Origin of the sequence: Lentzea sokolovensis, assembly GCF_033949975.1 — a bacterium.
Lineage (GTDB): Bacteria > Actinomycetota > Actinomycetes > Mycobacteriales > Pseudonocardiaceae > Lentzea > Lentzea sokolovensis.
The window spans coordinates 396522-511864 of record NZ_JAXAVU010000017.1; the positions used below are offsets into that span (position 1 = coordinate 396522).

The following is a 115343-nucleotide window of genomic DNA, read 5'->3' on the forward strand; positions in this document are numbered from 1 at the left end:
GCCTTCCGCGTCCTTGAACTTCCCGACCTCCTGGTCGATCACCGTGTTCAGGAAGTAGGCGAGGATCGTCGGCGCCGGGCCGTTGATCGTCATCGACACGGACGTCGTCGGCGCGACGAGGTCGAAGCCGTCGTAGAGCGCCTTCATGTCGTCCAGCGACGCGATCGAGACGCCGGAGGTGCCGATCTTGCCGTAGACGTCCGGCGGGGTGTCGGGGTCGCGGCCGTAGAGCGTCACCGAGTCGAACGCCGTCGACAGGCGCGTGGCCGGGTTGCCCTTCGACAGGTACTTGAAGCGGCGGTTGGTGCGGAACGCGTCGCCCTCGCCCGCGAACATGCGGGCCGGGTCCTCGCCCTCGCGCTTGAACGGGAAGACGCCGGCCGTGTACGGGAAGAAGCCCGGCAGGTTCTCCTTGCGCAGGAACCGCAGCAGCGAGCCCTCGTCGTCGTAGCGCGGCAGGCTGACCCGGCGGACCTGGTTGCCGGACAACGTCTCCCGCGTCAGCCTGGTGTGGATCTCCTTGTCCCGCACCTTGAACACGAGCTCGTCGCCGGAGTACTGCTCCACCGTCGCCGGCCACGTCCGGAGCAGGTCCGCGGTGTCGCGGTCGACCTTGCGCTCGGCGGCGTCGGCGAGTTCGGCGATGTCAGTGACGCCCTTGCCCGCGGCCTCCAAAGCCTTCTGGGCGGCGGAGAGCTGGGTGTGCGTGCGCACCGCACCGACCTGTTCGTCGGTCTTGCGGTGGTAGCCGCGCACTGTGTCCGCGATGTCGGACAGGTAGCGCGCACGAGACGCGGGCACGACCGTGGACGCCGAGGTCGACGTCTTGCCGTTGACCGTCGCGAGAGAGCCTTCTTCCACGGCAAGACCGTGTTCGACCAGTCCGTCACGCAGGAACTGGTAGAGCGCCGTCACGCCGTCGTCGTTGAACGTCGCGGCGGACGTGCCGTAGACCGGCATCTCCTCCCACTTGACGCCGAACGCCTCGCGGTTGCGCACCATCTGCCGTGCGACGTCACGGCGCGCGTCCTCGGCACCGCGGCGCTCGAACTTGTTGATCGCCACGGCGTCCGCGTAGTCGAGCATGTCGATCTTCTCGAGCTGCGACGCGGCACCGAACTCCGGCGTCATCACGTACAGCGAGAAGTCGACGAACGGCACGATGGCCGCGTCTCCCTGACCGATACCGGGCGTCTCGACGATGACCAGGTCCGCACCGGATGCCTTGCACGCCACGATGGCCTGCTCCAGGCCGTCCGGAATCTCGCTGCCCGCACGGCGCGTGGCCAGCGAACGGAAGAACACGCGGTCGCCGTCGAGGCAGTTCATCCGGATGCGGTCGCCGAGCAGCGCGCCACCGCCACGGCGGCGCGTCGGGTCGACGGCGAGCACGGCGATGCGCAGCTTGTCCTGCTGGTCGAGCCGGAAGCGGCGCACGAGCTCGTCGGTGAGCGACGACTTGCCGGAGCCGCCCGTGCCGGTGATGCCCAGGACGGGGACCTTGCGGGTGGTCTCGATGCCCTCGGCGTTGCCCGCCTCGATGTGCGTGATCGCGCGCGCCAGGGCCTCGTCCGCCCCCGTCAGCAGCGCGTCGTGGCTGAACGGCGCGGTGAGCGCGTGGTCGCACTCCTCGATCATCAGGTTGATCATGCGCGCGAGGCCGAGCGTCTGCCCGTCCTGCGGCGAGAAGATCCGCGCGACCCCGCGCGAGTGCAGCAGCTCGATCTCCTCGGGGACGATGACGCCGCCACCGCCGCCGTAGACCCTGATGTGCCCGGCGCCGCGTTCGCGCAGGAGTTCGACCAGGTACGAGAAGTACTCGACGTGCCCGCCCTGGTACGCGCTGATGGCGATGCCCTGCGCGTCCTCCTGGATCGCCGCGTTGACGACCTCCACCACGGACCGGTTGTGCCCGAGGTGGATGACCTCCGCACCCTGCGACTGCAGGATCCTCCGCATGATGTTGATAGCCGCGTCGTGGCCGTCGAAGAGGCTGGACGCGGTCACAAAGCGCACCGGGTTCGCCGGCTTGTGCAGAGTGGTCGCCATGAGAATAGTTTGACTTCCTACTATTGGACGTGCAACTGAGCGTGGTCCAGGTCTCTGTATCGAGCAGGAAACCGACATGATCCAGGCAATGGCCACAGGTTCGCTCGCGGAGCACTTCGCCCAGGTAGCGTGCGCGGCATGGCCGACGTGGACGACTACTTCGCCTCGCTCGACGCCCCGGCGCGAGCCGCGTTCGAACGGGTCAGGGCGCTCGCGGAGGAGTTGGCGCCGGACGCGGAGCAGGGCCTGAGCTACGGCCTGGCCGCGCTTCGGCACAAGGGCAAGCCGCTGCTCGGGTTCAAGGCGGCGAGGGACCACCTGGCCGTGTTCCCGTTCAGCCCGGCCGCGGTGGACGTGGTGCGCGAGCGGCTGACCGGCTACTCGCTCTCGAAGGGCACGATCCGGTTCACGACGGACATGCCGCTGCCCGACGACGTGGTGCGCGACCTGATCCGCCAGCGTCTCGGCGAGATCGGCTAACGAGCGGTCGCGCCCCACTCGTGGGCCAGCGCGGCCGCTTCGCCTCGGGAGCCGACGCCCAGCTTCTCCAGGATCTTCGCCACGTGGAACTTCACCGTGGACTCGCTGATGTGCAGGTCACCGGCGATGTCGCGGTTGCGGCGGCCGCGGGCGAGCTGGCCCAGCACCTCCAGTTCCCGCGCGCCCAGCACGGTCAGCGGGTCCTCGCGCGGGTTCTCCGGCGGGCCGAGCGGCACCTCGATCGTCACCGTCGTTCCCCACTCCGGCACGGCGTCGACCTCGACCTTGCCACCGAGCGGCCCGAGGCGTTCGGCGACGCGGCGTGCGTCGAGGCTGCCGCGAGACAGGGTGCCGGGGCCGTCGTCGCGCACGGTCGCCCGCAGCACCGTTCCGACGATCTTCCAGCCGATGTGGATCCGGCGCACGCCCCGCTGGTCGTCCAGCATCGCGTGCACAGAAGACCGGACGACCGCGCCGGCCGTGGAGGCGATGTCGGTCGGCAGAACGCGGTCCGCGCCCTCCTCCGCACCGGGTGTGCCCAGGTCCAGCCGCACGTCCCGGCCGCGCAGGACGCGGCGCAGCGACTCGGCGAGCCGTTCGAAGGCGTCGCCCGTGCGTTCCTCGGTCTGCGCCCGGTCGAGGTCGGCACGCGCACGCAGTTCGACCAGAGCGGTGACGGCCAGATCGACGGCACGCGCACGGGCAGGTGCGTCGTCCACGTCGCGGTCGCGCAGCACGCCGAGCAGAGCGGTCAACGAGGCTCCGTACGCGTCACCGAGATCGGAGATGGCCACGGCACGCGCCGCAGCAGCAGCCCGCGACACGGCGATGGTCGCGGGCACGGCCTCGTTGCGCAGCGCTTCCATGTGCGCGGTGACGACGTCCCACAGCGCGTTGGCTGACGTCAGGTCCGTGTCTGGCACCGGGGTGTCCTCGGAGCGCAGGAGCACCAGGAGCGCGCTCGGCACGGAGAAAGCGCTCACCAGCACCACCACCGGGACCTCGGCGCCGGCCAGGACCGCCCGCCCCTGCCAGGCCCCGCTCTTCCCCACCAGTGACCTCAGCGCGGCGATGTCGGCGATCGTGACGGACGGCCCCGGTGACTCGCCGCGGAACTTGAACGGCGCGAACGAGCAGTTGGACAGCTCGGAGATCGCCCGATGCGGAATGGCCCCGGCGAACGCCGCCGACAGCTGCGACAACGTCTCGCTCAACGGCGCCTGGATCACCTCGGCGGCCTTCGACAGGTCCATGGATTTCAGGCTAGTCCGCCCGACCGGGTGACCGGCTGGCCTTTCGGCTAGGCGGGACTAGCCGAAGTGCGGGGGCAGCAGCGCGGAGACGGCGCTAGTGTTGACATGTCAACCAAACGACGAAGCTCTGGAGTCAGCCATGAAGGCGATCACCTACACGACGTTCGGCGGCCCGGAAGTGCTGAACCTGACCGACGTCGAGGAACCGCACGCCGGACCGGGTCAGGTGCGGCTGAAGGTCGTCGCCGCGGCCGTCAACCCGCTGGACTTCAAGATCCGCAACGGCTGGATGCCCCCGGAGATGACGCCTCCCTTCCCCGTCACTCCCGGCCTGGAGGCCGCCGGGATCGTCGACGAGATCGGCGAGGGCGTCACCGGTGTCTCCGTGGGTGACGAGATCCTGGGCTGGGCCACCGGCGCCTACGCCGAACACGCCCTGGCCGGCGACTTCGCGCCCAAGCCCGCGAACCTCGACTGGGACACCGCCGCCGCGCTGCCCGTGGCCGTCGAGACCTCGGTCCGCGTGCTCGACATCCTGAAGGTCGAGGCGGGCGACACGGTGCTGCTGCACGGGGCGGCCGGTGTCGTCGGCGCCGTCGCGGTCCAGCTCGCGGTGGCCCGCGGCGCCACGGTCATCGGCACCGCCTCGCCGCGCAACCACGACTACCTGCGTTCCCTCGGCGCCGTCCCGGTCGCCTACGGGGACGGGCTCGGCGACCGCGTCCGCGCCGCCGCGCCGAACGGGGTCGACGCCGTGTTCGACGCCGCCGGAGCGGGCGACCTGCCGTTGTCGATCGAGCTGCGCGGCGGTACCGACCGAATCGTCACCATCTCCGATCCCGCGGCCGCCGGGCTCGGCGTCACGTTCTCCGGCGGCGGCGGCCCGTTCGGTGCCCGGCTCGCCGAGTACGCCCGGCTCGCCGCCGACGGCAAGCTCACCGTGCGGGTCGCGCAGAGCCTGCCGCTGGCCGACGCGGGCAAGGCGCAGGAGCTGAGCGCGACCGGTCACGCGGAAGGCAAGGTCCTGCTGCGCCCGTGAGGCCATGATTGAGTCATGACTCAACGTGTCGCGGTGACCGGAGGAAGCGGCAAGCTCGGGCGCGCCGTCGTGGCCGACCTGCTGGACCACGGCTGGGAGGTCCACAACCTCGACCAAGCCGCTCCCCCGGTTCCCCAAGGCGAGTTCACCCGCGTCGACCTCACCGACTACGGCCAGGTCGTGGAGGCGATCAGCGGGATCGACGACAGGTACGCCGGGCTGGACGCCGTGGTGCACCTGGCGGCGATCCCCGGTCCGGGCGTGGCGCCCAACGCGCGCACGTTCCACAACAACGTGACAAGCACCTACAACGTATTCGCCGCCGCACGACTGGCGGGCGTGCGCAACGTCGTGTGGGCGTCCAGCGAAACGGTCCTCGGGCTGCCGTTCGACACTCCTCCGCCGTACATCCCGGTCGACGAGGAGTACGCGGGACGCCCGGAGACGTCGTACTCGCTGGGCAAGCTGGTGGACGAGACGCTCGCCCAGCAGTTCTGCCGCTGGGAGCCGTCGATGAAGATCATCGGTTTGCGGTTCTCGAACGTCATGGAGCCGCACGACTACGAGCGCTTCCCGTTCGACGCCGACCCGTTCGCGCGCAAGTGGAACCTCTGGTCCTACATCGACGCACGCGACGGTGCGCAGGCCGTGCGCAAAGCGTTGGCCCACGACGCCACGGGCTTTGACGTGTTCATCATCGCGAACGCCGACACGTGCATGACGACCCCGAACGACGAGTTGGTCGCGCAGGCCTATCCCGGCGTGCCGATCAAGCGAGAGTTTGGTCCGCACGAGACTCTGCTGTCGATTGAGAAGGCACGACGGGTGCTGGGGTTCGAGCCGGAGCACACCTGGCGGTCGTGACCGCCCTGGCGAGCGAGGCCAACTCGTCCGCTGCCCGCGCCCTGGGACCGCACTGCCTCAGGTGGTGCAGGGCGCGGGCGAGCAGCAGTCCGGCCTGCTGCTCGCACCACTTGCGCCCGCCGTCGACGGTCATGCCGGAGCTGATCGCCGCCGCCACCGGGAGCGTGCGGTGGTCGGTGTCCGGGGCCAGCACGTCGTCCACGTGCCTGCGCGCCAGACCGATGTCGTCGCCGAACTCCCTGAGGTGGCCCGCCTGGCTCGCGCTCGCACCGGCGGCCAGCGCGCCGAGCTCACAGGCCGCCGCGGTGAGCGAACTGCTCTTGGCCGCCGCCACCCCCAGGTACTCGGCCATGTCCACGTCGTCGCGTTCGTCCATCTCGATCTCCTGGACGTAACCGTCCACAACGGACATCAACGCGACGTTGAGGATCAGCACCCCGGGCTTGGGGAGCCGTGCGCACGCCAGTGAGAGAAGGGCGTCGGCCGCCGAGACGGTCCTGTCCGCACCGAACACCTCCCGCGCACCCCTGCGCGCCATCAGGTCCGCGTGCAGTTGTTCGTGCAGGTGCGCGAACTCCAGCGCGAGCGCGACCAGAGCCACGTCCGCGTCACCGAACGCCTCAGCGGAGAGCAGCACGAGCGCGGCCGTCGAGAAGTCCTGCCGGGCGAGTCCGAACTCGACCACCTCGCGCGTTTCGTCCGGAAGTTCCGCCAGTGCGGCCCGCAGCAAGGGCTCGACCGTGGCGCGGGTGCGCTCCAGGACGTCCTGCGGTGGCGCGACCACGTCGATGCTCGTCATGCGCTTTCCTCTCAAACCCCGGGAAAACGACGCTAAACCCGCTGATCAGACAATCAGGACCGAAAGCCACTGACGTGTTCAACAGAGGCACGATCCGGCGAGCCGGACTAGGTTGATGTTGACGGGTTGTCGTCACCATCACCCGACCGTGATCGTCGTTTCCTGAGGGGCTGACCCATGCGCTACACCAAGCTCGCCGGCATGGACGTGTCCGAGATCTGTCTCGGCATGATGAGCTACGGAGATCCGAACCGGGGCGGCCACCCGTGGTCGTTGCCCGAGGAGGACTCCCGGCCGTTCATCAAGGCCGCGCTCGACGCCGGCATCAACTTCTTCGACACCGCGAACGTGTACTCGGCCGGCTCCTCGGAGGAGATCACCGGTGGCGCGCTGCGCGACTTCGCCCGGCGCGACGAGATCGTGCTCGCCACCAAGGTGAACGGCCGCATGCACGACGGCGTGAACGGCGCGGGGCTGTCCCGCAAGGCGATCTTCGCCGAGATCGACAACTCGCTGCGCCGCCTCGGCACCGACTACGTGGACCTGTACCAGATCCACCGGTTCGACCGGACCGTCCCTCTGGAAGAGACACTGGAAGCGCTGCACGACGTCGTGAAGTCGGGCAAGGCGCGCTACATCGGCGCGTCCTCCATGTACGCGTGGCAGTTCGCCAAGGCGTTGTTCACGCAACGGGAGAACGGCTGGACGCGGTTCGTGTCGATGCAGAACCACTACAACCTCCTCTACCGCGAAGAGGAACGCGAGATGCTGCCGTTCTGCGCGGACCAGGGCATCGCCGTGATCCCGTGGAGCCCGCTGGCCCGCGGCCGTCTGGTCCGCGACTGGGACGCGACGACCGCGCGCACCGAGACCGACGAGTTCGGGTCCACCCTGTACCTGGAGTCGGACCGCGCGATCGTCGAGGAGGTCGCCGCCGTGGCCTCGGCTCGTGGCGTGTCACGGGCGCAGGTGGCGCTGGCCTGGTTGCGGCGCAATCCCGTCGTCACGGCGCCGATCGTCGGCATCACCAAGCCCGCGCAGCTCGACGACGCGGTGGCCGCGCTGGACTTCGAACTGACCGACGAAGAAGTGAGGCAACTGGAGTCGGGCTACCAGCCGCACCGCGTCGCCGGCCACTCCTGAGTCCGCGAACGCGGATATACACTCCGGTTCGTGCCGAACCTGCGGATCAGCGAGGCCGCCGCGTTGCTCGGGGTCAGTGACGACACCCTGCGCCGGTGGATCGACCAGGGACGCCTCGCGTCCGTCGTGCTCGACAACGGGCGCAAGGGCGTCAGCGGCACGGAGCTCGCCGCGTTCGCCCAGAAGATGACCGACGTGGCCGAGCACGGCGCGACCGTGGCGGCCTCGGCGCGCAACCGCATGAAGGGCATCGTCACGCGGGTCGTCAAGGACGGCGTGATGGCCCAGGTCGACATGCAGGCCGGGCCCTTCCGCGTCACGTCTCTGATGAGCCGTGAGTCAGCGGACGAGCTCGGCCTGGAGGTCGGCAGCGTCGCGGTGGCCTCGATCAAGTCGACGCACGTGGTCGTCGAGATCCCCGAGGCCTGAGTTTTCAGACGAAGGCGCTCTGCCCGGTGATCGCCTTGCCGACGATCAGCGTGTTCATCTCGCGGGTGCCCTCGAAGGAGTAGATCGCCTCGGCGTCGGCGAAGAAGCGGGCCACGTCGTAGCCGAGCACGATGCCGTTGCCGCCGAAGATCTCCCGCGACCAGGCGACGACCTCGCGCATCCGGGAGGTGACGAACGCCTTCGCGAGCGACGAGTGCTCGTCCTGGAAGATGCCCGCGTCCTGCAGCTTCGCGAGCTGCACGAGCATGCCCCACGACGCGGTGATGTTGCCGAGCGACTGCACCAGCTTGTCCTGCACCATCTGGAAACGCGCGATCGGGCGGCCGAACTGCTCGCGTTCCTTCGAGTAGGCGAGGGCGGCCTCGTAGGCGCCGATCATGACGCCGAGCGCCTGCCAGGCGACGCCGCCGCGGGTGGCGCGCAGGATCTCCGCGACGTCGCGGAACGAGTCGATGCGCTGCAACCGGTTCGCTTCCGGCACGCGGACGTCGGTCAGGGTGATCTCGGCGTTCTCGACGATCCGGAACGCGATCTTGCCCTCGATCTTCTCGGCGACGAAGCCGGGCGTGCCCTTCTCCACGACGAATCCCTTGACCTGGTTGTCGTCGAGGTCACGGGCCCACACGATCACGTAGTCGGCGAAGGTGGCGTTGCCGATCCACTTCTTGGCGCCGTTGAGGATCCACGTGTCGCCGTCGCGCTTCGCGGTGGTGCGCATGCCGCCCGCCACGTCGGAGCCGCCGAGCGGTTCGGTCATCGCGAACGCGCCGATCTTGTCCATCGCGGCCATGGCGGGCAGCCAGCGGTCGCGCTGCTCCTGCGAACCGCCCGCGTAGATCGAGTACATCGCGAGTCCGTTGTGGACGCCGAAGAACGTGGCGACCGACGCGTCGGTGCGGGTCATCTCCATCGCCAGCATGCCGGTGAGCAGGTTGCTGACGGCGGCGGGGTGCTCGCCGTAGCCCTCGTACGACAGGGCGGTGAGGCCGGCGCCGCGGAACTTGCCGATCAGCTCGTGCGGGAACTCGCCCTTGGCCCAGTACTCGTTGACCAGCGGCTTGATCTCGGTGGTCATGAACTCGCGGGCGCCGAGCAGGATCTTGCGCTCGTCGTCGCTCAGCAGCGCCTCGTAGTTGTAGAAGTCGGCGGTCAGCTGGTCTTCCAGGCGGTTCATCAGTTCTCCTCCAATGCCGTGAGCACGGCGAGCTGCTTGCGGTCGCGCGTCTCGGCGAGCGCCGAGTACGTGGAGGAGCCGTAAGCGTCTTCGACGGCCTCGATCAGCCGTTCTGGATCTTGTGACGGGGTGCCCAGTTCCAAACCCCGCATGGACTTCCCGATGTGCGTGGCGAGGTGCCGGTAGCCGCCGGGGCCGCCACCGAGGTGGGCGCCGAGGAACGGGCCTACGGTCGCCCAGCGCAGGCCGAGCGAGTTCGTGACGACGGCGTCCAGGTCTGCCGGCGTGACGACACCCTGCTCGACCAGGTAGGCGGCTTCGCGGGAGAGAGCGGCCTGCAGACGGTTGCCGACGAAACCCGGGATCTCCTTGCGCTCGACGACCGGCGTGCGGCCGAGCGAACGGTAGAACTCCACGGCCCTGGTCACCGACTCCTCGCTCGTCTGCTGTCCCGGCACGACCTCGACCAGCGGGATCACGTGCGGCGGGTTGAACGGGTGACCGATCAGGACTCGCGAGCCGTCGATGCCCTCGGTGAACGCGGTCGAGGGGATCGCGGACGACGAGCTGAGCAGCAGGGCGTGCTGTGGTGCCTCGCGGACCAGCTCGGCGAACAGGGTCTTCTTGAACTCCAGGTTCTCCGGGCCGTTCTCCTGCACGAAGTCCGCGTCCCGCACGGCTTCCGCGACGGTCGAGGCGATCTGCACGCCGTCAGGAACGACTTCGGCGAGGTCCGCACGAGGGTCGGTGATCCGCACGGTCAGGCCGTGCTCGACGAACAACCGGGCCCACGACAGGCCGATCACGCCTGCTCCGACGACTGCGACGGTCTTCATGCTTCCTCCAAGTAGTTGTGAACCGGCTTGGCGGGAGCGAGCGTCAGGTCGGTGATGACGTGGCTGGCGGAGACGACCTCCAGCACCGGGAGGTCGGCGAGCGGCGCGAGGACGTGCTGGAACAGCTGCAGGCGCGCGGGCCCGGTGTACGCGGCCTTGACCACGACGTCGGTGATCTCCGTGCGCACGAGCTCCTGGACTCGCAGCGAACCGTCATAGTCAGGGATGGTCTTCAGCATGAACGTTGGAACCGTGATCTCCGCCTCAGCCCGACGACGGTCCAGTTCGAACTGCTTGTAGCCCATGGTCGCGGTCGCCACCCGCAGCGTTCCGTAGTCCAGGGTGCCGACCAGCGCGCCGCTGTCGGCGTAGAGGTTCGGCGACCCCATGACCTTCGGGTAGGCGCTGACCTCGCGGCCGGACGCGGTGGCGGCGAAGCTGTCGAGGTACATGGCGTGCAGGTACTCGCCGCGTTCGCCGTCGAAGACGACCGGGATCGCCTGGCCCGCCTCGGTGTACGGGCCGTAGCCGGTGACGTCCTTCATCCTCATGACCTCGAACCGGACGAGCGGCTCGTCGATCTCCAGCGGCGCGGGGACGACGGCCCGCAGCGCCTCCGGATCGGTGCGGTAGACGATGTTCAGGTACTCGCGGTCGAAGAACCGGGGCTGCACGGCGGGGAAGGCCGGTGCGCTCAGCGGTGTGATTCCCAGCATTTCAGCGTCCTGTCCACTGTGGAGTGCGGCGCTCGGCGAACGCGGTCATGCCCTCGCGGACATCGGCCGTGGTCATCAGCTTCGCGCTCTCGGTGCGTTGCGCGGCCCAGGGATCCTGGGAGCGCACGACCTTCTTGACGGCGGCGAGCGCCAGCGGGGCGTTCAGGGCGATCTGCTCAGCCAGCTGCAACGCGATCGCGGCGGCCTCGCCGTTCGGCACGACCCTGTTGGCGATGCCGAGCGTGCCGGCCCGGACGCCGTCGATCGGCTCACCGGTCAGCAGGATCTCCATGGCCAGGTGGTGCGGGATTCGTTGCGGCAGGCGGACGACTCCCCCGGCGGCGGCGATCAGGCCCCGCTTCACCTCGGGCAGTCCGAACTTCGCGTCCTGCGCGGCGACGATCAGGTCGCAGCCCAGCGCCAGCTCGAACCCGCCGCCCAGCGCGAACCCCTCGACCGCGGCGATCAGCGGCTTGGTGAGCTCGGCCTCGGTGAGACCGCCGAGGCCGCGATCGCCGACCACCGGCGACTCGCCCCTCAGCGCGGCCTTGAGATCCATGCCCGCGCTGAACGAGCCACCCGCTCCGGTGAGCACGCCCACGCGCAGTTCCGGCGTGGCCTCCAGCTCGTCCAGCGCGGCGGAGAGCTTCGTCGCGACAGCCGCGTTCACGGCGTTGCGGGCCTCCGGCCGGTCGATCGTGATCAGCAGCGCCGAGCCGACGCGTTCGGTGCGAACCTCAGTCATGACAGCACTCCGTTTTCGAGTTCGGCGAGCACTTCCGCGGTGTCCTGCCCCGGCAGCGGGGCGAGACGGCGGACGGTGGCGGGGGTGGCGGAGAACCGGACGGGGATGCCGATCGACCGGATCTCGCCCTCGCTCGGGTGCCGCACGACGTCGAGGAGGTGACCGTCGCGGACGTACGGGTCCTCGTGCGCCTTGTCGAGCTCCAGCACCGGTCCGAACGGGATGCTGTGCTTCGCGCACACCTCGGCCCAGTCCTCGGTGGACAGTGCGGGCGCGCACTCGTCGACCAGGCCCATCAGGTCGTCGCTGTCGCCGGGATCGATCCGCTCACCGGCGACGCGCGGGTCCTCGACCAGGTCGGGACGCTCCGCCGCGGCGAAGAAGTCGCGGAAGTTCTGCGGGTTGTACGGGACGACGCAGGCGAGGCCGTCCTTGGTGTGCACGGCGTGGTGGCCCTTGGCCATCGACAGGTTGAAGCCCGTCGGCCCCTCCTCCGGCACGAACGCGTGGCCCGCGAGGTGCTCGACGAGGTTGAACGCGATCATCGTGTCCGCCATGGGGATCTCGACCCGCTGGCCCTCACCGGTGTTGTTCCGGTGCACCAGCGCGGCGAGCACGCTGTAGGCGATGGTCAGCGACGACACCTTGTCGCCGATGATCGTCGGCAGGTAGACGGGCCGCCCGATCGCGCGGTTCGCGATGTCGACCAGGCCGGACGCGCCCTGGATCGTCTCGTCGTAGGCCGCGACGCCGGCGCGGTCGGAGTCGCCGCGGAAGCCCTGGGCGTGGGCGTAGATCAGGCCGGGATTGCGCTCGGCGACGTCGGCGTAGTTCAGGCCGAGCCTGCTCAGCGCGCCGGGACGCATGTTGGTGATCAGCACGTCGGCCGTGTCGATCAGGTCGAGGGCGGTCTCGCGGTCGTTCTCGTCCTTGAGGTTGAGGGCGACGCTGCGCTTGTTCCGGTTGACGTTGAGGCTCAACGGGGTCATGCCCGGCGTGGTGCGGTAGCGGCCGTTGCGGACGGTGTCCACAGGCGACTCGATCTTGATCACGTCGGCGCCGAGGTCTCCGAGGATCTGGGCCGCGTACGGGCCCATGACCACGGTCGAGAGGTCGATCACCCGCACGCCGTCCAGCGGACCGGTGGTGATGTCCTTCATCGTTCGTCCTTTCGCACCTGTTCGTTCTTGCACCACCGAAGTTAGTGAAGAACCGCGAGAAAGGGAACGATCATGTCGCGAACAATGGTATGACCACAGCGGTCACACCATTGTTCATTTGATTATCGGGTCCGCGAAGACTTCTTTCGCGACCGCGACGAGTTCCTCGATGTCGCCGCCGTCGCCTCGGTCACGCCGCCACAGCAGTCCCGTGTCGAGCTGCGCACGGAAGTCCTCGAACGGCAGGACAGCCATGTTCTCCAGACGATATCCCCGCATCGAGCTGTCCTCGTCGAGCATCGAGACGGAGAACCCGAGCCCGCCCGACACGATCTCCGAGGTGCCCTGGTAGCCGGTGTTGCTCAGCTGGATGCGCTTTTTGATGCCCAGTTCGCGCAGTTGCCGGTCGAGCTGCTCGAAATACGCGGGCATGATTTCCTCCGGCGACTTCGCGTACGCCAGATCGGCGAGATCGGCCAGTTTGACCGATTCACGGCCTTCGAACCGGTCTGCGGGCACCACCGCGCCAAGACGTTCCGACATCACGTGCAGCGTGTCGAGAGAGACCTCCTGCACGGGCAGCCGGGCCAGCGTGAGCGCGAGCCTGCCGTCCTTCACCGCCGCGACGAGATCCGTGGTCGTCCCCGGCCACCGCTTGACCTCGAACCGCCCGTCGACCCGGTCCGCGAGCTGGGTCAGCCGTTCCCGCAGCGCCGGGTGGAGTCCGGCGGGCACGCCGACGAACACCGTCGACCTGGTGGGCTGCGTGGCCTGGTCGAGGCGCCATCTGATCGACCCGACGCGGTCGAGCACGTCCCGCGCGATCGGCAGCAGCGCCGCGCCCGCGTCCGTCAGCGCCACGTGGTGGGTGCTGCGGTCGAACAGCTGACGGCCCAGCTCGTGTTCGAGGTCCTTGACGCGCTGACTCAGCGGCGACGCGGCCATGTGCAGCTTGCGCGCGGCCGCCGAGAAGTTCAGTTCCTCGGCGACCGCCACGAAGTACCTGAGATGCAGCAGTTCCACCTGATCCAGACTAGGCCGTTCGGGTCAGGGCCTCACCGTGACGCGCGGCGTCCGGCTACCGCCTTCCGCCGCCACTTCGCCCTATCGTGCGCCGCGTGTCCATCGAGCAACCCGCCGCCTTCCGCCCGCGCACGATCACCGAGGTCCTCCGTCCGGCGACGGCCGACGAGGTCGTGGAGATCGTCCGATCCGGCAGGCGAGGGCTGCACCCGATCAGCACCGGCTACAACTGGGGCCTCGGTTCGGGTCTGCCGGTAGGCGACGGTGCCACGGTCCTGGATCTTTCAGGACTGGACCGCGTTCGTGCCCTCGACCTCGAACGCGGCTACGCCGTGGTGGAGCCGGGCGTGACGCAGGGCGCGCTCGTGGAGTTGTTGCGCGGCACGCCGAGGATCTTCAACCTGACCACGTCCTCGTTGCGCACCAGCATCATCGGCAACTCGCTGGAGCGCGGCGTCGGCGTGCACCGCGCTCGCGCCGAGGACCTGGCCGGGCTCGAAGTGGTGCTCGCCGACGGCCGGCGTGAGCACGTCGGCTGGTGGCCGGGTACCTCGGCCGTGCCGCGGCCGCACGGTCTCGGGCCGACGCTCACCCACCTGTTCACGCAGTCGTCGTTCGCGGTCGTCACGGCCGCGGTCGTCCGGCTGCTGCCGAGGCCGGAGGAGGTGCGGGTGCTGCCCTTCACGTTCGCCGGGGACGACCTCGCCGACGCGGTCGACGCGCTGCGGTCCTGGACGGAGCAGCGCCTGATTCCGCCCACCACCAAGGTCTACAACCCGGTCGCGGCCCAGGCGGACGGCTACCTCGCGCACGTCTGCCTCAGCGGCGCGGGCGAGGTGGTCGAGGCGCTCAGCTCGGTTCTTCTCGGTGCGGCAAGGCATTCGCCCCTGGTGGCGGGGGCATCAGCGGTGGACGAGGTGGTCCGCGCGACGTACGCCGGTGATCCCGATCCGGCCGACAGGTGGTTCCAGCGCAGGACGATGGGCCGTCCTGCCGACCGGATCGACGCCGAGCTCGGGTTGCTGATGTTCCTGCCGGTCCTGCCGTTCTCCGGCGAGACCGTGGCCCTCGCCGAGAAACTGATCCGCGACTGCTGCCCGTCGACGCCCGCCGTCACGATGAACGTCCTCGACGGCGACGCAGTCGACCACGTCATCGCGCTCGGCTTCCCGGCAGACGACCCTTCGGCTGTCGCCGAGGCACGGGAGGCGCTCGACCGGTTGCACCAAGCGTTTGCGGCACAGGGTTTTCCAGCGTATCGGCGGGATGTCGACCGGCCGGGGACGGCGACGGCGTTGCAGGCCAGGATCGGGCAGGCACTCGATCCGGACGGCGTGTTCGCGCCGGGAAGGTACGCGGCCGGCTAGCCCAGCCCCGCCAGCTTCCGCGCCGCTTCCGTTTCACCCCAGCGGAATCCGATGCGGCGCGACAGCTCCACGGCCTCGGTGTAGGAAGAGCGCGCCTGCTCCGCCCGTCCCGCCAGCTCGTGCACGGTGCCGCGGTCGAGCAGGACGCCCGCCTCGATCTGCCTGTCCCCCACCGACCGCGCGAGCTGCAACGCCTCGTCCGCCAGTTCCAGCGCCTGGTCCAGGGATCCGAGCTGGCGGTGGGCGTCGGCCATGTTCGCCAGCGCGTGCAACTCGCCGGACCTGTCGCCGCACGCGCGCAGCGTCGTCAGCGTCTCCTCGTAACACACCAGCGCGGCCGGGAGATCGCCGAGCGCCGCGTGCACGAGACCCAGGTTGGTGCGCACGTAGGCCGCGCCTTGCGAGTCGTCCAGTTCCTCGCGCAACGTCAGCGAGGCCTCCAGCGAGGTCAGCGCGGCAGGCAGGTCGCGGCGGCGCCAGTGCGCGATGCCGAGGTTGTTGAGCGTCACGGCTTCGAGCTGGCGGTCGTGCAGGTCGCGGGCCAGGGTCAACGCCGCCGTCCAGTGCTGCTGGGCCTCGGCGAACTTGAAGCCGCGCTCGCAGGCGGCGCCGAGTTCCTTCAACGCCAGTGCTTCCGCGCGGACGTCACCCAGCGAGCGGGCCGCCTCCAGGGCGAGCGTGTTCAACGCGGCCCAGTCCGCCACCTCGGAGCGGCGGCGGAAGTACCAGGACAGACCGGCGGCGAACGCGATCGTGTCGGCCGGCGAGGCCTGGTGCGCGGCGGCGATCAGGTTGTCGCGCTCCTCGGCGAGCCAGAGGTCCGTCGGGTTGTCCGCCAGCGCTTCCAGATAGTGCTTGTGCAGGCGTTCCAGCGCCAGCGACCGTTCCTCGGACGACTCCGAGCCGCGGCAGCGTTCGCGGGCGAAGAGGCGCAGCAGGTCGTGCAACGCGAACCGGCCCGGCACCGGTTCGTCGACCAGGTGCGCGTCGGCCAGTTCGGCGAGCAGGTACTCGACGTCCGGCACGTCGGTCAGCGCCCGCGCCGCCGCGACCGCGAAGTCCGGGCCGTCCAGCAGTCCGAGCAGCCGGAAGACCCTGGCCACCGCGGTGGATCCGAGCTCGGCGTAGCTGACCGCGAACGCCGAGCGCACCGCGACGTCGCCGAGCCGGAGCTCGTCGAGGCGGCGCGTCTCGTCCGCGAGCCTGGCGGCGAGCAGCGGCGCGGTCCACTGTGGACGGGCGGCGAGGCGGGCTCCGGCGATGCGCAGCGCCAGCGGCAGTCCGCCGCACCAGCGCACGAGTTCCGTCGCGTCCTCGACCTCGCCGGCGACGCCTTCCAGCAGCCGGAACGCGTCTTCCAGCGGCAGCGCACCGAGTTTGACGTACGAGGCGCCGGTCAGCGAGGTGAGCGGACGGCGGGACGTGATCAGCACTGCCGAGCCGGGACCGGTCGGCAGCAGGCGCTTGACCTGGCCCGCGGTGGCGACGTTGTCCAGCACCACCAGCAGCCTGCGCGACGCGGTGAGCGAGCGGTAGCGCAGGGCCTCCTCGTCGCCGGGCCGTTCGCCGAGTGCGCGCAGGAACTGGCTCAGGATCCGGTCGGAGGCGCCGTCGGAGAGATCGGCGTAGAGCTGACCGTCCGGGAACCTCGCGGCGATCTCGTGGGCCGCGCGCACGGCGAGCGCGGACTTGCCGATGCCCGCCTGGCCCGTGAGCACGCACACCGCGACCCGGTCCTGCCGGAGCTGCGCCTTGATCAGGTTCAGCTCGCGGCCGCGGCCGGAGAAGGTGACCACGTCCGGCGGCAGCTGCCGGATCGCCGCCGCGCCAACGGGTTTCGCCCGCAGGATCTCGGCCTGCAGCCGCCGCAGCGACTCCCCCGGCTCGACGCCGAGCTCGTCCATCAGCACCCGGCGGCACTCCTGGTAGGCGGCCAGCGCCTCGGCCGGACGTCCCGCGCGGTGCAGCGCGACCATCTGCTGCTCGCGCAGGCGTTCGTTCAACGGGTGCTCGCGCACCCACTCGTTCAGGTCCGCGACGATCTCGACGTGCCGGCCGAGGTCGAGCTCCGCCTCGGCGCACTCGACCCGCGCGGCCAGCCGCAGCTCCTCCAGCTGGGCGACGACCCCGCGCAGCAACCCGGACGCGGCGAGATCCGCGAGGGCGGGCCCGCGCCACAACGCGAGCGCCTCCCGGTAGCTCCGCGGCGTGCGTTCCCGGCGGGCGGCGTCGAGCAGTTCGATGAACCGGGTGAGGTCGAGCTCGGCGGGGTCGATCGACATCAGGTAGCCGGGCGCCCGCGAGAGCAGCCTCGATCCGACGATCTTGCGCAGCTGGTAGACGTAGACCTGGAGGTTCTTCAACGCCGTCTTGGGCGGCGCGTCGTCCCACAGCACGCTGATCAGCCGGTCGACCGACAGCACCCGGCCGGGCTGGGCGAGGAGCAGCGCGAGCACCGCGCGTTGCTTGGGCGGCCCAAGGCTCACCCGCGCGCCGTCGTCGGCGTAACACTCGACCGGCCCGAGCACCCGGAACTCCACAACTCCCGATCGTAACCACCAACCGCATACCGGACGCATGCCACGAGCCAGGACGTTCGACCCATGACGAAAACCTCACTGGCACTGGTGGTGGCGCTGGGCACGCTGGCTGCCGCCGTGTCCCCCGCCCAGGCCGTCGAGCCCTACTCCTCCAGCCCGTCCCAGTCGCACGCCGTCCGCTCGGCAGGCGGCTACGACGTGATCGTCGGCGGTGTGAAGAGAGCCGCTGTGGCCGTCAGCGACCCCGCCTACACGGTCAGGTCGACCTCTTCCGCCGACGGCGCTCTGGCCGCCGTGATCTCCGACTTCGACGGCACCAGCGGCAGCGTTCTGAGCACGGTCGACCGTTACGGCAAGTCTCGTTTCGTGGCGCGCGGGGCGATCACCTCGGCCGTGTTCCACGGTTCGACGCTGGCCTACGCGGACGGCGAGAACGTCGTGGTCGGCGGCGTCTCCGTGGGCAAGCTCAAGGGCCGCGCGCCCCAGTTGCTCGGCTTCACCACCGACGGCACCGGGCTGCTGGCCGTGGAGCACCCGAACGTCGCCGACGACAGCACCTACGTGGGTTCTCTGGTGCGGTTCGACCTGAAGTCGGGCGCCGCGAAGCCGTTGCTCACGTCGGACTCCTCGTCGCTGTACCGCGACTTCAAGCTCGTCGACGTCAAGGGCGAGCGGCACGTCAGCTTCATCAAGCACAACGAGGTCTACCGCTGCGGTGGCGCCGACCCGCAGTGGCTGGGCCTGGCGTCGGAGAACGGCGAGGTCCGATCGCTGGTCGGCGAGACCCGGCACCACTACCGCAGCGCGGTGTGGAGCACCGACGGCGCGCGCGTGGCGTACGAGGTCATGGGGTGCGTGTCCGACAAGAAGCTCGGCCCCGACCAGTTCGCCGGGTTCAACGGCGTCTACGTCCAGGACCTGGCCACCCGCAAGGCTTCGCGGGTCGTCGAGGGCCTGTCGTTCAACTACGCGCTGACCGGCATCGACGGCGCGGAGGCCGTGATCGGCAGCCCGGCGAAGGGGTACGTGAAGGCGTCAGGTCTTCGCGCCGCCTCGCTGGACGGTGAAGTGACCACGATGGGCCGGCTGAACCGCGCCGAGTACATCCACCAGTTGTGGGACACGCGCAACGAGTTCAACGGCAACTCGTCCTGCGGCCCGACCAGCGCGGTGATCGACCTCGTCACCTACCAGCTCACGAACGAGTTCGGCGTGCAGGTCGCTCAGCCGACCTCGCACTACTCGAAGTGGGGCCGCTACATCACCGACGAGTTCTCCAACCGCGGCACCACCTTCAACCGCACGATGAACGACTGGGACCGCGTCGGCAACTGGAAGGGCGCGCACGGCTGGATCACCGGCTACTACTGCCCCGGCAACCGCCCCTGCGCCTCCTGGGAGTCCGAGCGCGACTTCCTGGCCCGCAACGGCGCCGCGGTCCAGCAGGGCAACTTCACCCCGGCGCAGGTCCGCGCGTTCCTCGACCAGGGCAAGTTCGTGATCATGAGCGGCACGTGGGGCTCGACCTCCGGCCACCTTTCCGTGGTGATCGGGTACCACGACAACGGTTCGTTCTACGTCCACGACACCTATGGAGCGGGGACGGACGGGAGTTACGACGGGGCGAACCAGCTCTACACCTGGAACTACATCGCTCCCGCGCAGATGTGGGCCGCCTAGCTACTTGACGGCAGGCGTCAAGTACTTGCTATCGTCTGTCAAGTGGCGACCACCTCGGAACACGTGGACCTGCGCGACGACCTGATCCGGCTCGTGACGAGCCGCCTGCTCGACCCGCTGGAAATCCTGCTGCCGCAGGCCGATCTCGTCGGCCTGCGGCAGTCCGTCGAGGCCGACGCCGAGATGTGGGCGGCCCAGCTGCTCGGCCCCGACGACGCGACAGCCCGGCAGGTGGCCGTCCGCCTGATGACCGTGCTCTACCCCGGCGACACCCCGTTCGACCCACCCGAGAGCTGGTGGGCCACACCGCTGGGGCGTGCCGCCGCGAGGCGCGCCGGCCACCCGAGCAAGGACCACGTGTCGTTGGGGGTGGCGGGCGCGATGCTCGGCATCACCCGCCAGGGCGTTCATGACCTCGTGAATCGCAACAAGCTGCTGCGGCACCCGGACGGCGGCGTGACCGTCGACTCGATCCGCACACGGCTGAGCCTGAGGAGAGACCAGTGAAGTTAGCGGCAACCGACTTCGGCGGCGACGGCCCGCCCCACCTGCTCCTGCACGGCCTGGGCGGCGGCAGATCCACCTGGGAAACGCTTGCGCCCCAGCTGAACGGCCGCGCCGTCGCGGTCGACCTGCGTGGGCACGGCGAGTCTCCCGACGGCGAGTGGGACTGGGAGGCCGTGCTCGACGACCTCGACGAGACCGCCGTCCACTTCGGACTCGAAGAGCCCGTCGTCGTCGGGCAGTCGCTGGGCGGCATCCTCGCAGGCCTGTGGGCGTTGCGGCACCCGACGTGCCCAGCGGTGGCGAGTCTGGACGGACATCGTTCCGCCACAACGCATCCAGCGAACTACGCGGGGCTGCCGGCCGAGGACGTCGCGAACGGCCTGGCCAGGCTGAACGCGATCTTCGACGCCCAACTGGAGACGATCACCCGCCCGTCGCGCGAGATCCTCTCGGCGCTGCGGACGTCGCCCGAACTCCTGGACGCGCTGCCGGTCTTCGCGAAGGTGACCAGCCCGTTCCTTCTGGTGCTCGCCACGCGCAACCTGCCGGTGCCACCCGACCTGGTGCCGTTGTTCGACGCCCACCGCGCGGGATTGCGCCGCGACCTGCCGAAGAACGTGCAGGTGCACGAGATCGATGCGACGCACGGCATGGTGTCCGAGCGGCCACAGGAAGTGGCCGCGATCATCAATCACTTCGTGAGCAGCCGCTTCAACGCCTGACGGGCCCGGCGTGGTGCCGCGCTGTCGTGTTCGAGCTGCAGGAAGTGGTTGAGCGCCAGCATGACGCCGAGGATCTCGTAGATCAGCTGGTCGACGTCCGTGTCCAGCTTGAGGTCGCCGTCGCTCACCGCGCGCCGGATGTGGATCCGCAGGTCCCTGCGCCACAACGCGTTCATGCCGGCCAGCGCGTCACGGACGCGGCCGCTGCGGCCGTCGAACTCGGCCGTGGCGGCGGTGAAGAAGCACCCGCCGGGGAGCACCTCGCGTTCGAGGTAGGAGACCCAGGCCTCGCAGACGTCGATGAGGCGCGGCAGGCCCGAGGGCATCTGCTTGACCTTGCGCGGCACCTCTCGCAGGAAGACCTCCGCGGCCTGGTCGACCACCGCGAGTTGCAGGGCCTCCTTGGTGCCGAAGTGCCCGAGCAACCCGGCCTTGCTCATCCCGAGTTCTGTCGCCAGCCGTCCGATCGTCAGGCCTTCGAGCCCCTCCGCCGAGGCGATCGCGAGGCTCCGGTCGAGGATGCGCTGCCGCGTCTCGCGGGTGTCGGCGACGGATCGGCGCGGGCTCATGTCTGTAGTCTACGTCTCTTTAGCTACCGACCGATCGGTTGCTATATTCGCCGGGTCGCCTGGCCTGAAGGAGAGTTCACCTTGTCCGGATCCCGTGTGGTCGCGTTCGGCCATCACCAGCCCGAGCGCGTGCTGACCAACGCAGACCTGGAAAAGATGGTGGACACCAACGACGAGTGGATCCGCCAGCGCACCGGCATCGCCACCCGCCGCATCGCCGCCGAGAAGGAGACCGTCGCCGACATGGCCTCCGCGGCGGGCGCGAAGGCACTCGCCGCGTCCGGGCTCGCGCCGTCCGACATCGGGCAGGTCATCGTCGCCACCTGTTCGGCGATCGACCGCTCCCCCTCGACCGCGGCCAGGGTGGCGGCGCACCTGTCGATCCCGTCGGCGGTCGTCTTCGACCTCAACAACGCCTGCGCGGGCTTCTGCACCGCGCTCGCCACCGCCGACCACACGATCCGCGCCGGTGCCGCACAGCACGCGCTGGTCATCGGCGCCGAGAAGATGTCCGACCTGGTGGACTGGACCGACCGCTCCTCGTGCATCCTGCTGGGCGACGGCGCCGGCGCGGCCGTGGTCAGCGCCTCCCCCGACGCCCTCATCAGCCCGGTCACCTGGGGCTCGGACCCGACGCGCAGCGACGCGGTCCGCCTCGTCGACCAGTGGCAGCCCCGGTTCTCCCAGGAGGGCCAGGCCGTCTTCCGCTGGGCCACCAGCGAACTCCCCGCCATCGCCATCCAGGCGTGCGAACGGGCCGGCGTCGCCGTCACGGACCTCGCGGCCGTGGTCACGCACCAGGCCAACCTGCGGATCATCGAGGCGATGACGCGCAAGCTCGGCCTGCGCGAAGGCACCGTGATCGCGCGCGACGTGGTCGAGTCGGGCAACACCTCCGCCGCCTCGGTGCCGCTCGCGCTGTCCAAGATGGCCGAGCGCGGGGAACTCCCGTCCGGTCAGCCCGTCCTGCTGTTCGCCTTCGGTGGCGGGCTGTCGTGGGCGGGTCAGGTGATCACCGCTCCGTGAGAAGGCCAAGCGAGGGCACCGATGGAGCGTGCCGTCGGCGGACTCGTTCGACAGGTCGGCCGTGCAGGTCTGGTCGATGTCGTCCGCGACGCCGACGATCAATCGCATTGTTTTCACGACGGGAAGGTTCGCTTCACCGGACATTGCGGCACAACGCCCAACTCTTCAGTGCGCCGTTCACTTTTCAGTTGTGCGATTCTTCGTGCCATTCGGTGAAGCGGGTCCCGCCGGGGATGCGGGACCCGCTCCTGCCGCTGGTCGCTAGAGCGTGACCGACCAGCTGCTCAGCACGCCGACGTCACCGGGGCCGTTGTCCCCGATCCGCAACGTCCACGTACCGCCCGCGGCCTCCCCTGCCGCCGGGACGACGGTGAACGTCCTGCCGCTGACGAACGGGGTGCACGAGTAGTTGCCTCCCGGCGTCCGCAGCAGCGGATACCAGCGGCCACCCGGCGCCACCAGCGTGACGTTCAGGTCTTCCAGGCAGGTGTGGGTGGCACCGACCTTGACCGTGATCGGGTTCTGGGCCGAGCCGGTGACGGTGGACCGCACCGGGCTGATCGCCGTCTGGAAGTCCCGGATCTGGTAGTCCGTGTCGTTCGTGAACGTCCGGCCGCCCGTGTCACCGGACGACGTGCGGGCGGACACGGCCGGACTGGGCTTCGACTTGTTGCCCGCCGCGTCCCTGGCCTGGACGGTGAACGAGTACGACGTGTCCGCGGTCAGGCCCGTCACGGTCGCCGTGGTGCCCGTGACGGTCGTGGCGAGCGCACTGCCGTTGTAGACCTCGTAGCCCGCGACGCCCACGTTGTCGACGGACGCGTCCCAGGCCAGCGACACGCTGGACGCCGTGACGCCGGTCGACCTGGGGTTTCCCGGCGTCGTGGGCGGTTCGTCGTCCGCCGTGCCCGGCTGGGTGCGCGCGCTGACGGGCGCGCTGGCGGCGGACGCGTTGCCCGCGGCGTCCTTGGCCTTGATCGTGAAGGTGTAGTCGTTGTCCGGCTTGAGGCCGGTGACGGTCGCCGTGGTGCCCGTGACCGTCGTGGCGAGCGCACCGCCGTTGTAGACCTCGTAACCCGTCACGCCGACGTTGTCCGTGGAGGCGTCCCACGCCAGGGACACGCTGGACGAGGTGGTGCTCACGGCACGAGGGGCCCCTGGAGCGGTGGGCGCGGTGGTGTCGCCCGGCCCGCCGGTGACCAGCGTGAGGTTCCACTTCCGCAGGGCCTCGTTGACCGGTTGGAAGATCGACAGGTCGTCGTCGTTGGTCGGGTTCTGCACGCACTGCGACGGACCACCGTCGTGCAGGCCCACGGCCTTGTCGCCGAGCAACCAGCCACCACCGGAGTCACCGCCGAGCGAGCACGCGGTGGTCCAGGTGAGGTCCTCGATGACCAGCCCGCCGCCGTAGTCGACGGACTTGTGCGTGTACTTGACCTCGCCGCACTTCCACTTGGAGGTGTTGCCGGAGTGGCAGACGCGGTCGCCGACCATGGCCTCCACCGAGCCGGTCACGGTGATCGCGGGCTCGCCCCAGGTGTTGACCGCGGCGGACAGGTTCCAGCCGGTCTCGGTCACCGCGACCACGCCCATGTCACCCTCGCGGGCGTTCACGCTGCGGCTGCCGCCGACGTTGGAGGTGCCGATCCGGTTCTGCTGCCCGGACTGCCCGTACGCGGCCTGGTTCGCGTCGTTCGTGCAGTGCCCGGCCGTGAGGAAGTGCTTGGCGCCGTTGGCATCCGTCGCACCGAAGCCGACCGAGCAGTTCGACTCGGACCCCGGCCACCACGGGCTGCCGGTCTGCACGGTCCCGGCCTGCTGGCGTTGCTGGGAGTCCGTCTCGACGACACCGGCTCCGAGCTTCTTCACGTCCCGCAGGAACTTCTCGGTGGCCTGGGTCTTCCTGGTCGTGTTGACCGTGACGCCGACCTGGTTGTTCTTGACGTCGACGCCCCAGCTGTACACGCCGGGCACGCCGTCGCCGATCAGCCCGCGGACCTCGTCGAGCTGCCGGTCGAGGTCGGCCCGGCTCCGCTGGACCTTGGTCGCCTTGACGCCACGCGCGTTCGCCTGGGCCACCGCCTCGTCGGTGGTGACCGCCACGGTCAGCGCGCCCGCCCCGGCGTCGAACCAGTGGCCGGCGAGCTGGTCGAGCAGGGACGGCGGGAGGCTCTTGAACCGCTTGTGCGCCTCGTCCTGGGCGGTGAGCTGGGTGCGTGCCTGCTGGGGCGAGATGCCCAGCGCCTTCGCCACCCCGTTCACGGCGGCGGGCGGTGCACCAGGGGTGTCGGGCTGGGCGGCTTGCGCCGATCCGCCCTGAATGGCCGCGAGAACACCGATCGCGACGACCGGCCCGCACGCGGCGGCGATGATTCTGCGCATTCGCATGGCTGGAACTCCTTCAAGCAGGGTTCCGGAAAAATATGTCCGGAAACCGGCCTGCGGACAGCCACGACCGCGTTTAACAGTTCAGTTCGGCGTATTCGGGGATCAAATTTCCCCGGAAATAGGCCGGTGTGGCGACTCGGGAGCCCGCCGAGCCGCCACACCGTTGGTGACGCACGAGAAGAAGGTTCAGGCCGCCGGTGCGGGAACGAGCGCATCGCCGCGTGACGTCATCGGTCCGCCACCTGGCCACGCGGGCGACGTCGGAGTTCGCCGTTCCCGCTTGCCCTGTACCACCGGCCTGAGCACCTCCTGTACCTGGTTAGGGCCTCGCACGTCCTCCGCCCGAACGCACCATCTCCGGCCTCGACCGCGAATGCCTCCGCCGCTGCAATGGCGGGGACATCGACGACGAGACTGACGGGGGAACCGATGATGCGAGGGCGGCGACCGGTTCGGGAACCGGGATCATGGAGGTCGGGAGAGCTTCCTCGGCGGCGGCAGCGGGTTCTTCCTCCGGCTGCGTCCACACGGGGGTGTTCGTCTCGACCTCGTTCTGCCGGAACAGTTCCGGAGTCTCGGTGATGATCTTGCCCGGCGACTCCAGGCCCACGATGCCGACGAGCTTGCCGTTGGCGATGAAACCCGTGAGGCCGTTCACGTCGGTGGTGTCGGTGCCCAGGACGGGCAGGCCCGCGCCCTGCACCCGCATGCCGTACTGCTCGGTCCAGAACCGTGGCACCGGCGTGTACGTCTTGGCGTGGCTGCGGCCCACCAACAGGTTCTCGGCCGCGGCTCTGCCTCCCTCGACGGCGTTGAGCCAGTGCTCGACGCGGCGCACGGCACCGTTGAAGCGCATGTTGGGCCAGCGGGCCACGTCACCGCAGGCGACCAGGTTCTCGGCGCCGACCACGTGGTTCGTCGAGTCGCACAGCACGCCGTCGGAGATGTCGAGGCCGGAGCCGCGCAGCCAGTCGACGGCCGGCGAGGCGCCGACGGCCAGCACGACGCACGAGGCGAAGAAGACCTGGCCGTCGCTCAGGTGAATGCCGATGCCGCCGGGCTGACGCACCCAGTGCTTGATGCCGACACCGGTGGCGAGGCGGACGCCGTGCTCGACGTGCGCCTCGGTGATCTTCTTGCCGATGTCGTCACCGACGACGCCGCCCAGCAACGCGGGCGAGCGCACGATCAGGGCCACGTCGCGGCCCATGTGACGAATCGAACAGGCGAGCTCGCAGCCGATGAACCCGCCGCCGATGACGGCGACGAGGCCTTGCGACTGACGGATGTTCTTGCGGATCGCGATCGCGTCGTCCAACGTCCGCAGCACGTGCACCCGCGGGTCGTGGCGCGGAGCGCCGCCCATCGCCCTGGCGTCGACGCCGGTGGCGATGATCATGCCGTCGTACTTGATCTCCTCGCCGCCGGGCACCCAGACGGACTGCGTCTTGGGGTCCAGGTGCAGGGCCGGGGAGTTCAGGCGCCACTCGGCGTCGAGGTCACCCGAGAACGACAGCAACGAGTCGTCCGGGGTCCACTCTCCGGTGATCATCTGCTTCGACAGGCAAGGGCGGTGGTACGGGAGGTGCCGCTCGGCGGACAGGATGGTGATCTGCCCGTCGAAACCCATCTCCCGCAGCCGTTCCGCGGAACGGACTCCACCGAGTCCGCCGCCGACGACCACGATCCGTTCGCTCACTTCACTCGCTCCCTGATCTCGATCGCGCGCATCGGGCACGCACGTTGTGCCGCCCGGGCCTGAGCGAAGTGCTCCTCTGGCGGCCGGCGGTTGTAGGTCAGGCGGTTGTCCTCGATCAGCTGGAAGACGTCCGGTGCCTCCGCCTGGCAGGTGCCGTAGCGGTGGCATTTCTCGTTGTTGACGCTCACGTCCATCGCGTCGCCCTCACCGACGCCGGGTTCCTTGCCGCGCTCGGAGTCGAGCATGCCGATGCGCTGAAGCACCTCGGGCGGGAGGAACCGGGCCAGGGCCAGGGTCGCGGTCGGGACGAGGACGGTGAGGCCGGCCAGCCAGAGAACGGACAGGTTGCCGTTCGCGATGGCGCCGAACCAGGAGTGCACCACGGTGATCGTCACCGCGATGTACGCCGTTTGATGGAACCTCAACCACTTGCGGTAGAAGACTTTGTGCCTCATCGAGGCGAGCACGGCGATCGCGAGCATGACCTCCAGGCCGAGGATGCCCAGCGCGTGCCGGAACAGGCCGCCGTCGACGAACGGCAGGACGAGCTTGATGAAGCTGAACGTGCCGATCTGGATCAGTGTGAAGGCGAACGCGTGGATGCAGCCGAACGCGATGGCCAACGAGGCGAGCACCATGTGCCCGTTCTTCAGTCCTTCACGTCCGGTGAGCTTCTCTGCCCACCCGGTCGCGATGAGCACACCCCAGGACAAGGTGGCGCACATCATGACGTAAGCCAGCCTGGCAGACAGCTGAGCCATCTTCTTGACACCCGAGTCGAACTCGGACGACTGGGCCACCAGGAGCGGAATCTGGCTGGACAACAACACTTCCTCCGATAGAGCTTCGCGGGAACCCGCCCGTACCTGCGGTGCAGGAGTGGACACTTCAGGGCCGGGCGGGTGGGAACAGGTCCGCGTTGGAGTGCCTCTGACCTTGGGACACCACCTCCGTTTGCTGCTGTGAAACGGGGTCTTGCGGAATCACCGCACCGGTCGTCGCGGGCGGAGTACTCGGAGCAGGAGCACGGTGAGGACGGCTCCCGCGGCGGTGACCGTGAGGATCACCCACATGTTCGGCCCCTCGTCGGAGGCCAGAGTCGCGTTGATGATGCCGCCGGCCGGCTGGGGCTCCGCGAACGCCGCGTCACCCGCGAGGCCCGAGCTCTCCAGCAGCGTCATGTGCTTCATCACCACGTCGATACCCGCCTGCGCGAACCCGCGGATCACGTCGTTGCGCGTTCCTGAGCGGACCTTCGCGATGAAGGGGAAGATCTGGCCGTGCGCGGCGCGCAACCGGGCGATGAACGCCTGGTCGAACGCGTCGCCTTCGAGCGCGTTGATCTCTTCCATCCACGACTGCTGCGTCGGGTTCGGCACGTCGGGCGTGGTCAGCCCGAACCCGGCGGCCGTCTTCTTCGTCAGCGCGTCCAGCATCATGTGGTCGAGCATGATCATCTTGCCGATCTGCTTGACCCTGGCGTTGGACGCCTTGGTGGCCGTGAGCTCGCCCATGGGCATCTCCCACAGGCCTGCGAGGCGCACCCTGTTGAGCAGTTCGCGGTCGTTCGCGGTCAAAGGTCCGCTCGGGGTGTCCATCACTCCCCCGGTGTCCGCGGGCTGCGCTGCAGCCGTGGCGGAGAGGCCGGAGAAGAGGAACAACATCGCAAAGACGGTGGCGAGGGCTCTGGTCATCGTCTTGTTGTCCTCGTTGTCCAAAGGAAGTCGATAGGGGATGGATGAAAATGCGGCTGAGCAGTGGGCTCAGTAGCCGGGCGCGGCGGGCGGAGGCGCAGATGACGTCTGGCCGGTGCCCGAGGGGGACGTGCTCGGCGTGCTGCTGCTCTTGTTGCTGTTGTTCTGCGCTTTTCCGCCGGTGATCTTGGCGCCGTTGGGGGCGGTGACGAACCACACTCCGCCCTTTGCCTGGCCCTTCATGTCACCGGCGACCTTGTCCTCGGCGTACGTGTACTGCGGCCAGCCCTGGATGGTGAGCTGCTTGGTGCCATCCGGCCTGGTCAGAACACCCATGGAGATCGGGTCGATGCCAGTCGCCATCGGCGTCTTGTCCGCCAGCACCGGCTTCCACGCCTTCGCGCACTCGCCCTCGCAGTTGGACTTGGACGGTTTCGGAACGTCCTTGTCGTAGCGGTAGAGCGGGAGCCCGTCGGCGTCGGTGACGAACCACCCCATCTGCTCGGTGTTCGCGATGAAGTAGTTGTTCATCCCGCTCAGATCAGCAGGTTTCGCCTGCAAGCCACCTGTTGCGGCCCCTCCGGGAGGGGTCTGGGTGCTGCCGCACGCCGTGAGGCTGAGAGCCAGTGCCGCAAGAGCGGTGATGGCCTGTTCACGTCGCATCGGCTGGGGTCCTTTCTCGGCGGGGTACCGAGGAGTACGGACACGATCCGGCAACGGTTCACGAACTTCGTGAGGAATATTTGCCTCTCGACTTGAGACGGTTGATGGGGCAAGGATGTCCACCGTGGCGCGGCATAGACGTCAACGCGAGTTAGACGAACAATCACCAAGACCGGGGTCTCTCGAGGAAGAGTTGATCCGTCGGCTGTACGAGGAATTCGGGAGCGCCCTGCTGGGACACTGCATGAGACTGACGGGCCATGATCGACAGTGGGCCGAGGACATCGTGCAGGAAACCCTGGTCAGGGCATGGCGCAACGCCGAAAAGCTCGAGCGTGACCCCGTGCTCTTGCGGTCGTGGTTGTTCACGGTGGCAAGGCGGTTGGTCATTGACGACAGGCGTAAGAGAAGCGTCCGTCCGCAGGAGTTCGAACTGACCCCTTCGGACGAGTCGCCTTCGGGCAGCGAAGAGGATCGCACCCTCGCGGCGATCGTCGTGGCCGAGGCGATGAACGGTCTCTCCGAGGAACACAGGGAGGCTATTCTCGAGACATATCTGCGGGACCGCACTGTCGGTGAGGCCGCGGCTGCACTGGGTGTGCCGCCGGGAACGGTCAAGTCGAGGGTGTACTACGCGCTCCGTGCGTTGCGGCGTGCGTTGCACGATCGGGGAGAGACGCGGTGACAACGGCACCAGATCACCTCGACGTCGCCGCCTACGTGCTCGGCATCCTCGATGCCGATGAGGTGGAGGCGTTCGAGAACCACCTGACCGAGTGTCGGCGGTGTGCTCTTGACCTGCGCGACTTCGCGGTGGTGCCCGACCTCATCGACGAGGCCGACGCGGGCGGGATGCTGCGCGGGACAGCTCCGGAACGCCCCGACGGCAAGTCGGTGCGGGTCATGCTCGACGCCGTCTCGGCGCGCAGGAAGCGCCGCCGGTGGTTCGTCGCCCAGGGTGTCGCGGCCGCCGCCGCCGGCATCGTGGCGGTGACCGCCGTGGTGACGACGCTCGTAGTGCGCGGCGGGGACGAAGGTTCGAACCAGGCGGCCCCCAACAACACCACGACCACGTCGCAGACTCCGGTGGCGAACAACTCCACGGACTCTTCGATGAAGGTCCAGCAGCAGGATCCGAACAGCGGTGTCTTCACGAAGATCAACGCTTCCGACGAGCCGTGGGGAACCTCGATGGACATCGAGGTCAGCGGCATGACCGGCCCCAGCAGGGGTTCGCTCGTCGCGGTCGGACGCGCGGGTCGCGTCGCCCAGGTCACCTCCTGGTACGCCCCGGAACCGGTGGCGGGCGACAAGAAGACCATCCGGCTGCAGGCGAACGTGGCCATGCGCTGGCACGAGATCGCGACGTTCCGGATCGTCGACGAGAACGGCAAGACCCTGCTCGAAGTCGTGGCTTCCTGACGTTTCGCGACACCAGAGGGCTGCCCCCGCGGGATCCGTGAGATCCTGTGGGGGCAGTTGTCGTTTTCGGGGAGGCTATCTACGTGGCAATTGGCCCGTCAGCGGTCGAACGCTGGCTCGATCTGTCCACAGAGGAACTGCGTGCACAGATCACGAAGCTCGTCGCCGCCCGGCTACCGGATGATCACCCTGTGTGGCATGCGATCCGGCGTCATCAGGCGCTCGTGCCCCGCATTCGCGGCGTCCTGTCCGGACTCGCGGCGACTGCGGCCGGGGGCAAGGACGAAGCCATGCAGAAGGTCTGGATCTCCAAGGCGCGTGCCGCTCTGGACCAGCCCTACGTGGCGCCGGTGAAGGCCGCCCGCAAGCCGGTGGTCAAAGAAGAGCCGGTTGAGGAACCCGAAGCGGTGATCGACCTGCGCGAGCCGGAACCGCAGCAGCTCAAGCAGCCGCACAAGGCCATTCCGACGATGCTCTTCCAGGAACCTAGTTAGGGGTCCGCTCAGATGGTCGTCTTCGGATCGTTCATCTCCCTGGCCGGCTTGCTGATCCTCTTGTTCCGCAACGCCCCGCTGGGCGGCCTGAGTCCCGCGGTGGTCGGCTGGGTGCTGATCCCGCTCGGACTCGTGTTCGCGGTGCTGGGCGTGCTGCGCAACCGCCGCAAACGCGCGCAGAACGGTCCCGGCCCGGTCGGGAACCCGATCCAGCGCGCGAAGGCGTTGCCCCGGCTGTGGAAGACCTGGCGCAGCGGCAAGTACCCGGAGCTGCCGCGCAGCCAGGTGCTGCTGTGGGTGGTGAGTCTGGTCTACCTCGTGTCGCCGATCGACGTCCTGCCGGAGTTCCTTCCGGTGATCGGCGTGACCGACGACGCGGGTGTCCTCGTGTGGCTGCTCAGCAGTCTTTCGATGGCCTCAGGCTCGTACCTGCGCTGGGAGAAGGATCATCGCGACACGCCTCGCGGGATCGAGACCCCGTGAGGCCTCCTCGCGCATGACCCCGGCCAGACCGGGCGAAACGTCCGCGACGGCCTGAAACCCGAGGCGCTCGTAGTACGGCGCGTTCCACGGCACGTCGCGGAACGTCGTGAGCGTCACAGCGCGCTCGGAGCGGGTGACGTGCTCGATCAGCGCCGCGCCGATCCCCTGGCGGGCGTGCGTCGGATGCACGCAGACCTGGTGGACGTGCGTGGCGCCGTCGACGTCGCCGACCGCGATGAACGCCACGGGCACGCCTTCCGCGCCGATGGCGACCCAGACCTCGTGCTCGGCGAGGTCCTCCAGGGACATCGGGTCGTCGTCGGCGATCTCGGGCATGCCGATGTCGCGGAACGGTTCTCCGGAGGCGTTTTCGATCTCCTGGAGGTACGGCAGTTCGGCTGGTTGGGCGAGACGGATCAACACGCCGCACATCCTGGTAGGTCGGACGCGGACCCCGCAGCCCAATAACAGTAAAGTCCGACCCGATGCGAACGAAGACAGTGCGCGTCCTTCTGGTGGAGGACGACGATGGCGACGCCTTGCTCGTCGAGGCGCTGCTCGAAGAGGCGAACGCGCCGTTCGTGCTGGCGCGCGCCCGCACGCTGGCGGAATCCGAACAGCTGCTCGGCGACGCCGAGTGCGTGCTGCTCGACCTGGGCCTGCCCGACGCGACCGGGCTGAACGCGCTGCACCGGCTGCTGAGCAGGCCGAACGCGCCCGCGATCCTGGTGCTGACCGGGCGCGACGACGAACGCGAGGGCATCACCGCGGTCGCGGCCGGCGCGGAGGACTACCTGGTCAAGGGCCAGGTCGACGGCGAACTGCTGCTGCGCGGGGTCCGGTACGCGGTCGAACGCCGCCGTTCCGAGGACGCCCAGCGGCAGCTGCGGGAAGCGAAGCTGCTGGCCGCCGAACGGGCCCGGCTCGAACGCGGCCTGCTCCCTCCCCCGCTGCTGCAGAACTCCGACGTCGACCTGGAGGTCCGCTACCAGCCCGGTGGCCAGCGGATGCTGCTCGGCGGCGACTTCTACGACGCGGTCGGCATGCCGGACGGCACCGTGCACGCGATCATCGGCGACGTCTGCGGCCACGGCCCGGACGAGGCCGCGCTGGGCGTCTGCCTGCGGATCGCGTGGCGTGCGCTGGTCCTTTCCGGCGCACCGCCCGAGAAAGTGCTGCAGACGCTCGACCAGGTGCTGGTCGCGGAACGGCACGGCGAGGGCATCTTCACCACGGCCTGCATGGTCACGGTGGCGCCGGACCGGCGTTCGGCGCGCTACTTCCTCGCCGGGCACCCCGAGCCGTTGCTGATGGTGGGCGACCGGATCGTGGACCTGCCGCAGTCGAAGATCGGCGTGCCGCTCGGCGTGCTGCCCGACTACGCGTGGACCGGCGTGGACGTGCCGCTGCCGTCCGGCTGGTCGATCGCCTGCTACACGGATGGATTGATCGAAGGCCGGGTACCTGACGACATCGACCGGCTCGGCGTGGAACGCCTGTGCGACATCCTGCACGAGCACCTGCGGAACGGCCCGAACTGGATGGACTCCGTCATCGCGGAGGTGACGGAGCTCAACGGAGGCGCGCTCGATGACGACGTGGCCATTCTGCTGCTGAAGGACGGTAAGTGAATCTCCCGCAGAGGATGCCGGCGAGCCGCCTGCTCGGCGTGATCGCGGCGGTCCTGCTCGCCATGACCGCGGTCGCGATCTCGTCCACGGTGGTCGCGCTGGACGCGCTGGGCGACACGCGGTCGCGGTCGGTCGACCAGATCGAGCCCGCCGCACGCCGCGCCCAGACCCTGAACCGCTCGCTGCTCGACCAGGAAACCGGTGTGCGCGGTTTCACCCTCACCGGGCAGGACAGCTTCCTCAAGCCGTATCTGGACGGTCAGGAGACCCAGACGGGAGCCACCAACGAGGTGCGCAACCTCGTCGGCGACGTCAACGGCCGGGTCAGCCGCATCGAGGACCTGGCGCGGCGGTGGCGCTCTGAGTACGCGGACCCGACGATCGCCGCGATCAAGCAGTCCGGCCCCGACGCCGGGATCGCCGGCGACATCGAGCTGGGCAAGAGGTTGTTCGACCAGCTGCGGGTGGAGACAGCGGCGCTGCAGAGCGACATCGGCGCGCTCGCCCGGCAGGCCCGCGCGGATCTCGACGACGCGGCGAAGGTGGTGCTGTGGCTGGTGATCGGCATGGGTGTGCTGCTGGTCGCGGTGATCGGCGGCCTCTCGCTGCTGCTGCACCGCCTGCTGATCGCACCGCTCGCGAACCTCGCCGACCACACCCGGCAGGTCGCCTCCGGCGACTTCGAGCACGAGATCGACGCCGACGGTCCACGCGAGACGGTCATGCTCGGCGAGGACGTGAACCAGATGCGCCGCCGGATCGTGCAGGAGCTCGAGACGCTCGCGGAGGCGAAGTCCGAGCTGCAGCGGTCGAACTCCGAGCTGGAGCAGTTCGCCTACGTCGCCTCGCACGACCTGCAGGAGCCGCTGCGCAAGGTGGCGTCGTTCTGCCAGCTGCTGCAACGCCGCTACGGCGGCCAGCTCGACGAACGCGCAGACCAGTACATCGAGTTCGCGGTCGACGGCGCGAAGCGGATGCAGGTGCTGATCAACGACCTGCTGGCGTTCTCCCGCGTCGGCCGGATGTCCCGCGAGCAGACGGTGATCGACCTCAACGAGCTCGTGCGCCACGTCGTGGACAGCTTCTCCGACCGCGTCGAGGAGTCCGGGGCCCGGCTCGAGATCGCGGAACTCCCCTCCGTACGAGGTGAGGCGTCTCTGCTCAGCGCGGTGTTCCAGAACCTGATAAGCAATGCGTTGAAGTTCAAGGGCGCCGAGGCGCCGGTGATCGCCGTCGACGTCGAACGCGACGACGAGATGTGGAAGTTCACGGTGCGGGACAACGGCATCGGGATCGAGCCGGAGTACGCTGACCGGATCTTCGTCATCTTCCAGCGCCTGCACCCGAAGGACGCCTATCCGGGCACGGGCATCGGACTGGCGATGTGTCGCAAGATCGTCGAGTTCCACGGCGGCACGATCCGGCTGAAGACCGATGTGGACTCCGGTACCTGCTTCGAGTTCACCCTGCCCGTAGTCGCGGAAGTCGCCGCCGAGCTTGAGGAAGTACATGTCTGAGTCACCACTGACCGTGATCGACGTCCTGCTCGTCGAGGACGACCCCGGCGACGCCCTGATGACGCAGGAGGCGTTCGAGCACCACAAGATCCGCAACTCGCTGCACATCGTCAAGGACGGTGTGGAGGCGCTGGAGTTCCTGCGGCGCGAGGGCCAGTACAAGGACGCGCCCCGGCCGGGTCTGATCCTGCTGGACCTCAACCTGCCCCGCAAGGACGGCCGCGAGGTGCTCAGCGAGGTCAAGAACGACGCCGAGCTGCGTTCGATCCCCGTCGTCGTGCTGACGACCTCGGAGGCCGAGGAGGACATCCTGCGCAGCTACAGCCTCTACGCCAACGCCTACGTCACCAAGCCGGTGGACTTCGACAGGTTCATCGAGGTCGTCCGTCAGATCGACGACTTCTTCGTCACCGTGGTGAAGCTGCCCCGCTGATCACAGCGGCGCTGAAGTCCAGGCAGGATCGGCAGATCTGCGCCTCGGCTCCCTCGTGGACCGGTTTGGTCTCGCTGCAGAACGAGCAGTGGCCGACCTCGGCGACCTGAGCCGCGGTGACGCACATGTCGCAGATCAGCGCGACCGGCCCGGCCATCAACTTGTCGACCTCGTCGCCGGAACGCGCACAGAACCAGCAGCGCTCGGTGCGCCTGGACTGCTCCACGATCTGATGCACGCGCTGATGGCTCATCTTCAGCGCCTCGGCGATCTCGCGCATCGACCCGCCGGCGCGGTGCAGCCTCAGCACGGAGTGGTGGTAGATGGCCTTGGCGATGTCGGCCTGGTTCTGAGCAGCGGCGGAGGCGGTACCCGCCGTCCGCGCCGCCCTCAGCAGTTCTTCGTCCAGAGTCATGGCGTCTACGTTAACTAGACGCGTCTAGTACGTCTAGACGCCGTCCAGGGGAACTAGACACTCAGTCGACGCTGCGCACGATCACGGGTTCTTCACCGGCCTGCACGACCCACTGCTGGGGCTCGCGCGGTTCAGGGACGACCGGCGCCCAGATCCCCGTCCCACCGGGACGACGCTGCCTGCGTAACTCGAATTCCTCTCGCGTGGTCATGCACCAGGGCTACCCGCCTGAGCGGAACGTATGCCTGAAAGCATCGTCGTGATGGCCGCCATGACCCGTCGCGTGGCCTCGGCCAGCACCTCGGCGGTGAGATCGAGGTCGTACAGGTCCGACAGGTCGACCGGTGCTCCCGCGACGACCTCGATCCTTTTGCGCGGCAACAACCTCGGAAGGATCTTGCCCTTCGGCAACAGGTCCTGCGTCCCCCACTCGGCCACCGGCACGACCGGGACGCGCGATTCGAGGGCCATCCGCGCCACCCCGGACTTGCCCTTCATCGGCCAGTTCTCGGGATCGTCGGTGAAGGTGCCCTCGGGGAACACCATCACGCACTCCCCGTCGCGCAGCGCCTCCACAGCGGGCCTCAGCGCCTCTGAGGCCTTCACGGTGCCCCGCTCGACCGGGATGTGCCCACCGGAGCGCATGACCCAGCCGACGACCGGCATGCGCCACAGGGAGGCCTTCGCGAGCACGCGCGGCACCCGGTTCGACATCAATGCGAACACCACGGCCGCCACCGTGTCCGCATTGGACAGGTGGTTGAACGCGAGGATCACGCCGCCGTTGCCCGGCACGTGCTGCCTGCCGCGCACCCTGAGGCGCACGAACAGCACGACAACGGGCCACAGCACGTCGATCGCCAGCGAGAACCAGAATCCCCTGCCCCTGCGGGGCATCTTCCAGGTCCAGGCGGCCAGCTCAAGCGGTGTCACACGTGGTATTCGAGCACGCCGGCGTTCAGAGTTCGGGTCAATTCGCCACGTTCGACGAGAACGTCGAGGTGCGCGGCCGTCTCGCCGATGGCCAGCACCTGGTTGAACATGTCGAGATCGTCGAACCGGCGCTGCCGGCGGGTCCAGCCGATCTTGCGGGCGGTCTCGAACGCGCTGCCCGCCACGGCACGGAGGATCTCCTCCAGGCGCTGCTCGTGGAACTGCAGCAGCTCGTCGACGCGTTCGTGCGAGCTGTCGGTCACCGGCCCGTGCGCGGGCAACAGCTTGAGGTCCGGCAGCTCACGGGTGAGCCGCAGCGACGTCATGTAGTCGCCGAGCGGGAGTTCGGGCCGGAGCGGCTCGAAACCGATCGACGGCGTGATGTGCGGGAGCACGTGGTCGCCGGAGAACAGCACCTTCGCGGTGTGGTCGACGAACACGACGTGCCCGCGGGTGTGGCCGGGCGTCGGGATGACCTCGAGTTCGCGGTGTTCGAGGCCGACCGTGCTGCGGACGAGCCACTCGTCCGGCTCCTCGTAGTCGCGCAGGGCCTCGCCGCGGTCGACGTGGTGCATGATCTTGATCCACGTCTCGGCCAGCTCCGCGGCACCCCACTTGCGCAGGTCGCCGACGTGCTGGTCGTCCTGGCCGTGCAGCATGTGCCGCAGCGACGGCTGCTCGCCGAGGCCCAGCGCGATCTTGTTGCCGAACGTCCTGCGCAGCGACACGGCCATCGTGAAGTGGTCGCGGTGCACGTGCGTGATGAGGAACTTCCTGATGTCCTCGAAGCCCTTGTCCAGCGTGCCGAGGGCGGCTTCGAGCTGGTCGCGGGCCTCGTCCAGCGCCCAGCCGGAGTCGACCAGGACGAGGCCGTCGCCGTCCTCGATCGCGTAGACGTTGACCGCGCGCAGCCCGTCGTTCGGCAGCGGCAGCGGAATCCGGTGCACCCCTGGTGCGACCTCGAACGCGCCCGGCTCACTCCACACGCTCGCCCACCTCATTGTTAGCGACAGCAACTATCCTTACCGGATAGTAACCCGGTATTCCGGATGCTTGTCGATGTACTTCGCCACGAACGGGCACAACGGGGAAATCTTGACATCACGGGCAAGCGCGTCGTCGAGCGCGTACTTCGCGAGCTGGGCGCCGAGGCCCTGACCGGCGTAGGCCTCGTCGACCTCGGTGTGCACGAGAGCGATGACCTCACCGATGACCCTGTACTCCAGGAACCCGGCCAGCGCACCGTCGACGTGGACTTCGTAGCGGCTCTCGGCCTCGTTGTTGGTGACCACATCAACCATCTTGCCTCGGACGATGGAAAATGGCCCGCATGGACGTCTACCTGCTCATCCTGGGTGACCACCTGCCCAACCCGTGCACCGGGCAGGAGGTGCCGCAGGCGGACCGGCTGCGGGCGATGGTCGAGCAGGCGGTGGTGGCCGAGGAAGCCGGGTTCGCGGGCGTCGCCATCGGTGAGCACCACTTCACCCGCTACATCGTGTCCGCTCCCGAACTGCTGCTGGCGGCCGTGGCCGCGCGCACGTCGACGTTGCGACTCTCCACCGGCGTGACGCTGCTGGCCCACCGCGACCCCGTGCTGGTGGCCGAGGCGCTGGCGACGCTCGACGTGCTGTCGAACGGCCGCGCCGAACTGATCGTGGCGCGCGGGGTCGACAAGGAGACCGACGCTGCGTTCGGCGTGCAGCCGGGCGAGCTGCGAGCGCGGTTCGAGGAGCACCTGCGGTTGCTGCTCAAGCTGCTGGAGGAGCCGTCGGTGAGCTGGGACGGGCGGTTCCGGGGGCAGCTGAGCGACGTGACGACGACGCCCCGCCCGGTGCAGACGCCGCGGCCGACGGTGTGGATCGGGTCGGGGTCGGCGGTGTCCGCGGATCTGGGCGCCGAACTGGAGATGCCGCTGATGCTGCCGTCGACGTTGCGGGATCCGTCGATCTACCTGGAGGTCGTGCAGCGATACCGGGAGCACTTCCCCGCCGGACGGGTCGGCGTGCCCAGTCACGTGTTCGTGTCGCGGGAGGACGCGCGGGAACGGTGGCGGCCGCACCTGGCCGAGTACGCGCGGTTCGCGGATCCGTGGCGCGGGGACGGCGACATCGATGTCGACGCGATCATGGACGGCTCGGCGGTGTGCGGCACGCCGGACGAGGTGGCGTCGCGGCTCAACGCGTTGGCGGAGCACCTGTCCATCGACACGCACCTGGTGATGGTGGACATCGGCGGCATGCCGCACGAGTCGGTCATCGAGACGATCCGGTTGTTCGGCGCGGAAGTGCTTCCGAAACTTGTTTAACGCGAGCGGTGCCAAGGGTTAACACGAGCTCGGCAGGATTGACGGCGTGGGCATCACCGTCATCGGCATCACGCATCCTGGGCAGGTCGGGGCTCTCCCCGGCGGCACGAACGTGCTGGTGCTGGCCGACGACGGCACGTACGCCGACGAGTTCCTCGACACCGACTTCGGCGCGCATCAGCTGGTGGTGCGTGCCCACGGGCGTGGGTCGGCGTTCTTCGGGGTGGCGGACAAAGCCCGTGAGTTGGGTGCGGATCGGATCCTCTTCGGTGGCGTGCACGACACCGCCGCCTCTTTCGCCACCGGAGAGGATCCCGTGCTGGTGCTCGGCGTGCGACCGCCGGGTGGCCCGATCGCGATCAACGCGGCGTTCGCCGAGTGGATGGACCGCTGGCCGAGGCCGGCGCGCGCCTACCACGGTGACGTGGACCACTGGCTCGCCGAGAACGCGTTGAGGGAAGGCCTCCGCGTGGAATTGGTTTCATGGCTGATGGAACCGACCGTCCCCTTGCGACGGAAGTTGACGGCCTAGTAATCCGAAGGCTGAAGACACTGCGGCAGCAGTGAAATAACGTTTCCTCCAAGCAACCGCATGGCTACGTGGCGCAGCTGAGAGTTCTCTCAGCGTGGTGACTCGGGCGGGGGCACCGGGGTTAATCTCAGGGTCTATCTCAGTGGAAGACCTGACCCTTCGGTGTGCCCGTGTCGCCGAAGATGGTGCGCACGAAAGCCCACAGGAGGGGACAGACAAGTGAGCGCGTCCGATGGAGTCGCGGCCAGAGCCGTCGACGTTTGGAAGTCTTATGGGTCCGGCGACGCTGCCGTGACCGCGCTCGCGGGGGTGAGCGTCGACCTGGAGAAGTCCAGGTTCACCGCGATCATGGGCCCGTCGGGGTCGGGCAAGTCGACGTTGATGCACTGCCTCGCGGGGCTGGACGACGTCACGAGCGGTGAGGTGTGGGTCGGTGACACCTTGGTCACCGGGTTGAAGGACCGCGGTCTCACGGAGCTCCGGCGGGACAAGGTCGGTTTCATCTTCCAGCAGTTCAACCTGCTGCCGACTCTGACCGCGGAGGAGAACATCACGCTGCCGCTCGCCATCGGCGGCAAGAAGGTCGACAAGGCGTGGTTCGACGTCGTCGTCGACACGGTCGGTCTGCGCGACCGGCTCACGCACCGGCCGACGCAGTTGTCGGGTGGCCAGCAGCAGCGCGTGGCGTGCGCCCGTGCGTTGGTGTCGCGCCCTGATGTCGTGTTCGCGGACGAACCGACCGGCAACCTGGACTCGCAGTCCGGCGCCGAGGTGCTCGGGTTCCTGCAGCGCTCCGCCCGCGAGTTCGGGCAGACGATCGTGATGGTGACGCACGACCCGAACGCCGCCTCGTACGCCGACCGCGTCATCTTCCTCAAGGACGGCCACATCGTCCGCGAGCTGCTGTCGCCGTCGGCCGAAGAGGTTCTCGACACGATGAAGCACCTCGACTCAGTTGTCGCGGTGCCGCATGTTTAAGGCGACTCTCAAGAGCCTGCTGTCGCGCAAGCTCCGCCTGGTGCTGTCCGCACTCGCGGTGGTGCTGGGCGTGATGTTCGTGTCCGGTTCGTTCGTTCTGACCGACACGCTCCAGCGTTCGTTCACCGACCTGTTCTCGTCGGCCTTCGCCAACGTGGACGTCTCGGTGTCGCCGAAGGCGGAGAAGGGCAAGCAGCCGGAACCGCTGACGCCGCAGGCGATCTCCGACGTGAAGTCGGTGCCGGGCGTGGCGTCGGCCGTCGGTGACGTGCAGGGGTCCGCGCGGCCGATCGGCAAGAACGGCAAGGTCATCACCACGTCGGGCTCGCCCCGGTTCGGTTTCAACTGGACGGGCACCGGCCAGGAGAAGATCCGCGAGGGCAAGGCGCCTGCCGCCGACGACGAGGTCGTCCTGGGCGGCTATCTCGCGACGACCGGTGGTTTCAAGGTCGGCGACGACATCGCGCTGCTCACGCTGGAACCCAAGAAGACCTTCAAGGTCACCGGAATCTACGAGTACGCGGGCGGCCGCGACTCGCTGGGCGGCGAGCTGTCGGTGGCGTTCACCGAGCCGGTCGCGCAGCAGTTGTTGCTGGGCAAGAAGGACGTGTTCTCCGGCATCACCGTCACCGCGGCCCAGGGCACCACGGATGACGCGCTGCGGGACGCCGTCGCGGCCAAGCTCGGCTCCGGCTACGACGTCAAGACCGGTGCGGTGCTGGCGAAGGAGCAGGCCGACCAGATCAACGAGGGCCTGAAGTTCTTCAACTACGTGCTGCTCGGGTTCGCCGGCATCGCGTTGTTCGTCGGCATCTTCATCATCCTCAACACGTTCTCCATCATCGTCGCCCAGCGCACGCGGGAACTGGCGCTGCTGCGGTCGATGGGCGCCTCCCGCGGCCAGGTCATCGGGTCCGTGGTGCTGGAAGCGCTGGTGATCGGCCTGATCGCGTCGATCGTCGGTCTCGGGGCAGGGATCGGCATCGGTGCGTTGCTGGCGAAGATCTTCAGCTCGGTGGGCGGCACCAACCTGCAGCTCGCGGGCATCGGCGTGCCGTCGTCGGCGATCATCTCGTCGTTCGCGGTGGGCATGATCGTCACCGTGATCGCGGCCGTCATGCCGGCGCTGCGGGCGTCGCGGATCGCACCGGTCGCGGCGATGCGCGAGGCGGCCACGCCGGACCGGCCGCTCACGAAGATCACGATCACCGGTGCACTGGTGGCCGCCGCGGGTGGCACGTCGCTGGCGTTCGGCTTCAACCAGGCCTCGCTGCCGCTGATCTTCGGCGGCATCCTCGTGGCGTTCGTCGGTGTCGCACTGCTGACGCCGATCCTGTCGCGGCCGATGGTGTCGCTGATCGGCCGCCTGCTGTCGTGGTCGATGCCGGGTCTGCTGGGACGCCGCAACTCCGCGCGCAACCCGCGCCGCACCGCGATCACCGCGGCCGCGCTGATGGTCGGCATCTCGCTGATCACGGGCGTGAGCGTCGTGCTGACGTCGGCGACCAAGTCGATCGAGAAGCTGGCCTCCGGTCAGCTGCAGACCGACCTGATCATCTCCGGCGAGGGTCAGATGGAGGGCCAGCCCGCGACGTTCAGGCGGGACGTCCTGACCCAGATCGAGAAGACCGACGGCGTCAAGTCGGCGGTCGGCTGGTCGCAGGACGGCGTGCTGCAGGGCGAGGACCAGTTGTTCGCGGTCGGGGTCACGGACATGCCCGCGCTGGCGACGATGTTCGCGCTCAAACCGAAGTCCGGGGACATCGCGCCGCTCAAGGACGACCAGGTCGCGCTGCCGGAGGAGCTGGCGGCCGAGAAGGGCTGGTCGATCGGCAGCAAGGTCACGCTGCAGCTGGCCAAGGGCGAGCCGAAGGACTTCACCGTCGGCTTCATCTGGGTCAAGTCACAGGTGCTGCAGGGCGCGCTCGTGCTGCCGGAGTCGGCGAGCAAGAGCTTCCGGTCGGACCAGATCGCCCAGGCGTTCGTCCAGGTCTCGCCGGGCGTGTCCGCGGCGGACGTGCAGAAGCGCGTCGAACCGCTGTTCGCGGACAACCCGGAGATCACGGTCCAGGACCGCAGCGCGTTCGTGAAGCAGACGACCTCGCAGTTCGACACGGTCCTGCTGATGATCCAGATCCTGCTGGCACTGGCGATCCTGATCGCCGTCCTCGGCGTCATCAACACCCTGGCGCTGTCGGTGATCGAACGGACCCGCGAGCTGGGTCTGCTGCGGGCCGTCGGCATGCGGCGGTCGCAGGTGATGCGGATGATCACCGTCGAGTCGGTGGTGATCTCGGTGTTCGGCGCGGTGCTCGGCCTCGCGGTCGGTCTCGCCCTGGGCGTCGCGACCGTGCAGGCGCTGAAGGACCAGGGCATCTCGGAGATCGGGCTGCCCTGGATGACCATGGTCCAGTACCTGGTGGTGGCGGCGTTCGTCGGCGTGATCGCGGCGATCCTGCCGGCGATCCGGGCCGCGCGTCTGAACGTGCTGGACGCGATCGCGTACGAGTAGGCAGAAAGAAGGGGCTGTGCCACGCCGTCGGTCGTGGCACAGCCCCGAAGTCAGGCCGTTGAAGCCGCCCCGCCGGTCGCTTGGGCAACTCCCGCCCGTACTGGCTGCTCGTGCAGAGCACTGCTACTCGTTCACAAGCCTGGTCCAGGTTTCGACCAGCCACGACTCGTACCGCTCGATCGACAGGTCCGTGGTCCTGGCGAGCAGCAGGTAGGTATCGGCCTGACCGAGCACCGCACCGGTCTCCGCGACCCAGTCCACGTTCTCCTCTGACATCAGGCCATCGGCGGCAAGCTTCCGGAAGAAGCCGCCGATGGCCTGATGTGTCTGCGTGCGGGCCGCCTGCGCGCGTTCGGCGATCTCGGGTTCGATCGCCTCGGCCTGCTGCGCCACCTTCAGCAACGCCCCGGTGCGCTCCATGAGCTGCGCGCCGATCCTGGCCATCCGCGCGATCCGCTCCTCCGCCGTCGGCGCGTTCATCGCCTGCTGGAACCAGTCGCGGTCCGGTACGGCCACGCGGTGGTAGTCGCCCGCGATCGCCACGTCGAGACAGCGCTGGAGCAGGGCCGCCTTGCCGTCGAACCGCACGTACACCGTGCGCGCCCCCACGCCGGCGCGTTTCGCCACGTCGGTCAACGTCGTGGCGACGTAGCCGTGTTCGGTGAACAGCTCGGTCGCCGCCTCGATGATCCGGACCTCGGTGTCCGCACGACGCGCCGCTCGCAAATCCCTGTTGACGTCCTCTGCCACATGTTGCAGTCTAACTGCATAAGTGCAGCCTCACTGCAATCAGGAGGTCACGAAATGAGCGACGCGCCACTGCTGGAGGGCATCCACCACCTCAAACTGCCGGTCTCCGACCTGGAGAAGTCACTGGCCTGGTACCAGGACCACCTCGGCTACCTGCCCGTCATGCACTTCGTCGAGGAGGGCGTCCTGATGGGTGTCGCCCTGGCGCATCCCAACGGCGGGCCCGGCTTCGCGATCCGCCTCAACCCGGAGAAGGCCGTCGCGGCGGCCGGGTTCGACTACTTCGCCATCGGCGTGCCGGGAGAGGAGGCGATCAACGCGCTCGCGGCGCACCTCGCCGCGCAGGGCGTCGCGCACGCAGGCGTGATGCGGACACAGGTCGGCTGGCTGTTGTCCGGCGTCACCGACCCGGACGGCTACGACATCCGCTTCTACACGGTTCCTCTGGAGATCCCGGAGGGCGCCGGGCTGATGGTGAGACAGACGTGATCGAAGCGCTGCGCCAGGCCGTCGCACACTGGCACAACGCTTCGATCAGCCTGTGAAGCCGCCCCGGCGGTCGCTTGGCAACTCCCTCGCTGTACTGGGCTACTCGTTCAAGACACTGTTCATGCGTGGGGGCAGGTGTCGCGGTAAGCCGAGATGAGCGTGTTCGGTGCGGGGGCCGGACACAGGAACTGGTCGTAGCGCACGTCGTCGTCCACGAAGCGCTTGAGCCACGACAGCGTGTACTTCCGCACCGTCACGTTGTCGCTGCGAGGCGCCGAGTGGTCGCCGCCGCGCAGTTCGAGGAACGCCTTGTCCGGCGCGGCCGTGATCGAGTTGTAGAACGGCGTGGAGTGCTGGGAGTTGGGCGCGGTGGGGTCGTTCTGGCCGCCGAGCACCAGGGTCGGCACCTGGACCGTCGACCAGCTCTTGGTGGTGTGCCAGCCGGCCATCGGGATCGAGGCCTGCAGGGCGGGACGGGTCGCGGAGGCGCGCAACGCTCCCCCGCCGCCCATGGAGTGGCCCATCACGGCGAGGCGCGAGGCGTCGACGCGCGGGTTGGTGCGGACCACGTAGTCGAGCGCCGCCAGCAACTGGCGGCCCCGGCTGTCGGGGTCGTCGAAGCCGGACAGGGTGTTGATGGTGATCACGACGAACCCGTAGGACGCCAGGCGCGGGCCGAAGTGCGCGACGGACGTCTGGGTGGCGGTGAAGCCGGGTGAGACGGCGACCGCGCCGAACGTGAGATCGCTGGTCGGGGTGTAGACCGTGCCACCGCCGAAGTTCGACTGGCGGGCCACGGCCGCGGACGTCACGGCGAAGGTGCCGCGAGAGGCCTCGACCGTTGCGGCCGTGGGTGCGGGGCCGCGTTCGTAGGGGTTGGCCGCCGCGGTGGCGACGGCAGGGGTGGCGACTGGGACCAGCGCCAGGGTGAGTGCCGCAAGCACGACTTTGATGCGCACGACGATGACACCTCGATTGGTTGCAGGGTAACCAAAAACCGACGGCGAGGCTCACGCTACCGCCCAGTAGCCTGCCGGGGATTCGGCCACATGGATGGTTACGGGGACGTTTCGACGCTGTTCGACAGAATGTTTCCCAGGACCGGCTCGTCACCCAGCGCAGCGGACCGGGACTTTGTCGTCCTGTTCAGTCACCGTAGAAGCGGTATGCGGCGAATCAGATGGCGCACAAGGGTGATCACGTGCCCACCCGGAGACAGTTCCTCGTTCTGAGCTCCACAGCAGCACTCACCAGTCTGCTGTCCGAGACTCCCGCGTCCGCAGCCGAAATCGCGCAGCCCTACGCGTCCTACTGGCACCCGGCGACGATCCTCGACTGGGATCCCTCGACCGACCGGGACGCGAAGTACAACCGCAGCACGGTGCCGCTCGCGAGACGTGTCGTTCCGGCCGGACCGGCCAACGCGCACGCCCGTCCCGGCGAGGCCCGAGTGCAGGCGCTCGTGGCGTACGCGCCGACGAGCAACAACCCCGCACAGGGCGCGCTCGACATGAACTACTACGCCACGAACTACTGGCAGTACATCGACGAACTGGTGTTCTGGGGCGGGTCCGCGTCCGAGGGCCTGATCCTCGCGCCGAACCCGACCGTCACCGACGCCGCGCACCGCAACGGTGTGCGGGTGATCGGAAACGTGTTCCTCCCGCCGACCGCGTACGGCGGCCAGATCCAGTGGGTCCGCGACTTCGTCAAGCGCGACGGCGACCGGTTCCCGGTGGCGGACAAGATGATCCAGGTCGCACGGCACCACGGCTTCGACGGCTGGTTCCTCAACCAGGAGACCGCCGGCGGCAACACCCAGCTCGCGAACGACATGCGCGACTTCATCGTCTACCTGAAGAAGTCCGGCCTGCGGATCATCTGGTACGACGCGATGACCGACAGCGGCAGCGTCAGCTGGCAGAACGCCCTGACCGCGCGCAACCGGATGTTCTTCGAGCAGTCCGACGAGATGTTCATGAACTTCTGGTGGAGCACGCAGGGGCTCGCGAGCTCGGCCGCGCTGGCCCAGCAGATGGGCCGCAGCCCGTACGACCTGGCGTCCGGTGTGGACGTCGAGTCCAACGGCTACAACACGAGCGTGGGCTGGGCGAGCGTCTTCCCCGAGAACAAGCCGCACGTGACGTCGCTCGGCTTCTACCGTCCGGAGTGGACGTTCAAGTCGGCGACCAGTCCCGCCGACTTCTACAGCCGTGACAACAGGTTCTGGGTCGGCCAGAACGGCGACCCGGCGAACACCACGACGACGGCGAACTGGAAGGGCATCGCCCACTACATCACCGAGCTGACGCCGATCACGAGCCTGCCGTTCGTCACGAACTTCAACACCGGCCACGGCAGGAAGTTCGCGGTCGGCGGCACGGTCCGGTCCACTCAAGCCTGGAACAACCTGTCGTTGCAGGACGTCCTGCCGACGTGGCGGTGGAGCGTCACCGGCACGGGCACGAAGGTCACGCCGTCGCTCGACTGGGACGACCCGTACGACGGCGGCACCGCGCTGAAGATCACCGGCACCCCGCAGTCCGCCAACGACGTCCGGCTGTTCGCGACGTCGCTGCGGCTGACCGGCAACAGCCAGTTCGAGATCGTCCACCGCACCGGCACAGGTCCGTCGCGGCTCCAGGCGGTCCTGCGGTTCGGCACGACGGAGAAGGTCCTCGACCTCGGCGGGGTCAGCGGCGCGTGGCGGCGCAGCGTCTTCCCGCTCGGCGAGCACTCCGGCGCGACGCTCACGGAGATCTCGCTGCGGGTCCTGCCCGGCGCGGCCATCACGGCGTTGATCGGCCGGATCGGCGTGACCAACCCGGTCATGACTCCCCCGGTGGCACCGGCCGGCGTCCAGGTCGAGCAGGTGAGCCGCACCAACGCCACGACGGCATCGGCACGGCTCACCTGGACTCGTTCGCCCGGCGCCATCAGGCAGTACCGGGTCTACAAGCAGACCGGTTCCGAACGGATCTTCCTCGGTGGCACGACGAGCGACGCGTACTTCGTGCCGGCGATCCCGCTCACCAACGGTGAGACCGCACAGATCGAGGTAGAAGCCGTCAGCGAGGCGTTCGACGTCTCACCGCCCGTAAGAATCTCGATCACTGGTACACCCTGACGTAGTCCAGCACCATGTCCTGCGGCAACTGCGTCCCGGCCCCCGGCGGGCCGGGCCAGTCGCCGCCCACCGCGTTGTTGATGATGAGGAAGAACGGGTGGTCGTAGACCCACGGGCCGCGCGTGGTCTCCAGCACGTTCCGATCGACGGTGAAGAACCGGTTGCCGTCCACGCTGAACGTCATGTGGCTCGAGTCCCACTCGACCGCGAACGTCCGGAACGCCGACGACGCCGGAGCACCCAGTTCCAGCGGTGACCCGTACCCGCCCGCACCGAAGTACGCGGGCGCGTGCAGCGTCGAGTAGACCCGGTTCGGCTCCTTGCCGACGTGCTCCATGATGTCGATCTCGCCGGTGTACGGCCACGGCCTGCGCTGGTCGAAGAAGTCCGCGCCCAGCATCCAGAACGCGGGCCACAGCCCCTGCGTCGACGACACCTTGATCCGCGCCTCGACCCTGCCGTACGTGAAGGTGAACTTGCCGTAGGTGTTGAGCCGCGCGGACGTGTACTGGCAGGTCCCGCTTCCGCTGACCGGGTCCACCGGGCACGCGCTGCCGGGCGTCACCTCACGCCGCGCCTGCAGCACCAGGTTGCCGTTGCCGTCGTGCCGCGCGTTGTTGTTGTTCGTGTAGTACTGCAGTTCGTTGTTCACACCCGGCCCGGTCTCCGGCGTCCACTTCGAGGCGTCCGGCCCGGAGCCCGCGGGCGCGTTGAACTCGTCCGCCCACACCAGCCGGCCGGGGAACGACGGGTTCGGCGGCAGCGGCGGTGGCGTGATCGGCGCGCCACCAGTGCCGTAGACCTGGAACTCCCACAACGAGTAGCCGTAGCCGTTCGACCTGGCCGTGCCGTACGTCCGCACGTACCGGCCGGTGCCGCTGACCGTCAGCGTCTCCTTGAAGCCTCGGCTCGTGGTGGTCGAGTAGATCTCGCGCCAGCTGGAGTTGTTGTCCGAGACCTCGATCCGGTACGCGGTGGCGAACGCCGGATCCCATTGCAGCACGACCTTGGAGATCGTGGCGGTGGCGCCGAGGTCGACGGAGATCCAGCCGGGGTCGACCCAGCCGTTCGTCGCGCTCGTCGCCCAGCGGGTCGCCGGATCGCGGTCGAACGCCTTGGCCGGGGTGCACCCCGAGCAGTTCGGGTCGTCCTGGAACGTCGACGCGGCACCGGTCCTGCCGTAGGACAGCAGGGTTTCCCCGCCGTTGCCACCGTCGCGGGTGCCGAACACCTGGAACTCCCACAGCGAGTAACCCCACTGAGTGGCCCGCTGAGCGAGGTCGAGGCGCACGTACCTGCCGGTGCCGGTGACCGGGAGCGTTTCGGTGCCGCCCGGCGCGGTCGTCGTTCGACGAAGTTCCTGCCAGCTGGTGCCGTCGGCGGAGATGCTGAGCGTGTAGGCCCGCGCGCTCGCGGCCTCCCAGGCCAGCACGACCTGGTCGACCCGCGCGGACGAGCCCAGGTCGATCTGGATCCACTGCGGGTCGCTGAACGTGCTGGACCAGCGGGTTCCGGCGTCGCCGTCGACCGCGGCCGTCGCGGCGAAGGCGGCGTTCTCGCTGCTGGACGCGGTGACCGGACGGTTCTGCGAGATCAGCGGACCGGCGGCCGAGGCCGATGTGGGGACGAGCAGGGCAGCCGCGACCATCGCCGCGACGAACAGAGGGAGTCTTCCGCGTTGAAGCCTTCCTGACATGAATGCTCCTGAGGCCGGAGAACGGGACGGCGGCGCGAGAGAGCGCTCTCTGGGACAGGAGTTCAGAGCCGAGAGTCAGGGCATCAGGCATGCCGTGTCAAGAAAACCGGGACTTCTGAACGTTTCTTGCGGATTGACGCCTGATTGCGTTCTGCGCCATGCTCGATGAGCGTGAGAGCGCTCTCCCAATCCTGCTGCGGAGAGGAAAGCTTCAATGAGGAAGCCTTTGTTCCACATCGCCGCCGTCATCGGGCTGATAGCCACGGCTCTCAGCATTCCCGTTGCGGCACAAGGAGAACCTGTCCGCGTGGCCGAGTTCCTCGCGGAGTGCCCGATCAGCCACCGGCTGGCGGACGACCCGATCGTGCTGCCGAACCTGGCCGGCGCCTCGCACTTCCACGACTTCTTCGGCAACCACTCGACGAACGCCCGGTCCACCCAGCAGACGCTGGAGGGCCAGACCGGCAACTGCAACCCGGCCACGGACATCTCGTCCTACTGGGTGCCGACGCTCTACCGGAACAACACCGCGATCGCCCCGACCGGGGTCACCTTCTACTACCTCGGTGAGGGCGTGAACAACCCGGCGGCGATCCAGCCGACGCCGTACGGGTTGAAGATCGTCGCGGGCAACGCGAAGGCCACGGGTGATGCCGACAGCATCGCGCGCTGGTCCTGTCTGCACGCCGGGCACGTCAACCCGTCCAAGAACTTCGTCACGTGCCCGGCGGGCACGATGCTGGAGACCTACCTGGACTTCCCGCAGTGCTGGGACGGCCGCAACCTCGACTCGGCCGACCACAAGTCCCACATGTCCTACCCGGTCGCGGGCGGCTGCCCGTCGAGCCACCCCGTGTCCGTGCCGAAACTCCGGATGGTGCTCAGGTATCCGGTCAACGGCAGCACCGCCGGACTGCGACTCGCTTCCGGCACAGGGCAAACGATGCACGGTGACTTCTTCAACGTGTGGCCGCGCGCCGAGATGGAGCGCCGCGTCCGCAACTGTCTCAACGTGGTGATCAAGTGCGACCACGCCGGCAACCACGGTTGACAACACTCCTGCTGGCAGGCCTTCTCGCGGCCTGCCAGCAGGCTCCACCTCCACAGTCACCAGCACCCTCGACTCCGCAGAACGGTTACGGCGCAACGGAACGGGCGTTCGTCGAGCTCGCCATCGCCACCGACGAGCAGGCGCTCAAGCTGCTCGACCTGACGGAGAACGCCTCGCTCAAGGAGAACCGGAACATCGAGCTCGCCGAACTGAGGAAGCTGCTCGACGCGCCGTACGTGAACAACCACGCCGGGCACGACATGCCCGGCATGCCGACGGATGCCGAGATCCAGCTCGCCTCGACCAGCCCGGACGCGCTCCGGCAGTTCGTCCGCACGCACCTCACCGAGTCGCTGGAGGTCGTGCGCTCGGCCGGTTCCGCGATCACCCACCCGCCGACCGCCGAGGTGGTCAAGCTGATGGAACGCCACCGCACGGCGGAACTGGCGGCCGGGTGAAGCGCGTGACGCTGGAGGAGGTGGCCCGCGTGGCCGGAGTGTCGCGCGCGACCGCGTCGAGAGTGGTCAACGGTGCCTCCAGCGTCGACGAGTCACTCCGGCACGCCGTGCAGAAAGCCATCTCCAGCACCGGTTATCTGCCGAACATCGCCGCGCGGTCGCTCGTCACGCGCCGGGCGGACGCGATCGGGTTGCTGCTGCCCGACGAACGCCGGATGGACGGCGACCCGCACCTCGCGAGCGTCGTCAGCGGTGTCACCAGGGTCGTGCGGCCGCTCGGCATCCACCTCGTGCTGATGATGACCGGGCCGGGCACCCGCGAGCAGGCGATGAGCGACCTGCGCCGCGGGCGGCTGGACGGCGTGATCCTCGTGCACACCGATCCGGCGGATCCGGTGCCCGGTCAGCTGATCGCGGCCGGGCTGCCGGTCGTGCTGGCAGGCCGGCCGCTCAAGCCGATGCCGATCACCTACGTCGACGTGAACCAGACGGCCGGCGCCGCGCTGGCAGGGCGAAGACTCAAGTCGTTGCAGTGCAACAGGATCGCGACGATCACCGGGCCGCAGGACACCCCGGCGGGCCAGGACCGGCTCACCGGGTTCCTCGCCGAGGTGCCGGACGCCGTGGTGGTGCACGGCGACTTCACCCGGCAGTCCGGCGTGGCCGCGATGGAACGGCTGATCGGCTGCTGCCCGGACGTCGACGGCGTGTTCATCGCCTCGGACCTGATGGCGAACGGCGCGATCCCCGTACTGCACCGCAGCGGCCGCAAGGTTCCCGACGACGTGGCGATCGTCGGGTTCGACGACAGCAGCGCCGCGCTGACGTCCGAACCCGAGCTCACGACCGTTCGCCAGCCGATCACCGACATGGCCGCGGAGATGGCGCGTCAGCTGCTGCGCCAGATCACCGAACCGCGCTCCCCCGTCACGTCGGTGGTCTTCGAGCCGTCACTGGTGGTGCGGGACAGCGGTTGATCACGTGGTGCGCAGGCGCACCGGCATGTCCCTGGCGATCGCCCACGTCCCAGCCAGCGCGACCAGGAACGCCACGACCGACACCAGGTGCCAGCCGGAGCCGAACAGCACCGGCAGGTTGGGGATGAAAGGCAGCTTGCCCGATCCGGGAATCCCCGTCGTCGTGACGGCCACCAACGGCAGGCCGATCGGGATCGAGAAGATGCCGCCCGCGCCGAACCGGTCGAACGCCGCCGCGCAGAACATGCCGACCGCGCACCACACCAGGAACATCAGGAAGTACGCGAGCGGCGAGCCGTGCTCGTCGGCCTTCCAGTCCATCAGCGAGTAGATCCCGCCCTCGACGACGAACCCCAGCCAGCCGATCAGGGCCATCACGAACGCCAGCACCACGGAGAACCCGGACGCCGCGGCGAGGAACTCGCGCCGCGTGCGGCCGTGCGCGACGGCGACCGGCAGCAGGTTGTGGATCACGTAGATGCCGATCCAGAACAGGAACCAGCGCGCGACCTGGGACGTGACGACGTTCCACCCGCTGATCTCGACGCCCCGGAAGGCGGACACCACGAACGTGACCACGAGGACGAACGCGAAGACGCCGGCCGCGATCATCGCGCAGAACAGGGTGAGCGACGCGGTCATCCGGCGGAAGATCTTCACCGCTTGCCTCCGACCGGGTCGGTGAGGTGGACGAACAGGTCCTGCAACGCGATCGGGCCGAGCTCCAGGCCGAGCTGACGGGCGCGGATCAGCTGCTCGTCGTCCAGCGCGCCGTAGAGCATCGCGGCCTTGGTGCGTCCCAACGACTTCTCGCTGAGCACGGTCAACGCCGCGGTGAACTCGTCGACGTCGGAGGCGTTCCCGGTGACCTCGGTACCGCGCGAGCGCAGCACGTCGGCCTCCTCCTGCAACACCAGCCGGCCGCCGTCGATGATCAGCACCTCCTCCAGCAGCGAGGCGAGCTCCTCGATGAGGTGGGTGGAGATGACGATCGTGCGCGGGTGCTCCATGAAGTCGCCCAGCAGCGCGTCGTAGAACGCGTACCGGGTCGGCGTGTCCATGCCGAGGTGCGACTCGTCCAGCATCGTCAGCGGTGAGCGGCTGGCGAGCCCGATCACGACGCCGAGCGCGGACCGCTGCCCCAGCGACAGTTCGCCGACCTTGGTCCTCAGCTCGATCTTGAACAGCTCCGCGAGCTTCAGCGCGTAGTCGTTGTCCCACGTGTCACGCCAGGCCGCGCCGTACTCCAGCACGTGCGAGACCTTGTCGCCCTTGTCCGCGGCGTCGGCGGAGTGCCGGACCAGGCACACCTGACGCATCGCGGCGGCGTTCTCGAACACCGGCAGCCCGGCGAGCTGAACGGATCCTGAAGCCTTGCGGTAGCCGGCGAGCGCCGACATCAGGCTGGTCTTGCCGGAGCCGTTGCGGCCGAGCAGGCCGTAGATCTTGTTGCCGGACAACGAGAAGCTCATGTCGTCGACGGCCGTGACGTCGCCATAGCGAACCGTTAAGCCCTTTACGTCAACCCGCATCACACGCCCCCGTTGTTCTCGTGCTGTTCGATCCGGCGGATGACCTCGGCGAGCGGAATGCCGATGGCGCGCGCCTCCGCGACCATCGGGTCCACGACCTCGCCGAAGAAGGATTCCCGCCCCTGTTCCCGCAGCATGTCGCGAGCCCGCGCGCTCACGAACATCCCGATCCCCCTCTTCTTGTAGAGCACCTGCTCGTCCACGAGCTGCTGAAACGCCTTCGCGGCCGTCGCCGGGTTGATCCGGTAGTAGGCGGCGTACTGGTTGGTCGACATGACCTGCTCGTCCGCCTTCAACGTCCCGCTCAGCACGTCCGCCTTGATCCGGTCGGCGATCTGCCGGTAGATCGGGCTCCGGTCGTCGAACACGGCTTAGTTCCTTGGTTCGTTACTCATGCAATGAACCATAGCAGTGGCGGCGTAGCATCGGCCAGGTGGTCGGGGTCGCGATTCTGTGCGCGGTGCTCGCGGCCGGGTGCAGCGCGCTCGGTGCGATGTGGCAGCACGCCGGGGTGCGGGAGACGACCGACCTGAAGCTCACCTCGGCGCTCCAGCTCGTGCGGTCACGCCGGTGGGTCTACGGGTTCCTGGTGCTCTTCGCGTGTGCCGTGCTGCAGGTCGTCGCTCTGGCGCTGGCCCCGGTGTCGGTGGTCGCGCCGCTGAACGCGCTGGCCATCCCGATCATCGCGGTGGCTCGGGCGCGGCGCCTGACCGGGCTGCTCGCCGTGGCGGTGCTGGTGACGACGGCCGGGATCGTGGTGTTCGTGTCCATCACGGCAGGCGCGGCGGTGCCGACCGAGGTGTCGCCGAAGGTGGCGCTGCAGGCCGGGCAACTGGTCGTCGCGGGCGTGCTGGTGTGCGTCGTCGCTGCGACCTTCACCGCGGACGCCGTGCGGGCACTGTCCCTCTCGGTAGGCGCCGGAATCGCATACGGACTGGTCGCCGTGCTGGTCAGGGACGTGACGACCGCGCTGCCGATGATCGAATGGGTGTCGCTCGGCGGGTTGGCCGTCGCCTTCCTGACCGGCGCGTGGTTCATCCAGCTCGGGTACGCCGCCGGGCCGCCGGATCTCGTCGTGGCGGGGCAGACCGTCGTGAACCCGATCGTCGCCGCGTGGATCGGCATCAAGCTGCTCGGCGAGGGCACCGGCATGAGCGGGCTGGCGCAGGCCGGTCTGGTGATCAGCGCCGTGGCCGCCGTGTCCGGCACCGTCGTGCTGGCCTACTACCACCGTGCCAGGGTCACAGCATGAACCCCAAGCAGGAATTCAACACCGTCGTCACGGGTGGCAGCGGTTCGCTGGGCAGGCACGTCGTCGCCGCGTTGCCGGGGGCTCGCTCCGTTTCCCGGTCCTCCGGAACGGATCTGGTGCGCGGCACCGGCTTGAACGCTCTGCGGGCGGACGTGGTGGTGCACTGCGCGACGTCGTTCCGGCACGAGGTTCAGATGGCGCGGGCGGTGCTCGCCTCGAAGCCCGCGCACCTGGTCTACATCTCGATCGTCGGCTGCCACGAGGTGCCGCTCCCCTATTACAAGCTGAAGCTCGCCACCGAACGGCTGATCATCGATTCCGGTGTGCCGCACACGATTCTGCGGGCCACGCAGTTCCACTCGTTGCTGCACAAGATGTTCGAGAGCGCCGCGAAGCTGCCGCTGATGCCCGTGCCGGGCTTCCGCTTCCAGCCGGTCGACGAGGCCGAGGTCGGCCTGGAGCTGGCGGCGCTGGCCCAGGCGTCGCCGGCGGGCAAGGCACCCGAGATGGGCGGTCCGGAGATCCGCGAGGCCGTCGACTTCGCGCGGATGTACCTGGAGGCGACGGGAAAGCAGCGCCGGCTCGTGCCGGTGAAGGTGCCAGGAGCCACGTATCGCGCCTACCGCGCGGGCGGGAACCTGACTCCCGGCCGCGCGGTAGGTACGCGAACGTTCGAGCAGTACCTCACGTGAGTTCGAGTCGGCCGGACGACCGACTTCAAGGCGAACTCACCGCCGTCTGCGGAGCAGTGGCAATCAAACACGGATAGACGCCGGACGCAGGTCCGTCCAGTTCTCCTCGACGTACGACAGGCAAGCCTCGCGGCTCTCCTCGCCGAAGACCTTGGTCCACCCGGCGGGCACCTCCGCGAACACCGGCCACAGCGAGTGCTGCTGCTCTTCGTTGACCAGCACGAAGAAACGGCCTTCCGGGTCCTCGAACGGGTTGGTCATCACAGGTCCTTCCTCATGGAACTACTTGACTGCCTGGAGCTTCGGTTCTGCCTGCTGCTGAGCGACCCGCCGCAGCACCGAGTCGAGAATCTCGCCGACGCGCACCGCGGTGTTCGACAGCAGCGACGACGTGATGCCGTGCGTGTGTTCGGTACCGCCCTGCAGGTAGATGCCGCCGCGCAGGCCGTTGTCCGTGACGACGCGGTAGTCGCGGGTCACCTTCAGCCGGCCGCGCTCGTCGCGTTCGCAGTGTGCGGCGAGGTCGCCGAGGAGCCGGACCGGGTTCGCCGGCCGGTAGCCCGTCGCGTAGACGATCACGTCGGCGTTGATCGGCAACCGGCCGCCGTCGGCGAGCGACTCGACCACGCACCTGCCGTCGGCGGTCACGCCGGTGAGCCTGGAGGTGTTGTGCAGCAGCAACCTCTGCCGGCCGACGACCTTCTCCCGGTACACCCGCCGGTACAGCTCCTCGATCAGGTCGCCGTCGACCACGCCGTAGTTCGTGTTGGCGTGGTAGCCCATCAGCTTCTGCTTGACCTCCTCCGGCGCGGAGTAGAAGTCGTCCACCGCGGCGGGGTCGAAGATCCGGTTCGCGAACGAGCTGTCGTCGGCGGGGCTGTAGCCGTACCGCGCGAAGACGCCGTGCACCTCGGCCTCGGGGAAGCGGTCGTGAAAGAAGGCCACGGCCTCGGCCGCGCTCTGGCCGGCGCCGACCACGACGACCTGACGCGGGTCGGAGAGGCTGTCGACGCGGGTGAGCAGGTCCTTGTTGTGCCAGATCCGGTCGCTCGTCTCGATGCCGTCCGGCAGGTTGGCCTCGAGGCCGGTCGCCAGCACGAGGTTGCGGGCCCTGACCTGCTGCGCGCCGACGGCGAACTCGAAGCCGTCGGCGCAGGTCCGCACCTGCGACACCTCGGCGCCGTACGACACGTGGTGCCCGACCCGTTCGGCGGCCCACTCGAAGTAGTCGTGGAACTCCTTGCGCAGCGGGAAGAGGTTCTTGTGGTTGACGAAGTCGATCAACCGTCCGCGGTCGCGCAGGTAGCACAGGAAGCTGAACTCGCTGGTGGGGTTGCGCAGCGTGACGAGGTCCTTGAGGAAGGACACCTGCATGGTGGCGTCCTCGAGCAGCATTCCCCGGTGCCAGCCAAACCGCGGCTGCCTCTCGAAGAAGCGAGCCCTGACAGGCAGCGCGTGTTCCTCCACTGCGATCGCGAGAGCGAGGTTGGACGGCCCGAAGCCTATTCCGGCCAGGTCTAACACCGGTTCCATCGCGATCCTCTCCTGGCACTCCTTGGCGTAAAGTAACCCTAACTTAACTAAGGTATGCCTTAGCTAGTGCATTCGGGCGTGATCTACGCCGCTGGATCGGAGTTCAAGCCGCGGAGATGGAACCGGCCCGGTCACTGTGGGGGCGCAGAGATTCCACAACGACCGGGCCGGAGACTGGACTGAGCTGGGATTACGCTCGTGATCGGGTGATCAGGTCACGGAACCACTGCGCGCTCTGCTTCAGCGTGCGTTCCTGCGTCTCGTAGTCGACGCGGACGATGCCGAACCGCTTGGCGTAGCCGTAGCCCCACTCGAAGTTGTCCATCAGCGACCACGCGAGGTAGCCGCGCACGTCCGCACCTGCGCGCACGGCCTCGGCCACGGCGGCGATGTGCGACTTCAGGTACTCGACGCGGTCGGTGTCGGCGACGTAGCCGTCCTCGACGTCGAGGTCGTCGAAGGCCGCGCCGTTCTCGGTGATCACCATCGGCACGCCGTAGTCCTGGTGCAGGCGGACCAGCAGCGCCGTGAAGCCCTCGGGAACGATCTCCCAGTCCATCGCGGTGACCGGACGGCCCTGCGGCACCACCTCGGACACGGCCGGGTCGTCGGTCGCCTTGTGGACGTGCGAGGTGTAGTAGTTCACGCCGAAGACGTCCAGCGGCGTCGAGATGATCTCCATGTCGCCGGGGCGGACCGGGATCCCGGCACCGCGCGCGGCGATGTCGACCAGCACGTCCTCCGGATAACGCCCGTGCACCAACGGATCCATGTAGATGCGCGTGCCGAGGCCGTCCGCGCGCCGGGCCGCGTCGACGTCGCGCGGGTCGTCCGAGGCGGCCGTGTGGGTGCCCATGTTCAGCGTGATGCCCAGCGACGCCACACCGCGCGTCCGAAGCTCCTGTGCGGCAAGGCCGTGCGCCAGCAGCAGGTGGTGGGTCGCGCGCATGGACTCGGCGAAGTTCTTGCGGCCCGGCGCGTGCCTGCCGGTGTCGTAGCCGAGCACGGCCGAGCACCACGGCTCGTTCAGCGTCGTCCACGTCGGCACGCGGTCGCCCAGCGCGTCGTGCACCAGGCCCGCGAACTCGGCGAAGCGGTAGGCCGTGTCGCGGTGCGGCCAGCCGCCCGCGTCCTCCAGTTCCTGCGGCAGGTCCCAGTGGTAGAGCGTCAGCCACGGGTCGACGCCCTTGCCCAGCAGCTCGTCCACGAGCCGGGAGTAGAAGTCGATGCCCTTGGCGTTCACCGGGCCGCGGCCACCTGGCTGGATGCGCGGCCACGACACGGAGAAGCGGTACTTGTCCACCCCCAGGCGCGCGATCATCGCCACGTCGGACGGCATGCGGTGGTAGTGGTCGCACGCCACGTCGCCGGTCTCACCGTTCAGCACGGCACCGGGACGGCGGGAGAACGTGTCCCAGATGGACAGTGTCCGGCCGTCCTCGTCGTACGCGCCCTCGATCTGGTACGCCGAGGTCGCGACGCCCCAGAAGAAGTCCGCGGGCAGCCCTCCAAGAGGATCAGACGCAGTCACGTCAGACACGCGCGTCCTCCAGCCAGCACGCCACGCGACGGCGTTCCTCGACGGCCTCCAGCGACGGCATCCGCTCACCGCAGACGTCCATCGCGGACGGGCAGCGCGGGTGGAACGGGCAGCCCGACGGCATCGAACGCAGGTCCGGCGGCGAACCGGGGATGCCCTTCAGCTCACGGCGAGGCCCGCGCAGCGCCGGGAACGACCCCAGCAGGCCCTGGCTGTACGGGTGCTTGGCGGCGCGGTAGATCTCGTCCGCCGGCGCCTCCTCGACCACCCGCCCGCCGTACATGATCGCGATGCGGTCCGAGAACTCGACCAGCAGCGAGATGTCGTGGGTGATGAAGACGACCGAGAAGCCGAGCGTCTCGCGCAGCCGCATCATCTGACCGAGGATCTGCCGCTGCACCACCACGTCCAGCGCGGTCGTCGGTTCGTCCATGATCACGATCTCGGGTTCCAGCGCGAGCGCCATCGCGATCATCACGCGCTGCCGCATGCCGCCGGAGAGCTGGTGCGGGTACGAGCCCAGCCGGTCGACCGGGATGCCGACCAGTGACAACAACTCGCGGCCGCGCGCGGTCCGTTGCGGTCGCTTCATCTGCGGCCGGTGCGTGCGCAGCACGTCGTCGATCTGCGTGCCGACCGAGATGACCGGGTTCAGGGCGTTCATCGCGCCCTGGAACACGATCGCGATCTCGTTCCACCGCAGCACCTGCAACTGCTTGTCGGTCAGCGAAAGCAGGTCATGGCCCTTGAACAACACCTGGCCGGACGGCACCTTGCCCGGCACCTGCAGCAGGCGGGTCGCGGCATAGGCCAAAGTGGACTTGCCGCTGCCGCTCTCCCCCGCGAGGCCGAGGACCTCGCCCGCGTTCAGCGTCAGCGAGACGTTGTGCACGGCTCGCAGGTTTCCGTAGTCGACCGAGAGATCGCGGATCTCCAGCACCGGGCTCATGCGCGCACCTTCCGCAGGCGGGGATTCGCGTACTCGTCGATCCCGAAGTTGATCAGAGCCAGTGCCGTGCCCAGCAACGCGATGCACAGTCCCGCGGGGACGAACCACCACCACGCGCCCAGGCCGAGCGCCTGGTTGCTCTGCGCCCAGAACAGGATCGTGCCCCAGTTCCAGGTCGACAGGGAGATCACGCCGACGAACGACAGGGTGATCTGCAGCATCACCGCGAAGATCACCGTGCCGACGAAGCCGGAGCCGATCACCGCCAGCAGGTTGGGCAGCACCTCGAACACGATGATGCGCCAGGTCCGTTCACCGGACGCCCGCGCGGCCTCCACGAAATCCCTGCGCCGCAACGACATCGTCTGCGCCCGCAGGATCCGGGCGCCCCACGCCCACGCCGTCAGGCTGATCACCCCGGCGATCAGGACCGTGTCCGCCGACGGCAGCATCGAGGCCACGATGATGATCAGCGGCAGCGCCGGGATCACCAGGAAGACGTTGGACAGCATGGACAACGCCTCGTCGGCCGCGCCACCGAGGAACCCGGCGGTCACCCCGACGAGGATCGACAGCAACGTGGCCAGCACACCGCACACCAGCCCGACGACCATCACTCCCCTGGTGCCCACGAGCACCTGGGAGAAGATGTCCTGCCCGGTCATGGTCGTGCCGAACCAGTGCGCGCCCGAGGGCGGCGACAGCAGGTCGTCGCTCATCGCGGACGGGTCGTACGGGGCGATCCACTCGCCGATCACCGCGATCAGCGTGAAGAAGGCCAGAATGCCGAGACCCAGCTTGGTCTTGAAGTTCATCGGAGTCTCAGCCCTCCCGCCGCGTGCGCGGGTCCAGCAGCAGGTAGCCGATGTCCGCGAGCAGGTTCGCCACCAGCACCGCCAGTGTGATCACCAGGAACACTCCCTGCATCAACGGGTAGTCCTTCGCGCCGATGCCCTGGAACAGCACGTAGCCGAGGCCAGGGTAGGAGAACACCATCTCGACCAGCAGGGCGCCGCCGACGATGAAACCCAGCGACAGCGCGAAACCGGAGATCGACGGCAGCACGGCGTTGCGCGCCGCGTAGGCGAACATGATCCGCTTCTGCGTGAGTCCCTTGGCCTTCGCGACGAGCACGTAGTCCTCCGCCGTCACGGTCACCATCATGTTGCGCATGCCGAGGATCCAGCCGGCCACCGAGCTCACGATGATCGTGACGCCGGGCAGCACGGCGTGCTGCAGCATGCTGCCGATGAACTCGCCGGAGAACTCCGGCACCAGCCCCGGCGCGTAGCCGCCGGACGCCGGGAACAGCGGCCACGTCACGGAGAACAGCGAGATCGCGATCAGCCCGAGCCAGAAGTACGGGATCGACGACAGGAACGTCGTGACCGGGATGAGGTTGTCCATCCACGATCCGCGCTTCCACCCCGCGTAGACGCCCAGCAGGGTGCCGAGCAGGAACGCGATGACGGTGGTGACGCCGACCAGCCCGAGCGTCCACGGCATCGACTGCGCGAGCACGTCGGCGACCGGCGTCGGGAAGAACGTGAACGACAGCCCGAGATCGCCCCGCACGAGCGATCCCCAGTAGTCGACGTACTGCTCCCAGATCGACTTGTTGTCGTCGAGCCCGAAGAGGATGTACAGCGAGGCCATCGCGTCGCTGTTCAACCGGCCGCCGAGCTTGGTGATCATCGCCTGCACCGGGTCGCCGGGAAGGAAACGCGGCAGCAGGAAGTTCACCGTGATCGCGGCCCAGAGGGTGACCAGGTAGAACAGCGCACGGCGCAGAAGGAAGGTCATGCCGCCGCCTCCGCGTACAACCAGCAGGCCGCCCAGTGCCCGTAGGAGTCGACCTCGGTGCGGGCCGGGGCCTGGGTCCAGCAACGCTCCTGCACCTTCGGGCAGCGCGCGGCGAACTGGCAGCCGGTGGAGATCTGCGCGACCTCCTCCAGCGGCGCGTCCAGCGCGAGCACCGACCGTTCCGGGTCCGGCGCGGACTCGATCAGCAGCTGCGTGTACGGGTGGGCCGGCCGCTGCGTCACGGACTCGCTCTCGCCGCCCTCGACGATCTGCCCGCCGTACATCACGAACGTCTCGTCCGCGAAGTAGCGCGCCGACGCGATGTCGTGCGTGATGTAGAGGACCGCGAGCTTGAGCCGGTCCTTCAGGTCCAGCAACAGGTTCAGCACGCCGAGCCGGATGGAGACGTCCAGCATGGACACCGGCTCGTCGGCGAGCAGCACCTCGGGGTTGGCCGCGAGCGCGCGAGCGATCGCGACGCGCTGCCGCTGACCGCCCGACAGCTCGTGCGGGTACCGGGCGGCGAAGTCGGCAGGCAGGTTCACCCGCTCCAGCAGTTCCTCGACCGTCTCCGACTGCTTGTGGATCTTCAGCGGCCGGGTCAGGTGGTAGCGGATCGTGTGGATCGGGTTGAGGGACGCGAAGGGGTCCTGGAACACCATCTGGACCTTGCGCCGGTACTCCCGGACCCTTCGCACCTTCTCGCCGTCCAGCAGGATCTCGCCGGAGGTGGGTTCCACGAGCCGCGCGAGCAGCTTCGCCACCGTCGACTTGCCCGACCCGGATTCGCCGACGAGGGCGGTCACGCGCCCGCGGCGCAGGACGATGGAAACGTCCTGCACCGCGCGCACGCGCTTGTAGGTCTTGACCAGACCTTTCGCTTCAAGCGCGACTTCATTCATCTAGGACCCCGCGGGCTTCAGCTTCATGACGATCTGCAGGGCGTTCGGCAGGGTGGCCTGCGGCGGACCGTACGGGTCCTCCTCCGACGGCCAGCCGACCCAGTTCTTCGTGCTGTACTCCGCACCGATCGGACCGGCGGAGGTCGGGATCATCGGCACCTGCTCGACCATGATCTTCTGCAGCACCGCGAGGGCCTTGGCCCGCGCCGGGTCGTCGGTCGCGTTCGCGTACTCGGTCAGCGCCGCGGTCGCCTCGGGGTTGTTGTAGCGCCCGAAGTTCACCGCCGCGGTCTGCCCGACCGGCTTGATCTCCGCGGCGTCCATGATGTTCTGGTACATCTCGTACGGCGTCGCACCGGTGTTGGTCCAGCGCAGCGAGCCCTGGAACGCGCCGTTGGCGAAGTCGGTCGTCCACGCGTCCGCGGTCTGCGTGCGCACGGTCGCCTCGATGCCGATCTTCTTCAGGTCGCCCTTGATGATGTCGAGGACCGTCAGGTAGTCCGACCAGCCGGACGGGTTCGTGAGCTCGATGGTGACCGGCTTGCCGTCCGGAGCCTTGAGCACGTCGCCTTCGAGCTTGAAGCCGGCCGCGGTGAGCTTCTGCTTCGCCCCGTCGACATCGATCTTGAACTTCGCGTCCTTGTACTCCGGCGCGAGGAACGAGTCACCGGCGGGCAACGGCATGCCGGTCTTCGACTCGAGCTTCGGGAACAGCTTGGCCTCGCCCTTGACGAAGATCGCCTCGCGGTCGATCACGTCGCTCATCGCGGAGCGCAGCGCGGCGTTGTCGAACGGCGCCACCGTCGTGTTCAGCCACAGGCCGTGGATGCCCAGACCGGCCGGGAACCAGAGCTTGTGGTTCGCCGGGTCCTTGTCGACGTAGAGCTTCTGGTAGTCCGGGATGAAGACGTAGGACCACTGGCTCGCACCCGACGCCAGCGCGGTGGTCTGCGCCGTGTTGTCGTTGTACGAGGTGTACTGGATCTCCGGAACCTTGGGCAGTTCCTGCCAGTACTCGGCACGCCGCGCGATCGTGACGGTCTGCGAGGTGAACGACTTCAGCTCGTACGGACCGGTGCCGACGGGCTTCGGGTTCGTGTAGGTCGTCGGGTCGGGGACGGTGCTCCAGACGTGCTGCGGAATCACCATCGCGGAGATGACCTTGTTGCGGTTCACGAACTGCGGGCTCGCGAACGACACCTCGACCTTGTTGTCCGGCGTCGCGGTCGCGGTCTCGACCTTGAGCGAGTCGCGGTTGTTGAGCGCCGGCCACTTCTTCAGGATCTCGTACGAGAAGGCGACGTCAGCGGCCGTGAGCGGCTTGCCGTCGGACCACTTCACGTTCTCCCGGATCGTGAAGGTGACCTTCTTGTAGTCGGGTGTCCAGTCCCACTTGGTGGCGAGCCACGGCACCGGGTCCTGAGCCGGGCGCGTGTTGTTCACGAACGCCAGCGGCTCGTAGATCTGGTAGCGGTAGCCGAGTGAACCCGCCGCGGACGTGGGCAGGAACGGGTTGTGGTTCTCGGTCAGCGGCCCGTTGGGCATGCCCACGGTCAGCACTCCGGCAGCCTTGGTGGCGCCACCAGAGGAGCAACCGGTCGCCGCGAGCGCCAGTGCTAACGCGACGATGACTGTTCTGCGCATGGGGGAATCTCCCGATACGACGGTGTATGAGAGCGCTCTCTCATACGTACGGCGAACTCGCCAGGCCTGTGGCAGGCCCGGCGTGTTCGTTTCAGTTGTGGTGGAGCGGGGTGGGTCAGGGCGCGGATTCGCGCACGATCAACGAGGTCGGCAGCACCAGCGGGTGGTCGGGCATCGGCTGTCCCTCGAGCGTGGAGAGCAGCATCCGCGCGGCGGCGGCACCCATCTCCTGCGCCGGCTGGCGGATCGTCGTCAGCCGAGGTTCGGTGTGTCCCGCGACCGGGACGTCGTCGAAGCCGACCACGGACACGTCGTCGGGGACGACGCGGCCGGCCTCCCGCAGTGCTCGCAGCACACCGACCGCCGAGAGGTCGTTCTGCGCGAACACGGCGTCGAACGGGATCCCACTGGCGACGAGCTTGTCGACGGCGACCTCACCACCTTCCGTGGTGAAGTCACCGTCGACCACGAGGTCCGGGTGCAGCGTCAGGCCCGCTTCCGCCAAAGCGAGCCGGAACCCGTCCAGCCTCGCCTGAGTGCACCCGAAGTGCGGTGGTCCGGTGACGACGGCGAACCTGCGGCGGCCTGCCGCGACGAGATGCCGGGCGACATCCGCGCCTCCCTGCCGGTTCGTCGTCGTCACCGAAGGGAACTCCGGGTGCGAGCCGCGGTCGTCGATCATGACGACCGGCAGGCCCGCCCGGTAGAGCGTGGAGATGTAGTGCAGGGCGTCCGGGGGCTCGACGACCAGCAGGCCGTCGAAGGCGTTGGCGGACACGTGGTTCGCGAACTGGTTCAGCGACTCGGGTCCGCGGTTCAGCGTGTAGAGCAGAAGGCCGTAGCCGTCGGCTTCGAGAGTGTCCACGATGCCCTGCAGCACCTCGCCCATCCACGGCCAGGTGAGCGACGGCGCGAGCATCGCGACGGTGCGGGTGCGGCCTCGCGCCAGACCGACGGCACGGGCGCTCGGCACGTAGCCGATCTCGTCGATGACCTTGCGAACTCGTTGCGCGGTGGAGGCGTCCACGTCCGGCTTACCGTTCAGCACACGTGACACGGTCGCTTTGGACACCTGGGCGCGTTGGGCGACCTCTGCGATCGTGACACGCATGCCGAACTTCCTTCCGCCGCCTCCTGAAACCGGTTTCGGTACCGGTTCCGACGAGGTGTGACGGAGTCAACAGCCTGACCTGAGGATTAGTCAAGAGTCTTGCCGGAAGTTCGTGAGAGCGTTTCCACAGCCGGGTACATCGATGCAGGTAGGACGCTGTCGAGCGGCCTGAATTGAGACACCTTGATCGATTCCTGCTTCCGTGTTCCCCTCCGCCGAACGGAGTACTCGTTGCGTCTCAACTGATCGTGCACAATCAGGGGCATGGGGGTTGTGACAGCGGTCAGCCGCAACGAGGAGTACACGTTCACAAAGCCGACACGGGAGAGCATTACCCTGCTCGCCGGTCTCGGCGTCGAGGGCGACGTCCACCAGGGCGTCACGGTCAAACACCGGTCGCGGATGGCGCAGGACCCGACCCAGCCGAACCTGCGCCAGGTGCACCTGATGCACGCCGAGCTCTTCGACGAATTGCGGGACAAGGGTCACGCCGTGGAGCCCGGCCAGATCGGCGAGAACATCACCACGCGGGGCATCGATCTGCTCGGCCTGCCCACCGGAACGTTGCTGCACCTGGGCTCCGAGGCCGTGGTCGAGGTGACCGGGCTGCGCAACCCGTGCCTGCAGATCGACGGGTTCTCCAAGGGCTTGCTCAAGGAGGTCGTGGGCAAGGGCCCGGACGGGGAACTGGTCCGGCGCGCGGGGATCATGTCGATCGTGCTCGCCGGCGGCGTCGTCCGCCCAGGTGACGAGATCCGCGTCGAACTGCCCGCGCACCCGCACCGCCCGCTGGAGAAGGTGTAGTGGCGTGGCCCAGAAAGTTACCGGGCGAATTCGCGGTCAGACGGGTGCATCGCGGCGCCGCGAGGTGCCCTGCTGAGCGTGAATTACCCAGCCGACTTTCTGGGTCGCGCCACTAGCTAGCTGTTGCCGAAGTGGTCGTCGAGGATCACCGAGATCGTTCTCGGCGCCTCGACGACCGCCAGGTGCGCGGCGTCCCCGACGACGTAGAGCTCCGAGTCCGGCAGGTCGTCCGCGATGTGCCGGACGAGTTCCGTCGGCGTCGCGTGGTCCTGCGCCGCCGCGATCACGACGGTCGGCACGTCGATCTTCGGCAGATCCGGCCGCAGGTCCATGTCCCGGACGGCCTCGACGCAGGCGAGGTACGACGGCAGGTGGGTCTGGAGCAGTTCGGCGCGGAAGTGCGCGACGACGGCCGGCGCGCACGTCGGTGTGAACCACCGGGAGACGATCGAGTCCGCGACGGACTCCATCCCGTGCGCGCGCAGGAGTTCGACGCGTTCGTCCAACCTGGCCTTGTCCGGCACCCACGCGGTGGTGCACACGAGTGCCAGCCGGGAGATCCGGTCGGTGTGCGCGGCCAGCCACATGCCGACCATGCCGCCGAGGGACACGCCGCAGTAGTACACCTGGCGCAATCCCAAGTGGTCCAACAGTTCCACGACGTCGTGCGCCAGGTCTTCGATCGTGCACGGGCCTGCGACGGGCGCACTGCCGCCATGGCCGCGGTGGTCGAAGCGCAGCAGGCGGAAGGGCAGCGAGAACTCGCGCCACAGGCCGGTCGTCGTGCCGAGCGCGTTGCCGAGCACCAGCACCGGCGCGTCCCGCGGGCCGGTCAGCGTGTGGTGCAACACGGCGTCACCTCCTCGCTGTGCCCCGACATCCGCGAGTCTGCCTGGGCTTTTGCCCGCCCGCACGACGAATCCGGCGTACGGCGGCACGCGTGCCGACAACCACCGTCCTGGCCCCCGCCGAAACACTGTTACGGGGAGCAGAATGGTGGCTTGCCGCCGCCACCGACCTCACCGGGAAGCCGATGAACTCCGTTGCTCCGTTCGCGCACGAGGCCCTGTTCTACCGAGACGAGGACGCCTTCCTCTCCGGTACGGCCAGATTCGTGGCGGAAGGTGTCGACAGGGGCGAGCCGGTGCTGGTGGCGGTGTCGGAGGCGAGCATCGCCCTGCTGCGCGCCCGCCTGGGTGCGGCGGCGGACCAGGTCCACTTCATCGACATGTCCGAGGCCGGCCGCAACCCCGGCCGGATCATCCCCGGTGTGCTGATGGCGTTCAGCGCGAGCACGCAGGGCCGTTTCCGCATGGTCGGCGAACCGATGTGGCCCGGCCGCACCGAACTCGAGTACCCGGCGTGCGTGCAGCACGAGGCGTTGATCAACACGGCGTTCGAAGGCAGGCGGGGCGTCATCCTGTGCCCGTACGACGCGGCTGCGTTGCCCGGCCACGTCCTGGAGGACGCGCGGCGCACCCATCCCGTGGTGATCGACGGCGAACGGCGCGTGGCGAGCGAGTGGTACACCGACCCCGCCGGCCTGGCCGACATCTACAACGTGCCGTTGTCGCCGCCGCCCGCGGACGCCGAGGAGCACCCGTTCACCGTTGGCACGCTCGCGCACATGCGCAAGGTCGTGTCGGCGTACGCGCACTGGCTGCGCCGCGAACAGATCGAGGATCTGATGCTCGCCGTGAACGAGCTTGCGACGAACAGCATCCTGCACGCGTCGGGGCGCGGGGTGCTGCGGATGTGGCGAGAGGGCGACACGGTGGTGTGCGAGGTGAGCGACGAAGGCACCGGCTTCCCGCCGTCGTTCACCGGCCTGTCCGGCTTCGGAATCGTGATGGTGAACCTGTTGTGTGACCTGGTTCGCACCCACACGAGTCACAGCGGTACCACCGTTCGAGTGTACTTGGGCCGGTAGAGAGTCACCGCCATCTCATCGCAATGCGCAGGACACGAGGACCTGTTTTCCTTGCACGGATATGACAGACCACCTCTCCCCCCTTGACATCGCTTTCCTCGCAATGGAAGGCGACAGCCACCCGTTGCACCTCGGCGCGGTGGCGACCTTCGCACCGTCCACTCCGGTGCATCCGGCCCGCATCGCCGCCGTGCTGTGCGAACGGGCGCAAGAGATTCCGCGTCTGCGCCAGCGCGCCCGCACCTCGATGTTCGGGGGCGCGCGCTGGGTGGAGGACCCCGGTTTCGCGCCGGAGGACCACGTCTTCACGCACCACGTGCGCGGCCGCGATCGGTTCGCGACCCTGGTGTCGCACCTCATGGCGCAGCCGCTCGACCTCGCGCGCCCGCCGTGGGAGCTGCACGTCATCACCGGCCTCGCGGGCGGCAGGTTCGCCGTCGTCGCGAAGCTGCACCACTCGCTGTGCGACGGTATGAAGGCCGTTGGCCTGGGAATTCAGCTCTTCGACCCGTCGCGGCTGTCCATTCCGGACGCTCCGGCGCAGGTGGCGAAGTCGATCATCCCCTCGCTCCCGTCGCTGCGCGGGATCAAGGACACCTTCGACATCGCCTCCTCGGTGCTGATGAACACGCGCCCGCCGACGCTGAACTCGCCGGTGCTCACCGCGTCCACCCGCCCACGCCGCGTGGTGATGTCGCGCCTGGATCTCGCGGACGTGCACCGAATCCGGCGCGCGCACGGCGGCACGGTGAACGACGTGCTGCTCGCCCTGGTCACGGGTGCGTTGCGGCACTGGCTTTCCGCGCACGGCAGCGCGGGCCCTGACTCGGTCGTGCGCGCCCTGATCCCGGTTAACCAGCGCTCACGCTCCGGCGATGGCGCCTCGGGCAACCAGATCTCCGGTTTCCTGGTCGCGCTGCCGGTCGGCGAGACGGACCCGGCGCAACGCCTGCGGAACATCCGCGCGCAGATGGAGTCCGCGAAGGCCGCCGGTCCCGACAGAGGCGCCGGCGCGCTGCCGTTGCTCGCCGACAAGGTGCCACCGCTGGTGCACCGCCTGGCCGCGCCGGTGATGGGCCGCTGCGCTCCCCTGCTGTTCGACACGCTGGTCACGTCGGTGCCGCTGCCGTCCGTGCCGCTCGCCCTGGACGGCGCCACGTTGTGCGAGATGTACCCGGTGGCGCCGGTCGCACCCGGTCACGCCGTCGGCATCGCACTGTCGGTGTACCGCAACTCCGTGCACGTCTGCCTGAACACGAACCAGTCGTGGATGTCGGACGCGCAATGGCTCGACGGAGTGCTGCGCCGAGAGCTCGTCGCGTTGCAGGAGACTCGCGAGCTGGTGGGTTTGCCGAGGTAGACGCACGGGCAAACCTGCTTTCATGAGCAACACCCTGGTCCTCGACGTGGACGGAACCCTGGTCGACACCAACTACCACCACACGGTGGCGTGGCTGCGCGCGTTCCGCGAAGTCGACGTCACCGTGCCCGGCTGGCGAGTGCATCGCGCGATCGGCATGGGCGGCGACAAGCTCGTCGCGGCCGTGGCGGGCGACAAGGTCGAACAGGACCACGGCGACGAGCTGCGCGCCGCGTGGGAACGCCACTTCGACACCATGCTCGACGAGATCCGGCCCCTGGAAGGCGCGCACCGCCTGGTCCGGGCCGCGACCGACCTGGGCCTGGCCGTGGTGCTCGCCAGCTCGGGCAAGAGCAAGCACGTCGAGCACTACCTGAAGCTGCTCGACCCCGGCGACGTCGCGTGGACGACCTCCGACGACGTCGGCGACAGCAAGCCCGCGCCGGACCTGATCGAGGTGGCGCTGCGCGAGGTCAAGGGCGAACGCGCGGTCGTCGTGGGCGACTCGGTCTGGGACTGCGAGGCCGCCGCACGGGCAGGCCTGCCGTCGATCGGGCTGCTCACCGGCGGGTTCGGGGAGGACGAACTGGTCGATCGCGGGGCCTCGGCCGTGTACGCGGACCTGGACACGCTGCGGGCGGAACTGGCCGACCTGCCGTTCGCCGAGGTGAACGACCCGAACGCCTAGGGCAGCGGCTCCTGCGACGGAGTGGGCGCCTCCGAGGAGTTCTTGCGGTTCTTCTTCTCCTTGTTCCTCTTCGTCGTCTCGTCGACCGGCTCGTCCTCGGTCGTCTCGACGGCCGAGGACGAGCCGGTCGACGGATCCACGCCGCTCGCCCCCGGCTGCGGCGCACCGGGCACCCCCGGCGCCTCCGAGCCGTCCGGTGTCTGCACCACGGTCACCGTGGACTGCGTCACCGTCACCACCTGGGTCTGCGCGTCCGGCGTCACCGGCTTGTCCGCCGCCGGGGCCTCGTTCCCGCCACCGGCGAAGTTCGCCACCACCACGGCCACCGCGGTGACGGCCACCGCCGCGGCCGAGATCGCCATGCGCTTGCCCCGCCAGGAGCGGGGCTCCGGCACGACCGGGCCCGTGGGCGCGTCCGGAGCGACCGCCGCGTCCGGCAGCAACGCGGGCAACCCCCGGCTGGCCTCGAAAGCGGCGGTCAGCGAGCGCGCGCACTGGGCGGCGGTCGGCCTGCGCGACGGGTTCATGTCCGTCATCGCGGACAGCAGCGATTCCCAGGCGGGCGGCAGGTCGAGGGGAATCCGCGGCGACCGGGCCAGCCTGGCCAGCGCGGCCTCGGCGTCGCCGCCGGGGTACTCGCTGCGCCCGGTCAGGCACTCCAGCAGGACGAGGCCGAGCGCGTAGACGTCGGCGGCGGGCCCGACGTCCGAGCCGCGCACCTGTTCCGGCGAGAGGTAGCCGGCGGTGCCGACCAGCACGCCGGACGTCGTCACCCGCGTCACCTCGGCCACCAGCGCGAGACCGAAGTCCGCGAGGTACGCCTGCTTCTCCTCGTCGTCGATCAGGATGTTGGACGGCTTGATGTCGCGGTGCACGACGCCGAGGTCGTGCACGTGGTCCAGGACCGCCGCGATCTGGCTGCCGATCCTCGCCACGAACCGGGGCGGCAGCGGTTCGCGCATGCGCTGGCGCAGGGTGCCGCCCGTGATCTCGCGCATCACGAAGTACGGGCGGCGCGACAACGACCCCGACGCGTAGACCGGGATGATGCCGGGACACTCCAGCGAGACCAGCATCGAGGCCTCGCGCTGCAGGCGCAGTTCGTCGTCCGGCAGGCCGGGGCCCGTGAAGATCTTGACCGCGACCGACGACGTGGTCTCGCGGTCGTACGCGCGGTAGACCTCCGCCATGCCCCCCGAGCCGAGCAGCGACCCGATCACGTAGCGGTCGTCGACCACCGTGCCCGTCAGGTCACCGTCCCAGCGCTCGCTCATGGGCCTCCGCTCCGTCGCACTGCAAAACCTAACGGGTCGCGTGGAATCACGGCTACCCGGTCACGCCTGACGATCACACTACGATCAGCCCGGCTTCGATCTCCCGGACGACCGCCACATCGCGTTCCAGCTGGTCGGCGTCGGTGCTCGCCAGCACTACCGAACCCAACGACGTCCACAGGTCATCGGTTCGCGGCACCGTCGAACCTTCGCGATAAGGCAGCGCATCGCTCTGGTAACTGGGCAAAAGTGAGGCCAGCTCGTCAAATCGCACCGAGTTGCCGAGCTCGCCGGCCGCGGGCGAGGACAGGTACACCGACTTCACGTGCCGGCGCCGCGAGTACCGGCCGACCGACGAGTCGCCGTCGACGCGGTGCCGCACCATCCGGGTGATCTGGCTTTCGCCGGTCCCCAGCACGGTGAGCTCCTGCTGCTCCGCACCGGCCAGCCGCGCGCCGATCTCGATCAGCCGCGGGCCGTCGGGGGTGATCATGACCTCGACGTGCGCGGGCCCGTTGCGGACGCCGGTCGCTTCGAGCACCTGGCGCACGTAATCGAACAGCACGTCGACCACGGGCTCGTCCTGCGCGACCAACGTGTTCGACAGGTAGATGCCGAGCCGGTCGCCGCGCCGTTGCTTGGCATAGCGCCAGACCGCGACCAGGCCGTGCTCGCCGTCGATCGAGTAGGTGTCGACCTCGTACTCCGTGCCCACCGCGAGTTCCTGCACGAGCACCTTGTCGTTGCGGATGTTCAGCTTGTTAACGCAGCCGAGAATCCGGTTGAACTTGGCCTGCCAGTCGTCGCCGGGCATCGCCACGAACACGTCGTCCGTACCGCCGCTCTCCTGCGGTTTCAGCACGATCGGCGAGTTCTCCAGGCCTTCGCGCCGCAGCCAGGCGGCGACCTCGTCGACGCGGTCGGAGCTGATCTGACGCAGGTGCGGCACCTCGGCGGTGCGCAACGCCACGGCCATCTGCCACTTGTCACGGCGCGCGGAGGAGAGCGTCAGGACGTTCGACCGGCCAGGCGCGATGAGCTCCGACAACGTCTCCGCGGTCTCGACACCGGTCTCGGTGCCCGGCACGACGGCGATCGGTTCGTGCACGGCCAGCTTCGCGGCGAGCTCGTCGAGGTCGTGCAGCACGTGGACCTCGGCGAAGTCGTCCGGGATCCAGTCCAGTCCCGCGGGAGGCTTCTCCGTCGTCAGCACCGCGATCGCGTCGACACCCCGCGCCGCGAACGCGGGGGCGATGCCCTTGCCCGCCGAGTACGGATCCACCACCACGATGCTGCTCACCCTTGCTCCTTCGTTAGGACACTTGACGAACGTGGAGCACAACGGCCCTGGCGCGAGCGGGCATTCCTGTCTCGAATGGGTCGAGACGACCGTCACTCGAAACGCAACGTCTCGTAGACAGGTCCTGTCACCAGACAGCCAGAAGACGCCCGCCAGACCCGCGCGAGCCGCGTGCGGAGATCGGTGCCGCCGCTCAGCGCCTGGGCCACGAACTGAAGTCCGAGCAGCTCCGCGACGATCTGCTCGGCCGCGTGGCGGACGTTCACCTCCGGCCGCAGTTCCCCTCGTTCTCTCGCGAGCGACAGCAGCTCACGCACCACGGCAACCCAGCCGACGACCTGCGCGGCGGCCACGACGTCGAAGAACACCGCTTCCCGCAACAGCTTCGCGCTGACCCGCACGGTGAGGTCGGTGTCCAGCCTGCGGGTGAACTCGAACGACATCGCGATCAGCGCCTGGATCGGCGACTGCTCGATCGCGAGCTGCTCGTCGCGCAGCCGGTGCCACAACAGCGACTGCTCCTCGATGATCGCGACGCCGAGCGCCTCTTTGGAACGAAAGTGGCAATACAGCGCACCTTTCGACACGTTCGCCCGCGCGCACACGGCGATGAGGCTGGATCCGGCGAACCCTTCGCGGTCGAACACCTCCGCGGCGGCGTGCAGCAGCTTGGCCCTCGTGCGGGTCGATCTCTCGCGGTTGACGCTCATGCCTCGGTCCGCGCGGCCCCTGTGGCGACGGCGACGGCCAGCGTGTCCGGCATCTGCCAGTACTGCTCGATTTCCCCCAGGTGCACGGAGACCACTGCGGCGAACCGCACGTCCACCCGCTCGGCCGTGGTCAGGACCCGCCAGCGCGCCGAACCGACCACGGCCGCGTCTCCTCCGTCGACGATCACCTGGCGGGCCGAGAGCCGCTCCAGGCCGAACGTGGCGAACAGGGTGAGGAACTGGGACTCGACCTCCCGGCGGGTACGCGGGCCGGTCGTCCACCGGGCGCCACCGGGGTCGGGCGCCTCCCATTCCACGGTCGGCGCGCACAACCGCGCGATGCCCGCTGCGTCCTGCGCGGCCAGCCGCGCCAGAAACACCTGCACCACTTCGACCGTCGAGAGCATTTTCTCCACCTTCTCATCCCGGTCATTGCTGTCGCAACCGTCCCGGCGCGGTCACACTAGTCAAAGACCCACAATGCGAGAACGCGCACCCCGATGGCCCAGTTCTCTTTCACCCAAACATCCGATCGGCGGATTCCAGGGGTACGCGAAGTTTCAACGACCGCCGGTATCACCGCAATGCAGGGCCCCATGATCCAGACTTTGCGGCATGGTGGTCTGCACACCCACCCATCACACCGAAACGGAGCAGAACCGTGCTCAAGGCAGCCCTACCAGCCACCGAGCACCAGGATGTGCCGCCCATTACCGCGCTGATTCCACAGGCCAGGCGGGAGCAGGGCCTCACCCAGCGCGAACTCGCGGACCTGTTGTGCGAGATCTCACAAAACGACAGCATCACCCGTGAAGAAGTGTCGAGATGGGAACGCGGCAAACGCATTCCCGGCCCCTACTGGCGGGCCTTCCTCAGCGCGGCGCTCGACGTGCCGCACGCCGCGGTCGACAAGGCGGCGACGATCGCACGCGAGACGCGCAGGGGCACCAGGGAAGACCACTCCGGTTAACGGAGCGCGGGCAGGCAGGAGGAACCTGTCCCCCGTCCGGGAAGCGGTGCACCGCCAGGACCCCGCGGCCACCGTCTTCCCGCAAGTCCCAGGCAGAGCAGGTCTTTGGCCCCCTGTGACGACCACCGGGCCGGGCCAGACTGCGATCTGTGACACCCCTCGGAAACACCGTCGCAACGTACCTGTTGCTCGCTGGTGCCGCGTTCGGCGGCGCACCGGGGGCATCCCCGGTCAAAGTGAACGAGATCGCGCTCGGATCGAGCGGATTCGTAGAACTGCGCAACACCGGCTCCACCGAGGCAGACATCGGAGGATGGTCGGTCCAGGCCTGCGTCGGCAGCACTCCGCGAATCCTCGCCACCATCCCCCCGGCCACCGTGCTACTTCCGGGTGAATACTTCCTGATAGTCGGCAGCGCGTTCAGCGGAACGGTGCCCAACGGGATCGTCGTGAGCACTGTGGACGGCTCGGGTGTTATCGCTCGAAACCGGCACGGCGCACACACCGACAGCGTGGGCCTGACCTCGTCCTCACCGTGCCGCGAAGACGGACCAGCGGCCCCCTGCCCGAATTCCGGCCAGGGCTCCTCAGTCGGCCGCGACAGCGCTTCACGCGACACCGACCACAACTTCACGGACTTCACCTGCCTCATTCCCACTCCCGGAGAAATCAATCCCTAGCCACTTCTCCAATGGCCCCTTACGACCCGCGAGAAATCAGAGCAAAGTCGGTCCCGGCGGCAAGACAGGTCATTTACCAGACCAGGCAGGCCGCCACGAGAAATGCCCACAATTCAGTTCTCGAAAGGACCAGGACAATGCGTCGACTGCTGAGCGGAGCCACGGCTCTCGCATTCGCGAGCACCATCGCGTTCGCGGGAATGGCGACCGCGGCCGAGGAGCCCGGTGCTCCCGAGGTCATGGCCGTGCCGGCTGTGCTCGTCAACGAGGTTTCGACGATGGGCCCGAACGGACCGCTCGACGAGGCGATCGAGATCACCAACACCACGGACCAGCAGCTCGACCTCACCAACTGGGTGCTGAAGATCTACAACCAGCAGAACCAGGTCATCCAGACGATCCCGCTGATGGACACCCTCGGCCAGCCGATCGTGCTGGCGCCCAAGAACAACGTCGGCTCCACGCTGGTGCTGACCGGTGCCGAGTTCTCCGGCACCACGAGCACGGAGCACGTGCTCCCGGTGAACTTCCTCGGTGTCGAGGGCATTCCGGTGTACGGCGGTGTCGCGATCTTCGGCAGCAACGCGCCGACCGCTTTCAAGATCGACGGTGTCGCGTTCTCGGCGAGCGCGGTCACGCCCAAGGAGAACGTCAACGCCTCGCCGGAAACCGCGCAGACCGCCGCGCTGGGCGGCTCGAACACCCGCAACATCCTGAGCCAGGACACGAACAACAACCAGCGTGACTTCTCGCTGCAGGAACGCACCTTCTGACCGACCACTCCCAGGAGCCCGGGCCGCCACAGACGGTCCGGGCTCCGTCGTGTGGCGCGAAGTCGCCAACGGCGACCAACCGCCGCTTTCCACTGTTCCGCAAGGAATTCCGGCCCCTCATCCTGCTGTGAACTGATCACGAGGAGGCGCCGTGTTCCGACACGTCCTGGCACTAGCCATCGCCGCGGCCACGCTCGTCGCACCACCGGCGCACGGGGGAGCCCCAGCACCCCCGCCGGCCCAGACGTCCGAGGCGTCCCACCGGATCACGTTGATCACCGGGGACGTCGTCGACTACACCGAACGCTCCGACGGCCGGAAGTTCGCCCAGATCCACGCCGCGCCGAGGGAAGGCGAGCCGCCGATCTTCCACACGATGACGACGGCCAAAGGTCTGCACGTCTACCCCTCGGACGCGATCGGCGCGGTCGCGTCCGGCACCGTCGACCGCACCCTCTTCAACGTCACCGAACTCGTCCGCACCGGCCAGTCCGACGACCGCACGACCACCGTCCCGGTGCTCACGATCGGCGGCATCAGCGCCAGCGCGCACACCAGGATCAACACCCTGAACGCAGCCGGCGTCCACGTGGAGAAGGCCAAGGCGCAGGAGTTCTGGCGTTCCCTGGACATGAGCGTGAAATCCGGTGTGCGGGTGAAGTACGACCGGCCGGTCCGGGTCACGCTCGACCAGACCACGAAGCAGATCGGTGCCCCGGCGGCGTGGGCGGCCGGCCTCAACGGCGCCGGCGTCACGGTCGCCGTCGTGGACACCGGCATCGACCCGCACCACCCCGACGTCGCCGCGAAGATCACCGAGACGGCGAACTTCTCCGACGAGCCCGACGTGACCGACCGCCACGGCCACGGCACGCACGTCGCCTCGATCATCGCGGGCACCGGCGCCAAGTACTCCGGCGTCGCCCCGGCGGCGAAGCTGATGGTCGCGAAGGTGTTCAACGGTGCCGGCGAGGGCGACACCTCGCAGGTGATGGCGGGCATCGAGTGGGCGGCCAGGTCCGGCGCGAAGATCGTCAACCTCAGCCTCGGCGGCGACGTCACGGACGGCTCCGACGACCTCAGCGCGCTGGTCGACCGGCTCTCCGCCGAGACCGGTGTGCTGTTCGTGGTGGCGGCGGGCAACAACGGCCCGGCCGGGCGTTCGGTCACCTCCCCCGGCGCCGCGGCGTCCGCGCTGACGGTCGGCGCGGTCGACCGGCAGAACAGGCTCGCGCCGTTCAGCAGCACCGGCCCGCGCATCGGCGACGCGCACGTGAAGCCGGAGATCACCGCGCCGGGTGCCGGCGTGGTCGCCGCGCGCGCCGCGGACACGTCCATGGGCGCGCCGGTCTCGGACCTGCACACCGCGGCGTCCGGCACCTCGATGGCCACGCCGCACGTCGCGGGCGCGGCCGCGTTGCTCGCCCAGCAACACCCCGGCTGGACCGCGCCACAACTGAAGAACGCACTCGTGACCAGCGCGTCCGACGTGGGCCTGCCCTGGTACGAGCAGGGCGCGGGACGGCTGGACGTGGCACGCGCGGTGGCGGGCAAGGCGACCGGACCGGCGTCGGTGAGCTTCGGGCGGCAGGAGAAGGGATCCGGCGACACGCTCACCAGGGAACTGGGCTACACCAACGACTCCGACTCCCCGATCACCCTCGACCTGGCCGCGGCGCTGAAGGGCTGGGACGGCACGTCCACGACGGCGTTCCGGCTCAGCACCTCCCGTCTCACCGTTCCGGCCCGTGCCCAGGCCACCGCGGTCCTCACCCTCGACCCCGACGCCGGTCCGGCGGGCGTGTACGGCGGCGTCGTCACGGCCACCGGCGCGGGCACCTCCCTCCGCACCGCGGTCAGCGTTTACGAGGCACCGCGGACGTTCCCGGTGTCGGTGCACGTCCGCGACACCGCGGGCCGGGCACCCGCACCCGCCTTCGGCCAGCTCATCGACGACACCAACGGCCAGGACGACGTCAACGACCCGTTCGACGACACCCTCAGCTACGTCTTCGACGTGGTGAACGGCGAGGGCGTCGCGAACGTGCCGAGCGGCCGCTACTCCGCGGTGAGCTGGGCGACCGAGAACACGGCGGGAGTGCGCCGCTGGTCCGCGCTGGCCGCACCGGAACTGACGGTCGCCGGTGCCCAGGACGTCTCGCTCGACGCGCAGCGGACCGTGCCGATCGAGGTCGTGCCGCCGGGCCCGGCCGAGCAACGCGACCGCACCGTCTCGATGCGCCGCGTCCTGCCCGCCGAGGGCGGCAACCTCCCCCTGATCACCGAGACCTCGGCCGCGCTCGGCACCGCGCCGTGGGAGATCCGCGCGACCCCGTCCCCCGCCGCGGGCAAGGGCGCGATCTCGTTGCAGGACAACGTGACCCTGCAGACCGCCACGGTCACGCTGACCTCCGGCGGCCGCACGCTCAAGGCCGACGGCGACGTCGCCGTGCTGTCCGCGAAGTGGGCGGGCGAGCGGACCGACGTCAAGGTCGTCAAGATCAAGCCGGACACGCCGGCCGTCATGGTCAAGGCAGCCAACGCCGCCGCGACCGCCGCCGCCCAGGAAGGCAGGAAGGCCCTGGTGTCCTATGTGGACCAGGTGGGCGCTCTGCCGCTCACCGGTCTCGCCGGCACCGCACTGCCCTCGCTCAGCGTCAGCAACGCCGACGGCGAATTCCTGTCGAAGCAGACAGCGATCAAGCTGAGCATCAAGTCCGGTCCGGAGTCCGTGTTCAACCTCAGCTATCTCGACGCCAACGGCATCCCCGCCGCCCACCGGCAGACGGTCGACCCGGCGAAGCTCGTGCTGCGCAGGACCTCCTACCACGCCGACAAACCCGGCCTCACCGTGCAGAAGACCTGGTACCCGTTCCCGACCGGGCTGTGGCAGACGCAGATCATGCGCGGCACCACGTTCACCCCGCCCGCATCGTGGAACGAGTACATCGGCCCTGGCGACGACCGGATCGTCTGGAAGCGCTCGGTCACGTTGAGCGGCACGGACGACAAGGGCGCTCGCGCGGCGATGGCGATGTACCAGGAGAACGTGTTCCGCGACGGCCAGGCCCCGGCCGTCGAGCGCTGGTTCGCCGGACCGATGCACAGCACCGCGATCGACCTGCAGTCCGACCACCCCGCCCGCTACCCCGCCGCGGGTGACGCGTGGCGTCAGCTCTGCTCGGACTGCCGGACCGGCGACACGTTCGTCCCCGCTCTGCAGTGGACGGACGGCACCCCCGGCCACTACACGAATCCCTACCAGAACAGCAAGTTCTTCACGACGACCAAGGTCCGCCTCTTCCAGGGCGACCGCGAGATCGGGCAGAACCAGGACCCGCTGGCGTTCTACCCGACCTTCCCGCTGTCACCGGACCAGGCCACCTATCGCCTGGAGAAGGTCGAGAGCCACGCGCCAGGAGCGATCGCGGGCGCGGTCAACCCCGTCCTGTTCACCCTCGCCCCGCGCACTGAGACGACGTGGACGTTCCAGTCACGCCGGTCGCTCAACCCGCCGCCGCGCGGCTACTCCTGCCACGCCCAGGCGGCGAGCTGCCAGTTCCAGCCGCTGATCGGGCTGCGGCACGACCTGCCGCTCGACCTGACGAACTCCGCGCCGGCGAACACGCCGTTCGTCTACTACGTCACCGCGTCGAGCAGCGCGCCCGTGACCGTGGTGAAGGTGCAGTGGTCCGCGGACGGCGTGGCTTGGCGGCCGGCACGGATCGAGCCCGACGGTGGCCGCTGGCGGGTCACGATCGACAAGCCGAGCGGTGACGTGTGGTTGCGCACCGAAGCCAGGGACGGCGCCGGGAACACCGTCACGCAGACCATGCAGAAGGCGTTCCGCACTTACTGAGGCGGCAGAAGGGAACCCGCACCTCGCGAAGCCGCGCGCAGACCCGCCTGGAACCGGGTCTGCGCGCCCAGCTCGTCCATCAGCCGGTGCAGGCGCCGCTGGTACGTCCGGTAGCTCAGCCCGAGCTGCTTGGCGATGCTGCGGTCCGGCAACCCGGTGGCCAGCAGCGCGAGCAGCCGCGCGTCCGCGATCGAAACATCGGAGCTCGCCGGCTGACCTGGTAACGACAGCGGTACCGCGTCGTCCCAGAGCTTCCCGAACAACGCCCCGAGCGAGTCGAGCAACGCCGACCGGTGCACGATCACCGCGCTCTCCAGCGTCGTCTCGGTGCTGTACAACGGGATGAGCCCGAGATGCGCGTCCGCCAGGATCATCTTCGTCGGCGCGACCGCGACGACTCTGGCCTCCTCCCCCAGCGACAGCCCCATTTCCAGGTCAGCGCGCAGGTCATGCAGCTCGAGCGCCTGACGTTCGTAGATGCCCCGGAACCGAACGCCTCGGCGCAGCAGCTCCTCCTCCACCGGATGCAACGACGTGGGCGCTTTGGCGTACGGCGGCTTGTCCACGAACCGCACCTCGTGCCGGGCCGTGCGCATCACCTGGTCCACGCGCCGCGAGATCGCCTCCGCCCCGTGCACCACCTCGACGAGGTCCGCGGGAGCACGCACGCCCGCCGCCCGTTCGTAGCGGACCTGCAACGCGCCCGCCAGCAGCCGCTCCCGCCGCAGATCCTCCTCGCGGCGCAGGAAGTACGCCGCCAGCGCGACGTCCGGAGCGACGGCCGTGTGCAGCCCGTCGACCTGATGGACGAATCCGAGGTCGGTCAACGACCTCAGCGCGGCCCGCACCTCCCGCTCGGCCAGCCCCGCCGCGGGGCACAGCTCCGCCAGCTCCAGCTGGTAGGAGTCCACGAGCGTCTCGTAGACCGCGAGTTCCGTCGGACGCAATCCGAGCACGCAAGCAGTATGCCGACTTCGGGCAGCCGTTGACGCGGGGCCGGAAACGGGTGTAGACATCGGTTGAAAAGGTTTTCACAACCTTCTCATCGCCGCCGCCGCTCGCAGTTGTTGCCAACGCATGCGCGCGAAAGGACGGCCGATGGAGACCAATCGCCGCGACTTCCTCAAAGTCGCCGGTGCCACCGCGGGTGTCACGATGTTGTCCTGCTCGTTCCTCCCGGCGCCGGTCGCCTCGGCGCAGGACCACACCGCGATACCGATGGCAGAGTCGCCGTGGGACCAGGTGCCGGCGATCCTCGCGAAGATCGTGCCGCCCACGTTCCCCAACGTCAGGTTCGACATCACGGCGTACGGCGCCAAGGACGACGGCAAGACGAAGAACACCGAGGCGTTCAGGAAGGCCGTCGAGGCCTGCTCCGCGGCGGGTGGCGGCCAGGTCGTCGTGCCCAAGGGCACCTTCCTGACCGGCGCGATCACCTTGCTGAGCAACGTGAACCTGCACGTCTCGGAAGGCGCCACCATCCTGTTCTCCACCGATCCCAAGGACTTCCCGCTGGTCTACACCCGGTGGCAGGGCATCGAGTGCATGAACTTCTCGTCGTTCATCTACGCCCGCAAGGCCGAGAACATCGCGATCACCGGACCGGGCCTGATCGACGGCCAGGGCCCGTCCGGCCCGTGGTTCGACTACGACGGCAAGCGGCAGCCCGACTGGGAACAGCTGCAGAAGCAGGCCGTCGACAACAGGCCGGTGGCCGACCGGAAGTTCGGCATGGGCCACTACCTGAAGCCGAACATGATCACGCTGTACGAGTGCCGCAACGTCCTCGTCGAGGGCGTTCAGCTGCGCAACTCCGCGATGTGGAACGTGCATCCGGTGCTGTGCAGCAACGTGACGATCCGCGACATCTTCGTCTACAGCCGCGGCGGCATGGTCGACGGCTGCGATCCCGAGGCCTCGCAGTACGTCCACATCACCGGGTGCCGGTTCGACTGCGGCGACGACGGCATCGCGATCAAGGCCGGTCGCGACATCGACGGCCGCCGAGTCGGTGTGGCCAGCGAGAACATCGTGATCGAGAACTGCTCGTTCGAGGGCCGCTGGGGCGCCCTGACGGTCGGCAGCGAGATGTCCGGCGGCGTGCGCAACGTCTTCTTCCAGGACTGCACGGTGAAGAAGGGCTCCAGCTACAAACCGTTCCACGTCCTGTACATCAAGACGAACAAGCGGCGCGGCGGCACCGTCGAGAACATCCACGCCCGGCGGATCAAGGCCACCGACGTCGACCGCGAGGCGATCATGGTGACGCTGAACTACAGCCTCACCGGCCCCGGCTACGGCCCGATCGTGAACCCCAGGGTGCAGAACATCACCGCCGACGGCTTCACCGTCAACGGGGTCAAGAAGACCGCCGTCACCCTGGACGGCCTCGACGAGTCGCACATCAGGAACGTCGCGATCTCCAACAGCACCTTCACGAACGTGACCACCGCGAAGCCCAGCATCAAGAACGCGGACGGCACCAAGTTCACCAACGTGACCATCAACGGCAAGAAGGTCTGAGGGGAACCCGTGTCCTTGTCACGTCGTGATTTCGCACGTGCCTCCGGCCTGGCCGCCGCCGGTCTCCTGCTGCCCACCGGGATCGCCGCCGCGGCAGCGGATCCCTGGCACGAGGTGCCGTCGATCCTGGCACGGATCTGCCCTCCGCGCATCTGCGGGAAGGACTACGACGTCACCGCGTTCGGTGCGAAGGGTGACGGCCTCACCAAGAACACCGAGGCGTTCCAGCGCGCGATCACCGCGTGCCATCGTGCCGGTGGCGGACGTGTCGTGGTGCCCGCGGGCACGTTCCTCACCGGCGGCATCCGTCTTCTGTCCAATGTGGAGCTACACGTCTCGGAAGGCGCCACCGTCAAGTTCTCCACCGATCCCGAGGACTACCTGCCGCTCGTGCTCACCCGCTGGGAGGGCACGCTCTGCCACAACTACCAGCCGTTCATCTACGCGTTCGAGCAGAAGAACATCGCCATCACCGGCGGCGGCACCCTCGACGGCGACGCGGTGAACGGCAAATGGGCCAGTTGGGGCGCGGGCTCGACGACGTTGCTGCGGCAGTGGGGCGAGGACGGCGTCCCGGTCGAGCAGCGGATCATGGGACCGGGGAAGAACATGCGACCGAACATGATCCAGTTCTTCCGCTGCCAGAACCTGCTGGTCGAGGACGTGCTGATCCGCAACCCGGCGATGTGGTCGCTGCACTTCGTGTTCTCCCGCAACATCACCGTGCGCCGGATCGAGATCTACTCCACGAACTCCCAAGGTGACGGCGTGGATCTCGACTCGTCGTCCTACGCGCACGTGCACGACTCGAAGTTCAACACCAACGACGACTGCGTCGTGCTGAAGTCCGGCCGGGACGCCGACGGACGACGCGTCGGCATCCCGTCCACGCACGTCGTGGTGGAGCGCTGCAAGTTCTCCGGCCGGTGGGGTGGAATCACGATCGGCAGCGAGATGTCCGGTGGTGTGTCTCGAGTCTTCTGCCGCGACTGCGAGATCAACGCGCCGGACTTCCCCGGCCGGTACCCGATCAAGCACGCCCTCTACGTCAAGACCAACCAGGACCGCGGCGGCGTGATCGACGGCGTGCACCTGCGCAACGTCTTCGGGCAGAACGTCGAGCGCGAGGTCCTGTTCGTGTCGATGTACTACCAGAACGGCGGCACGAAGGGCTTCTTCCCGCGGATCGACAACCTCACGATCGACCGGATGCGGATCAACGGCGGCCGGATCGCGGCGACCTTCCGCGGCTTCCCGCAGCAGCACGTCAGGAACGTCCGGATCACCAGCTCGGCGTTCACCGCGATCGCCGAACCGAACCTGATCGAGCACACCGACGACCTGGTGTTCCGCAACACCACGATCAACGGGGTGGTGCCGGCGTGAGACACCTGCTCACACTTCTCCTGGTGGCAGCCGGCCTCTCGGCCGGCGCACCGATCGCGATGGCCGGCACAGGCCTGACGTGGAAGGCCGTGAACAGCCCGTTCTCGCTGGACTTCCAGGACGGCGGGCGCGCGCTGACCGGCCAGCGCGAGACGTTCTACCGCCTCGCCGACGGCACGCAGCACTCGCTGACGAAGGTCGTCGCCCAGAAACGGGTTCCGGGCGGCGTGCGCTACGTCGTGGCGACCACCGAGGTCGCACGGACGGCCGACGTGGTCGTGACGCGGACCGAGCGGGGCCTGCGCGTCGGCTGGACGCTGGAGCCGTCGACCGGCGTCGGGCAGGTGTCGGCGAACCTGACCGGCTCGCTGGAGGAGCACTTCCTCGGCGGCGGCGCGCACACGATGTTCGTCGACCTGCAACGACGTGTGCTGCTGAACAAGGCAGTGTTCGTCGGCGCCTCGACGTTCGGCAAGTGCAACAAGAACGGCGCACCCTCGACGTTCTTCACGTCCAGCGCGGGCTACGGCATCTACGCCGACACCCGCGCGATCGGCAGGACGGCGTTCCCCGGCGCCCTGGCCGACGACCACTGCGCGGACAAGCCGGCGCCCTGCCCGGTGACGTTCGGCGTGCCGGACCGGATTCAGTTGTGCTTCAAGACCTCCCGCCTCGACTACGAGGTCTATTCGGGCTCACCGGCACAGGTCAACAGCGCCTACTTCAAGCGCGTCGGCACGCCCACGCTGCCGCCGGCCCGCCAGTTCGCGCTGACCAAGTGGCGCGACAAGTACACCCACTCAGACGAGGTCGTCGAGGACGTCACGCAGTTCCAGGCGCGCGGCGTCCCGCTGGACACGCTGTGGGTCGACAACCCGTGGGAGCAGGGTCCGGAGGGCGCCCGGCCGACCTACGCGTGCATCGGCGCGTTGAAGTTCGACAGGACGATGTACCCGGACGCGCAGGGCACGATCGACTGGATGCGGTCGCGTGGCGTGAACATGGGCGTGTGGGTGGCGCCGTTCCTGAGCAAGGCCGCGGACGGCAAGACGTGCCCGCACGACTATCCGGAGGGCTCTTTCGCCCAGTCCGATCGCACGAACGTCTGGGACATCGACCTCACGAACCCCGTCGCGCGGGCTCACTACGAGGCCCGGCTGGAAGCCGTGTTCCGCATGGGCGTGAACTTCGTGAAGGGCGACCGCGGCGAGGAGCACAACTTCGAGGAGACGACGTTCGCCGGCGGCCCTGGAACGCTGATCCACAACGAGTATCCGTTGCTGTACGCGGAATCCGTGGTGAAGATGCTGCGGAAGGTGCACGGGGACGACTACACGACGTTGTTCCGCGCGGGCGGCGACGGGATGCCCGGACTCCTGCACGGGTTCTGGCAGGCCGACGCCGACATGAGTTTCGACGGCCTGCGGCTCACGACCCGGCGCGGCATCAACTCGTGGATCTCCGGCCACCCCGTGCACGGCTCGGACATCGGCGGCTACCGCAACCTCGGCGGCGGCCCGTCGGAGTCGTTGTTCGTGCGGTGGGCGCAGCAGTCCGCGGTGACGCCGGTGTTCCAGGTCGGCAGCTCCGGCCGCAACTCGACGCCGTGGCTGTACGACGCGGTGACGTTCGAGCGGTTCAAGCGGGCGGCCGTCCTGCACTACGAGCTGTTCCCGTACCTGTACGCGCAGGCGGTTCGCGCCTCACGAGACGGCACGCCCATCACACAGCCCATGGCGTTCCGCTACCCCGGCGAGGAGGCGGCGTGGAAGGCCGACCAGCAGTTCATGGTCGGTCCGGACCTGCTCGCGGCACCGGTGACCGCCGATCGCGCCGAAACCGATGGGGCGGCAGGAAAACCGACGCCGGTCGACGTCTGGCTGCCTCGCGGTGAGTGGATCGACCTGTTCTCCGGGGAGCGCGTGACCGGCGGCAGGACGATCACGCGTGAGTCCATTTTGGACGAGTTCCCGCTGTACCTGCGGGCTTCGTCGGCCATGCCGTTCAACTTCCGCACACCGGACGTCTGGTCGAAGGCTTGGGACGTCAACGACCTGGACCGGCGCGACCGCGCGGGCTGGCTCGTGTCGCCCACGGCGGACGGGACGTTCGGCAACCTGCGGGTCGACTCGTTCGGCAAGCACGTCCTCGTGACGCTGCGAAACGCTCCGGGCGAGTCGCAGCTGATGGTGCCGGCGAACGTGCAGCGCGTGGTGATCGACGGCACACCGGTGCGGGCCTCGACCGTCGAGGACCTGCGCGGCAGGGCGACGGGCTGGGCGGCTGTCTCCTCGGCGCCCGGCACGTTCGGTGGCACGGTGCTGAAGCTTCAGCCCCGACACGGCTCCAGCACCGTGCTGCTCACTCTCGGCTGAGGTGCGCCTGGAGGTCGTCCACGAACCGGCTGAGCAGCCGGCCGAGCGTCTGCTGGTCCTCCTCCGACCAGTCGGCGACCGCGCCGGTGAGCCAGCCCAGGACGGCCTCCAGGTAGCGCCTGGCCGCCGCGGCGCCGGTGTCCGTCAGCTCCACCAGGCGTGCGCGCTGGTCGTCCGGGTCGACGACGCGACGCACCAGCCCGGCGCGCTCCAGGTCGTGCAGGTGCCTCGTGACGTGCGGGCCGACGACCTGCATCCGTGCGGCGATCTCCCCCACCCGCAACGGCTGCCCGGCCATGCGCAGGGTGATGAGCACGGTCAGGGCGGGCCGGTCGAGCGGGAGGCCGACGTGCTCCATCCCCCGCTCGACCAGCTGGCTGCGGTTGAGCACGGTGCCCAGTTGCATCAGGCGCGGCAGCAGTGCCGCAGGGTCCAGGGCCTCGCTCATCTCACACCTTACTTACCTAACTTAGGTATATGCTTGCCTCACTCGCAGGCAACCGTAGCGATCATCGCGGCCTGAAAAAGGATACCTAAGTTAGTTATCTGGAGGAACCATGAGCTCAGTCCTGATCTCCGGCGCCAGCATCGCGGGCCCCGCGCTCGCGTTCTGGCTGCGGCGGAACGGCTTCGACGTCACCGTCGTGGAGAAGTCCCACGCCCTGCGCGGCGGCGGCTACCCGATCGACATCCGCGGCACCGCGTTAGGGGTGGTCGACCGGATGGGCCTGCTCCCCCGGCTCCGCGAGGCGCACGTCAACACGCGGCAGATCACGTTCCTCGACGCCGACGGCAGCCACGTCGCGTCGATCCGCCCGGAGTCGCTCACCGGCAGCGACGACAGTGACCTGGAGGTGCGGCGCGGCGACCTCGCCGAGATCCTCTACGACACCGTGCGCGACGACGTGGAGTTCCTCTTCGACAACACCATCGTCACGATGACCGAGCACTCCGGTGGCGTGGACGTGACGTTCCGCAGCGGCCTTCAACGCACCTACGACCACGTCATCGGCGCTGACGGGCTCCACTCGACGGTGCGGGCGCTGACGTTCGGCCCGGAGGAGCGGTTCCACCGCTACCTCGGCTACTGCTTCGCGGGCTTCACCCTGCCCAACCACCTCGACCTCCGGCAGGAAGCGTTGATGTGGAACGAACCCGGCCGCGCCGCAGCCCTGTACGCGGTGGGGTCGAACGAGAGCGTGCACGGGTTCCTGAGCTTCACGCGCGCCGAGGCTCCGTTCGGTGCGTTCCGCGACCCGCAGGCCCAGCGTGATCTCGTGGCGTCGGTGTTCGCTGACGACGGCTGGGAGGTGCCGGGGCTGGTCAAGGCGATGCACGAGGCCGACGACCTGTTCTTCGACACGGTCAGCCAGATCCGCATGCCGCACTGGTCGTCCGGCCGCGTCGCTCTCGTCGGTGACGCCGCGTACGCCCCGTCGTTCCTCACCGGGCAGGGGTCGAGCCTCGCGCTCGTCGGCGCGTACGTGCTGGCGGGCAACATGCGCGACTTCGGGGCGTACGAACGCACGATCCGGCCGTTCGTGGAGGCCAACCAGGGCCTGGTCGACGTGGGCAACGCCGAACTCTTCCCCGGCACCGCCGAGGCGCTGGCCGCCCGCAACGCCGCCCTGCGCTCCCGCGAGACGATGCCCGCCCCGGCCGCGCGGCCTGAGCACTCGGCGCTGACCCTCCCGGAATTCAGCTAGCGTGAGTTCGTGTCGGTCGTCCGGTCGCCTCTTCGGGTCAACCGCCGAAGGCGATTCGGGCCGAAGCGGTGGCCGGACGACCGACTTCCCGACGAACTCACCGCCGTCTGCGAAGCAGCGGCCATAAAACACAGACAGGTTCTCCACAGGCGGCTCACAGGATTCGGCCGCAATCTGGGCGCATGACGGACAACCACGACCGCGGCCTCCAGTTCGACCTCGCCACGCTCTTCGGGCGCCGGCGGGCGTTGTCGCTGCTCGGCGGCGCAGGCCTCACGCTCGTGGCCTGCGCCCCGTCGACCACCACCGCGACCTCGACCACCACCGCCGGCTCGTCCACGACGGCGGACGGCTCGCCGCTGGAACCGATCCCCGAGGAGACGGCGGGCCCGTACCCCGGCGACGGCTCCAACGGCCCGAACGCGTTGACGCAGAGCGGAATCGTGCGATCGGACATCCGGTCCAGCTTCGGTTCCTCGACCCGCACGGCCGAGGGCGTGCAGCTCACGATCGACCTGACGGTGCAGAACGACGACGGCAAGCCGTTCGCGGGCGCCGCCGTCTACCTGTGGCACTGCGACATCAACGGCGACTACTCGATGTACTCGGACCGCGTGAAGAACGAGAACTTCCTGCGCGGCGTCCAGGAGGCCGATTCCAGCGGGAAGCTGAAGTTCGTCAGCGTCTTCCCCGGCGCGTACTCGGGGCGCTGGCCGCACATCCACTTCGAGGTCTACCCGAGCCTGGCCGAGGCGACCAAGGCCGGCAACAAGATCACGACCTCGCAGCTCGCGTTGCCCGAGACGACGTGCAAGGAGGTCTACGGCACGACCGGTTACACGCAGAGCGTGCAGAACATGTCGCGGACGTCCCTGAAGCAGGACATGGTGTTCCGCGACGGCGTCGACCACCAGATGGCGACCATGTCGGGCGACGTCGGGTCCGGCTACACCGCCTCACTGACCTTCGCGGTGGAGGGCTAGCCACAGTTCCGCGCGCAGGCCGGGCGAGTCGAGCGAGCGGCCGAGAGCCTGCTCGGCCTTGCGCACCCGGTTGCGCAGGGTGTGCCGGTGCACGCCCAGCTCCCCCGCCGCCGGGTCCCAGGCACCGTGGTGGGTCAGCCAGACCCGCAACGTCTCGCGGGTCTCGGCGTCGAGCGGCCCGAGCAACGCCTCCGCGAACCCGTCCGGGACCTTCAGGCTGCCGGCGAGGTCCTCGAACGTCCGCACGCCTGCTCGACGGGCCTGCTGGGCCTCGCGATAGCCGCGCGCGACCTCGGTGGCGTCCACTTCGGACGACGCGAAGCCGTCGAACTCCGTTGCCAGCACGATGATCCGGCCTTCGTGCTCGGCCCAGAAGCCGTCGTCTGGCGGCTCGTCCACGAGGAAGACCCGGAACCGCGAGGGCAGCCCGTCGACCGGAATCCCCGCCAGCAGCAGGCGGAACTGCCCTGCTCGCAACTCCCGGTGGGCCGCGTCGACGGCGTCGTTCTGGGCGAGCGCGAGGGTCAGCAAGGACGCGGCCGTGTTGACGATGCTCAGGTCGGCGGCGTCGAGCGGGGCCGCGGTGCCGACCGCGAGCACTCCCTTGGCGCGACTCCCCAACGCCTGCAGGAACACGTGCCAGCCCGCGGTCTCGAAGGCGGCGCTGGCCAGGCCGCCCGCGGTGCGAACCTTCGCCACGGCGGCGGTGAGGTCGGGATCGGGGCCGGGCACGCGGTGCCGCGCCAGGTCCGGGACAAGCCGCGGGTTGTGCGCGTGCACCGGTTCTCCCGCCGAGTCGAGCAGCACCGCCCAGCCGTTGACCCACTGGCCGAGCCTGCGCACCACCCCGCCCACTCCACCCCGCACGGCCGCGCGCGTCAGCGCCCTCTGCGCCTCACTGGTCCGGGTCAGCGCCGCGTACTCGTCCGCCGCGAGAGCCTTCGACACCGCCTTGCTGATCGCGATGAACGGCACCCCGCGCGGTACCTCGACCAGCCCCAGGTCGGCCTTCGCCGCGGCCTCCACGAGCACGGGCGGCACGACGTCGTGGCCCAGCCCGGTGCCGAAGCCGAGCCCGACCACTCCGGCGCGCACCAGCCGTTCGACGTAGTCGGCACCCACGACCGCGAGCCCGGTGGTGAGCAGCAGCTCGCCCCCTTCGAGGAACGGCGTGGGGTCCGCGAGTTCCGTGCCGTGCACCCATGCGACCGGCCTCGACACGTCCCCTGCCAGCACCGGCAGCCGAAGCGTCCGAGCGAGTTCCCGCAGCGCGATGGGCATGTGCCACTTTGTACATCTCAACGCCCACAGATCGCCATTTCAGGCACTGCGCAGCGTGCTGACCAGGGCCATGCTGGGGAACATGACCCGACTGCGCACCGCGATCCCCGGTCCCAAATCGCTGGAGCTCCAGGCGCGGCGCAAGGGCGCCGTCGCCGCGGGAGTGGGCTCGACGCTGCCCACCTACATCGACTCCGCGGACGACGGTCTGCTGATCGACGTCGACGGCAACCAGCTCATCGACCTCGGCTCCGGCATCGCCGTCACGAACGTGGGCAACCCCGCGCCCGCCGTGGCCGAGGCGGTGCACGCGCAGATCGACAGGTTCAGCCACACCTGCTTCATGATCACGCCGTACGAGAGCTACCTCGACGTCTGCGAGGCGTTGAACGAGCTCACGCCCGGCGACCACGAGAAGCGGTCGGTGCTGTTCAACTCCGGCGCCGAGGCCGTCGAGAACGCGGTCAAGATCGCCCGGCACGTCACCGGCAGGCAGGCCGTCGTGGTGTTCGACCACGGCTACCACGGCCGCACGAACCTCACGATGGCGTTGACCGCCAAGAACATGCCGTACAAGCACCGGTTCGGCCCGTTCGCGCCCGAGGTCTACCGCGTGCCGGCGTCCTACCCGCTGCACGACGGCCTGACCGGCCACGAAGCGGCTCAGAAGGCCATCGCCGCGATCGAGAAGCAGGTCGGCGCGGACAACACCGCCGCCGTCGTGATCGAGCCGATCCAGGGCGAGGGCGGCTTCATCGCCCCCGCCGAGGGCTTCCTGCCGGCGATCGCCGAATGGTGCCGTGAGCGCGGCGTCCTGTTCGTGGCAGACGAGATCCAGACGGGCTTCTGCCGCACCGGTTCGTGGTTCGCGCTCGACCACGAGGGCGTCGTGCCGGACCTGATCACCACGGCCAAGGGCATCGCGGGCGGCCTGCCGCTCGCCGCCGTCACGGGGCGCGCCGAGATCATGGACGCCGTGCACGTCGGCGGCCTCGGCGGCACCTACGGCGGCAACCCGGTGGCGTGCGCGGCGGCCCTGGGTGCCATCCGCACGATGCGCGAGCGCGACCTGAACGCCGCCGCCCGCCGCATCGAGGAGACCGTGCTGACCAGTCTCAGGGCGATCGCGGAGAAGACCGACATCATCGCGGACATCCGCGGACGTGGCGCCATGCTCGCCATCGAGTTCACCGAACGCACGCCCGACGTCGCCGCGCGCGTCGCGAAAGCGTGCCACGAACAGGGTGTCGTCGTGCTGACGTGCGGCACTTACGGCAACGTGATCCGCCTGCTGCCCCCGCTGGTCATTCCGGACGACCTGCTCGCCGAAGGACTCGACGTGCTCGAAGGAGCCCTGCTCGCATGATCGAATTTCACACTCAGGAAGACGTCGAGAACGCGGTCGCCAAGGCCGCTGCCGTCGCCCCCGAACTGGCCGCGCTGCCCGCGCACCGTCGTGCGACCGCGCTGGACCACGTGTCGCGGCGCCTGGCCGACCGCGCCGAGGAGTTCGCGCAGGCCATCAACAACGACTCGGGCAAGCCGCCGAAGTGGGCGCGCGTCGAGGTGACCCGCGCGATCTCCACGTTCCGCTGGGCTTCCGAGGAGGCCCGCCGGTTCTCCGGTGAGCTGCAGCGCCTCGACACCGACCCGTCCGCCGAGGGCCGCCTCGCGCTGGTCCGCCGGGTGCCGCGCGGTCCGGTGCTGGGCATCGCGCCGTTCAACTTCCCGCTGAACCTGGTGGCGCACAAGGTCGCTCCCGCCATCGCGGTGGGCGCGCCGATCGTGCTGAAGCCGGCGCCCGCCACCCCGAAGGTCGCGTTCCTGCTCGGCGAGCTGCTGGCCGAGACCGACCTGCCCGACGGCGCCTTCTCGATCCTGCACCTGTCCAATGAGGACACCGCGGCGCTGGTCGAGGACCCGCGCCTGCCGGTCGTGTCGTTCACCGGTTCCGGCCCGGTCGGCTGGGGCATCAAGGACCGCGTGCCGCGCAAGCACGTGACGCTGGAGCTCGGCGGCAACGCGGCCGCGATCGTCGCGCCGGACTGGCAGGACGTCGAGTTCGCGGCACAGCGCATCGCCACGTTCGCGATGTACCAGGCGGGCCAGTCGTGCATCTCGGTGCAACGCGTCTACGTGCACACCGACGTGTACGACGCGGTCTCGGAAGCCGTTGTGCAGCACGTGAACAAGCTCGACGTGGCCGGCGACGTCGGCCCGTTGATCAACGACGCCGCCGCGGACCGCGTCGAGTCGTGGGTCCGGGAAGCCGGTGCCACAGTCCTGACCGGCGGCACCCGCGATGGCCGCACCTACGCGCCGACAGTGCTGACAGATGTGCCGGAGGACTCGAAGGTCAACGCCGAGGAGGTGTTCGGCCCGGTCGTGACGCTGACGCGGGTCGACAGCGTCGAGGAGGCGTTCGACCGCGTCAACAGTTCCCGGTACGGCCTGCAGGCGGGCCTGTTCACCACGGACGTGCGGCTCGCTTTCCGTGCCGCGCAACGACTCCAGGTCGGCGGCGTGATCGTAGGCGACGTGCCGAGCTACCGCGCGGACCAGATGCCGTACGGCGGCGTGAAGGAGTCCGGCATCGGCCGCGAGGGCCTGCGCGCGGCCATGGACGACCTCACCGAACAGCGCGTGCTGGTCCTGACCGGCCTGGAGCTCTAACCGTTTGGCAGGTCGCTCTTGACCTTGACTGCGATGATTTGCGCGTGGCCGTCACGATCAGGGATGTCGCTCGCCAGGCTCAGGTCTCCGTCTCGACCGTCTCGCGTGCGCTGAGCGCGCCGGGCCTGGTCAAGGACGCGACCCGGCAACGGGTTCTGGACGTCGTCGCCGGGCTCGGCTACCAGCCGAACCGGGCGGCGAGGAGCCTGATCACCGGCCGCACCGGCAACCTCGCCGTCGTGGTGCCCGACCTCCTCAACCCCTTCTTCCCGTCCGTCCTGCGGGGCGTGCAGACGAAGGCGGGCGAGGCCGGCACCTCGGTGTTCTTCTGCGACAGCAGGGAGGACCCCGAGACCGAGGCCGAACTGGTCCGCACCATGGCGTCACAGGTGGACGGCGTGGTGCTCTGCGCGTCACTGCTGTCCGACGAGACGATCATCGACCTGGCCGCGGCCACACCGCTGGTGCTGATCAACCGCATCGTGCCGGGCGTCTCGTCCGTCCTGATGGACAGCGCCAACGGCATGGAGCAGGTAGTCACACACCTGGAATCACTGGGCCACAGGGACTACGTCTACCTGGGCGGCCCCGCGGCAGCGTGGTCGAACAACCGCAGGATGCAGGGCCTGAACGGCCGCGCCCAACTGCTCGGCTCGTTCGACCCGAACTTCGACGGCGGCTACACAGCCGCCGAACAGGCGCTCAGCACCGGCGCGACGGCGTTCATCGCCTACAACGACCTGATCGCACTGGGCGCGCTCGCCTACCTCGCGGAGCACGACGTCAAGGTGCCGGAGCAGATCAGCGTGACCGGCTTCGACGACATCCTGTACGCGACGATGTGCTCCCCAGCGCTGACGACAGTCCACATGCCGACCGAGGCCGCAGGCGAGGTGGCCGTGGACCTCCTGGCCACCCTGCTCGAAGGCGGACAGCCCGAGCACCGCGAACTTCCGACGACGCTGGTGATCCGCGCGAGCACGGCCAGGGCACATTCCCAGTCCTGACCAACAACGCCCCACTAACCACTCAGGCCGTGAGGGAGTCGCTTCGGGGTGACTCCCTCACGCGGCCAGTGGAGTTGAGCTCTAGTCGTACCCGCGAACGTGGCCATCCTCGTCGGCGAGAATTTCGTAGCCATCCATGTCCAGCTCCTCACGTTGGTGTTCGACATCACAAACCGTAGAGCCTCAGCCGCGTCCTGTGGAGTGAATTTGCATCGCAACCGGGGTAGTCGGCGGTAACGCAAGGGGGTCGTAGGGGTATCCCCAGACACCTAGCCCACCAATGACCCGCGTCACACACCAAGACTATGGCATGACTACACACCGCCTATCAAGACAACGGATTTGCCCATGACTATTGCCTTCCCTACCCCATTTGGGGGACAAAACTAGTCATGCGATCGATGCTCACCGTAATCGCCGTGGCGGCAGCTCTACTCCTGCCCACCACCCCGTCGGTGGCCGCGGACCCCGTTTCCACGGCGGTAGGACTCATGAACTCCTACCGCGCAAAGCACGGCGTGCCGCCTTTCTCCCTCGATTCCGAAGTGTCAAGAACGGCGCAAGAATGGGCAGACCATCTCCACACGACAAACAGTTTCGAGCACCGCCCCGACAACACCTACGGCGAGAACCTGTACGAGACCGGCGGCCGCAAAGCAATCGATTCAGTGATCGTGAAAGCCCTGGAAGACTGGTATGCCGAATCGCGCCGCTACGACTACAGCAAAGAGATGACGCAGTCGAACATCGACTACGGCGTCCTGCACTTCACCGCCATGGTCTGGAAGGCGTCGACCCGCGTAGGCGTGGGCCTCGCACAGGGCCGCAACGGCACCTACGTGGTGGTGAACTTCGCCGAACGAGGCAACACCCTCAACCACTTCAGGACGAACGTCCTACCCCCAGCGGCCTGAGACAGCCCCAGCGGCCTGATCCAGCGACGCCGAAGGCGAGCCGTCCTTACCGAGCGGGCCCGCAACCCAACTACGCAACAGGCAGCCGCCCAACGCAACAGGCGTGCCATCAACCCACGCGTGGCGCCCTCCCCCGATCAGATTGCCGGGGGTCTGGGGGCAGAGCCCCCAGGGGAAGCACCCAACGCAAGGTCGCCGCCCGCAAGGTGACCACCCGCCCGGTCGCGACCCGCCAGCTCAACGCAACGTGGCCGCCCGCAAGGTGACCACCCGCAAGCCCGCCACCCGCAAGGCCGCGACCCGCCGACTCAACCCAAGCCCGCCACCCGCAGCCCCGCCACTCACCGCAGCCCAGCAGTCTCCGTAACCGCCCGCAAAGCCGCCACCACAGCCGAAAACGGCGGCAAGAACGGCCGCCCCCCAGGCACGTCCCCCAACCACCGAACCCCGCCCCCGTCAATCCGCGAAGGCGGCAACGGCACCAACGTCCCCAACCGATGCGTCAAAGCCCCACGAGCCCGCAACCGGATCAAGTTCACCTGCGAAGCCTCATCAGCGGACTCAGTGAGGATGAGCCACCGCCCGGCGGCCCCGGACGCGGACGGCAACACCACCACCGGCCCGCCGAGCATCCGCACGGACAGGTAGTGCTGCACCTCCCCGCCGATCCCGGCCGCCATCTCCACGGCGGACACGGTGTGGTCGGTGGTCAGCAGCAGCCGGTTCTCCGACCGCAGCACGAGCCACCCCCAGCTCGAGTAACGCTCCAGCGCGCCGGAGAACGTGTCGAGCTGCGGCAGAACTCCGGACGGCAGTACTCCCTCAGGCGAGTTCATCGATCTCACCCTCACTCTGTTTCAGTACGGTGTAACTCCGATCACACGATTTGACTCTCCGCCGCCATGAACTCACTATCGGGCCGCCATCGGCACACTCGAACGGGGCTTGAGAGCGTGACTCACCTGCGGGAACGGCATGTCACCATGATCGCGCTGGGTGGCGTGATCGGAGCGGGTCTGTTCGTCGGGACGGGGGCGGGCATCGCGCTGGCCGGACCGGCCGTGCTCATCTCGTTCGGACTTGCCGGAATTCTGGCGCTGCTGGTGCTGCGCATGCTCGGGGAAATGGCCGCCGAACATCCGAGCGGCGGCGCGTTCTCGGTGCACGCGGAGAAGGCGATCGGTCCGTGGGCCGGGTTCACGGTCGGCTGGACGTACTGGGCGGCGGTCGGCGTCGTGCTCGCGGTGGAGGCGACCGGCGCGGCCAAGATCGCGTCAGGCTGGGTCCCCGCCATCCCTCAATGGGCCTGGGTGCTGATCTTCATGGCCGCGCTCACCGCCGTGAACCTCGCCGGTGTCCGCAACTTCGGCGAGTTCGAGTTCTGGTTCGCCGGCCTCAAGGTCGCCGCGATCGTCCTCTTCCTCCTGCTGGGAGCCGCAGCGATCGCCGGCCTGCTGCCCAACGTCGACTCGCCCGGCACGCAGAATCTCCAAGACTTCCTCCCGAACGGCTGGGGCGGCGTCATCGCCGGGTTCATGGCGGTGGTGTTCGCGTTCGGTGGCCTGGAGGTCGTCACGATCGCCGCGGCCGATGCCGAAGACCCGAAGCACGCCATCAAGAAGGCCGTCCGGACGTCGATGACCCGGCTGCTCGTCTTCTACCTCGGCTCGATGGCCGTGGTCGTGACTCTCCTGCCCTGGAACGACTCCGAGGTCGGCGCCAGCCCGTACGTGGCGGTGCTCGACCGGATCGGCATCCCGGCGGCCGGGCAGATCATGAACGTCGTCATCTTCGTGGCACTGCTGAGCGCCATCAACGCCACGCTCTACGGCGCCGCTCGCATGCTCAGTTCGCTCGCCGAACGCGGCGAGGCGCCGAAAGCCCTGCTGACCAAGCAGAACGGCGTCCCGCGCAACGCCGTGCTCGCCTCCACGGCGTTCGGTTTCTTCTCCGTGCTCCTCAACTACCTGTGGCCGGACACGGTGTTCCTGCTGCTGCTCAACGCGGTCGGCTCGGCGCTGCTGGTCGTCTGGGCGTTCGTCGCGGTCTCCCAGATCCGGTTGCGCCGCACCTACGAGAACCCGGCGGTCCCCATGTGGGGTTATCCGTACCTCTCCTGGCTGGCGCTGGCGGCGATCGCCGGCATCATCGTGCTGATGCTCAGCGACGAGCAGGCCCGCGGCCAGATCCTGTCCACGGGCGTGCTCGTCGCCGTCATCGCGGCCGTCGCGCTCAGCAGGTCAGCCTTGCGGCGGCGAAGTCTCCTCGATCGAACCTGACGCCGTCACCGCCGTCGCCGACCACCAGCCGCAGGAACTTGGCGCCCTTCAGGGAACCCGCCAACGACACCGCGTCGTCGCGCCACGTGCGCAGCCCGCTGTCGGCGACCTTCGTGCCGTCCGCCCAGACCTCGAAGACCGCCGACCCGAGCTGGTTCACGTCCCGCTCGTCGTCGATGCCGACATCAGAAGAGAACGACGTGCAACGCCCACCCACGTACAGGATCAATTCGGCTTGAGCGTGCGCGCCGAGCCCCTTCGCGTACGTCTTCCCGTTGATGGTCAACGTCTTGCCGTCACCACCGACGTAGCCGCCGTTGGACCGGTCCCGCTCGACCGGTCCGTACCCGCTGCGCTCGGTGGTGAACTGGACGTCACTCGCCCACACCTCCCCTGACGGCCCGGCACCAGGCACGAGCACCCCGGACTCCACCGGTCGCGACAACTGGCCGTGCCCAACCCAGGCGGCGCCCAGCGAGCCACGCAACACATGCGTCCCAGCCGAGACCCCGGCAGGGGGTGTGACCCGCCATCTGCTCTGCACCGACTGCGAGGTCAGCAACACCGCAGCGCGTTCGGAAGAGAGCTTCTCGACCTTCCACCCGGCAGGCGCCGCGAAGGAAGTAGAGGCGTTCAGCAACGGAATCGGTGCCTGGTTCGTAGCGGTCACGCTAGCAACGAACGGCTCCCCAGCAGGCGTGAGAGTGCCCGGAATGCCGGGAACCGAGGCTGCGACGTCCAGTGACGTGTCGATCGCCGGCTCGTGCCGGTACCAGTCCTGCGACGCCTTCACCCGGAAGATCGCGGTGCCGTGCGGAGGCAACGAGGCCGAGATCTGCCCGGCGGACTGGAAGTTCTTGCCCTGCCACAGATCCCGCACGGTGTACCCGAGGCTCGCGGGCAACCCCGCCGCACGCGCCGAAGTCGAGATCGTCGCGTTCACCTCGGACTCGTTGAACAGCGCCACCGCCCTGTCCCCGTTGGCCAGGGGCTTCACGAACACCCAGTGCCCGTCCTTCTGCCCGATCACCTTCCCCTGCACGCCCAGCCGGTCCTGGTTGACCGCGATGATCTCTTTGTTGCGCAGGATGTCGAGGTGCTCGGCCGAGATCTTGCGCAGGTCCGCGCCGATCAGCAATGGCGCCGCCATGATCGACCACAGTGCGAAGTGGCTCTGGTACTCGACGGTGGTCTGCCGGCCGTTGCCGACCTCCAGCATGTCGGGGTCGTTCCAGTGTCCCGGCCCGGCATAGGCGTCGAGCGGCGCGTTGAGCTTCAGGATCTCCACGGTCTTGGACCAGGTGTCGTTGATGTCACCGGTGGTGCGCCACAGGTGCCCAACGCCCTTGCCCCACTCCCACGGCTTGTTCTGGCCCCACTCGCAGATCGAGTAGACGATCGGGCGGCCGGTCTTCTTCAGTGCGTCCCGCATCTTCGTGTAGCGCTCCAGGGCGGGACGGCCCTCGTTGTTGCAGTTGTCGTACTTCAGGTAGTCGACGCCCCAGTCCGCGAACGTTTGCGCGTCGATCTCCTCGTGGTCCAGCGCACCCGGCATGGTCTTGGCGCAGGTCTGAACACCAGCGCTGGTGTAGATGCCGAACTTGAGTCCACGCGCGTGGACGTAGTCCGCCAACGCCTTCATGCCACTGGGAAAGCGAACGGGATGGTGGCGCAACCGGCCGGTCGCCGGGTCACGGGTGGCGTCGGCCCAGCAGTCGTCGACGTTGACGTACTGGTAGCCGGCGTCCTTGAGACCCTTCGTCACGAAGATGTCCGCCATGTCGCGGATCATCTGCTCGTTGATGTCGCAGCCGGTGGTGTTCCAGTTGTTGAACCCCATCGGAGGCGTCAGCGCCAACGTCGGATCCACGGCCGATGCGGGTGGTGCGGGGACGACCACGGACGCTGCGACCAGCGCCAGCGCGGTGAGCAGTGATCTCACTTCGGCTTCTCCAAGGTGATCGCGAAGACGTGCAGGCGTGGCCCGCTCGTCCTGGGCAGGGTGACGGCGGAGAGCTCTCGGGCGGCGTCCAGTTCGACGAACTGGTGGAAGATCGACACCTGCCTGGTCACCGGACCGGACGGCGTGTGCATCAGCGTCGTGGCAACGGGTTCCGACTCGCCGAACTGCGGCCGCTGCTGCCAGGCCGTCACGCGGAACCGGGCGGGAACGGCGCCGTCGGCGTACACCACCGCGCCGTCCGCCTCGACGTTGCCGGTGTCGGCGGCCGCGAGCAGGTGCAGCTTCCCGTACTTCCCGGCGGGAACGGCGAGTGTCTGTCCACTGGCGACGGTGTTGTTCCTGCTGGCCTCGTCGCCGTTGTGGAACTCGAACAGGACACCGTCGTCGGTGACGGACCCGGTCTGCGGCAGCTGCGCGGCCGGATAGGTGTCGCCCAGCCCGTCGAAGTCCCCGTCACGGCTGGTGAACTCGTTGGACAGCCCGTCGTTGTCGAACGACGCGCTGATGTCCACCGGCACCGCGCTACCACCGGGTGGCAACGCGGGCAGCCCCCAGCGCCGGCCCGGCGACGTGATCCGCACCGGCGCGATGGTGAAGTCGCGCTCGCCCTTCGCGTGGATCAGGGCCTCCTGGCCCCTCCGCAGTCCCAGCTCGACCACGCCGTCCCGGACGCTCCATCGCGAGCAGCCGCGCACGATAAGCGGCCCGTCGATGCCCGTGCGCACCCGGCACGGCTGGCCGGCCTCACTGAGCACCCGCACGAACCGCGTCCTCCCGCCGCGACGCACCGCGCTGACCAGGAACGCGCCCTCGGTGCGGGTGTCGTGGATCGTGACGTCCCGCCAGCCGGACGGCACGGCGGGGAAGATCCGGATCAGCCCGCCCCAGCTCTGGACCAGCATGTCCTGCAACGACTTCGCGGCGCTCAGCGGCGTCTCGATCACCGGCCCCGCCTCGAAGTACATGGTGTTGGGCTGCGCGAACCTGGCCACGAACTCACGCAGGTAACCCAGTGCGTCGTCTCCCCTGGTCATCTGGGCGGCGATCGACGCGGCGCCGGTGAAGGTGAAGCCCCGCAACGACCCCTCGAAGCTCAGCCAGTGCTTCAGCGAGCGTTCGATGAGGTCACGACGTTCCGGCTGCTCCCAGGTGACCTCATGCAGCGGGTAGACGGCCAGCAGGTGCGAGTAGTGCCGGTGCGACTTCGCGAACGGCACCCCGGCGCCGATCATGAACCCGCCCGCGTCCGTCGGATGGTCGACGAGCTGGTCCAGCACCTCCTGCCAGCGCGCGGCCAGCGGGTCGGAGATCTTGAGGATCTTCGCGGACTCGACGAGCGTGCGGCACGACCAGCGCAGCAACGCGAGGTCGTAGTTGCAGTCCGGTGCGACGCCGTACTCGGGTGAGTAGGTGGGCAGCAGGTGCAGCCTGCCGTCGTCGCCCTTGCGCAGGAAGTGCAGGTAGTAGTTCGTGGATCGGCGCAGCACCGGGAAAACGGTGTCGCGCAGGATCCGTTCGTCCATGCTGTGGCGATAGTGCAGCCACGCGTTGTGCAGCAACCACGGCAGGTTCCCGATCTCCGGATCCGGCGAGGGGTGCAGCGGCGAGCCGACGAACCCGGCGTCCTGAAACGTCGGATCGGTGCTGCGCCGCAACCCCATCGAGTCCGCCCGGAACTCGGGCCGCAGTGCGTCCACGAGGATCTGCTGGTGCTGCGAGATCGTGCGCGGGATCGGGTCGAGTTCGAGGTGGTTCGACGCGAGCACCGGCCAGTACTCGAGCTGCGCGTTGAGGTTGAACCACACCGACGGCCACGGCGTCGGTTCCAGCCACGGCCCGCTGGTCGGCATGATCGGCGCCTCCCGGCGTGCGCCCGACGCGAGCTTGTACAGCTGGATCCAGTAGAAGCTCTGCATCAACGCGTCCGGCACGGACACGAAGCTCTTGCGGTAGAAGCGATGCCACCATCTTTGATGCTGTTGCCGCAGCACTTCCGGTGCCAGCGCCGTGGTGATCGCGGTCCTGACCGTGGCCTCCGCTGTCCTGTCCGGAAACGAATGTTCCACGGACAGAAGGAGATCCGTGCGACCGTGCCGCTCGCGCGTCCGATGTGCCGTGGCGGTCTGACCGCCCGCGACCATCTCCTGGGTGACGAGCGTCAGCCCGTTCACGGTGCGGCTGACGGGTTTGGGGTTCAGCGGGAACGTCGCGGGCGGTGGTTCGCGGATCGTGCGCGGGCTCAACGCGTCCAGTGGCTGGAACTCCAGCTTGACCGCCCGTTCGCCGCCTGTGGGACGAACTTCCAGGTGCAGCAACGACTTCTCGGCGTGCACGAACAGCCTGATCGCCAGCTCACCGCGGTCGGTGACGATCTTGCCGCGCAGTTCGGCGTTCCACAGGTCGAGCCGAAGGTCGACCCCGGTGATCTGGCCGACCGGTGTCAGCAGCAGCCGCCCGACCGGCAGCCGCGCCACGCCCCACTCGTTGCCGAACTGCGGCCGGTGGTCCTGCACCTTCGCGTGGTCCACGGTGAACCGGACAGCGTTCGCGCCGGGCTCGCGGTAGACGGCGGTGGCGAGAAACCCGTTGCCCAGGAACGGTCCCTCGTACCAGGCACGCGGAATCCGTTGCCACACCAGGTCCTGCTCGCCGAGGAACCTCTCCCAGTCGATCCTCGTCGTGTACCCGGAGGTCTCCGCCTCCGCTCCGGCGGGCAACGCCGTGAGCGCCGCCCCCGCCACCACCCCGCCCATGAGCCCGCGCCGCGACAGCTCCACTCCAGCACCCTTCAGGTCCGTTGGCGGCGGCGCCCAAAGATCGGATGTGTACGTCCGACGGCAGCCTAGGTCCGCCAAAGAAGACGGTCAAGACCGGTCAAGCCTCGGATGTAAGCGTTTACCGGAAGTACGCTGAGTTGGCCGCGAACCCCTGGAGGATGCTCATGATCGCGCGTTCCTACCCGTTCGGTCCGGTGGAGGGACTCGACCTGCACCCGATGTACGCCGAACTACGTGACGAGGAGCCGCTCGCCCGCGTCAAACTCCCCCACGGAGAAGAGGGCTGGCTGCTCACCAGATACGACGACGTCCGATTAGCGCTGAGCGACCCGAGGTTCAGCCTCGCGCAGGCGGCCGTGCGGGACACGCCCCGGATGGGCCCGACGCGCATCGGGGCGATTCTGACCGACCTCGACCCGCCGGACCACACCCGGTTGCGCCGCCTGCTGTCGCACGCGTTCACCGTGCGCCGCGTCGAACAGCTGCGCGCCACCGCGCAACGGGTGGCCGGCGACCTGCTGGACGAGGTGGAGAAGGCCGGCCCGCCCACCGATCTCCTGACCGCGTTCGCGATTCCGTTGCCAGGACTGATGGTCTGCGACCTGCTCGGCGTGCCGTACGACGACCGCGACCACTTCCAGTCGCTCGCCGAGGCGTTCATGTCGACCACGGCGATGACCGACGAGGAGAAGCTGTCGAAGCTCGGCGAACTCGCGGGCTACCTCGCGGGCCTCGCCGACCAGCGCCGCGTGCACCAGGAGGACGACCTGATCAGCGCGTTGGTGGTGGCACAGGAGGAAGGCGACCGGCTCACCGCCGAAGAACTGGTGCAGATCACGGTGTTGCTGCTCGGCGCGGGCTACGACTCCACCGCGAGCCACATCGTCAACTCGGTCCACACCCTGCTGACGTTCCCGGACCAGGCCGCACTGCTACGCGCAGACCCGGAACTGATGCCCGGCGCCGTCGAGGAGCTGCTGCGGTGGATCCCGGGCCAGGAGATCGCTGACATCCTGCCCCGGTACGCGCTGGAGGACGTCGAACTGAGCGGCGGCACGGTGCACGCGGGCGAACCCGTGCTGCTCGCGAAGCACGCGGCCAACCGCGATCCCCGCCAGTTCCCCGACCCCGACCGGTTCGACGTGACGCGCAACGCCAAGGGGCACCTCGCGTTCGGACACGGACCGCACCACTGCATCGGCGCACAGCTGGCGCGAATGGACGTGCAGGTAGCGCTGACGGCGCTCCTCGAACGGTTCCCGGACCTGCGCCTGGCCGGTGACGTGACATGGCGGACCGGCATGGCCATGCGAGGTCCGCTGGCCATGCCGGTCGCGTGGTGAAAGATCAGCGAGCGGTGGTCAGCGCCGTGGCCACAGCACTGCTCGTCGTCGCCGGGCTTGACGAAAGATCACCGATCATCCCGACTTCAGCGGCGACTCGACGAGCGAAACAACAAACGATCGAGCGAACTAGGCTGATCGACTTTGCGGAGTCAGCAGTTCGTTGATGGAATCGAGTGAGATTCCGAGCGCACCCGCGAGAGCGGCGATGGTGAAGAACGACGGCGTGGGGGCACGTCCGGTCTCGATCTTGCGCACGGTCTCGGCGGACAGGCCGGCGCGGGCCGCGATCTCGACCATGCTCTCCTCGCCGCGGGCGTCCCGCAGCAACTGACCGAGCCGCCTGCCGCGCTCCCGTTCCAGCGACGTCAGTGGGATGCGCACCATGGGTGCGGATTCTACGCGAAACAGACGTGCCGGGCGGCGTGAGAAAAGTCCGTTGCGAGCCCGGCCGATCCCGACATAGGTTCGTCTTACACACGAGAGGAGGTGGTCCGAAGTTGTATAGCAACAGGACTCGTGAGGTGGCTGTCCGATAGGACCGCCTTTTGGTGACGCCTTGTCGTAAACCCAGGCAGCCACCCGACCCCCGGACTTCGAGCGCTGGTCCCGCTCGGCCTGCTCGCGCAGGAGTCGTCCGGGGGTTGTCCCGTTCTCAGGCCTTCTTCAGCGCCAGCAGATCCGCGACGAACGCGTCGAACGCCTCGCTGAAGTTCTCGGCCCGCACGACCGCCGACGGGTGCACCGTCACCCCGACCCGCAGCCCGTCGTGCTCCAGCACCTCGCCGCGGTGCTCGGTCAGCTTGAACGACGGCCCCAGCACCGCCTTCGCCGCGACGGCCCCCAGCACGACCACGAGCCGCGGCTTCACCACGCGGATCTCCTCCCGCAACCACGGGAAGCAGGCCACGACCTCGCCGCGCCTGGGCTGCTTATGGATCCTGCGCTTGCCGCGCTCGGTGAACCGGAAGTGCTTCACCGCGTTCGTCAGGTACGTCTTCGAGCGATCGATCCTGGCGGCCTTGAACGCCTTGTCCAGCAACCGTCCGGCCGGCCCGACGAACACGTGGCCCTCGGTGTCCTCGTGGTCACCGGGGCACTCGCCCACCATCATCAGCCGCGCCGGCACCGGGCCTTCGCCGAACACGGTCTGCGAGGCGTCCTTGTAGAGCTCGCAGCCGTGGCACTTCTTCGCCGCAGACTGCAACGCCGCCCAGTCAGCCCCCTCAGGGACGTACTGGGCGGCGTCCGCCGTCTTGCCCGCGCTCTTACTTGTCCGAGCGGAAGGCATCCTTGACCTTCTCGCCGGCCTGCTTGATGTCGGCCTTGGCGCGCTCGGCGCGGCCCTCGGCCTGCCACTGCTCGTTGTCCGTGGCGTCGCCGACGGCCTCCTTGGCGCGGCCCTTGAGTTCGTCTGCCTTGTTGCTGAACTTCTCTTCGGCACCCATGCTTCCCGGTTACCCCGCGAGCACGGTTCAAAACAGTTGATAAGGTGATCACTCGCGGTTGAGAACCCAGCCGCAAGCCGATGTGATGGCTTGCCCTGGGTGTGCCCGCCCTTCGCAACGCAGCTCCAGAGCGCGTCGTCACACCGGCATGCCGCTGTGACCGTGACGACGCGAAAGGAGCAGGCGGTGTCGTCCGCGAGAATCACCGCCCTGGAGGCCGAGGTGGCGGGGCTGCGCAAAGCTCTGGCTACCCGGACAGTCATTGGGCAGGCCACAGGCCTGATCGCCGCGCGCAAACCCTGCACACCCCAGCAGGCGTTCCAGCTGCTGGTGCACATGTCCCAGCACCACAACATCAAGCTGCACGTCGCCGCCGACCGGCTGGTCACGGCGTTCGTGCACGCGCACCTGGGCCGGCCCGTCGAGCCGGCCGACCAGATGCTGTGGGATCACGTCGACGCGACGACCGCGAACGACTCCGGTGGAAGCAACGACGGGTTCGCTGAGGAGGTCAGCAGCACGTCTCCCTGAGGTAGCGGGACGGGGGTCGTGCCGAGGTTCACCACCACGCGGATCGTGCCGCGGTGCAACACCAGACACTCCCCGTCCTGCTCCACCACGAACCTGTCCAGTCGCGGATCGGCCAGCTCCGGGCGGGAGCGGCGCAACGCGATCAGGGCGCGATAGGTGTCCAGGACCACGGCGTGGTCGCCTTCACGGGCCTCGTCCCAGCGCAGCCGCGAATTCTCGACGGTCTGCGGCGACATGGGGTCCGGCACGTCCGACTCGCCCCAGCCGTGCCGGGAGAACTCGCGCCGCCGGCCCGTCCGGACGGCCTCCGCGAGCTGCGGGTCCGGGAAGGACGCGAAGAACTGCCACGGCGTGGAAGCCGCCCACTCCTCCCCCATGAAGATCATGGGCGTGTAGGGCGAGGTGAGCACGATCGCCGCCGCGCACAGCAACTTGCCCGTCGACACGGAGGCGGTCAGCCGGTCGCCGGTGGCGCGGTTGCCGATCTGGTCGTGGTTCTGCGTGTACGCGAGGAACCGGTAGCCGGGGATCAACGCGGTGTCGACCGGCTTGCCGTGGTGCTTCCCGCGGAACGACGACCACGTGCCGGCGTGGAAGAACACCTTCTCCAGCGTGTTCTTCAGCGCTCCTGGTGCCGCGAAGTCCTCGTAGTAGCCGAAGGTCTCCCCGGTCAGCGCGACGTGCAGGCAGTGGTGCAGGTCGTCGGACCACTGGGCCTGCAGACCGAGGCCACCGCCTTCGCGCGCCGTCACGAGCCTGGCGTCGTTCAGGTCGGACTCGGCGATCAGCGTGAGCGGACGGCCCACCGCCGCCGACAACGCGTCCACCTCGACGGACAGCTCTTCGAGGACGTGGGTCGCGCGGCTGTCCGCCAGCGCGTGCACGGCGTCGAGCCGCAGCCCGTCGACGTGGAAGTCCCGCAACCACTGCAGCGCGTTGTCGATGACGTACCGGCGCACCTCGTCGGAGCCCGGTCCGTCCAGGTTCAGCCCCGGGCCCCAGTCGTTGCGTCCCGCGAAGTACGGCCCGAACTTGTCGAGGTACGCGCCGGACGGCCCGAGGTGGTTGTAGACCACGTCGAGCAGCACGGCGAGGCCTCGGGCATGACAGGCGTCCACGAACCGCTTGAACCCGTCCGGCCCGCCGTAGGGATCGTGCACAGCACCCCACAGCACGCCGTCGTAGCCCCAGCCCTCGACGCCGTCGAAGCTGTTGACCGGCATGACCTCCACGAACGAGATGCCGAGGTCCACCAGGTGGTCGAGCCTGCCGATGGCCGCGTCGAACGTGCCCTCCGGCGTGAACGTGCCGATGTGCAGCTCGTAGATCACACCGCCCGGCAGCGCCCGGCCGGTCCACGCGCCGTCGGTCCACTCGAAATCGTGGGCGTAGACACGGGAGGCCTCGTGCACCCCGTCGGGCTGCCACAGCGACCGGGGATCCGGGTACGCCTCGCCCTCGATGACGAACGCGTAGTCCGTCCCGTCGGCGTCAGAGTGCCACCAGTCGCCGTCGCGCTTCATCTCGTGGTCGAAACCGTCGACACGCACGTGCACCGACTCGGGAGTCGGTGCCCAGACGGAGAAGCTCACTGATCCCCCTGCACCAGCAACGCCACCGGATAGGTGTCGAGCAACGACGCCAGGTCCTCCGTCGCCGGCCGCCCGGTGAGGACGTCCGTCCACTTCGCACCCGGCAGCGGCAGAACCGTGTCCTGCCAGCCCTTCTGCTCCAGCCCGACCGGCAGCCGGGTGGCGACCGTGATCACACCGGACCGTTCGAACGCCAGCACGTGCTCGGCCGCCGGGCCCTCGGCGTGCAGCGGCCGATAGCCGTGCAGGCCGCGTTTGCGCACGTGCAAAGCCTTCTGCACCACGAGAAGCTTCGCCGCGCCCGAGTCGTCCACCTCCGGCAGCCAGCCGGACTCGATGCGCGCCAGCAGGTCCCGCCGCACCTCGTAGTCGACCGGCCTGCGGTTGTCCGGGTCGACCAGCGAGAAGTCCCACAGCTCGGTGCCCTGGTACACGTCGGGCACGCCCGGCGCGGTGAGCTGGACCAGCTTCTGCCCCAGCGAGTTCGACCAGCCGGGCGCCTTGATCCGTTCGGCGAACGCGGTGACCTCGGGCTCGTTCAGCGCCTTCGCGGGCCACGCGGCCACCTCGGCGTCGAACTCGGCGTTCCGGTCGACCCACGACGTCCTGATCTTGGCCTCGCGCGACGCCTTCTCCAGGTACTGGCCGAGGCGTTCCTCCGTCAGCGGCCACGCGCCGACGAGCGACTGCCAGGCCAGGCGGTTCAGCGTCGGCTCGGAGATGCCGTGCTTCTCGCTCATCGCGGCCTCGAACGCCAGGTACTCGTCGGGGATCTCCGCCAGCACGGCCAGCCTGGCGCGCACGTCTTCCGACCGTTTGGTGTCGTGCGTGGACAACGCGGTCATGGCGTTCGGCTCGGCGGACTCCCGCCGGGCCGCGCGCTGGTGGAACTCCTCGACGGGCAGGCCGAACCGGTCCGGCGAACCACCGACCTCGTTCAGCGCCACGAAGTTCGTGTACCGGTAGAACGCGGTGTCCTCGGTGCCCTTCGCGACGACCATGCCGGACGTCTGCTGGATCCTGGTCGCCAGCTCGCCGTGCGGGTCGGCGCGGACCTGCTCGTCGAGCGCCCGCACCGCCGGCGACCTGCTCAGCCTGACCGCGGTCTCCCAGTGGTGCAGGCCTTCCGGCAGGTACGAGCGGTACACCGGGAAGTTGACCATCACCTCGGCGACGGCCGCGCAGGCGTCCTCGAACCCGACACCCTCGACGAGCCGGGCGATCCGGCGCACCTCGGCCACCAGGATCGAGTCCGCGACCTGCTGCCGGGACGAGTGCTCGACGGTGTGGAAGTCGCCGTCGAAGGCCTCGGTCGGTGCGATGAACACGCCGCAGATCTCCCGCAACGCGTCGTAGCCCGTCGTGCCGTCGACCGGCCAGCTCTGCGGCATCGACTCGTCCGGCCCGAGGATCTTCTCCACCACGAGCCAGCCGTCGAAGTGCTCGCGCAGGCGCCGGAAGTAGCCGCCGGGGTCGGCGAGCCCGTCCGGGTGGTCGACGCGCAATCCCGTGACGCCCCAGGACAACACCGCGCGATGCGTCGCCTCGAACACCTCGGGGTCCTCGACCCGCACCGCCGCGAGCTCGGTGATGTCGAAGAACCGCCGGTAGTTCAGCTCGGTGTTGCCGCGCCGCCAGTTGGCTTTCAGGTAGTGCTCGTGGACCTCGTCCTCGGCGTCCTCGCCGAGGACGGGCAGCAGCACCTTGCCGGACGACCAGTCGATGTCGAAGTACCGCGCGTACTTCGACTCCTGTCCGTGGGCGAGAACGTCCTCCCACCACGGGTTCGGCACGACCATGTGGTTCGGCACGATGTCGACGACCAGGCCGAGGTCCAGCGCCTTCAGCCGGTCCTGCAGCGCCACCCGCCCCTCGTCGCCGCCCAGCTCGGGCCGGGCGCGGGTCGGGTCCACGACGTCGTAGCCGTGCGTCGACCCCTCCCGCGCGTCGAGCATCGGCGACGCGTACAGCGCGCCGATCCCCAGGCGCGCCAGGTAGTCCGCGACGGCTGCGGCGTCGGCGAAGCTGAAGGACGGGGTGAACTGAACGCGGTACGTCGAGGACGGCGCGCCCATCAGCCCACCCGCTGCAGCACGACGAGCGACCGTGCGGTCAGCGACAACTGCCCCGACGCGGCGATCGGCTTCTCGTTGCCGCCGACCTCCCCGGTCGTGGTGTCCACGACGACCTTCCACTCAGGACCGTACTCGGGATCGGGCAACGTGACCTGGATGTCCTCGTAGTGCGCGTTGAACGCCATCAGGAACGAGTCGTCGACCACCCGCATGCCGCGCGAGTCGAGGTCGGGAATGCCCTCACCGTTGAGGAAGACGGTGATGCACTTGCCGAGGTCGTCCTCCCAGTTCTGCTCGGTCATCTCCTCACCGGCCGGCGTGAACCACGCGATGTCGCGCAGTTCCTCGCCCTTGCGGATCGGCCTGCCCGCGAAGAAGCGCTTGCGCCGGAACACCGGGTGCGCCTTGCGGAACGCGGCGAGCGCCGAGGTGAACTCGGCCAGCTCGGAGTTGGCCTCCAGCAACGACCAGTCGACCCACGAGACCTCGTTGTCCTGGCAGTACGCGTTGTTGTTGCCGTTCTGCGTACGCCCGAACTCGTCGCCGTTGACGATCATCGGCACACCCTGCGACAACAGCATCGTCGCCATCAGGTTCCGCCGCTGCCGCCGCCGGAGCGTGAGGACTTCCTCGTCGTCGGTCGGCCCCTCGACGCCGCAGTTCCACGAACGGTTGTGGTCCTCGCCGTCGCGGTTGTCCTCGCCGTTGGCCTCGTTGTGCTTGTCGTTGTACGACACCAGGTCGTTGAGCGTGAAGCCGTCGTGCGCCGTCACGAAGTTGATCGACGCGTACGGCCGCCGCCCGTCGTCCTGGTAGAGGTCGCTGCTGCCGGTGATGCGCGACGCGAACTCGCCCATCGTCGCCGGCTCACCGCGCCAGAAGTCGCGCACCGTGTCGCGGAACTTGCCGTTCCACTCCGTCCACAGTGGAGGGAAGTTGCCGACCTGGTACCCGCCGGGCCCGACGTCCCACGGCTCCGCGATCAGCTTGACCTGCGACACCACCGGGTCCTGCTGCACGACCTCGAAGAACGTCGCCAGCCGGTCCACGTCGTAGAACTCGCGCGCCAGCGTCGCCGCGAGGTCGAACCGGAAGCCGTCGACGTGCATCTCGGTGACCCAGTACCGCAGCGAGTCCATGATGAGCTGCAACGTGTGCGGCGAGCGCACGTTCAGCGAGTTACCGGTGCCCGTGTAGTCCGTGTAGTACTGCGGGTCGTCGTCGACCAGCCGGTAGTACGACTCGTTGTCGATGCCGCGCATCGACAACGTCGGCCCGAGGTGGTTGCCCTCCGCCGTGTGGTTGTAGACGACGTCGAGGATGACCTCGATTCCCGCCTGGTGCAGGGCGCGAACCATGCCCTTGAACTCCTGCACCTGGTTCAGCGGCAACGCCGAGTAGCCGTCGTGCGGCGCGAAGAACCCGATGGTGTTGTAGCCCCAGTAGTTGCTCAACCGCCGCTCGGCCAGCGTGTGATCGCTGATGAACTGGTGCACCGGCATCAGCTCGACGGCCGTGACCCCGAGCTTGATCAGGTGGTCGATCATCACCGGGTGCGCGAGGCCCGCGTACGTGCCCCGCAGGCGCGGCGGGATCTCCGGGTGGTCGATGGTGAGACCGCGAACGTGCGCCTCGTAGATGACGCTCTCGTTGTACGGCGTCCTGGGCAGCCTGTCGTTCGTCCAGTCGAAGAACGGGTTCACCACCACGGACTTCGGCACGTGGGGAGCGGAATCGTCGTCGTTGCGCTCGTCCGGCGATCCGAACTTGTACCCGTACAGCGCCTCGTCCCACGCCAGGCCGTTCGAGATGGCCTTGGCGTACGGGTCGATCAGCAGCTTGTTGGGGTTGCACCGGAGGCCTCGGGCCGGGTCGTGCGGCCCGTGCACGCGGTAGCCGTACCGCTGCCCCGGGCCCACGCCGAGCAGGTAACCGTGGTGGACGAAACCGTCCACCTCCGGCAGCCTCACGCGTGTCTCCGTGCCGTCCTCGTCGAAGAGGCAGAGCTCGACGTACTCCGCGACTTCGGAGAACAGGGCGAAGTTCGTGCCAACGCCGTCATAACCGGCGCCAAGCGGGTAGGGCCGTCCAGGCCAGGGTCGCACGATGCTCCTCGTCACAAGGCATTAGCTACTGAAAGACCATATCCGTGCCACAACGTCGCGGCATCACGCCGTTGTGACGAACGGTCCGGCCCGTGAAGTCCTCGTCTGATCCGATTGCTCGGCGCGAGGTGAACGCCTCATCGCCACCAGCCCGCACGTTGCGGGACTTCCGGCCGCTCCACGTCCGTTCGAACCCTGCGGCTCCAGGTCTCCAGCCTCTCCAGCACCTGTTGTGCTCCTCGCCACCAACGAGGCGAAGTTACGGGCGGCGTTCCTGTCGCGGCCGACCCGCAAGCCGCACGAGTCACAGCAAAACACCCGGACGTGTGGCGAAAGCCTGGCTTTCACCACACCACAGTCCGAGCAGGTCTTCGACGACGGGTACCAACGGGCGGCCACGACCAGACAACTACCCCGCCACCGCGTCTTGTACGCCGGTTGCCGCCGAATTTCGGCGAAGCCGGTATCAGCGATCGCTCGGGCAGGCCGCCGGCCGCGCCGCGTTCCGGCAACGTTCAGGTCCCCGACCACGATCGTGCCGAACTCGTTCGCCGGCTCGTGCACGCCGTCGCGCCGCAGGTAGGCCATGCGGTGGCGGATTCGGCTGCGGCGCTGATTCGCGGTGCGGCCCGCGCGTCGGTTCGACTTGAACCTCGGAAACCGCGCCGGGCGGCCCGCGCGCCTGCCTGTTCGGAAGCCGGACCAGTTGACAGGGGCCCGCGCGAGGCTGCCCAGGGCGCGCTCTGGCGCGACGCCATGACCGGCTTCGGCCTCGCGCTGGTCCATCACCGCCTTGACCAGTGCCAGGCCCCGGTTGAACGCGAACCGCGCGGCACCGCGGTGCGCGGACGATGCCCGCGCCTGTGCCGGGGTCGGGTCCGATGCGAACCGGTAGGCCTGGTGGACGATCACACCCCGAACCCTACGAGCGAGCACCGACAATTCCGGGCCCGCTACAGCGAGGTTCTCACGAGAGTGGGAGCGGCTTAATTCGATCGTGTGATCGTCACCTGCCGGCAACTACCGGACGCAGTCACACTCCTTCGTGTGCAAGAACGAGCTGCCCACGTGCGGCCGTGAGCAACGTGCGGGCTTCCTGGATCTCCGCGTACTTCAGGTGTTCACATGCGGCCTCGGCGCACGCCAGCGCGTGCTGAAGGGCGATGTTGTCCTCGACGGGACCCGCGTCCCGCAGCGCGTCACGAAGGGATTCCTCCGCGCGCCGTGCCCCGACCACCGGGTCGCCGAGCGCGGTGGGTCTCACCGAAGCGAGGACCTGCTCGACGGCCAGTTCAAGCACGCCGGTTGATGTCCGCGTGCCCACGGCTGAGCTCATTTGGTACGCCACCTCCAAGAACGTTCGTCTTCCGCCGTCCGGTGACGGCTCTACAGTACTCCGCAGGTCTATGACCTGCTGTTACGCAAAAGTTTCATCTTTCGCGGTTGCGCAGTGGCCGCGTGATCTCCCGGACTCGTGGAAAGAAATCATCCAATGCCACCGGCAGGGGAATTCTCCAGTTCGGGTGCTCGTCGATCGTGCCCGGCACGTTGGGCTGCCGGGTTTCCCGCAGAGCGTCCTGAGGTGAGGTCAGGACCAGCGCGCAGGGGGCCTGCGCGAGCAGTTCGTGGGCGCCTTCGACCCTGTCCGCGGTCTTGATGCCTTCCTGCCGCATCAGCTCGTCGAAGTCGGGGCCGTCGGGGCCCGCGAAGAACGTCGCGGCGGTCGGCAGGTCGTGCGTGGAGATGCTGGCCATCTGGTTCGGGTTCCACTGCGACGGCGGGATCAGCGGGTGACCCTCGGCGTAGTAGTCGCGCTGGAAGTAGAGGACGGCGCTGGTCAGCATGCCGTTCTCCTGCAACGTCTTCGTGACGACCGGCTCGACGGTGCCCAGGTCCTCGCCCACCACGACGGCGCCGGCCCGGTAGGCCTCCAGCGCGAGCACGCCGAGCATCGCGTCGGAGTCGTAGTAGACGTAGGTGCCGCGCGACGGTGGCTCGCCCGGCGGGATCCACCAGAGCCGCCACAGGCCGGCGACGTGGTCGATGCGGATGCCGTCGGCGTGCTTGAGGACGCTGCGCAGCACCTGGCGGAACGGGCGGTAGCCGGTCTCGGCGAGCTTGTCCGGGCGCCACGGCGGCAGGCCCCAGCCCTGGCCGTCGGCGCTGAACGCGTCGGGTGGCGCGCCGACCGTGACGTCGATGGCGAACACGTCGGGGTCCGCGAACGTGTCCGCGCCGCCGGGGTCGACGCCCACCGGCAGGTCGTGGATGACACCGATGGCCATGCCGGCCTCGTGCGCGGCGAGCCGGACGTCCTGGAGCTGGCGGGTGCAGAGGTGCTGGAGCCAGGCGTAGAACCCGACCCGTTCGGCGGGAGGTTCGGGACGGTCGGCGGGCCACGTGCGCCAGTCCTTGCCGTGGACCTCGGCGAGCGCGCAGTACGTGGCGAACTTCTCCAGCTCGGCGTCCATCTCGACGTCGCCGCCGGGGAAGAGCAGCTCCAGTGCCTGCTTCTTGGCGTCCCAGATCTCGTCGTAGTCGATCAGCTCGTGACTCTCGGGCCTGAGGTCGCGGATGAGCTGCCGGGTGCGCGGGCAGGCCTGCAGGAACTCGGCCGTGTCGGTGACGCGCAGGTACAGCGGGTTCGCGAACCGGCGGCTGGTCGGCGAGTACGGCGAGCGTTCGACGGGATGCGTCGGCGACGGCGCCTGCACGGGGTTGACCAGCACGACGCCGGCGTCGAGCTCCAGGCTGCTCCGGCGGGCGATGGTGGCGAGGTCGGCGAAGTCGCCCATCCCCCACGAGTCCTTCGAGCGCGCGGCGTAGAGCTGCAGCATCCAGCCCCAGGTGTGCGGGACGTCCGGCAGCGTCCTGGGCGCGACGGCGAGCGTGACGGTCTGGTCCCCGGTGACGACGCGGTGCCAGCCGAGCGGAACCGAGTCGGGCACGTGCCGTTCGACGGCGAACGAGGTGCCGTCCTCCAGCTCGATGGTCGCGGGGCCGCGCAGGTCGTACGTCTCGTACTCGCGGATGACGATCGTGGGCGGGAGCTTCTGCTCGGCCCGCCGCCGCTCGACCGCGGCGAGTTCGCGGGCGACCGAGTCCTCAGTGGACGCGTCGACACCGAACTGGGCGAGGATCTTGACGACGACCTCGTGATCGACCGCGACCTCTTGCTGGTCCGCGTTTTCGTACCGTGTGGCAACGCCCCAAGCGTCCGCCAGCCGCGCCACCAACTCCTCCACAGGTACAAGCTATGTCATAGCCCGGTCCGCATTACCAGAGCAAATGGTCCCTGGTCACCCGATGGGTGCAGGCCGGTCGAGACACCTACTCAGAGATGCATTTACTTAGACATCCGATGCTTCACCTGGAATAGCGACGACCGCCTCGACCTCGACCAGGAAATCGGGGCCGAACAACGCCGCCACCTGAACCAGCGTGCTGGCGGGGTTGGGCACTTCTCCCAGCGCGGGCCGCAGAATCTCGTCCCGCACGTCACGAATGGTCTGAACCTCCGACGCATCAAGCACGAACCACGTGAACTTGACGACATCCGACCAGTCCGCGCCAAACCTCCGAATGACGTGATGAAGATTGCTCAGCGCCTGCCGCGTCTGCGCCGCCAGGTCGTCCACGCCGACAGCGCACCCCTGCGCGTCGACCGCGACCTGACCGGAGACGAACGCGAGCGTGCCGGTGACCGTGACCGCGTGGGCATAGCCGGGGGTCGTGGGCAGATCGGGCAGTTCGGTCAGACGCTCCTGGGCGGGCATGACGCCACCCTACTCAGGCGGCGGGTCCGCTGGAGTTGCGCACGACCAGCCGCACCAGGTGCTCCGCCGGTTCGATCTCCCCACCCCTGATCAGCGTGAACAGGTCGGCGACCGCCCGCTCCCCCTGGGTCTTCGCCGCCCCCTCGACCGCGGTCAGCCCGACCACGCGGGTGAGCTCCTGCCCGTCCAGCGACACGATCGACACCTCGTCGGGCACCGCGCGCCCGTCCCGTTGCATGCGCAGGAAGATCCCGACAGCCGCGGCGCCGTTCGAGCTGATCACCGCCGTGGGCAGGCGTTCGCCGTCGAGCAGCACGTCGACCACCTGCTCGCCGCCGTCGACGGTCGGCGAGCACCACACCGTCCACTCGGGACGAACTTCGAGGCCCGCGGCGACCAGGATCTCGTCGTAGGACTCGTCCACGCCGTCGGCCAGCACCAGGGCGACCTCGCGATGCCCGAGAGACTGCAGGTGGGAGACGGCGGTCTGCAGCGCGTGGCGGAGATCGGTGTCGTCGACCGTGACGTGCGGGACCTCCAGCGACTCCAGCGCGACCTGCTCCGAAGAGGACAGCGACATCGACAGCAACAGCACGCCGTCCACCCGGCGCCCCAACGGCAGCTCGTCGAAGAACTTGGCGCGCGCGTCCGCGTCACCCAGCACGTAGAGCAGCACGTCGTACCCGGCCTGCCGCAACGCGCCCTCCGCGCCCGCCAGCACGGGACTGACCTCGGACGTCAGCACCGCGATCGCGTACCGCCGCCCACCCGCCAACGAAGAGGCGTCGCGGGCGATCGCGTACTTCATCCGGCGCGCGACGTCGCTCACGTGCTGCCTGGTCGCCTCGGACACGCCCGGTTCGCCTCGCAGCGCACGCGATACGGTCGCAGCGGACACCCCTGCGGCCTTGGCCACGTCGGACATGCTGGTCACGGCCCGAGCGTATTGGAGATCCATGAAGCCCGGCGACCTCGCCCCCGACTTCACGCTGCCCGACCAGGACGGCGCCGACCGCAAGCTGTCGACGCTGCTCGAGGACGGCCCGGTCGTGCTCTTCTTCTACCCCGCGGCGATGACGTCCGGGTGCACCGCGCAGAGCTGCCACTTCCGCGACCTCGCGAAGGAGTTCGAGGAGGCAGGAGCCCAGCGCGTCGGGATCTCGATGGACGACGTCGCGAAGCAGAAGGAGTTCGCCGAACTGAACGGCTTCGACTACCCGCTGCTCGCCGACGTCGGTGGCGACGTCGCGGAGCAGTACGGCGTGCGGCGCCGGTTCGGGCCGATCCCGGTCAAGCGGCACACGTTCGTCATCGGGGCCGGCCGCGAGATCATCGAGGTGGTCAAGAGCGAGTTCTCGATGAACGCGCACGCGGACAAGGCGCTGGCGGCGCTCCGCGAGCGAGCCGCTCGGTAGCCGGCTGACCGACGATCGCGGCGAGAGCGGTCTCGTACTCCTTCGCCTGGGTCGGCGTCAGCTGCTTCGACACCCGGACCAGCACGCCGCCGGCGACGTAGTCGTACTCGGCGAGGATCGGCGTCTGCTTGCCGAAGGACTGGATGTCGTCCATGCGCGCCTTGGCCGCCGCCTCGGAGGGTGTCGTTCTCCTTGGTGATCGCCACCTCGCCCTCCACCGCGACACGCGTGTCGGTGAACGCGGTCTTGGACGTGTGACCGTTCGGTCGTCCGAGCAGTTTGTTCGGGTCGTCGTCCGCGGTGAAGACCTTGGTCAGCTTCAGGCTGGGAACCTTCTGCGCCAGCGCGTTGGTGACTTCTTCGGCGTCGCGGGCTTGTTCTCCGCCGGAGCTACCAGGACGTCGGCCGAGCCGGTCGGGCTGCTGGTCGACGGCGGGCAGGACGGCGGCGCTCAGGAGTCGGTGATCGTCAGCACGCCGTAGGGCCCGGAAGCCTTGCCCTCGCGGACAGTCGTGCCGTCGATCGTGTACTTGCCGTGCACCTCGGCGCCGTCCGGGCCCGCGACGACCACGAGCATCACGGACTCGGACGCGGGGTCGGCGGGCACCTCGACGGTGCGGGTCCACGGCAGCGTCACGCTCGCCTCGTTGTGGATGGTCGCGCCGACGGTCGCGGTGACGTTGAACGCCTTGCCGGTACCGGTCACCTCGAACACGACGGTCCGGGTGGCCGGTGCGGGCGACTCGACGGGCTCCAGCGAAACCCCGGTGTCCGTCGAAGGGTTGAAGGTCCGCTCCAGCATGGTCGTCACGTGGCTGCCGAACGCGAGTGCGCCCGCGACCACCAGCACCGTGATCAGCAACAGCACCCAGGGCCACTTCGGCGACCTGGGTGGCTCGTGCAGCGGTGGTGCGATGCCGTATTCGGGCGGTTGGTGCGACATGAAGGCCCCCTGATGAGGGAGTCGATCTCTCGTCTCCCGCCGTTACCACCGCTGGGACGCGGCGCGGCGCGAAAAGGATCCGTGTCAGCCGGTCTGCACCGAGCCGGCCAGGGCCAGCCGTTCGACGTGGTCGGCGCTGAGCGAGCCGGC

111 protein-coding genes (2 of these 111 cut by a window edge) are annotated in these 115343 nt (G+C 68.7%); 50 read left to right on the forward strand and 61 right to left on the reverse strand.

The window, feature by feature from the left end; all coding sequences use genetic code 11:
- Positions 1-2049, reverse strand: the 5' portion of a protein-coding gene (icmF, locus tag SK854_RS44835) for a fused isobutyryl-CoA mutase/GTPase IcmF (protein WP_319981290.1). Its footprint begins 1158 nt before the window's first position; the window shows 2049 of its 3207 coding nt (coding positions 1-2049); its start codon is at positions 2047-2049; its stop codon lies off the left edge, out of view.
- A 138-nt stretch (positions 2050-2187) separates the two neighbouring features.
- Here icmF and SK854_RS44840 point away from each other — a divergent pair, with 138 nt between their 5' ends.
- A complete protein-coding gene (locus SK854_RS44840; protein ID WP_319981291.1) occupies positions 2188-2529 on the forward strand; it encodes an iron chaperone in 342 nt (113 codons plus the stop codon).
- Here the strand turns inward: SK854_RS44840 and SK854_RS44845 are convergent.
- Entirely contained in the window at positions 2526-3782 is a 1257-nt protein-coding gene (locus tag SK854_RS44845; protein WP_319981292.1) for a LuxR C-terminal-related transcriptional regulator, read from the reverse strand. The genes SK854_RS44840 and SK854_RS44845 overlap by 4 nt on opposite strands.
- 139 nt (positions 3783-3921) lie before the next feature.
- Here SK854_RS44845 and SK854_RS44850 point away from each other — a divergent pair, with 139 nt between their 5' ends.
- Together SK854_RS44850 and SK854_RS44855 are read left to right on the forward strand one after the other, a co-directional pair.
- The gene (locus tag SK854_RS44850; RefSeq protein ID WP_319981293.1) at positions 3922-4821 is read left to right on the forward strand and encodes an NADP-dependent oxidoreductase; all 900 of its coding nucleotides are present in this window, start codon (positions 3922-3924) and stop codon (positions 4819-4821) included.
- Positions 4822-4836: 15 nt separating this feature from the next.
- Complete coding sequence (locus SK854_RS44855) at positions 4837-5685, forward strand: NAD-dependent epimerase/dehydratase family protein (protein ID WP_319981294.1); 849 nt, start codon at positions 4837-4839, stop codon at positions 5683-5685.
- Here SK854_RS44855 and SK854_RS44860 read toward each other — a convergent pair.
- Entirely contained in the window at positions 5591-6484 is an 894-nt protein-coding gene (locus tag SK854_RS44860) for a polyprenyl synthetase family protein (protein ID WP_319981295.1), read from the reverse strand. The two genes, SK854_RS44855 and SK854_RS44860, sit on opposite strands and share 95 nt — an antisense overlap.
- A gap of 177 nt (positions 6485-6661) precedes the next feature.
- On the opposite strand from SK854_RS44860, the gene SK854_RS44865 reads away from it, so the two are divergent.
- Together SK854_RS44865 and SK854_RS44870 are read left to right on the forward strand one after the other, a co-directional pair.
- Positions 6662-7627, forward strand: a complete 966-nt coding sequence (locus SK854_RS44865; protein ID WP_319981296.1) for an aldo/keto reductase — start codon at positions 6662-6664, stop codon at positions 7625-7627.
- A 30-nt stretch (positions 7628-7657) separates the two neighbouring features.
- Positions 7658-8056 (forward strand): TOBE domain-containing protein, encoded by a 399-nt coding sequence (locus SK854_RS44870; RefSeq protein ID WP_319981297.1) that lies wholly within the window; start codon positions 7658-7660, stop codon positions 8054-8056.
- Between the two features lie 4 nt (positions 8057-8060).
- Here SK854_RS44870 and SK854_RS44875 read toward each other — a convergent pair whose 3' ends face one another.
- The 6 genes from SK854_RS44875 to SK854_RS44900 all read right to left on the reverse strand — a co-directional run bounded on the left by SK854_RS44875 (position 8061) and on the right by SK854_RS44900 (position 13731).
- Positions 8061-9251, reverse strand: a complete 1191-nt coding sequence (locus SK854_RS44875) for an acyl-CoA dehydrogenase family protein (RefSeq protein ID WP_319981298.1) — start codon at positions 9249-9251, stop codon at positions 8061-8063.
- Positions 9251-10087, reverse strand: a complete 837-nt coding sequence (locus SK854_RS44880; RefSeq protein ID WP_319981299.1) for a 3-hydroxyacyl-CoA dehydrogenase NAD-binding domain-containing protein — start codon at positions 10085-10087, stop codon at positions 9251-9253. Before SK854_RS44880 ends, SK854_RS44875 begins: the two co-directional genes overlap by 1 nt.
- Positions 10084-10803: an acetoacetate decarboxylase gene (locus SK854_RS44885; RefSeq protein WP_319981300.1), complete on the reverse strand. Its 720-nt coding sequence runs from the start codon at positions 10801-10803 to the stop codon at positions 10084-10086. Before SK854_RS44885 ends, SK854_RS44880 begins: the two co-directional genes overlap by 4 nt.
- Position 10804: 1 nt before the next feature.
- Positions 10805-11548: a crotonase/enoyl-CoA hydratase family protein gene (locus SK854_RS44890; protein ID WP_319981301.1), complete on the reverse strand. Its 744-nt coding sequence runs from the start codon at positions 11546-11548 to the stop codon at positions 10805-10807.
- Positions 11545-12708, reverse strand: a complete 1164-nt coding sequence (locus SK854_RS44895) for a CaiB/BaiF CoA transferase family protein (protein WP_319981302.1) — start codon at positions 12706-12708, stop codon at positions 11545-11547. Before SK854_RS44895 ends, SK854_RS44890 begins: the two co-directional genes overlap by 4 nt.
- Before the next feature lie 114 nt (positions 12709-12822).
- Positions 12823-13731 carry a LysR family transcriptional regulator gene (locus tag SK854_RS44900; RefSeq protein ID WP_319981303.1) on the reverse strand — a complete coding sequence of 303 codons (909 nt, stop codon included), beginning with the start codon at positions 13729-13731 and terminating at the stop codon, positions 12823-12825.
- A 95-nt stretch (positions 13732-13826) separates the two neighbouring features.
- Here SK854_RS44900 and SK854_RS44905 point away from each other — a divergent pair, with 95 nt between their 5' ends.
- Complete coding sequence (locus SK854_RS44905) at positions 13827-15098, forward strand: FAD-binding oxidoreductase (RefSeq protein ID WP_319981304.1); 1272 nt, start codon at positions 13827-13829, stop codon at positions 15096-15098.
- Here SK854_RS44905 and SK854_RS44910 read toward each other — a convergent pair.
- On the reverse strand, positions 15095-17638 hold the full coding sequence (locus SK854_RS44910) for an AfsR/SARP family transcriptional regulator (RefSeq protein ID WP_319981305.1): 2544 nt from the start codon (positions 17636-17638) through the stop codon (positions 15095-15097). The genes SK854_RS44905 and SK854_RS44910 overlap by 4 nt on opposite strands.
- A gap of 63 nt (positions 17639-17701) precedes the next feature.
- On the opposite strand from SK854_RS44910, the gene SK854_RS44915 reads away from it, so the two are divergent.
- Genes SK854_RS44915 through SK854_RS44925 form a run of 3 tightly spaced genes read left to right on the forward strand, consistent with a single transcriptional unit; the run spans position 17702 to position 20547 of the window.
- Complete coding sequence (locus tag SK854_RS44915; RefSeq protein WP_319981306.1) at positions 17702-19318, forward strand: C39 family peptidase; 1617 nt, start codon at positions 17702-17704, stop codon at positions 19316-19318.
- A gap of 42 nt (positions 19319-19360) precedes the next feature.
- Positions 19361-19825, forward strand: a complete 465-nt coding sequence (locus SK854_RS44920) for a hypothetical protein (RefSeq protein WP_319981307.1) — start codon at positions 19361-19363, stop codon at positions 19823-19825.
- A complete protein-coding gene (locus SK854_RS44925; protein ID WP_319981308.1) occupies positions 19822-20547 on the forward strand; it encodes an alpha/beta fold hydrolase in 726 nt (241 codons plus the stop codon). Before SK854_RS44920 ends, SK854_RS44925 begins: the two co-directional genes overlap by 4 nt.
- Here SK854_RS44925 and SK854_RS44930 read toward each other — a convergent pair.
- A complete protein-coding gene (locus tag SK854_RS44930) occupies positions 20517-21116 on the reverse strand; it encodes a TetR/AcrR family transcriptional regulator (protein ID WP_093604193.1) in 600 nt (199 codons plus the stop codon). The two genes, SK854_RS44925 and SK854_RS44930, sit on opposite strands and share 31 nt — an antisense overlap.
- A gap of 81 nt (positions 21117-21197) precedes the next feature.
- On the opposite strand from SK854_RS44930, the gene SK854_RS44935 reads away from it, so the two are divergent.
- The gene (locus SK854_RS44935; RefSeq protein ID WP_319981309.1) at positions 21198-22142 is read left to right on the forward strand and encodes a beta-ketoacyl-ACP synthase III; all 945 of its coding nucleotides are present in this window, start codon (positions 21198-21200) and stop codon (positions 22140-22142) included.
- Between the two features lie 261 nt (positions 22143-22403).
- Here the strand turns inward: SK854_RS44935 and SK854_RS44940 are convergent, their stop codons facing one another.
- From SK854_RS44940 to SK854_RS44960, 5 genes are all read right to left on the reverse strand, one after another.
- Complete coding sequence (locus SK854_RS44940; protein ID WP_319981310.1) at positions 22404-24530, reverse strand: fibronectin type III domain-containing protein; 2127 nt, start codon at positions 24528-24530, stop codon at positions 22404-22406.
- Between the two features lie 319 nt (positions 24531-24849).
- A complete protein-coding gene (locus SK854_RS44945; protein ID WP_319981311.1) occupies positions 24850-26229 on the reverse strand; it encodes an NAD(P)/FAD-dependent oxidoreductase in 1380 nt (459 codons plus the stop codon).
- A complete protein-coding gene (locus SK854_RS44950; RefSeq protein WP_319981312.1) occupies positions 26226-27053 on the reverse strand; it encodes a 4Fe-4S domain-containing protein in 828 nt (275 codons plus the stop codon). The genes SK854_RS44945 and SK854_RS44950 overlap by 4 nt, the downstream gene beginning before the upstream one ends.
- Positions 27054-27212: 159 nt before the next feature.
- Positions 27213-27923, reverse strand: coding sequence for a DUF4142 domain-containing protein (locus SK854_RS44955; RefSeq protein ID WP_319981313.1), 711 nt, complete (start codon positions 27921-27923; stop codon positions 27213-27215).
- Between the two features lie 69 nt (positions 27924-27992).
- The gene (locus tag SK854_RS44960) at positions 27993-28586 is read right to left on the reverse strand and encodes a COG4315 family predicted lipoprotein (RefSeq protein WP_319981314.1); all 594 of its coding nucleotides are present in this window, start codon (positions 28584-28586) and stop codon (positions 27993-27995) included.
- A 115-nt stretch (positions 28587-28701) separates the two neighbouring features.
- On the opposite strand from SK854_RS44960, the gene SK854_RS44965 reads away from it, so the two are divergent.
- From SK854_RS44965 to SK854_RS44980, 4 genes are read left to right on the forward strand one after another with little or no spacing between them, the layout of a single operon-like run.
- Complete coding sequence (locus tag SK854_RS44965) at positions 28702-29271, forward strand: sigma-70 family RNA polymerase sigma factor (RefSeq protein ID WP_090065093.1); 570 nt, start codon at positions 28702-28704, stop codon at positions 29269-29271.
- Positions 29268-30008 (forward strand): anti-sigma factor family protein, encoded by a 741-nt coding sequence (locus SK854_RS44970; RefSeq protein ID WP_319981315.1) that lies wholly within the window; start codon positions 29268-29270, stop codon positions 30006-30008. The genes SK854_RS44965 and SK854_RS44970 overlap by 4 nt, the downstream gene beginning before the upstream one ends.
- A gap of 47 nt (positions 30009-30055) precedes the next feature.
- Positions 30056-30502: a hypothetical protein gene (locus SK854_RS44975; RefSeq protein ID WP_319981316.1), complete on the forward strand. Its 447-nt coding sequence runs from the start codon at positions 30056-30058 to the stop codon at positions 30500-30502.
- Positions 30503-30514: 12 nt separating this feature from the next.
- Positions 30515-30985 carry a DUF1232 domain-containing protein gene (locus tag SK854_RS44980; RefSeq protein WP_319981317.1) on the forward strand — a complete coding sequence of 157 codons (471 nt, stop codon included), beginning with the start codon at positions 30515-30517 and terminating at the stop codon, positions 30983-30985.
- On the opposite strand, the gene SK854_RS44985 is transcribed toward SK854_RS44980, so the two are convergent.
- Positions 30920-31405: a GNAT family N-acetyltransferase gene (locus SK854_RS44985; RefSeq protein WP_319981443.1), complete on the reverse strand. Its 486-nt coding sequence runs from the start codon at positions 31403-31405 to the stop codon at positions 30920-30922. The two genes, SK854_RS44980 and SK854_RS44985, sit on opposite strands and share 66 nt — an antisense overlap.
- Positions 31406-31470: 65 nt before the next feature.
- Between SK854_RS44985 and SK854_RS44990 the strand changes: the two genes are divergently transcribed.
- From SK854_RS44990 to SK854_RS45000, 3 genes are read left to right on the forward strand one after another with little or no spacing between them, the layout of a single operon-like run.
- Complete coding sequence (locus SK854_RS44990) at positions 31471-32616, forward strand: PP2C family protein-serine/threonine phosphatase (protein ID WP_319981318.1); 1146 nt, start codon at positions 31471-31473, stop codon at positions 32614-32616.
- Positions 32613-34133 (forward strand): sensor histidine kinase, encoded by a 1521-nt coding sequence (locus tag SK854_RS44995; protein WP_319981319.1) that lies wholly within the window; start codon positions 32613-32615, stop codon positions 34131-34133. The genes SK854_RS44990 and SK854_RS44995 overlap by 4 nt, the downstream gene beginning before the upstream one ends.
- On the forward strand, positions 34126-34566 hold the full coding sequence (locus SK854_RS45000) for a response regulator (RefSeq protein ID WP_319981320.1): 441 nt from the start codon (positions 34126-34128) through the stop codon (positions 34564-34566). Before SK854_RS44995 ends, SK854_RS45000 begins: the two co-directional genes overlap by 8 nt.
- Here SK854_RS45000 and SK854_RS45005 read toward each other — a convergent pair.
- The 5 genes from SK854_RS45005 to SK854_RS45025 all read right to left on the reverse strand — a co-directional run bounded on the left by SK854_RS45005 (position 34541) and on the right by SK854_RS45025 (position 37206).
- Positions 34541-34981, reverse strand: a complete 441-nt coding sequence (locus SK854_RS45005; RefSeq protein ID WP_319981321.1) for a ClpX C4-type zinc finger protein — start codon at positions 34979-34981, stop codon at positions 34541-34543. The two genes, SK854_RS45000 and SK854_RS45005, sit on opposite strands and share 26 nt — an antisense overlap.
- 61 nt (positions 34982-35042) lie before the next feature.
- A complete protein-coding gene (locus SK854_RS45010) occupies positions 35043-35192 on the reverse strand; it encodes a hypothetical protein (protein WP_319981322.1) in 150 nt (49 codons plus the stop codon).
- Positions 35189-35914 (reverse strand): lysophospholipid acyltransferase family protein, encoded by a 726-nt coding sequence (locus SK854_RS45015; protein ID WP_319981323.1) that lies wholly within the window; start codon positions 35912-35914, stop codon positions 35189-35191. The genes SK854_RS45010 and SK854_RS45015 overlap by 4 nt, the downstream gene beginning before the upstream one ends.
- Positions 35911-36915, reverse strand: a complete 1005-nt coding sequence (locus tag SK854_RS45020) for an MBL fold metallo-hydrolase (RefSeq protein ID WP_319981324.1) — start codon at positions 36913-36915, stop codon at positions 35911-35913. Before SK854_RS45020 ends, SK854_RS45015 begins: the two co-directional genes overlap by 4 nt.
- A gap of 21 nt (positions 36916-36936) precedes the next feature.
- A complete protein-coding gene (locus SK854_RS45025; RefSeq protein WP_406601903.1) occupies positions 36937-37206 on the reverse strand; it encodes a GNAT family N-acetyltransferase in 270 nt (89 codons plus the stop codon).
- Positions 37207-37244: 38 nt separating this feature from the next.
- On the opposite strand from SK854_RS45025, the gene SK854_RS45030 reads away from it, so the two are divergent.
- From SK854_RS45030 to SK854_RS45045, 4 genes are all read left to right on the forward strand, one after another.
- Positions 37245-38222 (forward strand): LLM class flavin-dependent oxidoreductase, encoded by a 978-nt coding sequence (locus tag SK854_RS45030; protein WP_319981326.1) that lies wholly within the window; start codon positions 37245-37247, stop codon positions 38220-38222.
- 46 nt (positions 38223-38268) lie between these two features.
- A complete protein-coding gene (locus tag SK854_RS45035) occupies positions 38269-38754 on the forward strand; it encodes a hypothetical protein (protein WP_319981327.1) in 486 nt (161 codons plus the stop codon).
- A gap of 291 nt (positions 38755-39045) precedes the next feature.
- Positions 39046-39732, forward strand: a complete 687-nt coding sequence (locus SK854_RS45040) for an ABC transporter ATP-binding protein (RefSeq protein ID WP_319981328.1) — start codon at positions 39046-39048, stop codon at positions 39730-39732.
- Positions 39725-42244: an ABC transporter permease gene (locus SK854_RS45045; protein WP_319981329.1), complete on the forward strand. Its 2520-nt coding sequence runs from the start codon at positions 39725-39727 to the stop codon at positions 42242-42244. Before SK854_RS45040 ends, SK854_RS45045 begins: the two co-directional genes overlap by 8 nt.
- A 123-nt stretch (positions 42245-42367) precedes the next feature.
- On the opposite strand, the gene SK854_RS45050 is transcribed toward SK854_RS45045, so the two are convergent.
- Positions 42368-42994, reverse strand: a complete 627-nt coding sequence (locus tag SK854_RS45050; RefSeq protein WP_319981330.1) for a TetR/AcrR family transcriptional regulator — start codon at positions 42992-42994, stop codon at positions 42368-42370.
- A 54-nt stretch (positions 42995-43048) separates the two neighbouring features.
- Between SK854_RS45050 and SK854_RS45055 the strand changes: the two genes are divergently transcribed.
- A complete protein-coding gene (locus SK854_RS45055) occupies positions 43049-43483 on the forward strand; it encodes a VOC family protein (RefSeq protein ID WP_319981331.1) in 435 nt (144 codons plus the stop codon).
- Positions 43484-43602: 119 nt separating this feature from the next.
- Here SK854_RS45055 and SK854_RS45060 read toward each other — a convergent pair whose 3' ends face one another.
- On the reverse strand, positions 43603-44442 hold the full coding sequence (locus SK854_RS45060) for a dienelactone hydrolase family protein (RefSeq protein WP_319981332.1): 840 nt from the start codon (positions 44440-44442) through the stop codon (positions 43603-43605).
- 242 nt (positions 44443-44684) lie between these two features.
- On the opposite strand from SK854_RS45060, the gene SK854_RS45065 reads away from it, so the two are divergent.
- Positions 44685-46610, forward strand: a complete 1926-nt coding sequence (locus tag SK854_RS45065) for an endo-beta-N-acetylglucosaminidase (protein ID WP_319981333.1) — start codon at positions 44685-44687, stop codon at positions 46608-46610.
- Here the strand turns inward: SK854_RS45065 and SK854_RS45070 are convergent.
- Positions 46594-48306 (reverse strand): discoidin domain-containing protein, encoded by a 1713-nt coding sequence (locus tag SK854_RS45070; RefSeq protein ID WP_319981334.1) that lies wholly within the window; start codon positions 48304-48306, stop codon positions 46594-46596. The genes SK854_RS45065 and SK854_RS45070 overlap by 17 nt on opposite strands.
- A gap of 214 nt (positions 48307-48520) precedes the next feature.
- Here SK854_RS45070 and SK854_RS45075 point away from each other — a divergent pair, with 214 nt between their 5' ends.
- The 3 genes from SK854_RS45075 to SK854_RS45085 are packed head-to-tail and all read left to right on the forward strand — an operon-like array spanning position 48521 to position 50792.
- On the forward strand, positions 48521-49357 hold the full coding sequence (locus SK854_RS45075; protein ID WP_319981335.1) for a DUF1996 domain-containing protein: 837 nt from the start codon (positions 48521-48523) through the stop codon (positions 49355-49357).
- Positions 49354-49815, forward strand: coding sequence for a hypothetical protein (locus tag SK854_RS45080; protein WP_319981336.1), 462 nt, complete (start codon positions 49354-49356; stop codon positions 49813-49815). Before SK854_RS45075 ends, SK854_RS45080 begins: the two co-directional genes overlap by 4 nt.
- Positions 49816-49820: 5 nt before the next feature.
- A complete protein-coding gene (locus SK854_RS45085; RefSeq protein WP_319981337.1) occupies positions 49821-50792 on the forward strand; it encodes a LacI family DNA-binding transcriptional regulator in 972 nt (323 codons plus the stop codon).
- Here SK854_RS45085 and SK854_RS45090 read toward each other — a convergent pair whose 3' ends face one another.
- The 3 genes from SK854_RS45090 to SK854_RS45100 are packed head-to-tail and all read right to left on the reverse strand — an operon-like array spanning position 50793 to position 52692.
- Positions 50793-51452 carry a hypothetical protein gene (locus tag SK854_RS45090; protein ID WP_319981338.1) on the reverse strand — a complete coding sequence of 220 codons (660 nt, stop codon included), beginning with the start codon at positions 51450-51452 and terminating at the stop codon, positions 50793-50795.
- Entirely contained in the window at positions 51449-52324 is an 876-nt protein-coding gene (locus SK854_RS45095; protein ID WP_319981339.1) for an ABC transporter ATP-binding protein, read from the reverse strand. The genes SK854_RS45090 and SK854_RS45095 overlap by 4 nt, the downstream gene beginning before the upstream one ends.
- Positions 52324-52692 carry a GntR family transcriptional regulator gene (locus SK854_RS45100; RefSeq protein ID WP_319981340.1) on the reverse strand — a complete coding sequence of 123 codons (369 nt, stop codon included), beginning with the start codon at positions 52690-52692 and terminating at the stop codon, positions 52324-52326. The genes SK854_RS45095 and SK854_RS45100 overlap by 1 nt, the downstream gene beginning before the upstream one ends.
- A gap of 65 nt (positions 52693-52757) precedes the next feature.
- Between SK854_RS45100 and SK854_RS45105 the strand changes: the two genes are divergently transcribed.
- Positions 52758-53576 carry a DMT family protein gene (locus SK854_RS45105; protein ID WP_319981341.1) on the forward strand — a complete coding sequence of 273 codons (819 nt, stop codon included), beginning with the start codon at positions 52758-52760 and terminating at the stop codon, positions 53574-53576.
- Positions 53573-54268, forward strand: coding sequence for an SDR family oxidoreductase (locus tag SK854_RS45110; RefSeq protein ID WP_319981342.1), 696 nt, complete (start codon positions 53573-53575; stop codon positions 54266-54268). Before SK854_RS45105 ends, SK854_RS45110 begins: the two co-directional genes overlap by 4 nt.
- 63 nt (positions 54269-54331) lie before the next feature.
- Here the strand turns inward: SK854_RS45110 and SK854_RS45115 are convergent, their stop codons facing one another.
- The 9 genes from SK854_RS45115 to SK854_RS45160 all read right to left on the reverse strand — a co-directional run bounded on the left by SK854_RS45115 (position 54332) and on the right by SK854_RS45160 (position 63750).
- Complete coding sequence (locus SK854_RS45115) at positions 54332-54529, reverse strand: MbtH family protein (protein WP_319981343.1); 198 nt, start codon at positions 54527-54529, stop codon at positions 54332-54334.
- A gap of 21 nt (positions 54530-54550) precedes the next feature.
- Positions 54551-55801 carry a lysine N(6)-hydroxylase/L-ornithine N(5)-oxygenase family protein gene (locus tag SK854_RS45120; protein WP_319981344.1) on the reverse strand — a complete coding sequence of 417 codons (1251 nt, stop codon included), beginning with the start codon at positions 55799-55801 and terminating at the stop codon, positions 54551-54553.
- 190 nt (positions 55802-55991) lie between these two features.
- Positions 55992-57332 carry a GH1 family beta-glucosidase gene (locus tag SK854_RS45125; protein WP_319981444.1) on the reverse strand — a complete coding sequence of 447 codons (1341 nt, stop codon included), beginning with the start codon at positions 57330-57332 and terminating at the stop codon, positions 55992-55994.
- A gap of 1 nt (position 57333) precedes the next feature.
- A complete protein-coding gene (locus SK854_RS45130; RefSeq protein WP_319981345.1) occupies positions 57334-58290 on the reverse strand; it encodes an ABC transporter ATP-binding protein in 957 nt (318 codons plus the stop codon).
- A complete protein-coding gene (locus SK854_RS45135; protein ID WP_319981346.1) occupies positions 58287-59105 on the reverse strand; it encodes an ABC transporter permease in 819 nt (272 codons plus the stop codon). Before SK854_RS45135 ends, SK854_RS45130 begins: the two co-directional genes overlap by 4 nt.
- Before the next feature lie 7 nt (positions 59106-59112).
- Positions 59113-60093: an ABC transporter permease gene (locus SK854_RS45140; protein ID WP_319981347.1), complete on the reverse strand. Its 981-nt coding sequence runs from the start codon at positions 60091-60093 to the stop codon at positions 59113-59115.
- Positions 60090-60995 (reverse strand): ABC transporter ATP-binding protein, encoded by a 906-nt coding sequence (locus SK854_RS48340; RefSeq protein WP_406601904.1) that lies wholly within the window; start codon positions 60993-60995, stop codon positions 60090-60092. The genes SK854_RS45140 and SK854_RS48340 overlap by 4 nt, the downstream gene beginning before the upstream one ends.
- The gene (locus SK854_RS45155) at positions 60996-62639 is read right to left on the reverse strand and encodes an ABC transporter substrate-binding protein (RefSeq protein WP_319981348.1); all 1644 of its coding nucleotides are present in this window, start codon (positions 62637-62639) and stop codon (positions 60996-60998) included. It lies immediately after the preceding gene.
- 115 nt (positions 62640-62754) lie between these two features.
- Positions 62755-63750 carry a LacI family DNA-binding transcriptional regulator gene (locus tag SK854_RS45160; protein ID WP_319981349.1) on the reverse strand — a complete coding sequence of 332 codons (996 nt, stop codon included), beginning with the start codon at positions 63748-63750 and terminating at the stop codon, positions 62755-62757.
- 264 nt (positions 63751-64014) lie between these two features.
- Between SK854_RS45160 and SK854_RS45165 the strand changes: the two genes are divergently transcribed.
- The gene (locus SK854_RS45165; RefSeq protein WP_319981350.1) at positions 64015-64554 is read left to right on the forward strand and encodes an MOSC domain-containing protein; all 540 of its coding nucleotides are present in this window, start codon (positions 64015-64017) and stop codon (positions 64552-64554) included.
- 116 nt (positions 64555-64670) lie between these two features.
- Here SK854_RS45165 and SK854_RS45170 read toward each other — a convergent pair whose 3' ends face one another.
- Positions 64671-65405, reverse strand: coding sequence for an alpha/beta fold hydrolase (locus tag SK854_RS45170; RefSeq protein WP_319981351.1), 735 nt, complete (start codon positions 65403-65405; stop codon positions 64671-64673).
- Positions 65406-65587: 182 nt separating this feature from the next.
- Between SK854_RS45170 and SK854_RS45175 the strand changes: the two genes are divergently transcribed.
- The 3 genes from SK854_RS45175 (at position 65588) to SK854_RS45185 (ending at position 68532) form a co-directional block, all read left to right on the forward strand.
- Positions 65588-66484 (forward strand): anti-sigma factor RsbA family regulatory protein, encoded by an 897-nt coding sequence (locus SK854_RS45175; protein ID WP_319981352.1) that lies wholly within the window; start codon positions 65588-65590, stop codon positions 66482-66484.
- Between the two features lie 61 nt (positions 66485-66545).
- Positions 66546-67844 (forward strand): wax ester/triacylglycerol synthase family O-acyltransferase, encoded by a 1299-nt coding sequence (locus SK854_RS45180; RefSeq protein ID WP_319981353.1) that lies wholly within the window; start codon positions 66546-66548, stop codon positions 67842-67844.
- Between the two features lie 22 nt (positions 67845-67866).
- On the forward strand, positions 67867-68532 hold the full coding sequence (locus SK854_RS45185) for an HAD family hydrolase (RefSeq protein ID WP_319981354.1): 666 nt from the start codon (positions 67867-67869) through the stop codon (positions 68530-68532).
- Here SK854_RS45185 and SK854_RS45190 read toward each other — a convergent pair.
- The 4 genes from SK854_RS45190 to SK854_RS45205 form a co-directional block, all read right to left on the reverse strand.
- Positions 68529-69806, reverse strand: a complete 1278-nt coding sequence (locus SK854_RS45190) for a serine/threonine-protein kinase (protein WP_319981355.1) — start codon at positions 69804-69806, stop codon at positions 68529-68531. The genes SK854_RS45185 and SK854_RS45190 overlap by 4 nt on opposite strands.
- A gap of 73 nt (positions 69807-69879) precedes the next feature.
- Complete coding sequence (locus tag SK854_RS45195; protein WP_319981356.1) at positions 69880-71106, reverse strand: ATP-grasp domain-containing protein; 1227 nt, start codon at positions 71104-71106, stop codon at positions 69880-69882.
- A gap of 92 nt (positions 71107-71198) precedes the next feature.
- Positions 71199-71816: a ScbR family autoregulator-binding transcription factor gene (locus tag SK854_RS45200; protein ID WP_319981357.1), complete on the reverse strand. Its 618-nt coding sequence runs from the start codon at positions 71814-71816 to the stop codon at positions 71199-71201.
- The gene (locus SK854_RS45205) at positions 71813-72223 is read right to left on the reverse strand and encodes a nuclear transport factor 2 family protein (protein ID WP_319981358.1); all 411 of its coding nucleotides are present in this window, start codon (positions 72221-72223) and stop codon (positions 71813-71815) included. The genes SK854_RS45200 and SK854_RS45205 overlap by 4 nt, the downstream gene beginning before the upstream one ends.
- A gap of 254 nt (positions 72224-72477) precedes the next feature.
- Here SK854_RS45205 and SK854_RS45210 point away from each other — a divergent pair, with 254 nt between their 5' ends.
- From SK854_RS45210 to SK854_RS45225, 4 genes are all read left to right on the forward strand, one after another.
- On the forward strand, positions 72478-72786 hold the full coding sequence (locus SK854_RS45210; RefSeq protein ID WP_319981359.1) for a helix-turn-helix transcriptional regulator: 309 nt from the start codon (positions 72478-72480) through the stop codon (positions 72784-72786).
- Between the two features lie 149 nt (positions 72787-72935).
- Positions 72936-73466, forward strand: coding sequence for a lamin tail domain-containing protein (locus tag SK854_RS45215; protein ID WP_319981360.1), 531 nt, complete (start codon positions 72936-72938; stop codon positions 73464-73466).
- A 137-nt stretch (positions 73467-73603) separates the two neighbouring features.
- Positions 73604-74239: a lamin tail domain-containing protein gene (locus SK854_RS45220; RefSeq protein WP_319981361.1), complete on the forward strand. Its 636-nt coding sequence runs from the start codon at positions 73604-73606 to the stop codon at positions 74237-74239.
- Positions 74240-74390: 151 nt separating this feature from the next.
- The gene (locus SK854_RS45225) at positions 74391-78098 is read left to right on the forward strand and encodes a S8 family peptidase (protein WP_319981362.1); all 3708 of its coding nucleotides are present in this window, start codon (positions 74391-74393) and stop codon (positions 78096-78098) included.
- On the opposite strand, the gene SK854_RS45230 is transcribed toward SK854_RS45225, so the two are convergent.
- Entirely contained in the window at positions 78092-79054 is a 963-nt protein-coding gene (locus tag SK854_RS45230) for a helix-turn-helix domain-containing protein (RefSeq protein ID WP_319981363.1), read from the reverse strand. The two genes, SK854_RS45225 and SK854_RS45230, sit on opposite strands and share 7 nt — an antisense overlap.
- Positions 79055-79196: 142 nt before the next feature.
- On the opposite strand from SK854_RS45230, the gene SK854_RS45235 reads away from it, so the two are divergent.
- The 3 genes from SK854_RS45235 to SK854_RS45245 are packed head-to-tail and all read left to right on the forward strand — an operon-like array spanning position 79197 to position 84382.
- Complete coding sequence (locus SK854_RS45235; RefSeq protein ID WP_319981364.1) at positions 79197-80621, forward strand: glycoside hydrolase family 28 protein; 1425 nt, start codon at positions 79197-79199, stop codon at positions 80619-80621.
- A 9-nt stretch (positions 80622-80630) separates the two neighbouring features.
- Positions 80631-82007: a glycoside hydrolase family 28 protein gene (locus tag SK854_RS45240; protein ID WP_319981365.1), complete on the forward strand. Its 1377-nt coding sequence runs from the start codon at positions 80631-80633 to the stop codon at positions 82005-82007.
- On the forward strand, positions 82004-84382 hold the full coding sequence (locus tag SK854_RS45245; RefSeq protein WP_319981366.1) for a TIM-barrel domain-containing protein: 2379 nt from the start codon (positions 82004-82006) through the stop codon (positions 84380-84382). The genes SK854_RS45240 and SK854_RS45245 overlap by 4 nt, the downstream gene beginning before the upstream one ends.
- Here the strand turns inward: SK854_RS45245 and SK854_RS45250 are convergent.
- A complete protein-coding gene (locus SK854_RS45250; RefSeq protein WP_319981367.1) occupies positions 84369-84830 on the reverse strand; it encodes a MarR family winged helix-turn-helix transcriptional regulator in 462 nt (153 codons plus the stop codon). The genes SK854_RS45245 and SK854_RS45250 overlap by 14 nt on opposite strands.
- Positions 84831-84939: 109 nt before the next feature.
- On the opposite strand from SK854_RS45250, the gene SK854_RS45255 reads away from it, so the two are divergent.
- Both SK854_RS45255 and SK854_RS45260 read left to right on the forward strand, forming a co-directional pair.
- Entirely contained in the window at positions 84940-86088 is a 1149-nt protein-coding gene (locus tag SK854_RS45255) for an FAD-dependent monooxygenase (RefSeq protein ID WP_319981368.1), read from the forward strand.
- A 182-nt stretch (positions 86089-86270) separates the two neighbouring features.
- The gene (locus SK854_RS45260; protein ID WP_319981369.1) at positions 86271-87071 is read left to right on the forward strand and encodes a dioxygenase family protein; all 801 of its coding nucleotides are present in this window, start codon (positions 86271-86273) and stop codon (positions 87069-87071) included.
- Here SK854_RS45260 and SK854_RS45265 read toward each other — a convergent pair.
- Positions 87045-88352 (reverse strand): PucR family transcriptional regulator, encoded by a 1308-nt coding sequence (locus SK854_RS45265; protein ID WP_319981370.1) that lies wholly within the window; start codon positions 88350-88352, stop codon positions 87045-87047. The genes SK854_RS45260 and SK854_RS45265 overlap by 27 nt on opposite strands.
- 82 nt (positions 88353-88434) lie before the next feature.
- Between SK854_RS45265 and gabT the strand changes: the two genes are divergently transcribed.
- From gabT to SK854_RS45285, 4 genes are all read left to right on the forward strand, one after another.
- Positions 88435-89718, forward strand: a complete 1284-nt coding sequence (gabT, locus tag SK854_RS45270) for a 4-aminobutyrate--2-oxoglutarate transaminase (protein WP_319981371.1) — start codon at positions 88435-88437, stop codon at positions 89716-89718.
- Positions 89613-91025, forward strand: a complete 1413-nt coding sequence (locus tag SK854_RS45275; protein WP_406601905.1) for an aldehyde dehydrogenase family protein — start codon at positions 89613-89615, stop codon at positions 91023-91025. Before gabT ends, SK854_RS45275 begins: the two co-directional genes overlap by 106 nt.
- A 44-nt stretch (positions 91026-91069) precedes the next feature.
- Positions 91070-92032, forward strand: coding sequence for a LacI family DNA-binding transcriptional regulator (locus SK854_RS45280; RefSeq protein WP_319981372.1), 963 nt, complete (start codon positions 91070-91072; stop codon positions 92030-92032).
- A 392-nt stretch (positions 92033-92424) separates the two neighbouring features.
- Positions 92425-92946 carry a CAP family protein gene (locus SK854_RS45285; RefSeq protein WP_319981373.1) on the forward strand — a complete coding sequence of 174 codons (522 nt, stop codon included), beginning with the start codon at positions 92425-92427 and terminating at the stop codon, positions 92944-92946.
- Between the two features lie 341 nt (positions 92947-93287).
- On the opposite strand, the gene SK854_RS45290 is transcribed toward SK854_RS45285, so the two are convergent.
- Complete coding sequence (locus tag SK854_RS45290) at positions 93288-93782, reverse strand: hypothetical protein (RefSeq protein WP_319981374.1); 495 nt, start codon at positions 93780-93782, stop codon at positions 93288-93290.
- Between the two features lie 117 nt (positions 93783-93899).
- Between SK854_RS45290 and SK854_RS45295 the strand changes: the two genes are divergently transcribed.
- Positions 93900-95225, forward strand: coding sequence for an amino acid permease (locus SK854_RS45295; RefSeq protein ID WP_319981375.1), 1326 nt, complete (start codon positions 93900-93902; stop codon positions 95223-95225).
- On the opposite strand, the gene SK854_RS45300 is transcribed toward SK854_RS45295, so the two are convergent.
- A complete protein-coding gene (locus SK854_RS45300; RefSeq protein WP_319981376.1) occupies positions 95179-97167 on the reverse strand; it encodes an NPCBM/NEW2 domain-containing protein in 1989 nt (662 codons plus the stop codon). The two genes, SK854_RS45295 and SK854_RS45300, sit on opposite strands and share 47 nt — an antisense overlap.
- Complete coding sequence (locus SK854_RS45305; RefSeq protein ID WP_319981377.1) at positions 97164-99965, reverse strand: glycosyl hydrolase family 95 catalytic domain-containing protein; 2802 nt, start codon at positions 99963-99965, stop codon at positions 97164-97166. Before SK854_RS45305 ends, SK854_RS45300 begins: the two co-directional genes overlap by 4 nt.
- A gap of 164 nt (positions 99966-100129) precedes the next feature.
- On the opposite strand from SK854_RS45305, the gene SK854_RS45310 reads away from it, so the two are divergent.
- On the forward strand, positions 100130-101308 hold the full coding sequence (locus tag SK854_RS45310) for a cytochrome P450 (RefSeq protein WP_319981378.1): 1179 nt from the start codon (positions 100130-100132) through the stop codon (positions 101306-101308).
- A gap of 129 nt (positions 101309-101437) precedes the next feature.
- Here the strand turns inward: SK854_RS45310 and SK854_RS45315 are convergent, their stop codons facing one another.
- From SK854_RS45315 to SK854_RS45325, 3 genes are all read right to left on the reverse strand, one after another.
- Positions 101438-101695: a helix-turn-helix domain-containing protein gene (locus tag SK854_RS45315; protein ID WP_030479084.1), complete on the reverse strand. Its 258-nt coding sequence runs from the start codon at positions 101693-101695 to the stop codon at positions 101438-101440.
- Between the two features lie 268 nt (positions 101696-101963).
- Complete coding sequence (locus SK854_RS45320) at positions 101964-102599, reverse strand: UdgX family uracil-DNA binding protein (RefSeq protein ID WP_319981379.1); 636 nt, start codon at positions 102597-102599, stop codon at positions 101964-101966.
- Complete coding sequence (locus tag SK854_RS45325; protein WP_319981380.1) at positions 102577-102756, reverse strand: CsbD family protein; 180 nt, start codon at positions 102754-102756, stop codon at positions 102577-102579. Before SK854_RS45325 ends, SK854_RS45320 begins: the two co-directional genes overlap by 23 nt.
- Before the next feature lie 186 nt (positions 102757-102942).
- On the opposite strand from SK854_RS45325, the gene SK854_RS45330 reads away from it, so the two are divergent.
- A complete protein-coding gene (locus tag SK854_RS45330; protein WP_319981381.1) occupies positions 102943-103287 on the forward strand; it encodes an ANTAR domain-containing protein in 345 nt (114 codons plus the stop codon).
- On the opposite strand, the gene treZ is transcribed toward SK854_RS45330, so the two are convergent.
- From treZ to SK854_RS45370, 8 genes are all read right to left on the reverse strand, one after another.
- Entirely contained in the window at positions 103206-104879 is a 1674-nt protein-coding gene (gene treZ / locus SK854_RS45335) for a malto-oligosyltrehalose trehalohydrolase (RefSeq protein ID WP_319981382.1), read from the reverse strand. The two genes, SK854_RS45330 and treZ, sit on opposite strands and share 82 nt — an antisense overlap.
- Positions 104876-106954, reverse strand: coding sequence for a malto-oligosyltrehalose synthase (treY, locus tag SK854_RS45340; RefSeq protein ID WP_319981383.1), 2079 nt, complete (start codon positions 106952-106954; stop codon positions 104876-104878). Before treY ends, treZ begins: the two co-directional genes overlap by 4 nt.
- Entirely contained in the window at positions 106954-109059 is a 2106-nt protein-coding gene (gene glgX, locus SK854_RS45345; protein WP_319981384.1) for a glycogen debranching protein GlgX, read from the reverse strand. Before glgX ends, treY begins: the two co-directional genes overlap by 1 nt.
- A gap of 63 nt (positions 109060-109122) precedes the next feature.
- Positions 109123-110079, reverse strand: coding sequence for a zinc ribbon domain-containing protein (locus tag SK854_RS45350; protein WP_319981385.1), 957 nt, complete (start codon positions 110077-110079; stop codon positions 109123-109125).
- Between the two features lie 13 nt (positions 110080-110092).
- Entirely contained in the window at positions 110093-110395 is a 303-nt protein-coding gene (locus tag SK854_RS45355; protein WP_319981386.1) for a hypothetical protein, read from the reverse strand.
- 94 nt (positions 110396-110489) lie between these two features.
- A complete protein-coding gene (locus tag SK854_RS45360; protein ID WP_319981387.1) occupies positions 110490-112304 on the reverse strand; it encodes a 4-alpha-glucanotransferase in 1815 nt (604 codons plus the stop codon).
- Positions 112305-112409: 105 nt separating this feature from the next.
- On the reverse strand, positions 112410-112835 hold the full coding sequence (locus SK854_RS45365; protein ID WP_319981388.1) for a RidA family protein: 426 nt from the start codon (positions 112833-112835) through the stop codon (positions 112410-112412).
- A 13-nt stretch (positions 112836-112848) separates the two neighbouring features.
- Positions 112849-113760, reverse strand: a complete 912-nt coding sequence (locus SK854_RS45370) for a LacI family DNA-binding transcriptional regulator (protein ID WP_319981446.1) — start codon at positions 113758-113760, stop codon at positions 112849-112851.
- A 31-nt stretch (positions 113761-113791) separates the two neighbouring features.
- Between SK854_RS45370 and SK854_RS45375 the strand changes: the two genes are divergently transcribed.
- The gene (locus SK854_RS45375; RefSeq protein WP_319981389.1) at positions 113792-114250 is read left to right on the forward strand and encodes a peroxiredoxin; all 459 of its coding nucleotides are present in this window, start codon (positions 113792-113794) and stop codon (positions 114248-114250) included.
- Between the two features lie 254 nt (positions 114251-114504).
- On the forward strand, positions 114505-114732 hold the full coding sequence (locus tag SK854_RS45380) for a hypothetical protein (protein ID WP_319981390.1): 228 nt from the start codon (positions 114505-114507) through the stop codon (positions 114730-114732).
- On the opposite strand, the gene SK854_RS45385 is transcribed toward SK854_RS45380, so the two are convergent.
- Both SK854_RS45385 and SK854_RS45390 read right to left on the reverse strand, forming a co-directional pair.
- Positions 114702-115193, reverse strand: coding sequence for an MmpS family transport accessory protein (locus tag SK854_RS45385; protein ID WP_319981391.1), 492 nt, complete (start codon positions 115191-115193; stop codon positions 114702-114704). The genes SK854_RS45380 and SK854_RS45385 overlap by 31 nt on opposite strands.
- Positions 115194-115277: 84 nt before the next feature.
- Positions 115278-115343, reverse strand: partial view of a glycosyltransferase gene (locus SK854_RS45390; RefSeq protein ID WP_319981392.1) — the final stretch only. The gene runs 1218 nt beyond the window's last position; the window shows 66 of its 1284 coding nt (coding positions 1219-1284); the start codon falls outside the window, past its right edge; it ends in the stop codon at positions 115278-115280.

Bases quoted from the DNA above. Each gene is read 5' to 3' on its own strand.
- SK854_RS44930 (WP_093604193.1), bottom strand. From the start codon at position 21,116: ATGAGCCCGCGCCGATCCGTCGCCGACACCCGCGAGACGCGGCAGCGC.
- SK854_RS45055 (WP_319981331.1), top strand. From the start codon at position 43,049: ATGAGCGACGCGCCACTGCTGGAGGGCATCCACCACCTCAAACTGCCG.
- SK854_RS45235 (WP_319981364.1), top strand. From the start codon at position 79,197: ATGGAGACCAATCGCCGCGACTTCCTCAAAGTCGCCGGTGCCACCGCG.
- SK854_RS45010 (WP_319981322.1), bottom strand. From the start codon at position 35,192: ATGACCACGCGAGAGGAATTCGAGTTACGCAGGCAGCGTCGTCCCGGT.
- SK854_RS45165 (WP_319981350.1), top strand. From the start codon at position 64,015: ATGGGGGTTGTGACAGCGGTCAGCCGCAACGAGGAGTACACGTTCACA.
- SK854_RS45185 (WP_319981354.1), top strand. From the start codon at position 67,867: ATGAGCAACACCCTGGTCCTCGACGTGGACGGAACCCTGGTCGACACC.
- SK854_RS45310 (WP_319981378.1), top strand. From the start codon at position 100,130: ATGATCGCGCGTTCCTACCCGTTCGGTCCGGTGGAGGGACTCGACCTG.
- SK854_RS45255 (WP_319981368.1), top strand. From the start codon at position 84,940: ATGAGCTCAGTCCTGATCTCCGGCGCCAGCATCGCGGGCCCCGCGCTC.
- SK854_RS45200 (WP_319981357.1), bottom strand. From the start codon at position 71,816: ATGAGCGTCAACCGCGAGAGATCGACCCGCACGAGGGCCAAGCTGCTG.
- SK854_RS44990 (WP_319981318.1), top strand. From the start codon at position 31,471: ATGCGAACGAAGACAGTGCGCGTCCTTCTGGTGGAGGACGACGATGGC.
- SK854_RS45140 (WP_319981347.1), bottom strand. From the start codon at position 60,093: ATGACCTTCCTTCTGCGCCGTGCGCTGTTCTACCTGGTCACCCTCTGG.
- gabT (WP_319981371.1), top strand. From the start codon at position 88,435: ATGACCCGACTGCGCACCGCGATCCCCGGTCCCAAATCGCTGGAGCTC.
- SK854_RS45020 (WP_319981324.1), bottom strand. From the start codon at position 36,915: ATGAGGTGGGCGAGCGTGTGGAGTGAGCCGGGCGCGTTCGAGGTCGCA.
- SK854_RS45370 (WP_319981446.1), bottom strand. From the start codon at position 113,760: ATGTCCGACGTGGCCAAGGCCGCAGGGGTGTCCGCTGCGACCGTATCG.
- SK854_RS45190 (WP_319981355.1), bottom strand. From the start codon at position 69,806: ATGAGCGAGCGCTGGGACGGTGACCTGACGGGCACGGTGGTCGACGAC.
- SK854_RS44875 (WP_319981298.1), bottom strand. From the start codon at position 9,251: ATGAACCGCCTGGAAGACCAGCTGACCGCCGACTTCTACAACTACGAG.
- SK854_RS44980 (WP_319981317.1), top strand. From the start codon at position 30,515: ATGGTCGTCTTCGGATCGTTCATCTCCCTGGCCGGCTTGCTGATCCTC.
- SK854_RS44965 (WP_090065093.1), top strand. From the start codon at position 28,702: ATGTCCACCGTGGCGCGGCATAGACGTCAACGCGAGTTAGACGAACAA.
- SK854_RS45120 (WP_319981344.1), bottom strand. From the start codon at position 55,801: ATGGAACCGGTGTTAGACCTGGCCGGAATAGGCTTCGGGCCGTCCAAC.
- SK854_RS45355 (WP_319981386.1), bottom strand. From the start codon at position 110,395: ATGAGCTCAGCCGTGGGCACGCGGACATCAACCGGCGTGCTTGAACTG.
- SK854_RS45130 (WP_319981345.1), bottom strand. From the start codon at position 58,290: ATGAGCCCGGTGCTGGAGATCCGCGATCTCTCGGTCGACTACGGAAAC.
- SK854_RS45375 (WP_319981389.1), top strand. From the start codon at position 113,792: ATGAAGCCCGGCGACCTCGCCCCCGACTTCACGCTGCCCGACCAGGAC.
- SK854_RS45250 (WP_319981367.1), bottom strand. From the start codon at position 84,830: ATGAGCGAGGCCCTGGACCCTGCGGCACTGCTGCCGCGCCTGATGCAA.
- SK854_RS44860 (WP_319981295.1), bottom strand. From the start codon at position 6,484: ATGACGAGCATCGACGTGGTCGCGCCACCGCAGGACGTCCTGGAGCGC.
- SK854_RS45290 (WP_319981374.1), bottom strand. From the start codon at position 93,782: ATGAACTCGCCTGAGGGAGTACTGCCGTCCGGAGTTCTGCCGCAGCTC.
- SK854_RS45030 (WP_319981326.1), top strand. From the start codon at position 37,245: ATGGACGTCTACCTGCTCATCCTGGGTGACCACCTGCCCAACCCGTGC.
- SK854_RS45110 (WP_319981342.1), top strand. From the start codon at position 53,573: ATGAACCCCAAGCAGGAATTCAACACCGTCGTCACGGGTGGCAGCGGT.
- SK854_RS45320 (WP_319981379.1), bottom strand. From the start codon at position 102,599: ATGCCTTCCGCTCGGACAAGTAAGAGCGCGGGCAAGACGGCGGACGCC.
- SK854_RS45315 (WP_030479084.1), bottom strand. From the start codon at position 101,695: ATGGTGCGCATCCCACTGACGTCGCTGGAACGGGAGCGCGGCAGGCGG.
- SK854_RS45045 (WP_319981329.1), top strand. From the start codon at position 39,725: ATGTTTAAGGCGACTCTCAAGAGCCTGCTGTCGCGCAAGCTCCGCCTG.
- SK854_RS45075 (WP_319981335.1), top strand. From the start codon at position 48,521: ATGAGGAAGCCTTTGTTCCACATCGCCGCCGTCATCGGGCTGATAGCC.
- SK854_RS44885 (WP_319981300.1), bottom strand. From the start codon at position 10,803: ATGCTGGGAATCACACCGCTGAGCGCACCGGCCTTCCCCGCCGTGCAG.
- SK854_RS45095 (WP_319981339.1), bottom strand. From the start codon at position 52,324: ATGCGGGTTGACGTAAAGGGCTTAACGGTTCGCTATGGCGACGTCACG.
- SK854_RS48340 (WP_406601904.1), bottom strand. From the start codon at position 60,995: ATGAATGAAGTCGCGCTTGAAGCGAAAGGTCTGGTCAAGACCTACAAG.
- SK854_RS45220 (WP_319981361.1), top strand. From the start codon at position 73,604: ATGCGTCGACTGCTGAGCGGAGCCACGGCTCTCGCATTCGCGAGCACC.
- SK854_RS45160 (WP_319981349.1), bottom strand. From the start codon at position 63,750: ATGCGTGTCACGATCGCAGAGGTCGCCCAACGCGCCCAGGTGTCCAAA.
- SK854_RS44855 (WP_319981294.1), top strand. From the start codon at position 4,837: ATGACTCAACGTGTCGCGGTGACCGGAGGAAGCGGCAAGCTCGGGCGC.
- SK854_RS44850 (WP_319981293.1), top strand. From the start codon at position 3,922: ATGAAGGCGATCACCTACACGACGTTCGGCGGCCCGGAAGTGCTGAAC.
- SK854_RS44955 (WP_319981313.1), bottom strand. From the start codon at position 27,923: ATGACCAGAGCCCTCGCCACCGTCTTTGCGATGTTGTTCCTCTTCTCC.
- SK854_RS44960 (WP_319981314.1), bottom strand. From the start codon at position 28,586: ATGCGACGTGAACAGGCCATCACCGCTCTTGCGGCACTGGCTCTCAGC.
- SK854_RS44880 (WP_319981299.1), bottom strand. From the start codon at position 10,087: ATGAAGACCGTCGCAGTCGTCGGAGCAGGCGTGATCGGCCTGTCGTGG.
- treY (WP_319981383.1), bottom strand. From the start codon at position 106,954: ATGGGCGCGCCGTCCTCGACGTACCGCGTTCAGTTCACCCCGTCCTTC.
- SK854_RS44895 (WP_319981302.1), bottom strand. From the start codon at position 12,708: ATGAAGGACATCACCACCGGTCCGCTGGACGGCGTGCGGGTGATCGAC.
- SK854_RS45265 (WP_319981370.1), bottom strand. From the start codon at position 88,352: ATGCCCATCGCGCTGCGGGAACTCGCTCGGACGCTTCGGCTGCCGGTG.
- SK854_RS44915 (WP_319981306.1), top strand. From the start codon at position 17,702: ATGACGAAAACCTCACTGGCACTGGTGGTGGCGCTGGGCACGCTGGCT.
- SK854_RS45260 (WP_319981369.1), top strand. From the start codon at position 86,271: ATGACGGACAACCACGACCGCGGCCTCCAGTTCGACCTCGCCACGCTC.
- SK854_RS44865 (WP_319981296.1), top strand. From the start codon at position 6,662: ATGCGCTACACCAAGCTCGCCGGCATGGACGTGTCCGAGATCTGTCTC.
- SK854_RS45285 (WP_319981373.1), top strand. From the start codon at position 92,425: ATGCGATCGATGCTCACCGTAATCGCCGTGGCGGCAGCTCTACTCCTG.
- SK854_RS45005 (WP_319981321.1), bottom strand. From the start codon at position 34,981: ATGACTCTGGACGAAGAACTGCTGAGGGCGGCGCGGACGGCGGGTACC.
- SK854_RS45155 (WP_319981348.1), bottom strand. From the start codon at position 62,639: ATGCGCAGAACAGTCATCGTCGCGTTAGCACTGGCGCTCGCGGCGACC.
- SK854_RS44940 (WP_319981310.1), bottom strand. From the start codon at position 24,530: ATGCGAATGCGCAGAATCATCGCCGCCGCGTGCGGGCCGGTCGTCGCG.
- SK854_RS45175 (WP_319981352.1), top strand. From the start codon at position 65,588: ATGAACTCCGTTGCTCCGTTCGCGCACGAGGCCCTGTTCTACCGAGAC.
- SK854_RS45385 (WP_319981391.1), bottom strand. From the start codon at position 115,193: ATGTCGCACCAACCGCCCGAATACGGCATCGCACCACCGCTGCACGAG.
- SK854_RS45070 (WP_319981334.1), bottom strand. From the start codon at position 48,306: ATGTCAGGAAGGCTTCAACGCGGAAGACTCCCTCTGTTCGTCGCGGCG.
- SK854_RS44845 (WP_319981292.1), bottom strand. From the start codon at position 3,782: ATGGACCTGTCGAAGGCCGCCGAGGTGATCCAGGCGCCGTTGAGCGAG.
- SK854_RS45180 (WP_319981353.1), top strand. From the start codon at position 66,546: ATGACAGACCACCTCTCCCCCCTTGACATCGCTTTCCTCGCAATGGAA.
- SK854_RS45135 (WP_319981346.1), bottom strand. From the start codon at position 59,105: ATGAACTTCAAGACCAAGCTGGGTCTCGGCATTCTGGCCTTCTTCACG.
- SK854_RS45000 (WP_319981320.1), top strand. From the start codon at position 34,126: ATGTCTGAGTCACCACTGACCGTGATCGACGTCCTGCTCGTCGAGGAC.
- SK854_RS45205 (WP_319981358.1), bottom strand. From the start codon at position 72,223: ATGCTCTCGACGGTCGAAGTGGTGCAGGTGTTTCTGGCGCGGCTGGCC.
- SK854_RS45115 (WP_319981343.1), bottom strand. From the start codon at position 54,529: ATGACCAACCCGTTCGAGGACCCGGAAGGCCGTTTCTTCGTGCTGGTC.
- SK854_RS45325 (WP_319981380.1), bottom strand. From the start codon at position 102,756: ATGGGTGCCGAAGAGAAGTTCAGCAACAAGGCAGACGAACTCAAGGGC.
- SK854_RS44840 (WP_319981291.1), top strand. From the start codon at position 2,188: ATGGCCGACGTGGACGACTACTTCGCCTCGCTCGACGCCCCGGCGCGA.
- SK854_RS45365 (WP_319981388.1), bottom strand. From the start codon at position 112,835: ATGCCCGCCCAGGAGCGTCTGACCGAACTGCCCGATCTGCCCACGACC.
- SK854_RS44890 (WP_319981301.1), bottom strand. From the start codon at position 11,548: ATGACTGAGGTTCGCACCGAACGCGTCGGCTCGGCGCTGCTGATCACG.